This window comes from Evansella vedderi (assembly GCF_030813435.1).
Lineage (GTDB): Bacteria > Bacillota > Bacilli > Bacillales > Salisediminibacteriaceae > Evansella > Evansella vedderi.
Genome location: NZ_JAUSUG010000016.1, coordinates 1 through 115,343 on the forward strand (window position 1 = coordinate 1; position 115,343 = coordinate 115,343).

Annotated in this window: 112 protein-coding genes, 5 pseudogenes and 7 riboswitches (1 of these 124 running past the window's edge); of the genes and pseudogenes, 96 read left to right on the forward strand and 21 right to left on the reverse strand. The window is 37.0% G+C overall.

Translation table 11 applies throughout. The annotated features are described in order from the left end of the window. Positions 1-657 precede the first annotated feature (657 nt). A complete protein-coding gene (locus tag J2S74_RS18090; RefSeq protein WP_307328207.1) occupies positions 658-2,013 on the reverse strand; it encodes a hypothetical protein in 1,356 nt (451 codons plus the stop codon). A gap of 214 nt (positions 2,014-2,227) precedes the next feature. Here J2S74_RS18090 and J2S74_RS18095 point away from each other — a divergent pair, with 214 nt between their 5' ends. Genes J2S74_RS18095 through J2S74_RS18130 form a run of 8 tightly spaced genes read left to right on the forward strand, consistent with a single transcriptional unit; the run spans position 2,228 to position 9,803 of the window. Continuing rightward, a complete protein-coding gene (locus J2S74_RS18095) occupies positions 2,228-2,839 on the forward strand; it encodes an isochorismatase family protein (RefSeq protein WP_307328209.1) in 612 nt (203 codons plus the stop codon). Positions 2,840-2,843: 4 nt separating this feature from the next. After that, positions 2,844-3,263, forward strand: a complete 420-nt coding sequence (locus tag J2S74_RS18100; RefSeq protein ID WP_307328212.1) for a VOC family protein — start codon at positions 2,844-2,846, stop codon at positions 3,261-3,263. Next, positions 3,260-4,285, forward strand: coding sequence for a TAXI family TRAP transporter solute-binding subunit (locus J2S74_RS18105; protein WP_307328215.1), 1,026 nt, complete (start codon positions 3,260-3,262; stop codon positions 4,283-4,285). The genes J2S74_RS18100 and J2S74_RS18105 overlap by 4 nt, the downstream gene beginning before the upstream one ends. Before the next feature lie 58 nt (positions 4,286-4,343). Then, entirely contained in the window at positions 4,344-6,230 is a 1,887-nt protein-coding gene (locus tag J2S74_RS18110; RefSeq protein ID WP_307328218.1) for a TRAP transporter permease, read from the forward strand. Positions 6,231-6,263: 33 nt separating this feature from the next. Beyond that, complete coding sequence (locus J2S74_RS18115) at positions 6,264-7,451, forward strand: FAD-dependent oxidoreductase (protein WP_307328220.1); 1,188 nt, start codon at positions 6,264-6,266, stop codon at positions 7,449-7,451. Positions 7,452-7,465: 14 nt separating this feature from the next. Next, positions 7,466-8,209: a maleate cis-trans isomerase family protein gene (locus tag J2S74_RS18120; RefSeq protein WP_307328222.1), complete on the forward strand. Its 744-nt coding sequence runs from the start codon at positions 7,466-7,468 to the stop codon at positions 8,207-8,209. Between the two features lie 27 nt (positions 8,210-8,236). Then, entirely contained in the window at positions 8,237-9,031 is a 795-nt protein-coding gene (locus tag J2S74_RS18125) for an alpha/beta fold hydrolase (protein ID WP_307328225.1), read from the forward strand. Further along, entirely contained in the window at positions 9,024-9,803 is a 780-nt protein-coding gene (locus J2S74_RS18130) for an enoyl-CoA hydratase/isomerase family protein (protein ID WP_307328229.1), read from the forward strand. The genes J2S74_RS18125 and J2S74_RS18130 overlap by 8 nt, the downstream gene beginning before the upstream one ends. Positions 9,804-9,939: 136 nt before the next feature. Here J2S74_RS18130 and leuD read toward each other — a convergent pair whose 3' ends face one another. The 3 genes and pseudogenes from leuD to J2S74_RS18145 form a co-directional block, all read right to left on the reverse strand. Beyond that, the gene (gene leuD / locus J2S74_RS18135) at positions 9,940-10,566 is read right to left on the reverse strand and encodes a 3-isopropylmalate dehydratase small subunit (protein WP_307328232.1); all 627 of its coding nucleotides are present in this window, start codon (positions 10,564-10,566) and stop codon (positions 9,940-9,942) included. 16 nt (positions 10,567-10,582) lie between these two features. Beyond that, positions 10,583-11,988, reverse strand: a pseudogene (gene leuC / locus J2S74_RS18140) (3-isopropylmalate dehydratase large subunit). A gap of 22 nt (positions 11,989-12,010) precedes the next feature. Further along, positions 12,011-13,213 carry a CaiB/BaiF CoA transferase family protein gene (locus tag J2S74_RS18145; RefSeq protein ID WP_307328235.1) on the reverse strand — a complete coding sequence of 401 codons (1,203 nt, stop codon included), beginning with the start codon at positions 13,211-13,213 and terminating at the stop codon, positions 12,011-12,013. 324 nt (positions 13,214-13,537) lie between these two features. On the opposite strand from J2S74_RS18145, the gene J2S74_RS18150 reads away from it, so the two are divergent. From J2S74_RS18150 to J2S74_RS18190, 9 genes are all read left to right on the forward strand, one after another. Further along, on the forward strand, positions 13,538-14,200 hold the full coding sequence (locus J2S74_RS18150; RefSeq protein WP_307328238.1) for a GntR family transcriptional regulator: 663 nt from the start codon (positions 13,538-13,540) through the stop codon (positions 14,198-14,200). Then, a complete protein-coding gene (locus J2S74_RS18155) occupies positions 14,197-15,072 on the forward strand; it encodes a hydroxymethylglutaryl-CoA lyase (protein ID WP_307328241.1) in 876 nt (291 codons plus the stop codon). Before J2S74_RS18150 ends, J2S74_RS18155 begins: the two co-directional genes overlap by 4 nt. A gap of 291 nt (positions 15,073-15,363) precedes the next feature. Then, on the forward strand, positions 15,364-16,620 hold the full coding sequence (locus J2S74_RS18160) for a glycoside hydrolase domain-containing protein (RefSeq protein ID WP_307328243.1): 1,257 nt from the start codon (positions 15,364-15,366) through the stop codon (positions 16,618-16,620). A gap of 484 nt (positions 16,621-17,104) precedes the next feature. Beyond that, positions 17,105-18,016, forward strand: coding sequence for a glycine betaine ABC transporter substrate-binding protein (locus J2S74_RS18165; RefSeq protein ID WP_307328245.1), 912 nt, complete (start codon positions 17,105-17,107; stop codon positions 18,014-18,016). A gap of 505 nt (positions 18,017-18,521) precedes the next feature. Then, positions 18,522-19,943 (forward strand): MDR family MFS transporter, encoded by a 1,422-nt coding sequence (locus tag J2S74_RS18170; protein WP_307328248.1) that lies wholly within the window; start codon positions 18,522-18,524, stop codon positions 19,941-19,943. A 19-nt stretch (positions 19,944-19,962) separates the two neighbouring features. Continuing rightward, a complete protein-coding gene (locus J2S74_RS18175) occupies positions 19,963-20,517 on the forward strand; it encodes a GNAT family N-acetyltransferase (RefSeq protein WP_307328251.1) in 555 nt (184 codons plus the stop codon). Between the two features lie 197 nt (positions 20,518-20,714). Further along, positions 20,715-21,107, forward strand: a complete 393-nt coding sequence (locus J2S74_RS18180) for a hypothetical protein (protein WP_307328253.1) — start codon at positions 20,715-20,717, stop codon at positions 21,105-21,107. A 108-nt stretch (positions 21,108-21,215) separates the two neighbouring features. Beyond that, positions 21,216-21,599, forward strand: coding sequence for a hypothetical protein (locus tag J2S74_RS18185; protein WP_307328256.1), 384 nt, complete (start codon positions 21,216-21,218; stop codon positions 21,597-21,599). 412 nt (positions 21,600-22,011) lie between these two features. Then, complete coding sequence (locus J2S74_RS18190; RefSeq protein ID WP_307328259.1) at positions 22,012-22,524, forward strand: DUF3189 family protein; 513 nt, start codon at positions 22,012-22,014, stop codon at positions 22,522-22,524. A 58-nt stretch (positions 22,525-22,582) separates the two neighbouring features. Here J2S74_RS18190 and J2S74_RS18195 read toward each other — a convergent pair whose 3' ends face one another. The 3 genes from J2S74_RS18195 to J2S74_RS18205 form a co-directional block, all read right to left on the reverse strand. Next, positions 22,583-22,876 (reverse strand): hypothetical protein, encoded by a 294-nt coding sequence (locus J2S74_RS18195; protein ID WP_307328262.1) that lies wholly within the window; start codon positions 22,874-22,876, stop codon positions 22,583-22,585. A gap of 97 nt (positions 22,877-22,973) precedes the next feature. Beyond that, positions 22,974-23,711, reverse strand: coding sequence for an endonuclease/exonuclease/phosphatase family protein (locus J2S74_RS18200; protein WP_307328265.1), 738 nt, complete (start codon positions 23,709-23,711; stop codon positions 22,974-22,976). 181 nt (positions 23,712-23,892) lie between these two features. Then, entirely contained in the window at positions 23,893-24,210 is a 318-nt protein-coding gene (locus J2S74_RS18205) for a cupin domain-containing protein (protein WP_307328268.1), read from the reverse strand. A gap of 732 nt (positions 24,211-24,942) precedes the next feature. Here J2S74_RS18205 and J2S74_RS18210 point away from each other — a divergent pair. The 3 genes from J2S74_RS18210 to J2S74_RS18220 are packed head-to-tail and all read left to right on the forward strand — an operon-like array spanning position 24,943 to position 26,868. Then, on the forward strand, positions 24,943-26,181 hold the full coding sequence (locus J2S74_RS18210) for an MFS transporter (RefSeq protein ID WP_307328270.1): 1,239 nt from the start codon (positions 24,943-24,945) through the stop codon (positions 26,179-26,181). 57 nt (positions 26,182-26,238) lie between these two features. Then, positions 26,239-26,403, forward strand: a complete 165-nt coding sequence (locus tag J2S74_RS18215; RefSeq protein WP_307328272.1) for a hypothetical protein — start codon at positions 26,239-26,241, stop codon at positions 26,401-26,403. A gap of 30 nt (positions 26,404-26,433) precedes the next feature. Further along, complete coding sequence (locus J2S74_RS18220) at positions 26,434-26,868, forward strand: SRPBCC domain-containing protein (RefSeq protein WP_307328273.1); 435 nt, start codon at positions 26,434-26,436, stop codon at positions 26,866-26,868. Here the strand turns inward: J2S74_RS18220 and brfA are convergent. Further along, positions 26,860-27,117 carry a ribosome rescue factor BrfA gene (brfA, locus tag J2S74_RS18225; protein ID WP_307328274.1) on the reverse strand — a complete coding sequence of 86 codons (258 nt, stop codon included), beginning with the start codon at positions 27,115-27,117 and terminating at the stop codon, positions 26,860-26,862. The two genes, J2S74_RS18220 and brfA, sit on opposite strands and share 9 nt — an antisense overlap. A gap of 200 nt (positions 27,118-27,317) precedes the next feature. Between brfA and J2S74_RS18230 the strand changes: the two genes are divergently transcribed. Beyond that, positions 27,318-28,100, forward strand: coding sequence for a class I SAM-dependent methyltransferase (locus tag J2S74_RS18230; protein ID WP_307328277.1), 783 nt, complete (start codon positions 27,318-27,320; stop codon positions 28,098-28,100). 57 nt (positions 28,101-28,157) lie between these two features. Here the strand turns inward: J2S74_RS18230 and J2S74_RS18235 are convergent, their stop codons facing one another. Next, positions 28,158-29,933, reverse strand: a complete 1,776-nt coding sequence (locus tag J2S74_RS18235) for an ABC transporter substrate-binding protein (RefSeq protein ID WP_307328279.1) — start codon at positions 29,931-29,933, stop codon at positions 28,158-28,160. 150 nt (positions 29,934-30,083) lie between these two features. On the opposite strand from J2S74_RS18235, the gene J2S74_RS18240 reads away from it, so the two are divergent. Both J2S74_RS18240 and J2S74_RS18245 read left to right on the forward strand, forming a co-directional pair. Then, complete coding sequence (locus J2S74_RS18240; protein ID WP_307328282.1) at positions 30,084-31,313, forward strand: MFS transporter; 1,230 nt, start codon at positions 30,084-30,086, stop codon at positions 31,311-31,313. Between the two features lie 87 nt (positions 31,314-31,400). After that, a complete protein-coding gene (locus tag J2S74_RS18245; protein WP_307328549.1) occupies positions 31,401-32,039 on the forward strand; it encodes a gamma-glutamyl-gamma-aminobutyrate hydrolase family protein in 639 nt (212 codons plus the stop codon). 66 nt (positions 32,040-32,105) lie between these two features. On the opposite strand, the gene thiO is transcribed toward J2S74_RS18245, so the two are convergent. Both thiO and J2S74_RS18255 read right to left on the reverse strand, forming a co-directional pair. Next, positions 32,106-33,218: a glycine oxidase ThiO gene (gene thiO, locus J2S74_RS18250; RefSeq protein WP_307328286.1), complete on the reverse strand. Its 1,113-nt coding sequence runs from the start codon at positions 33,216-33,218 to the stop codon at positions 32,106-32,108. A 395-nt stretch (positions 33,219-33,613) separates the two neighbouring features. After that, the gene (locus tag J2S74_RS18255; RefSeq protein ID WP_307328288.1) at positions 33,614-34,396 is read right to left on the reverse strand and encodes a thiazole synthase; all 783 of its coding nucleotides are present in this window, start codon (positions 34,394-34,396) and stop codon (positions 33,614-33,616) included. Between the two features lie 316 nt (positions 34,397-34,712). Here J2S74_RS18255 and J2S74_RS18260 point away from each other — a divergent pair, with 316 nt between their 5' ends. The 3 genes and pseudogenes from J2S74_RS18260 to J2S74_RS18270 all read left to right on the forward strand — a co-directional run bounded on the left by J2S74_RS18260 (position 34,713) and on the right by J2S74_RS18270 (position 37,193). Continuing rightward, positions 34,713-36,086 carry a hypothetical protein gene (locus tag J2S74_RS18260; protein ID WP_307328291.1) on the forward strand — a complete coding sequence of 458 codons (1,374 nt, stop codon included), beginning with the start codon at positions 34,713-34,715 and terminating at the stop codon, positions 36,084-36,086. A 75-nt stretch (positions 36,087-36,161) separates the two neighbouring features. Then, positions 36,162-36,620, forward strand: a pseudogene (locus J2S74_RS18265) (class I SAM-dependent methyltransferase). Between the two features lie 105 nt (positions 36,621-36,725). Next, positions 36,726-37,193: a hypothetical protein gene (locus J2S74_RS18270; protein ID WP_307328295.1), complete on the forward strand. Its 468-nt coding sequence runs from the start codon at positions 36,726-36,728 to the stop codon at positions 37,191-37,193. 282 nt (positions 37,194-37,475) lie between these two features. Here J2S74_RS18270 and J2S74_RS18275 read toward each other — a convergent pair whose 3' ends face one another. After that, positions 37,476-37,610, reverse strand: a complete 135-nt coding sequence (locus tag J2S74_RS18275; RefSeq protein ID WP_307328297.1) for a hypothetical protein — start codon at positions 37,608-37,610, stop codon at positions 37,476-37,478. A 153-nt stretch (positions 37,611-37,763) separates the two neighbouring features. On the opposite strand from J2S74_RS18275, the gene J2S74_RS18280 reads away from it, so the two are divergent. The 3 genes from J2S74_RS18280 (at position 37,764) to J2S74_RS18290 (ending at position 40,283) form a co-directional block, all read left to right on the forward strand. After that, entirely contained in the window at positions 37,764-38,540 is a 777-nt protein-coding gene (locus J2S74_RS18280) for a TatD family hydrolase (RefSeq protein WP_307328299.1), read from the forward strand. Between the two features lie 109 nt (positions 38,541-38,649). Then, a complete protein-coding gene (locus J2S74_RS18285; protein WP_307328302.1) occupies positions 38,650-39,765 on the forward strand; it encodes a mandelate racemase/muconate lactonizing enzyme family protein in 1,116 nt (371 codons plus the stop codon). A gap of 20 nt (positions 39,766-39,785) precedes the next feature. Further along, entirely contained in the window at positions 39,786-40,283 is a 498-nt protein-coding gene (locus J2S74_RS18290; RefSeq protein ID WP_307328304.1) for a hypothetical protein, read from the forward strand. A 47-nt stretch (positions 40,284-40,330) separates the two neighbouring features. On the opposite strand, the gene J2S74_RS18295 is transcribed toward J2S74_RS18290, so the two are convergent. The 3 genes from J2S74_RS18295 to rpsN all read right to left on the reverse strand — a co-directional run bounded on the left by J2S74_RS18295 (position 40,331) and on the right by rpsN (position 42,703). After that, complete coding sequence (locus J2S74_RS18295) at positions 40,331-40,645, reverse strand: hypothetical protein (RefSeq protein WP_307328306.1); 315 nt, start codon at positions 40,643-40,645, stop codon at positions 40,331-40,333. 536 nt (positions 40,646-41,181) lie between these two features. Then, positions 41,182-42,234: a GTP-binding protein gene (locus tag J2S74_RS18300; RefSeq protein WP_307328309.1), complete on the reverse strand. Its 1,053-nt coding sequence runs from the start codon at positions 42,232-42,234 to the stop codon at positions 41,182-41,184. A gap of 199 nt (positions 42,235-42,433) precedes the next feature. Beyond that, a complete protein-coding gene (gene rpsN, locus J2S74_RS18305; RefSeq protein ID WP_307328311.1) occupies positions 42,434-42,703 on the reverse strand; it encodes a 30S ribosomal protein S14 in 270 nt (89 codons plus the stop codon). Between the two features lie 202 nt (positions 42,704-42,905). Here rpsN and J2S74_RS18310 point away from each other — a divergent pair, with 202 nt between their 5' ends. The 37 genes and pseudogenes from J2S74_RS18310 (at position 42,906) to J2S74_RS18490 (ending at position 76,257) form a co-directional block, all read left to right on the forward strand. Further along, the gene (locus tag J2S74_RS18310; protein ID WP_307328314.1) at positions 42,906-44,105 is read left to right on the forward strand and encodes a GTP-binding protein; all 1,200 of its coding nucleotides are present in this window, start codon (positions 42,906-42,908) and stop codon (positions 44,103-44,105) included. A 20-nt stretch (positions 44,106-44,125) separates the two neighbouring features. Next, entirely contained in the window at positions 44,126-44,665 is a 540-nt protein-coding gene (gene dcd / locus J2S74_RS18315) for a dCTP deaminase (RefSeq protein ID WP_307328551.1), read from the forward strand. Between the two features lie 129 nt (positions 44,666-44,794). Next, complete coding sequence (locus J2S74_RS18320; protein WP_307328316.1) at positions 44,795-45,808, forward strand: CobW family GTP-binding protein; 1,014 nt, start codon at positions 44,795-44,797, stop codon at positions 45,806-45,808. Positions 45,809-45,940: 132 nt separating this feature from the next. Continuing rightward, complete coding sequence (locus J2S74_RS18325; RefSeq protein ID WP_307328318.1) at positions 45,941-46,942, forward strand: permease; 1,002 nt, start codon at positions 45,941-45,943, stop codon at positions 46,940-46,942. 12 nt (positions 46,943-46,954) lie between these two features. Then, positions 46,955-47,755 (forward strand): TIGR03943 family putative permease subunit, encoded by an 801-nt coding sequence (locus J2S74_RS18330; protein ID WP_307328321.1) that lies wholly within the window; start codon positions 46,955-46,957, stop codon positions 47,753-47,755. A 136-nt stretch (positions 47,756-47,891) separates the two neighbouring features. Continuing rightward, positions 47,892-48,482, forward strand: coding sequence for a GrpB family protein (locus J2S74_RS18335; RefSeq protein ID WP_307328323.1), 591 nt, complete (start codon positions 47,892-47,894; stop codon positions 48,480-48,482). A gap of 135 nt (positions 48,483-48,617) precedes the next feature. Continuing rightward, positions 48,618-49,438: pseudogene (locus J2S74_RS18340) on the forward strand (YwqG family protein). A gap of 256 nt (positions 49,439-49,694) precedes the next feature. Further along, positions 49,695-50,234, forward strand: coding sequence for a GNAT family N-acetyltransferase (locus J2S74_RS18345; protein WP_307328326.1), 540 nt, complete (start codon positions 49,695-49,697; stop codon positions 50,232-50,234). A 787-nt stretch (positions 50,235-51,021) separates the two neighbouring features. Further along, positions 51,022-51,203, forward strand: a riboswitch (cobalamin riboswitch). Between the two features lie 174 nt (positions 51,204-51,377). Continuing rightward, positions 51,378-51,923, forward strand: a complete 546-nt coding sequence (locus tag J2S74_RS18350; RefSeq protein ID WP_307328329.1) for a cob(I)yrinic acid a,c-diamide adenosyltransferase — start codon at positions 51,378-51,380, stop codon at positions 51,921-51,923. A 24-nt stretch (positions 51,924-51,947) separates the two neighbouring features. Beyond that, positions 51,948-53,327: a cobyrinic acid a,c-diamide synthase CobB gene (locus J2S74_RS18355; RefSeq protein WP_307328331.1), complete on the forward strand. Its 1,380-nt coding sequence runs from the start codon at positions 51,948-51,950 to the stop codon at positions 53,325-53,327. Next, entirely contained in the window at positions 53,320-54,828 is a 1,509-nt protein-coding gene (locus tag J2S74_RS18360) for a cobyric acid synthase (RefSeq protein WP_307328333.1), read from the forward strand. The genes J2S74_RS18355 and J2S74_RS18360 overlap by 8 nt, the downstream gene beginning before the upstream one ends. Before the next feature lie 18 nt (positions 54,829-54,846). Beyond that, on the forward strand, positions 54,847-55,893 hold the full coding sequence (cobT, locus tag J2S74_RS18365) for a nicotinate-nucleotide--dimethylbenzimidazole phosphoribosyltransferase (protein WP_307328335.1): 1,047 nt from the start codon (positions 54,847-54,849) through the stop codon (positions 55,891-55,893). 57 nt (positions 55,894-55,950) lie between these two features. Beyond that, positions 55,951-56,148, forward strand: a riboswitch (cobalamin riboswitch). Between the two features lie 176 nt (positions 56,149-56,324). Continuing rightward, on the forward strand, positions 56,325-57,332 hold the full coding sequence (locus J2S74_RS18370; protein ID WP_307328338.1) for an ABC transporter substrate-binding protein: 1,008 nt from the start codon (positions 56,325-56,327) through the stop codon (positions 57,330-57,332). Next, the gene (locus J2S74_RS18375; protein WP_307328341.1) at positions 57,298-58,365 is read left to right on the forward strand and encodes a FecCD family ABC transporter permease; all 1,068 of its coding nucleotides are present in this window, start codon (positions 57,298-57,300) and stop codon (positions 58,363-58,365) included. The genes J2S74_RS18370 and J2S74_RS18375 overlap by 35 nt, the downstream gene beginning before the upstream one ends. A 3-nt stretch (positions 58,366-58,368) precedes the next feature. Continuing rightward, a complete protein-coding gene (locus J2S74_RS18380) occupies positions 58,369-59,850 on the forward strand; it encodes an adenosylcobinamide amidohydrolase (RefSeq protein ID WP_307328344.1) in 1,482 nt (493 codons plus the stop codon). Further along, entirely contained in the window at positions 59,837-60,829 is a 993-nt protein-coding gene (cbiB, locus tag J2S74_RS18385) for an adenosylcobinamide-phosphate synthase CbiB (protein ID WP_307328346.1), read from the forward strand. Before J2S74_RS18380 ends, cbiB begins: the two co-directional genes overlap by 14 nt. Positions 60,830-60,846: 17 nt before the next feature. Further along, positions 60,847-61,932 carry a threonine-phosphate decarboxylase CobD gene (cobD, locus tag J2S74_RS18390; protein WP_307328349.1) on the forward strand — a complete coding sequence of 362 codons (1,086 nt, stop codon included), beginning with the start codon at positions 60,847-60,849 and terminating at the stop codon, positions 61,930-61,932. Continuing rightward, complete coding sequence (locus J2S74_RS18395; RefSeq protein ID WP_307328351.1) at positions 61,929-62,480, forward strand: bifunctional adenosylcobinamide kinase/adenosylcobinamide-phosphate guanylyltransferase; 552 nt, start codon at positions 61,929-61,931, stop codon at positions 62,478-62,480. The genes cobD and J2S74_RS18395 overlap by 4 nt, the downstream gene beginning before the upstream one ends. After that, positions 62,477-63,238, forward strand: coding sequence for an adenosylcobinamide-GDP ribazoletransferase (gene cobS / locus J2S74_RS18400; RefSeq protein WP_307328353.1), 762 nt, complete (start codon positions 62,477-62,479; stop codon positions 63,236-63,238). The genes J2S74_RS18395 and cobS overlap by 4 nt, the downstream gene beginning before the upstream one ends. Beyond that, a complete protein-coding gene (locus tag J2S74_RS18405) occupies positions 63,190-63,825 on the forward strand; it encodes a histidine phosphatase family protein (RefSeq protein ID WP_307328356.1) in 636 nt (211 codons plus the stop codon). The genes cobS and J2S74_RS18405 overlap by 49 nt, the downstream gene beginning before the upstream one ends. Further along, the gene (locus J2S74_RS18410) at positions 63,780-64,208 is read left to right on the forward strand and encodes a bifunctional adenosylcobinamide kinase/adenosylcobinamide-phosphate guanylyltransferase (protein ID WP_307328359.1); all 429 of its coding nucleotides are present in this window, start codon (positions 63,780-63,782) and stop codon (positions 64,206-64,208) included. The genes J2S74_RS18405 and J2S74_RS18410 overlap by 46 nt, the downstream gene beginning before the upstream one ends. 181 nt (positions 64,209-64,389) lie before the next feature. Continuing rightward, complete coding sequence (locus J2S74_RS18415; RefSeq protein WP_307328362.1) at positions 64,390-64,845, forward strand: hypothetical protein; 456 nt, start codon at positions 64,390-64,392, stop codon at positions 64,843-64,845. Positions 64,846-65,110: 265 nt separating this feature from the next. After that, positions 65,111-65,338 carry a hypothetical protein gene (locus J2S74_RS18420; RefSeq protein ID WP_307328365.1) on the forward strand — a complete coding sequence of 76 codons (228 nt, stop codon included), beginning with the start codon at positions 65,111-65,113 and terminating at the stop codon, positions 65,336-65,338. A gap of 220 nt (positions 65,339-65,558) precedes the next feature. Beyond that, positions 65,559-65,710: pseudogene (locus J2S74_RS18425) on the forward strand (hypothetical protein); the annotation flags it as partial. Positions 65,711-65,740: 30 nt separating this feature from the next. Then, positions 65,741-66,343, forward strand: coding sequence for a DUF1405 domain-containing protein (locus tag J2S74_RS18430; protein ID WP_307328368.1), 603 nt, complete (start codon positions 65,741-65,743; stop codon positions 66,341-66,343). Positions 66,344-66,393: 50 nt separating this feature from the next. Further along, a complete protein-coding gene (locus J2S74_RS18435) occupies positions 66,394-66,561 on the forward strand; it encodes a hypothetical protein (RefSeq protein WP_307328371.1) in 168 nt (55 codons plus the stop codon). Positions 66,562-66,659: 98 nt separating this feature from the next. Continuing rightward, positions 66,660-68,285, forward strand: a complete 1,626-nt coding sequence (locus J2S74_RS18440) for a multicopper oxidase family protein (RefSeq protein WP_307328373.1) — start codon at positions 66,660-66,662, stop codon at positions 68,283-68,285. A gap of 225 nt (positions 68,286-68,510) precedes the next feature. Beyond that, positions 68,511-69,155 (forward strand): TVP38/TMEM64 family protein, encoded by a 645-nt coding sequence (locus J2S74_RS18445; RefSeq protein WP_307328376.1) that lies wholly within the window; start codon positions 68,511-68,513, stop codon positions 69,153-69,155. 221 nt (positions 69,156-69,376) lie between these two features. Further along, a complete protein-coding gene (locus J2S74_RS18450) occupies positions 69,377-69,733 on the forward strand; it encodes an AbrB/MazE/SpoVT family DNA-binding domain-containing protein (RefSeq protein WP_370876033.1) in 357 nt (118 codons plus the stop codon). Between the two features lie 31 nt (positions 69,734-69,764). Then, entirely contained in the window at positions 69,765-70,289 is a 525-nt protein-coding gene (gene resA, locus J2S74_RS18455) for a thiol-disulfide oxidoreductase ResA (RefSeq protein WP_307328382.1), read from the forward strand. Positions 70,290-70,320: 31 nt separating this feature from the next. Then, the gene (locus tag J2S74_RS18460) at positions 70,321-71,031 is read left to right on the forward strand and encodes a cytochrome c biogenesis CcdA family protein (RefSeq protein WP_307328385.1); all 711 of its coding nucleotides are present in this window, start codon (positions 70,321-70,323) and stop codon (positions 71,029-71,031) included. A gap of 39 nt (positions 71,032-71,070) precedes the next feature. Beyond that, positions 71,071-71,982 (forward strand): F510_1955 family glycosylhydrolase, encoded by a 912-nt coding sequence (locus J2S74_RS18465; RefSeq protein WP_307328388.1) that lies wholly within the window; start codon positions 71,071-71,073, stop codon positions 71,980-71,982. An 80-nt stretch (positions 71,983-72,062) separates the two neighbouring features. Continuing rightward, positions 72,063-72,323: a hypothetical protein gene (locus tag J2S74_RS18470; protein ID WP_307328391.1), complete on the forward strand. Its 261-nt coding sequence runs from the start codon at positions 72,063-72,065 to the stop codon at positions 72,321-72,323. Next, positions 72,323-72,847: a DUF2269 domain-containing protein gene (locus J2S74_RS18475; protein WP_307328394.1), complete on the forward strand. Its 525-nt coding sequence runs from the start codon at positions 72,323-72,325 to the stop codon at positions 72,845-72,847. Before J2S74_RS18470 ends, J2S74_RS18475 begins: the two co-directional genes overlap by 1 nt. 50 nt (positions 72,848-72,897) lie before the next feature. Further along, the gene (locus J2S74_RS18480) at positions 72,898-73,590 is read left to right on the forward strand and encodes a response regulator transcription factor (protein WP_307328397.1); all 693 of its coding nucleotides are present in this window, start codon (positions 72,898-72,900) and stop codon (positions 73,588-73,590) included. 60 nt (positions 73,591-73,650) lie between these two features. After that, positions 73,651-75,039: a sensor histidine kinase gene (locus tag J2S74_RS18485; protein ID WP_307328400.1), complete on the forward strand. Its 1,389-nt coding sequence runs from the start codon at positions 73,651-73,653 to the stop codon at positions 75,037-75,039. Between the two features lie 297 nt (positions 75,040-75,336). Further along, positions 75,337-76,257: a cytochrome b family protein gene (locus J2S74_RS18490; RefSeq protein ID WP_307328403.1), complete on the forward strand. Its 921-nt coding sequence runs from the start codon at positions 75,337-75,339 to the stop codon at positions 76,255-76,257. A gap of 133 nt (positions 76,258-76,390) precedes the next feature. On the opposite strand, the gene J2S74_RS18495 is transcribed toward J2S74_RS18490, so the two are convergent. Together J2S74_RS18495 and J2S74_RS18500 are read right to left on the reverse strand one after the other, a co-directional pair. Then, on the reverse strand, positions 76,391-78,637 hold the full coding sequence (locus J2S74_RS18495; protein WP_307328406.1) for a heavy metal translocating P-type ATPase: 2,247 nt from the start codon (positions 78,635-78,637) through the stop codon (positions 76,391-76,393). 142 nt (positions 78,638-78,779) lie between these two features. Beyond that, positions 78,780-79,229: a CopY/TcrY family copper transport repressor gene (locus J2S74_RS18500; RefSeq protein WP_370876034.1), complete on the reverse strand. Its 450-nt coding sequence runs from the start codon at positions 79,227-79,229 to the stop codon at positions 78,780-78,782. Positions 79,230-79,599: 370 nt separating this feature from the next. Beyond that, a riboswitch (cyclic di-GMP riboswitch) is annotated at positions 79,600-79,684 on the forward strand. 164 nt (positions 79,685-79,848) lie between these two features. Between J2S74_RS18500 and J2S74_RS18505 the strand changes: the two genes are divergently transcribed. The 8 genes from J2S74_RS18505 (at position 79,849) to J2S74_RS18540 (ending at position 84,992) form a co-directional block, all read left to right on the forward strand. Continuing rightward, a complete protein-coding gene (locus tag J2S74_RS18505) occupies positions 79,849-80,406 on the forward strand; it encodes a WxL domain-containing protein (RefSeq protein WP_307328409.1) in 558 nt (185 codons plus the stop codon). 108 nt (positions 80,407-80,514) lie between these two features. Beyond that, positions 80,515-81,558 carry a DUF916 domain-containing protein gene (locus J2S74_RS18510; RefSeq protein ID WP_307328412.1) on the forward strand — a complete coding sequence of 348 codons (1,044 nt, stop codon included), beginning with the start codon at positions 80,515-80,517 and terminating at the stop codon, positions 81,556-81,558. Between the two features lie 92 nt (positions 81,559-81,650). Beyond that, a complete protein-coding gene (locus tag J2S74_RS18515) occupies positions 81,651-82,244 on the forward strand; it encodes a WxL domain-containing protein (RefSeq protein ID WP_307328414.1) in 594 nt (197 codons plus the stop codon). Positions 82,245-82,348: 104 nt separating this feature from the next. Next, positions 82,349-82,657 carry a hypothetical protein gene (locus tag J2S74_RS18520; protein ID WP_307328416.1) on the forward strand — a complete coding sequence of 103 codons (309 nt, stop codon included), beginning with the start codon at positions 82,349-82,351 and terminating at the stop codon, positions 82,655-82,657. Then, positions 82,657-82,905: a hypothetical protein gene (locus J2S74_RS18525; RefSeq protein ID WP_307328418.1), complete on the forward strand. Its 249-nt coding sequence runs from the start codon at positions 82,657-82,659 to the stop codon at positions 82,903-82,905. The genes J2S74_RS18520 and J2S74_RS18525 overlap by 1 nt, the downstream gene beginning before the upstream one ends. A 216-nt stretch (positions 82,906-83,121) precedes the next feature. Further along, complete coding sequence (locus J2S74_RS18530; protein WP_370876035.1) at positions 83,122-83,913, forward strand: HAD family hydrolase; 792 nt, start codon at positions 83,122-83,124, stop codon at positions 83,911-83,913. A 232-nt stretch (positions 83,914-84,145) separates the two neighbouring features. Further along, positions 84,146-84,859, forward strand: a complete 714-nt coding sequence (locus tag J2S74_RS18535; protein ID WP_307328422.1) for a response regulator transcription factor — start codon at positions 84,146-84,148, stop codon at positions 84,857-84,859. A 7-nt stretch (positions 84,860-84,866) separates the two neighbouring features. Then, the gene (locus tag J2S74_RS18540) at positions 84,867-84,992 is read left to right on the forward strand and encodes a hypothetical protein (RefSeq protein WP_307328425.1); all 126 of its coding nucleotides are present in this window, start codon (positions 84,867-84,869) and stop codon (positions 84,990-84,992) included. 314 nt (positions 84,993-85,306) lie between these two features. On the opposite strand, the gene J2S74_RS18545 is transcribed toward J2S74_RS18540, so the two are convergent. After that, a complete protein-coding gene (locus J2S74_RS18545) occupies positions 85,307-85,927 on the reverse strand; it encodes a magnesium transporter (protein ID WP_307328428.1) in 621 nt (206 codons plus the stop codon). Positions 85,928-86,150: 223 nt separating this feature from the next. Then, a riboswitch (M-box (ykoK) riboswitch) is annotated at positions 86,151-86,318 on the reverse strand. Between the two features lie 87 nt (positions 86,319-86,405). Here J2S74_RS18545 and J2S74_RS18550 point away from each other — a divergent pair. The 4 genes and pseudogenes from J2S74_RS18550 to mgtE (J2S74_RS18565) all read left to right on the forward strand — a co-directional run. Further along, positions 86,406-87,314: pseudogene (locus J2S74_RS18550) on the forward strand (cation diffusion facilitator family transporter); the annotation flags it as partial. A 163-nt stretch (positions 87,315-87,477) separates the two neighbouring features. Next, a riboswitch (M-box (ykoK) riboswitch) is annotated at positions 87,478-87,645 on the forward strand. A gap of 299 nt (positions 87,646-87,944) precedes the next feature. Beyond that, positions 87,945-89,315 carry a magnesium transporter gene (gene mgtE, locus J2S74_RS18555; RefSeq protein WP_307328431.1) on the forward strand — a complete coding sequence of 457 codons (1,371 nt, stop codon included), beginning with the start codon at positions 87,945-87,947 and terminating at the stop codon, positions 89,313-89,315. A 2-nt stretch (positions 89,316-89,317) separates the two neighbouring features. Further along, positions 89,318-89,480, forward strand: a riboswitch (M-box (ykoK) riboswitch). Between the two features lie 113 nt (positions 89,481-89,593). Then, complete coding sequence (locus J2S74_RS18560) at positions 89,594-90,307, forward strand: MgtC/SapB family protein (protein ID WP_307328435.1); 714 nt, start codon at positions 89,594-89,596, stop codon at positions 90,305-90,307. A gap of 18 nt (positions 90,308-90,325) precedes the next feature. Beyond that, complete coding sequence (mgtE, locus tag J2S74_RS18565; protein WP_307328437.1) at positions 90,326-91,693, forward strand: magnesium transporter; 1,368 nt, start codon at positions 90,326-90,328, stop codon at positions 91,691-91,693. A gap of 151 nt (positions 91,694-91,844) precedes the next feature. Here the strand turns inward: mgtE (J2S74_RS18565) and J2S74_RS18570 are convergent, their stop codons facing one another. Further along, positions 91,845-92,693 (reverse strand): MurR/RpiR family transcriptional regulator, encoded by an 849-nt coding sequence (locus tag J2S74_RS18570; protein WP_307328439.1) that lies wholly within the window; start codon positions 92,691-92,693, stop codon positions 91,845-91,847. A gap of 275 nt (positions 92,694-92,968) precedes the next feature. Here J2S74_RS18570 and J2S74_RS18575 point away from each other — a divergent pair, with 275 nt between their 5' ends. The 3 genes from J2S74_RS18575 (at position 92,969) to J2S74_RS18585 (ending at position 97,371) form a co-directional block, all read left to right on the forward strand. Next, positions 92,969-94,270: a hypothetical protein gene (locus J2S74_RS18575; protein ID WP_307328442.1), complete on the forward strand. Its 1,302-nt coding sequence runs from the start codon at positions 92,969-92,971 to the stop codon at positions 94,268-94,270. Between the two features lie 366 nt (positions 94,271-94,636). Next, a complete protein-coding gene (locus tag J2S74_RS18580; RefSeq protein ID WP_307328557.1) occupies positions 94,637-95,812 on the forward strand; it encodes an amidohydrolase in 1,176 nt (391 codons plus the stop codon). Between the two features lie 32 nt (positions 95,813-95,844). Then, the gene (locus J2S74_RS18585; protein ID WP_307328444.1) at positions 95,845-97,371 is read left to right on the forward strand and encodes an AbgT family transporter; all 1,527 of its coding nucleotides are present in this window, start codon (positions 95,845-95,847) and stop codon (positions 97,369-97,371) included. A 231-nt stretch (positions 97,372-97,602) separates the two neighbouring features. On the opposite strand, the gene J2S74_RS18590 is transcribed toward J2S74_RS18585, so the two are convergent. Next, complete coding sequence (locus J2S74_RS18590) at positions 97,603-98,520, reverse strand: SDR family oxidoreductase (RefSeq protein ID WP_307328448.1); 918 nt, start codon at positions 98,518-98,520, stop codon at positions 97,603-97,605. A 138-nt stretch (positions 98,521-98,658) separates the two neighbouring features. Between J2S74_RS18590 and J2S74_RS18595 the strand changes: the two genes are divergently transcribed. After that, positions 98,659-98,985 carry a winged helix-turn-helix transcriptional regulator gene (locus J2S74_RS18595; protein WP_307328450.1) on the forward strand — a complete coding sequence of 109 codons (327 nt, stop codon included), beginning with the start codon at positions 98,659-98,661 and terminating at the stop codon, positions 98,983-98,985. 179 nt (positions 98,986-99,164) lie between these two features. On the opposite strand, the gene J2S74_RS18600 is transcribed toward J2S74_RS18595, so the two are convergent. Further along, positions 99,165-101,270, reverse strand: a complete 2,106-nt coding sequence (locus J2S74_RS18600; protein ID WP_307328452.1) for a helix-turn-helix domain-containing protein — start codon at positions 101,268-101,270, stop codon at positions 99,165-99,167. A 305-nt stretch (positions 101,271-101,575) separates the two neighbouring features. Between J2S74_RS18600 and J2S74_RS18605 the strand changes: the two genes are divergently transcribed. The 14 genes from J2S74_RS18605 to J2S74_RS18670 all read left to right on the forward strand — a co-directional run. Then, entirely contained in the window at positions 101,576-102,286 is a 711-nt protein-coding gene (locus tag J2S74_RS18605; protein WP_307328454.1) for a DUF5058 family protein, read from the forward strand. A 19-nt stretch (positions 102,287-102,305) separates the two neighbouring features. Continuing rightward, the gene (locus tag J2S74_RS18610) at positions 102,306-103,013 is read left to right on the forward strand and encodes a small-conductance mechanosensitive channel (RefSeq protein ID WP_307328455.1); all 708 of its coding nucleotides are present in this window, start codon (positions 102,306-102,308) and stop codon (positions 103,011-103,013) included. Between the two features lie 24 nt (positions 103,014-103,037). Then, a complete protein-coding gene (locus J2S74_RS18615) occupies positions 103,038-104,258 on the forward strand; it encodes a M20 family metallopeptidase (RefSeq protein ID WP_307328457.1) in 1,221 nt (406 codons plus the stop codon). 201 nt (positions 104,259-104,459) lie between these two features. Further along, a riboswitch (glycine riboswitch) is annotated at positions 104,460-104,559 on the forward strand. A 159-nt stretch (positions 104,560-104,718) separates the two neighbouring features. Then, a complete protein-coding gene (gene glyA / locus J2S74_RS18620) occupies positions 104,719-105,969 on the forward strand; it encodes a serine hydroxymethyltransferase (protein WP_307328459.1) in 1,251 nt (416 codons plus the stop codon). A gap of 17 nt (positions 105,970-105,986) precedes the next feature. Continuing rightward, a complete protein-coding gene (locus J2S74_RS18625) occupies positions 105,987-106,508 on the forward strand; it encodes a serine dehydratase beta chain (RefSeq protein ID WP_307328461.1) in 522 nt (173 codons plus the stop codon). After that, on the forward strand, positions 106,508-107,389 hold the full coding sequence (gene sdaAA / locus J2S74_RS18630) for an L-serine ammonia-lyase, iron-sulfur-dependent, subunit alpha (protein WP_307328464.1): 882 nt from the start codon (positions 106,508-106,510) through the stop codon (positions 107,387-107,389). Before J2S74_RS18625 ends, sdaAA begins: the two co-directional genes overlap by 1 nt. 22 nt (positions 107,390-107,411) lie before the next feature. Further along, the gene (gcvT, locus tag J2S74_RS18635; protein ID WP_307328561.1) at positions 107,412-108,518 is read left to right on the forward strand and encodes a glycine cleavage system aminomethyltransferase GcvT; all 1,107 of its coding nucleotides are present in this window, start codon (positions 107,412-107,414) and stop codon (positions 108,516-108,518) included. Between the two features lie 133 nt (positions 108,519-108,651). Then, on the forward strand, positions 108,652-109,047 hold the full coding sequence (gcvH, locus tag J2S74_RS18640; RefSeq protein WP_307328467.1) for a glycine cleavage system protein GcvH: 396 nt from the start codon (positions 108,652-108,654) through the stop codon (positions 109,045-109,047). 1 nt (position 109,048) lies between these two features. Beyond that, positions 109,049-110,407, forward strand: coding sequence for an aminomethyl-transferring glycine dehydrogenase subunit GcvPA (gene gcvPA, locus J2S74_RS18645; RefSeq protein WP_307328470.1), 1,359 nt, complete (start codon positions 109,049-109,051; stop codon positions 110,405-110,407). Further along, positions 110,394-111,878, forward strand: coding sequence for an aminomethyl-transferring glycine dehydrogenase subunit GcvPB (gene gcvPB / locus J2S74_RS18650; protein WP_307328473.1), 1,485 nt, complete (start codon positions 110,394-110,396; stop codon positions 111,876-111,878). The genes gcvPA and gcvPB overlap by 14 nt, the downstream gene beginning before the upstream one ends. Before the next feature lie 136 nt (positions 111,879-112,014). Next, on the forward strand, positions 112,015-112,893 hold the full coding sequence (lipA, locus tag J2S74_RS18655) for a lipoyl synthase (RefSeq protein ID WP_307328474.1): 879 nt from the start codon (positions 112,015-112,017) through the stop codon (positions 112,891-112,893). 41 nt (positions 112,894-112,934) lie between these two features. Beyond that, positions 112,935-113,240 (forward strand): iron-sulfur cluster biosynthesis family protein, encoded by a 306-nt coding sequence (locus J2S74_RS18660; RefSeq protein ID WP_307328477.1) that lies wholly within the window; start codon positions 112,935-112,937, stop codon positions 113,238-113,240. A gap of 81 nt (positions 113,241-113,321) precedes the next feature. Then, the gene (gene lpdA, locus J2S74_RS18665) at positions 113,322-114,719 is read left to right on the forward strand and encodes a dihydrolipoyl dehydrogenase (RefSeq protein ID WP_307328480.1); all 1,398 of its coding nucleotides are present in this window, start codon (positions 113,322-113,324) and stop codon (positions 114,717-114,719) included. A gap of 381 nt (positions 114,720-115,100) precedes the next feature. Further along, positions 115,101-115,343 carry the 5' portion of a hypothetical protein gene (locus tag J2S74_RS18670; protein ID WP_307328482.1) on the forward strand. Its footprint extends 42 nt past the window's final position, so 243 of the gene's 285 nt are visible here — the first part of the coding sequence; its start codon is at positions 115,101-115,103; its stop codon lies off the right edge, out of view.

The window sequence follows — 115,343 nt, forward strand, 5'->3', positions numbered from 1 at the left end:
TTGATTGTGTTCCATAACTAATTCAGAAAGTTTTTCAATATTTAATGGTGAAACCCATTTACCAAATGAAGAAAATAGTGTATTCTTGTCCATAGCTGATATCCTTTACTTTTGGATTTGGACAGGACCCCTGTACATCCATTGTAAAGGATTTTTTTGTTGTATAACCATTAAAAAATTGAAGATTTTAAGTATTATGAATCATCTGATTTAATTAATGCAATGCTAGTGATACTATATGTTGTTTTAATAGGATGGAGCCAAAGTGATGTTAAACAGAATAGCTAGATTCTTAAAAACGGGGTCTGGGAGGAGCTAAAAACAATAAAGAAGACTTTGGCACACCTCAAGGAGGTGTTGCTTCCCCGATTCTTGCAAATGTGTATGATCGTTATGTTCTGGACCTATGGTTTGAAAAGAATGTAAGAAAAGAATGTAAGGGACTTGCTTATATTGTTAGGTTTTCCTCTCCCAAGGCCACGAGTGAAAGTAAATATATACGAACTTCGAGAGAAGATTAGCTATATTGTGAAGGTTGATAGGAAAGAGTGTGTGCGGGAAAAATGCACGTACGGTTCTAAGAGGGGGGAGCACAATCAATATAGTTAGAGAGGCTCCCTCCTACTCGAATCCACTGCGGTAAGAATTGAGTAACTATTACAATACATAATATAATGCCAGAATTATCATATAACCGGAAAGCCAAAACAGAAGTGAAAATTTTAAATTATATTGAATCCCTATTTTGAAAGGGCTTATTTTTGTTAAAGAAGATAATATAAGATTTACCCCTGAGAACGGAGACGAAACCACGGTGATAGACCATATAAGTAAAATGCCTAAAGCTAATATAAGATGATCGTTAATAAATAGTGGAGAAGAAGTGAGAGCAATCGATACAACTGTAATTGGAACTATAGATAATACACCAATATAGGAGAAAAATAATATAACGATAGATACAATTGGAATAACAATTAAAACGTGATTAATACCAACAACATAAAAAAAGTTTGTGATCAGGTGGTCTGCTTCTACTATTAATATTGCATGTCCAATCACTCCTGCTGCAATAAATAACGATAGTTCATTGCCCATTGATGGAATGCGTTCTTGAGTAAATGTAAATAAACTTTTAAAATAACTTTTGCTAGATTGATAAAATAAAGACCAAACAAGGGACATGACAATGGCTATTATCGAAATAATGTTAAGCATGGTTAGCTCAACTTGTGTATCGATGATGATAGAGATGGTTGTCATAAAAATAATAATACATGCTAACTCAATTAACTTTATTTTAGCTTTTCGATTGATTGTTGTTTTATCTAAGTTAGAGTTCAATTCCTCCAAATATTTCCCCTTTATAATTAAAACTCCTAATAAAGATCCGATTAATGTTAGTAACAATCCAAAAGGTACAATATCTGTCCAGGAGACATGGAAGTAAGAAATAATAAATGCGATGGATATATAGTATGGAGACCATAAAAATGAGAGGGAAAACCCCCTGGCGATTGCAGTTACTTGGTATAACTGATATGGTTCGACTAATTTAGTATTTGTCAAATGATATATGAGAGGGACAGTTCCCATCCCCATAATAGACCCTACACCTAAAACGGACGCTTTAATTAACGTGTAAAGAAGAGATGTTGTTTTCATATAACTGCTTAGAATTTGGTCAATATAGGTAAGGTAATTTCCAGCTTTAATCGGGATGGATAGTAAAGGAACAAAAATAAAGATCATAAGGATGGATGCATTCATGTTAAACCCCATAAAGGCTTGATATAAACTTCCGTTAAGTGTGTAAAGAATAATGGAAACTCCAAGGAGTGATATTATCAAGGTTTTAGGGATCGGTGTTAAGTAAGGAAGAAATGAGAGAATCACAATAAGAGCCAAAAAGCTAATAATCCACTCCATAAAACTAAAGTCAGTGATTTCATAAAAAAGAGTTGAAAACCCTAGTAATAATACAGAGGCTGGTCTAAATAATTTAATTGACATAAAAAGTCCCCCTAATATATAAAATTGAGGTTATTGTATACAAAGTAAAAAAATCACAATAAATTATATGTATTTGAATTTTATCTTACCACAAAAAACCTTGTTATTACGGCAATTAATTAGATTTTTCGAAATTTTTAAAAAAATACTTTGATTTATTGCATACAATCGTGTTAATATCTTTTTAAAGGAATTCTAATATGGGGGTGGATTTGTGAGTGGTTATTTTGATGGCTTTGGTCACCAGATAGGAATTGGAACGAATCCGGCAATTATTGTTGTGGATTATATTAAAGGATTCACTGACCCTGATAGTCCGCTAGGTTCAGAATATTCTTCTGAGTTATTAGCTACCAAGAAACTATTACGTGAAGCGAGGAGTAATAGAATTCCAGTACTATTTACTACTGTTTCTTACGACGCCCCTGAACTAGATGGTGGTTATTTTGTAAAAAAGGTTCCAGCACTAGAGGTGCTGAGAAGTACTTCCTCTTATACAGAAGTTGATAGTAGGTTGGAATGGGATGAACGTAAGGAGGTTCTGGTCGTTAAAAAGTTTGCTAGTGCATTTTTTGGGACTAATCTTCATTCTTTGTTAACAAGTATGAAGATTGATACATTGATCGTAGTTGGATGCACAACTTCAGGTTGTGTACGTGCGACAGTTGTTGATGGTCTTCAGTATGGTTATCGTGTGACAGTGCCTATGGAATGCGTTGGCGATCGATCTTCAAAGGCACATGAAGCAAATCTATATGATATGAATCAAAAATATGCAGATGTTCGCTCACTAGATACAGTTTTAAGTGAGCTTAATAGAATGTAGGATCATGATTAATAGAGTTCACCATATTGCGTTTGTAGTTCGTGATTTAGAGCGTGCGATCCATCTATATCAAGATGTATTTAAGCTAAACTGTTTTAAGCGATTTTACTTTGAAGAAAGGGGGGCTGAAATCGCGTTGTTCCAGATTGAGGGGTTAATCTTGGAACTGATTTGTCCTCAGGAGAAAGGACATAAACCATATGAACATTTAGAAAAATACGGTGAAGGGTTCTTTCATATCGCTTATGAAGTGGATGATTTAGAGTTAGGTAGAAAAACTCTAGAAATGTATGGGATGGATGTAAAAGGTTTAAACCCAAGTACGGGTGTAGATTGGCAGTTGCTTTGGCTTAATTCGAATCAAACGATGGGAACAAAGATTCAAATTGTAGAAGAAAAACTAAAGGAAGAGGGGAAAAAATGAAAAAGATCATATTAATGGTGATAAGTATGATGGTAATGTTTTTAATTGCATGCAGTGATTCTAGTAACAGTGATGCCAGTGAAAGCGGAAGATACGATATATCTGCAGCAACTAATCAACAACAAACGTCAGCTTATATTTATACTGCGGCATTGGCTGAAATTTTAAGTAATGATAACTCTGTTTTTGAGATAAACTTAGAAGTTTTACCATATTCCGGTGGGATTGGAAATGCAGAATTAGTTTCAAAAGGAGAAGCTGACATTGGGATAATGTTTAATATGTCCAGTAATTGGGCGTATAACGGAATTGTTGCTTATGAAGAAGAGTTTTCGAATATCAGAGGTTTAGTTGGTGGTATGAATGAATATTTTATAGGTGTAATTGCTAGAACAGACTTCTTGGAGAGTAATAACATCGAATCTTTAAAAGATATAAAAGATCAGCAAATTCCTGTAAATCTTTATGTAAATGAACGGGGGACTTTAGCTGAATATAACACAAGATTGACACTAGAAGCTTATGGAATGGATTATGATGCAATAGAGGGTTTTGGAGGAAATGTTGAATTTACGTCAAATGATGTAATCCAAACGGCATTTCAAGACAATAGAGCTGACTTACACATTATGGCACTAGGACGTGGACACCAAGTTGTCGCAGAAATTGCCACAATGACAGATATCACGCTTATGAGTATCGAGGATGAATATCATGAATTCTTTACTAATATCGGCTACGATAGCGGACCTGTTTTTCCAGCAGGAGAGTTTAGGAATCAGGATTATGAAGTATTCGTACCTAGTTTTTATGTAACTTACATTGTAAATGAAAATATGGATGATGAACTTGCTTATCACTTAGCAAAAGCTGTTTATGAAAATAAAGATGCAATGGTACGTTCGCATGCTGCAATGGGTGATTTTATTCCAGAACAGGCTGGGTATGCATCTCGGAATGGATATATCCCATTGCATGATGGAGCAAAAAAATTCTATGAAGAAGTCGGTGCGATCGATTAATCCGTTATTGGGGGCTTAAAGTGCCCCCGCTTTATATACGAATGAATTGGGTGATTAAATGAAGAAATATCTAGGGATCGTCTCTATAATAGGTATTCTATGGGCTTTGTTTCAAATTTATATTGCCTCGTACGGAACACTTAATTCACAATTGCAAAGGACAATTCATTTAGCTTTTGCATTAGGGTTAGTTTTTGCTCTATTTAGAAGAGGGGAAGATTCCAAGAATATTTTTGCTAAATATAGTGATTACGGACTAGTTTTTTTATCTCTAGCTTCTGGTGCATATATATTTATAGAATTTGAACGATTAATTTCCCGAACCCGTTTCGTTTCAGACCTTCAACCATTTGATTATTTTTTTAGTATTATAGTAACCATTTTGGTTTTGGAAGCTTCTAGACGAACGGTAGGGAAAGCGATGACTATTTTAGCGGTTGTATTTATTGCTTATGGCTTCGTTGGCCCGTATATTCCTGGGCTGCTGAATCATAGCGGACTCCCGCTTAAACGGTTTGTAGAGATTATGTTTTTTTCTGGTGACGGTATTGTTGGAATCCCGGTTGGTGTAGTTGTAAATTATGTTTTCTACTTCGTTCTGTTTGCAGCTTTTCTTGAAATTTCGGGTGGAGGGAAACTGATTATTGATATTGCATTTAAGTTAACAGGGAAAGCGAAAGGTGGACCTGCTAAAGCGGCTGTTTTTGCTAGTAGTGGGATGGGGACGATCAATGGCAGTAGTGTAGCTAATGTTGCCAGTACCGGAATATTTACTATTCCTCTCATGAAGAAAGCGGGGTATTCTCCGAAGTTTGCTGCAGCAATTGAAGCTTTGTCATCAAACGGTGGACAAATAATGCCCCCTATTATGGGAGCGGTTGCATTTTTAATGGCTACAACACTCGGCGTACCGTATACGGATGTTGTTTTTGCAGCTTTAATTCCGGCCTTGCTCTATTATGTTGCGTTATTTATTATGGTCCATATCCAAGCAGATAAAATAAAAGAAAAAAATAAAAAAACTTCAGATATTGACGTGGAGTTAAGTACTGATACGAGAGAAATTCTCAAAAGATTTCACTTGTTAATTCCACTGTTATTGCTTATCTACTTGATTTTCTCTGGTAGTTCTTTACAAGTTTCAGCCTTCTATTCTATTGTTCTTCTAGTTATAATTAGTAATCTTTTCCCATCAACAAGAACTGGTATTACAGGAACATTGGATGCTTTTGTCAATGGTGCAAAGTCTGCAGTCAAAGTAACAATTCCATGTGCGGTAGCAGGGATAATCGTAGGTGTTGTCTTGCATACTGGATTAGGACTTAAGTTTTCATCACTTATTATCGACTGGTCCTTTGGTATTACTACATTGTCAATTATCCTTATTGCAATAGGCTGTATCATTTTTGGGATGGGAATGCCTACTACATCAGCTTATATAATGGCCTCTATATTACTTGCCCCAGCCCTGCAAGATTTAGGGTTTGAGCCGATGGCTGCTCACCTATTTATTTTATATCTGGCAGTTATGTCAATGATTACACCGCCAGTAGCCTTAGCAGCATACACAGCATCTGGTATAGCTGGTAGTGACAGTCATGAAACAGGCGTTTATGCTTTTTACTTAGGGATTCCTGGGATGATTATTGCATTTTCGTTTTTATTGAATCCTTCATTATTAATGATGGGTAGCGTTAACGAAATCGTATGGAGTTCTTTGACAACTCTCCTTGGTATATTTACTTTAACTATAAGTATATTAGGATATATCAAAGGTAGTGTTGCTCCTGTTTACCGTATCCTCTTCTTAGTAACATCCATTATGTTAATCATTCAAGATGGAATTACTGATACATTAGGCGTAATAAGTCTTATTTGTGTCTTTTATCTCCATATTAGAAGTGTGAGAAAGAGAATGGAATATCGTGGTGAACAGATTGCGTAGGTAAGATCGATTTATAAAAGGGGAGGGAATAAAGTGGAACGAATTCTAATTGTTGGGGCAGGTCCTGTTGGTTTGTCTGCGGCTCTATCTCTTGCGAAGAAAAATATTTCAGTGACTATAGTAGAATCAGAGTCTGCGCTTACGACTGTTCCGAAAGCTTCAACTCTACATCCACCAACTCTTGAAATTTTCGAAGAGTTAGGGATATTAGAGGGTGTAAAGAATAGGAGTTTAATTGTTGATAATTTTCAATATTGGGATCGTAGAAACTATGAACTCGTTGCAGATTTAAAACTTAATGTGTTAAAGGACGAAACAAAATTTCCCTACCGTTTTCAATGTGAACAACACCATTTAACAGAAATAATCCAAAAAGAATTAAAAGAGAGCTATAACATTGATATTATTTTTGATTCGACCTTAATTGACATAGAGCAAGATCCTGAAAAAGTGAAAGCAACTTTTAATAGAGAAGGAAAAGTAGTTGAGGAAGAATTTGATTTTGTTATTGGGGCAGATGGAGCATCTAGTATTGTTCGGAAGTCATTAGGAATTCCTTTTGTTGGATTAACGTACCCTCAACACCATTTATTAATCTGTGTTAAAGGGCATGATTTCACAGAAGAATACCCTGAACTTGCACCAGTCAGCTATTTTTCCCATCCAAAGGAATGGATCGCAATTATCCAAAACTTGAGCATGTGGAAATTTCTTTTTCCTTTGGATCCTGCCAAAAGAGAAGAAGATATAGATGAGACTTATATTCAGGAGCGAATCCAGAACTTTTCCAGGCGAGATAAGAAGTTTGATATTTTTCATTGGGTAATTTACAAAGCTCATCAAAGAGTTGCGAAAAAGTTTTTAGTTGGGAGAATTGCGATAATTGGGGATGCTGCCCATGTAAACAATCCTCTTGGGGGAATGGGGATGAACAGTGGTATTCACGATGCCTATGTTCTTGCGAATTACCTAGAGAAAGTTTGGAGGGGTAATGAAGAAATAGATTTTTTACAAAGGTTTGAAGTACAACGTCAGCATGCTGCTAAAGAAGAAGTTCAAAAGCACACAATAAAGAATGAAGCAGCGGCAAGTAGTGAAGAAGAATTTGAAAAACGGAAGAGAATGATGGAAGCGATGATGGATGATAGGGAGAAAATGAAGGATTATTTAATGGAAACTTCTATGATTAAGGGGTTTAAAAACTGTGAACGTATAATCTAGAAGGGGGAATCTTTATGACAGATGCTTTAGGTTTTCGATTGAAAGCAGCGGTGTTGGCACCTTCGACGAACACGATTGTGGAACCAGATTACTATTTTATGGCACCAAGAGGTGTTACATTTCATATGGGGAGAATTTACATTGAGAATCCTGTTATTGATGATGATTCAGGCTTTGAAAATCTTCTTGAACAAGTACGGGCTTCTATGGAGAGGGCAATTAAAGATGTAATGACTTGTGAACCTGATGCGATCATTATGGGAATGTCGGCGGAAACATTCTGGGGTGGAAAGGAGGGAAATAAAAAGTTTGAGGAAAATATAGAAAAGTTAACTGGACTTAAGGTATATTCTGGAGCTGCTGCATGTCATAATGCGCTTCAACTTCACAGTGCAAAAAAAATTGGCGTGGTTACACCGTACCAAAGAGTTGGTGATGAACAGGTAGTAAACTTTTTCAATGATTGGGGTTACGAAGTTGTAAATATTAAAGGATTAAAATGCCCGACAGCTGTATCAATTGCACATGTAACAGAGGATGAACTTCGGGAGGCAATTTATGAAGTAAATGAAGAAGATGTGGATGCTATCGTCCAAGTTGGAACAAACCTTTCCATGGTGAAACTTGCTGATGAAGCAGAAAGATGGTTGAATAAGCCAGTTATACCAATTAATGCAGCTACATTGTGGCATGCCTTAAGAAAAGAGGGGATTAAAGACCAGTTTGACGGTTTTACATCGCTGTTCAATAAATTCTAAATTAAGAAGGAAGGTATTGTCATTTAGATGGTGAAGCGTCATTTTTTTCAATATGGTAATGGAAATATCCATTATCACCATACAGGGGATGGTAAAGTCATATTATTACTTCATGAAATGCCTTTATCGTCAGAAGTTTTTTTACCAATGTTTCCTTTTCTCAAAGATGATTTTTGCATTATTGCACCTGATTATCCGGGGTTTGGAGAGTCTTCGCAACCGGAAAATCCATTAACATTTAAAGAAGTAGCATCGTTGTTTTTTGACATGTTAGATAATTTTGGTGTTGATTCTTTCGTTATATATGGAGTACATGGAGGGGCGAGCTTAGGGATAGAAATGGCAGTACAGCAACCCGATAGAGTGGAGTCCCTTATATTAAGTGGAGTGCCCCTATTTACTGAAGAAGAACGAAAGCTTTTTCACCAAAAATTACCTAAATTCTTAATAAAAGAAGATGGAAGTCATCTTCAAGAGTGGTGGAAATACTTTGAAGAGAAATTTAAACCAGCTATATCCAAAGAAATGATACACAAAGGAGTTCAACAAATAATAAAAGCTGGTAAAAATTATGAATGGGGTTATCGGGAAGCGTTTAACTATGATCCTGGTAATGGGCTTTCTATCATTCAACTGCCAATTTTGTTGCTAACTGCAAACGGAGATGTCTTGGTAGACAAAAATAAAGACGTTTTAAAGCTTACGAATCAAGTTGTACATGAGTGGATAGTGGATGTTCCAGGCCAACTTTCACAGCGTATACCTGAAAAAACATCCGCACTTATTAAGAAATTTCTAAATGGGGTTGAGGTTGATGGATAAAAAAGTTGAATTAATTATAGAAGATAAGGTTGGAACGATTATTTTAAGCAATCCTGAGAAAGGCAATGCATTTGACTTAGAGGCGGCAAAGCAATTATTTGAAACAGCATTAAAAGTCTCTCAACTAACAAATTTGAAAGTTATCGTTTTAAAAGGGGCAGGTAAGAATTTTTCGTTTGGTGGAGATTTAGTCAGTTTTCAATCTCAAGGAGAGAATGTTTCTGCTTATTTAAAAGAGGTAACGCTTTATCTCCATCAAGCTATTTGTCTCCTTATTAAAATGGAGAAGCCTGTAGTAGGAGTGATACGTGGAGTCGCTGCGGGAGCGGGGCTAAGTCTTGCGAGTATTTGTGACATTGTAGTAGCTGCAAAAACGGCAAAATTTACAGCGTCTTATACGAAAGTAGGGTTAACCCCTGATGGATCATGCACATATTTATTACCCCGGCTTATTGGTCTTCGACAAACTCAAAAATTGTTACTCCTCAATCCTGTAATTGGTGCAACAGAAGCTGTAAATTTAGGATTAATTACAGAGGCAGTGAATGATGAAACGCTAGAAGATGAGAGTCGAAAAATAATTGATAGCTTAGTAAAAAATTCTGTAACGGCTCTAGGAAGGACGAAGCAGCTATTAAATGAAAGCTTCTTAGAAAATTTAGAAAGCCATTTAACGCTAGAATCTAATACAATTTCAAAACAAGTTGGGGAACCAGACGGAAAAGAAGGGGTAGCAGCCTTTATCGAAAAGAGAACTCCCGTATATAATTAATGTAGAAAACGTGTTTACCGATCTTACTGATATTGGTAAACACGCTTTTTGTGGTCGAGATGTTCTTATAAGGATACCCCGATGATAATACAACTACGGTATTACCATCGGGGTATTGACTCGTAACCGACCGATATTAATAAATAGAATAATAAATTTTATGTCGTTCTTCAAACGCCTTTAATTTTTCTTCGTGCTTAAGTGTTAACGCAATTTCATCTAACCCGTTCAAAAGCATATAGCGTGAGTAATTGTCAATTTCAAATGAGATAGTATGGTAGCTTCCATACTCTATTGTTTTCGTCTCCAATTTCACTATCATTTTTAAAGGTTGGTCTTTTGTTAATTCGAATAGTTGATTAATTGTATGTTCATCTAATCGAATAGGAAGGATCCCATTTTTGATGCAGTTGTTGTAAAAGATGTCTGCAAACGAAGAAGCGATTATGACTCGGATTCCAAAGTCGTGTAGAGACCAAGGGGCATGTTCTCTAGATGAACCTGAACCAAAGTTCTTTCTTGATAAGAGAATTTTAGATTCACGATAAGGGTGTTTATTTAAAATAAAGTTTGGATTCTCCATATCATTATTTAAATACCGCCAATCGTAAAAAAGGAAGTTTCCGTAGCCTGACTTTTCTACTCTTTTTAGGAATTGTTTAGGAAGGATAACGTCAGTATCGATATTGGATTGATCTAAGGGTACAACAATACTATGGACTTCTCTAAACGATCGTTTATCGGTAGTTTGATTTGATATCATATTTTATAACCCCCTTTTAAGATATGAAATCCCATTTTCTTACATCAACAAAATGTCCCGCGATAGCTGCGGCAGCTGCCATTTCTGGACTTACTAAATGTGTTCTAGCCCCTTTACCTTGACGTCCTTCGAAGTTACGGTTGGAAGTGGAAGCAACTCGGTCACCAGGTTTTGCGACATCTGGGTTCATTCCTAAACACATACTGCAACCCGCTTCTCGCCATTCAAATCCAGCATCCGTAAATATTTTGTCCAAACCTTCCGATTCTGCTTGTGACTTTACGTGTTGAGACCCAGGTACAGCTAGTGCCCTAACACCTTCATTTACTCTATAACCTTTGACAACCTTTGCTGCATTTCTAAGGTCTTCGATTCTACTATTTGTACAAGATCCAATGAAGACTGTGTTTACCGTAATAGTTTCGATTGGTGTGCCTGGTTTCAAATCCATATATTCTAATGCTTTTCTTGCCATACTTTCTCTTTCTTTAGATAATGAACTTGGTTCAGGAATAACCTCTTTGATGGGAACAACCAAACTAGGATTACTTCCCCAAGTTACTTGCGGTAAGACATTGTTGATATTAAAACTTAAAACAGTATGGAAATGTGCATCTTCATCACTGTATAACATTCTCCAATATTCCATTGCATCGGAAAGTTTGTCACCTTTAGGAGCGTAAGGTCTACCATCTAAGTATTGAAATGTGACATCATCTGGTGCCATCATTCCTGCGCGTGCTCCCATTTCGATTGCCATGTTACAGATTGTCATCCTTTCCTCCATAGAAAGGTTTTTAATAATTTCTCCTTGAAATTCGATCACGTGACCTGTTGCAAAGTCGTGTCCATATTCACCAATGATTGCGAGGGTTATGTCTTTGGCGGTAGTACCTAATGGAAGCTTTCCTTCTAACTTTAATAGCAAGTTTTTAGATTTATATTGTCTTAATGTTTGTGTTGCAAGAACATGTTCAACTTCACTAGTGCCTATACCAAAAGCAAGTGCTCCAAAGGCTCCGTGTGTGGGGGTGTGACTATCCCCACACACTATTGTTTGGCCAGGTAAAGTTAATCCTAATTCAGGAGCGATAACATGGACGATTCCCTGGTGGGATTAAACATATTAAACAGTTTTATTCCGGATAATTTGCAGTTTTCTTCGATTATATCGACTTGCTTTTTAGCAATGGGGTCTTCAAAGGGTAATGAGCGATCGGTTGTTGGGATCGCATGGTCAACCGTTGCCAACGTTAGTTTAGGACACCTGACTTTCCTACTTTCCGCTTTTAATCCATCGAATGCTTACGGCGAAGTAACCTCATGTATTAGGTGTAAATCAATATACAGAATTGCTGGTTGGTCTTCTTCTTCGTGTACCACATGTCTTTCCCAAATCTTTTCATATAATGTTTTACCCATGATACACCCATCCTTTACATAATCAAATAATTTGTGATTCTTTAAGTCTATTCATCTCGTTTTCACTTATTTTTAAGATTTGTTTGTACACGTATTCATTATGTTTGCCGATACTTTCAGGACCAACGTGCCTTACTTTGCCTGGAGTGCGGCTTAATTTTGGCACAATACCTGGCATGGGAAAATCTCCAAGATGTTCGTGTTGAGTAGTAATAATCATGTCACGCGACTTATATTGTGGATCTTCAAGTATTTCTTTTGCAGAATATATCAGTCCAGATGGAACCCCATGTTCTTCGAGTAGTTTTAAACTAGTTTCCGCTGAAAGAGTCCTGGTCCAGTCCTCGATTAATAGATCTAATTCTTTCATATTTTCACTTCGAGCATGATGAGTAGCGTATTTGGGATGGTCGCTTAGTTCTGGTCTTCCCATTGCTTGGCAAAGTCGCTTGAAAACACCATCCGCATTCGCGCCGATAACGATATAGGTGTCATCCTTTGTTAAGTAAATATTAGAAGGTGCGACTCCTGGAAGGATATTTCCCATCCTTTCTCTTATATAGCCAGTTAGTAAATAATCAGGAATAATACTTTCCATTACGGAGAATACAGCTTCATAGATGGCGGTATCCACTACTTGCCCTTTTCCTGATTCTTTTTTTTCATAAAGTGCAGTTAAACACCCGATCGTGGCAAATAGGGCGGCGAGTGTGTCTCCGATTGATATGCCGATTCTAGATGGTGGTCGGTCTGGAAAGCCTGTCACATATCTTAACCCTCCCATCGCTTCACCCACACTTCCGAATCCAGCGCGATCTTTATATGGACCTGTTTGACCAAAACCAGAAGTTCTAACCATTACAATACCGGGGTTAATTTCTTTTAATATCTCATAAGAAAGACCCCATTTTTCCAGTGTTCCAGGTCTGAAGTTTTCTATAATAGCGTCCGCTTCTCTGACAAGTTGTTTAAATAACTCTTGGCCTTCTTTAACTCTGAGATTAAGGGTAATGGATTTCTTATTTCTAGATTGAATCGGCCACCAAAGTCCGTGACCATCCTTTTGTTTTCCCCAATCTCTCATTGGGTCTTTTTTATCAGGTGCCTCAATTTTTATAATTTCTGCACCAAAGTCACCTAATAATCTTCCAGTAAAAGGTCCAGCTAGCAAAGAACCCATTTCAATTATTCTTACACCTTCTAGAGGTAGCTTTTCATTGTCCATTACAATTCCTCCTTTTGGTTCAGTTGATAAATTAAGTGAAAAGATACTTATCAACTTGACGTGCAAATCCCTAATTTAAATAATTAGAAAAAAATAAATTTAGTGGATGTGTATGGAAGTTTTCACAGGTTGAGGGGTAAGAACCTGGTGGAAACTTATTATAATGATAACACGATTGTATACAAAGAGTAAATAAGTTTTTTGAATATTAAAAAAACAGATAAGCTATTCGTTGATTTTAAAGAGAATTATTTAGGTTTTTTTAATTGTTAATTGATTTGTTTGTTTTTATTGTATACAATAAAGGTAGTGAGGTGGGGAGATATGGATCCATATGAGTTTATTAAAAATGCTATTATCACAGGTAAATACAAACCAGGGTTACGATTAACGGAGGAGTTTTTGGCAAAAGAAATTGCAGTCAGCAGAACGCCTGTAAGGGAAGCTTTAAAACGTTTAAAATTTGATGGGCTAGTAACTTCACTGAATAGAGGCTTAATGGTTAGAGAATTTACTAAAAATGATGTGAAGCAAATCTATGACTTGCGTGCGTTGCTTGAAAGCTTCGCAGCGAAGGAAGCTGCGTTGAGTCGTGATGAAGAGGATCTATTGGAAATGGAACGTTTGATAAATGAATTTGAATCTTTACTCGAATGTGACTTAGGTAATGAAGAAATTACTAGGAAAATTATGGATAATAATAGCCGGTTTCATGATACTGTTATTCGAGCATCCAAAAATGAACATTTACACTTTCATATTTCAAAGGTAGTCGTATTACCATTAGTGTTCGTTTCTTTTTATTGGTTTAACCGAAAGGATATTCAGAGATCATATGAGGCACATGCCAAGTTGTTTGATGCAATTAGAAATCGTGATTTCGAAAAAGCAATGGTCGTTATGCAAGATCACATATTTACAGGTAGAGATTTTGTACTAACTAGTGAGGAAACTTTAAAATATTTTCATAAGGAGGTAGTTAAGTGATAAAAATTTGTGAAGTAGGTCCAAGGGATGGTTTGCAAACATTAAAGGAGCAACTCTCAACGGAAAAGAAAGTAGAGCTCATTACACGCTTAATTGATTCTGGCGTAAAATTAATTGAAGCAGTGTCTTTTGTCAACCCTAAAGTTATTCCACAAATGGCAGATGCAGTTGAAGTAATGAAAAGAATCCCAAGGAATGATGATGTCCAATTCGGAGGTTTGGTACTAAGTAAATCTGGACTTGAGAGAGCTATCGAGTCTAATATAGATATTTTGCATGTAGTTGTTGCTGCGAGTGATACTTTTAACCAAAAAAATGTCAGGAGAAATGTAGATGATTCATTAGCTGAATTGATTCCAGTAGTAAAAGAAGGTGTTCAAGCTAATAGAAAAGTAAATGCTGTTTTAGGAACTGCATTTGGTTGCCCTTATGAAGGAACTGTTTCAGAGAAGAAGATTGTTAGTATAGCTGAGAAATTTATTAATGCGGGAGCAAGCGAAATTACATTAGCAGATACAACAGGACTTGCTAATCCTGCACAAGTAAAGAGTTTAATAGAATTATTATATAAAGAGCTCGGTGAAGAAGTAGAATTTGGGCTTCATTTTCATAATACACGTGGACTTGGAATTGTAAATGCATATGCCGGTTATCAGGCTGGTGTAAGACGATTTGATTCATCGATTGGAGGGTTAGGTGGATGTCCTTTTGCTCCTAAGGCTGCAGGAAATGTATGTACAGAAGATCTCATAAATATGTTTGAGCAAATGGGAGAAGAGACTGGTATTTCAAATAACAAATTGATTGAAACGTCACGTTGGTTAGAAAAATCTGTGGGTCTTCATTTAGAAGGAATGTTAATCAGGACTTAATATTAAAAAGTATAATAATACTTGATAATTATTGTCTAGCAACAAATGAAAATGTTGCTAGACATTTTCTGTTTTTTATTAAAAGACACATAGGCACTGTTAATAAAAACGGAAACAATGGAATACCTTGAAGCAAAGATATATCCCTTAATATGTGGTTTTAGATTTCTAATAATCTACTAAACAAACACCCAAAAACTCGTGTATCCCTCACGAAGCCAGCTCGTTTAACGTACTATGTCACCGTAAGTTAAAGGAGGGGTTTAGAGAGTGATATATGAAAATAAAATGATGTCATATATAGTTTCCTTTGTCTTAATTGTATTCACTGCGTTCACCTTCTATATGTATGGCAGTATGGATCGGTCCAATCCAGTAACTGCTTCCAAAGATACAGAAATAGGGGTGGAAGAATCAAGCGGTGGAGACAGTGATATCAGCAATACAATAAATAATGAGATTAATGCAGATGGAGGAAATATTGATAACTCCATCGTAAACGAAATTAATGGGAACAATGGAGAAATCGATAATAACATTGAGAATACAATAAACGGTGGGAATGGGGATATAGATAATCATATTGAAAATTACATTAACGGAGACAATGCGACAATTGATAACCAAATAGAAAATAATATAACAAATAGTTCCAATAACACGATTGATAATAGTGTCACGAACAACATTGAAGTGAATATTGATGTCAATGTAACCAATAACGTTATCAATAATATTGAAGGTAATGGAAACGGGGAAGAAGAAAACGGTACCGGTGAAAGTGGCAATGGTACCGAGGATGAAACAGGCAATGGCGAAGATAATGGTAACGGGGATGAAGCAGATAATGGTGAAGAAAATGGTAACGGAAATGGAGAAGCTAATGGAGAAACACCTGATACCGTGTGGGGAGTTGATTCTGCAAGCTTGACAACAGAAGATATGCTTATGTGTGTCCGTGAAAACTTTGGTGATCCACAAGTTTGGGCAAGATACTTGGGAGATAAAGAAGGCGTTTCCTATGGTCTGACTCAAGAAGAAGTGGAACTTCTCCACTCCAATGACATTGATATTATGGTAATTTGGAATCACTTCACCGATGCTACTGGTTATGAAAAAGGGCAAAGTGAAGCGACAGCTGCTATTGAAATGGCTAGGGACTTCGGAATCCCTGAAGGAGTAGCCATTTTTGCCAATGTGGAACCCATCTATCCGATAGATGCTGACTTCCTTCTTGGCTGGTATGATGCCTTAGAAGAGTCAGAATATGAATCTGGCGTTTATGGAATTTTTCATCCTGACCGGGAACTGTATACTGCCTATGAAATAGCGGCAGAGGAAAATCCTAGTTTACTAGAAAATAATTACGTGTGGACGTCATCTCCAGAACATGGCATTACGACAGAAGAAAATGCACCAGAATATGATCCTCTAGCACCTGAAGGGGCTTTAATCGCCGGATGGCAATACGGTATTGATGCAGAAACATGTAACATTGATACAAACCACTTTGACAGCAATGTCTTTGACGCATTATGGTCAAGTTAACCAAGGAGAATAGCATTGGATGAACAATTTGGAAAGCATTGAAATAATCGTAGTCCTTAAGAAGAACATGGAACAATAATATAAAAGGATTTTAGAGTATGCAAAAGAAACACCTAAGATTATAATGTTATAATAAGGAAAATTTACAAATTGAGAGGATATCTCGTCCCCGAGACTAATAAATAGTCTTGGAGACGGGATTTTTTATTTTTTTAGCATTGTTGATTGAAGCGACCTGACCTCCGGTGTAGTCAAGCGTTAACGCATTGGGGACAGGTCCTTTTTTTAGTTTATATTTAAAGTGATTGGGAATATGGAGGATTATTTCTATGAATTATTTAGGCTCAGTGCTCCAACTATTTCTCATTATCTTAAATCCTAAAATATGAAGTCTTATCAAAATTTACTACGTACAGAATATATTGTATGATTCATACGTACTTTTCAAAAAGTTGTTATTACATAGAAGGGAGAAGGAATTTTGATGAAATTAAAATTAATAGGTACTACGCTAGCCTTATCTTTTTCTTTACTGTTAACTGGCTGTGGTGAGGAAGAAACGGCACAGAATAATGGTAATGAAGGAGAGGAGATTGTTAGCCTAGGTGAAGCGTTAGATTATACAATTACAGGTATTGAGCCTGGAGCAGGAATAATGGAACGTTCATTTAGCACTCTAGAGGAATATGAAAACTTAGAGGGATGGGAAATTCTAGAATCATCAACTGCAGGTATGTTAACGGAGCTAGATCAGGCAATTCAAAATGAACGACCAATTATTGTAACGGGCTGGACTCCACACTACAAGTTTGCTTCTTTTGACTTAAAATTCTTAGAGGATCCAAAAGGGGTATTTGGTGGACTTGAGGACATAAATACAATAGTAAGAAAAGGTTTGGAAGAGGATATGCCAAATGCGTATCAAGTTCTTGATCGTTTCTACTGGGAACCGGAAGATATGGAAGCAGTAATGCTTGCTGCACAAGAAAAGCCATTTGAAGAAGTAGCAAAAAATTGGGTAGAAGAGAATCAGGAGAAAGTAAATGAATGGACAGAAGGCGTAGAGATGGTAGATGGCAAAGCAATCGAATTAGTATTAACTCCGTGGGATACAGAACGTGCCTCTGCCCATGTAATGGAGGTTGTATTAGAACAACTTGGGTATAATGTAACATTAACACCTGTCGACCCTGCTATTATGTTTCAGGCTATAGCTAATGGTGAAGGTGATGCATCCCTTGCTCCATGGTTACCTTTAACACACGGTTCTTTCTATGAACAATATCAAGATGACATTGTTGACTTAGGACCGAACTTAACAGGTACAAGAATTGGTTATGTTGTTCCGGCATATATGGACATTGATTCCATTGAGGACTTACCTCCAATAGAATAGAAATAGGTAATGGTCAGATTTACTTCTTTAAAAAGTAATCTGGCCATTTTCTTTATGGGAAATTTATGATTTTCTAGGTTTAAATGATATAATAGTAGGGTAATAATTTAGAACTCATAGAGGCTTGGCTTCATCTCCAATAAAAGGAGGTGATGCCTGTAGTTATTACTGACCGTTAGTGTTACCAACACCAAAATGTGAACGAGCTTTAGTGAACACTTGCTTTTGTTACGGCGCAGGTGTTTCTTTATTACGTGGACAAAAAAAGCGTCTGAGATGAGATGTATTACTTTTGACGTGGAACGTGTCCATAGGGTAAAGTGTTAACTTACGAAGGAAATCCATTAACAATATTATTAAAAGTTATTTCGTATTACGAAATATTAGTATTTAGATATACTTAATGAAGGACAGAAAGAAATTAGACTCAGTTTTAAAGTTATAGATTTAGCTAGTAAATATTTTTTTTATTAGTTTAAAAGATTATTAATTAGGAGTTTTTGTAATGGAACAGAATGAAAATTATAGTAAGGTACTGATTGCGGGACTTCTGCTTACAGGGGCTTTTATTGCTGTTTTGAATCAAACATTAATGATTACAGCCATTCCGCCTCTCATGATTGAAATGAATATAACAGCAAATACGGGACAGTGGTTAACGACTGTGTTTATGCTGGTTATGGGTATTATGGTTCCCATTTCTGCTTTTTTAATTGAAAAATACACGACGCGACAGCTGTTCATGACGGCCATGGGGATCTTTACCCTTGGAACTGTGGTTGCTGCAATAGGGACAAATTTTCCTATCTTACTTACTGGTAGGATCATTCAGTCCATTGCAGCAGGGATCATGCTTCCCTTAATGCAGACGGTGTTTCTGCTGATTTTCCCAGTAGAACGGAGGGGAGCGGCCATGGGGTATATTGGTCTTGTTATCTCCTTTGCACCAGCAATTGGGCCGACCCTGTCTGGTTGGGTGACAACGAATTACGATTGGCGCTACATGTTCTGGGGAATTATTCCATTAGCCCTGATCATGTTGATTGTAGCGTATTTTAGTATGAGGAATGTGACAGAGCTAAAGAATCCGAAAGTCGATCCCCTATCGATTATGTTGTCTACCTTTGGTTTCGGGGGACTTCTTTTCGGTTTCACCAGTGCGGGGAATAATGGCTGGGGGAGCCCTCTGACAATAATCTTCTTGATTCTGGGGTCTTTAACGATTTTCCTTTTCATTAAGCGTCAGCTTGGGATAAGTCATCCTATGCTGGAATTCCGTGTCTTCAAAGCACGTATTTTTACTCTATCCACGATCATTTGCAGTATTGGATTTTTGGGACTTATTGGACTGGAGACACTCATTCCATTGTATATGCACAATATGCGCGGGTTTACAGCGATGGAGGCAGGAATTGTTTTGCTCCCAGGGGCACTGATCGCAGGTTTCATGGCTCCTATTACGGGACGAATTTTTGATAGATTCGGTGCACGGGTCTTAGCCATTCCTGGTCTAATCATTATGACTATTTCTACATTTGCTTTTCTGTTCATTGATACAACGACTTCTATTATGTATTTGAGCGTCATGTATGCTATCCGGATGTTTGGCTTCTCCATGGTGATGATGCCAGTGAACACGGCAGGGTTGAATCAAATACCGAGAAAACTGATACCACACGGGGCGGCGGTGACGAATACGATACGTCAGATGTCGGCATCTATCGGAACCGGGTTGTTAGTAACAACCATGACAACGGGGGAAAGGGTGGGCGCTAACATCCCTCAAATAGCGAATCCTGATATATTCGGAGCAATCATCGCATTTGGAATGATTGGTGTGTTGACATTTGTATCGTTGATTCTTTCCTTTAAAGTGAAACGAACCTACCCGCCGACGGACGAAGAATGGGAAGCCAGTGCAGGTTAAAGAAACGGGTGAATTTTCAATGATAGAATTAAGATTTTTTCAAACTTCGGATTTTCAACAGCTCATTCATTGGATAGACTCTCCTGAGTTCTTAATGCAATGGAGTGGACCTCATTTTCAGTATCCTTTAAATGAGGAGCAATTAGAGAATTATCTTAAAGACGCGAATAAGGAAAATGCTCATGAGTTGGTTTATAGTGTTGTTTATAAGGAAACGGGGAATGTCATTGGCCATATTTCCTTAGGAAAGATTGATAGGGAAAATAAATCAGCTAGAATTGGAAAAGTATTAGTTGGTGATGAAAAGGTACGGGGGAAAGGTGTTGGCCAACACATGATCACCGAGATGCTTAAACTTGCATTTGATGAGCTTAAATTACACAGAGTGAGCCTAGGAGTCTTTGATTTTAATACTTCGGCAATTGCTTGTTATGAAAAAGCAGGATTTGTTAAGGAAGGCCTCCTAAGGGAGTCAAGAAAAATGGGGGACCACTACTGGAGTTTGTGGGAAATGAGCATTTTGGAAAATGAATGGCTGGAAAAAATAAAGGAGCTTGAGCAACGTGATAATTAACCCTTTCATATAATTGAAAATAAGGATTTTGAATGGCAAAGAATAGACGAAAGGAAAGCTTTACTTCAAGAAAGGAGTAAAGCTTTTCTATTTTAATATTATTTTTAATTATTTACTTTGGTTGGTTAGGGTTTGACAAAATAAGTGAGAAGGTCCGAAATAAATAAACTAAAAATAACAATTAAAGGGAGAATTTAATGGTTGTTTCACTGTTTATCATTATTTTTACGTTTTTCCTTTTCCTTGGAAAAATCTCGTTAATAGTGTTTCTTGCAAGTAAAGCCTTTCCATTACATTTTTACTATGAATCTATTTCGTCTTTGTTTTTGTATAGTTTTCTTATGGTTCTATTCCCATTGTTTTTAATCATCATTGGTTATATTTTTGAATTATTTCTTGCTTTTTTCCAAAAAAATATAAATTCGGATGTTTTAGCTAAAGTGATAACGATTTCATTATTTGCTGTTTATTTGTTTATTATGGAACATCTTGTTAAAGGTGTTTCTATGTCGCCCTTTGCTATTGCGATTATTGGATTAACATGTATCCTATTATTTATTCGTGTTGAAATGATAAGTAAGAGGATCTGAGCTTACAATAAACATATTTATTATGCGTTCTTGTTCCAGTATTAGAGGGAATTCACCAATACTTAGGGAACTATATACATAGCTATGTTGTAGGAAAAGGGGTTAGTTATGGAAAATATGGAGGAACAGGGAAAAGCACTACTTTCAAATATCATCACCATGTTGATTATTCACGGAGTTTTATCGATCTTTGTAGAAGCACTTATTTACAAAGATACTTTTGAAACAGCAGTAATCAATGCATTTTCCTTATCCGTTTATATCATTTTATTGTTATTAATGAACAAAGGCTACATTTGGGTGAAAGTGATTAATATACTCATATTGTTTGTAAATGTTAGTTGGAGTATTATTTTTATTTTCAGAAATGCAGTGTCCACCTTTGAATCGGTATGGATAGTCATTTCCATAATCGTTTATACCATCGCCCTCGTTTATTTATTATTTTCAAAGAGAATTTCTTGGTACATGCACTTTAAAAGAGATTATTAATTGATAGAATAGAACAAATGGTAGGAGTTTCTGTTTATGCTATGAAAAAACCTGTCCCCTCGTACCTTTACTAAGGAGGACAGGTTTGACTTTGTTGAAAAAGTATCCAAACAGTTAACAAGCTACTGGCCTTGCTCTTTCTTTTCCTTTTGTGTTTCTCTTCTGAACTTGTATTCGTCATCCATACCGTCAACGACAACAATCAATTCTTCTCCAAAGTAGCCGTATATCTCCTGAACATTTTCTTCTGTGAATGGGTTTTGCTGACTTCTATTGTATTTTTTCTTCTATCTCTAGAAATATTATTGTGTTGAGTTAATTATATTACGATTGGATAAAGTCAATATTAATATGGGAATGGAAACTGGAATAATGGAGCATAATAGCATAAAAATGTTATAGGGATGATGTTATGATATACATATATAATGATTATGGTGGAACACATACTACAGCTTTGGCTGCTGCATATCATTTAAACCAATTACCTCAATCAGAAAGAAAACTTACGAAGGAAGAAATTTTAGATGTAGAATATTTTAATAAATTAACGAATAAAGACTTCGGAAAGCTCATTTTTCATGGTACGGATGAAGATGGCCATTCCGTTTACTCCATTGGTCGGAAAAGGAACAAACTTGTTGTACCCGCATTAAAAGAGTTGGCTTTACTATTAGATGATAAATTTCATTTTAATGAAAAAATAATATTATCCAATACATCACCAACGGTACCTATTGCCATGTCTATTGGAGGTTTTTTCTCAAGGGGATTAAAAATAGACTCCATAGGTGTGCCATTATTAGTAAAAGGTGCCCAACAATGCTGTGATAATATTTACCGATTAGTTCAAAATACGAAAAAAATAGGACGAGGAGAAAATGGGGAAAAAGTAACTGTCTTAGAAAATAAAAACTACAAATAATAGTTGTTGCTGCGAATAAATTAAGGCACCTGTTGGTAATCCCAACGGTGCCTTGTTTTTACTGCTGCTGATTTTGTTGTTGTTGTAATTGCTGTAGCTGCTGTGTTGCTTGCTGTAATTCCTGTTGTACCTGTTGAAATTGTTGTTGCTGTGCTGGTTGAGCAGCACTTTGAGCTTGCATTAATTGCTGTGTCGCTTGTTGTAGTTGCTGCTGTGCTTGTTGAATAGCTTGTGGACTAACTTGCTGTGCTGCTTGTTGAACTGCTTGTTGAGCTTGTTGGATTGCTTGTTGAGCCTGTTGAGTAGCTTGCTGTTGTTGTTGCTGTTGTTGTTGGTTCTGGTTCTGTTGCATCATCATACCTCCATATGTAGTGAAATAAATTACTTCTATATAGTCCCTTTTTGAAGTTTTAATTATACAATTTATTAATTTCTTTTTATTTTTTATTTTATTTGTCATTGCATAAATTTATTTTTAAAGTTGCCAAGAAAGGTAAATGATCGGAAGCTTGTAAATCATAAGCGTAAGAACCTGCATTCAATACTTCAACCTGGGGATTAACAAATATATAGTCTAACTTCATGGTGGGGCGTCTAGATGGGAACGTAAAGTTACTCTTATGATCAGTGTTAGTATCTTTTAATTGGCTAGTGATTAGTCGCCAACTTTTCGAAAACGGCTTCATATTCCAATCTCCCATCATAATGGGAACATAATTACATGCTGCCACTGTTTCCAATATAAATTGCGTTTGTTTTTGGTGTAGAAACGGTGCCAAACTTAAATGTGTGACGAAAATGGTGAGAATTCTATTGTTCACTTTAATGTCCACTTCTAATAATGCTCTATCTTCGACTACTCGTGGTAAAAAATCAAAAGGGTGGTTTTTACTTTTAATAATTGGAAATTGGGTGAGTAGTGCATTACCGTATTGACGAATACTTGACTGCCCTTTACCCCGAAGTGTAATAGCTGGACCAAATACATATTCCATATTAAGGTCCTTTGCTAACCATTGCGCTTGATCTTCATAGTCACTTCTCTTAGAAAAGTGTTTATCCACCTCATTTAAGCCGATGATATTCGCTTTAGATGATTTAATAACGTTACTAATTCTTCTTAAATTGACCATTTTATCAAGACCTTTTCCGTGGTGAATATTAAAGGTTAAGACTTTTATTTGCAAATGATCACCTTCTTTTTATCAACCTTTTCCTAAAGCTATAATACCCGATATTGATGGAAAAGATTTTCTTGATCTTAAGGCCGTCTACATAATCACTTTTGGTTAACTCCTATCATCGCTCATATGGTTTAATTTTTAAAAAGAAGCGTAAAGATGATGTCATCACACTTCTTTTTCTTGGTTATAGGTTGATAGGGGTTTTAGGAGACATGACTAATATAGTGCATCCTGTTGGACTGATAGGTGCGTGATCACTGTTTGGCGGATAATACAAGTAGGACCCAGGACCATATTCTTTTCCATTATCTTCGTATATTCCATCTATAACGAATACTTCTTCACCTTCCGGATGGCGGTGACGAGGATACCCTTTTCCTGGAGCAAAACGTAAAATAGCGCGAACTTCTCCAGGGTCGAATCGTAAAACAGCCATATCAACACCATCATTTACTGTTTTCCATTTAACTGAGTTTGTATCAATACTGTTCATCTTGCTCATTACAATCCCTCCTAATTGGGTTTATTACTAGGTACTATTACTAGGTTATAAACATATTCGGTATGGGGAGTTAAATTCCTGCTAAAAATTGGGTAGTTAGATTATTAAAAGGGGATATTGGAGTGCGAAGGAAGAGGAATAGACGGAATTTTCGTTTCAAAAGTGCAGATGAACCGTGAAAGAATGCTTTCGGGATTCATCAGAAGCCGGAAGTAAGATCAAGAATCGATGGAAAAGAAAAATCTTGCCCTCAGAAGCTGGAAGTGAGGACAAGAACTGATGGAAACAGAAAATCTTGTCCTCAGAATATAAATGCTATTATCATAATGAAGAGTAATTTTGTACATTCTTAAACAATCAAAAATGTCCGTAGTTAGCTTGACATTTACAACATGCTGCAACGCGAAGGAAGAGCAACGGCCGGACTTGGCGTTACAAAAGGAGAAGTTGAAACGCGAAAGAAGAGTAACGGGCAGAACTCGCGTAACAAAAGGAGAAGTTGAAGCGCGAAAAAAGAGCAACGGGAAGAACTCGCGTTACAAAAGGGGAAGTTGAAACGTAAAAGAGGAGGAACAGCCGGAACTCGTGTTTCAACCGGTGATGATGATAAGCGAAGGTAGAATCTCCAAAGGATTTCGTGTTTCATATGGATATATTCTTATAAAAAACTGGTTCCTACCGTTAACTAAAAACCATACATATAGAGTAAAAAGCCTAACAGGGGTAGGTATCATGGACAAACAAAATAGCCGGTTTAGGTGGGTTGTATTTGCTTCTGTATTGTTTACTTATTTATTCATGTCGAGCCAACGAACCGCTCCAGGGTTGATCACGGACCAAATCATGTTGGACTTTAAAGTAACAGCAATAACCATTGGGCTACTGGCTAGTATTCAATTTTTTGTATATACGGCTTTGCAAATTCCCATGGGTTTTTTGGCTGATCGTTATGGCCCCAATTTTTTTCTCATCGTTGGTGCCATCCTTACTGGTTTAGGAACCATCCTTTATAGTCTTGGTACCCATGAATTTGTCTTATTTTTTGCTAGAATTTTAACTGGCATAGGGGATGCTACTATCTGGGTCAATATGGTGTTAATACTGAGCCAGTGGTTTAAAGCAAAGGAATTTACACGGTTAATTGGTGTGACAGCCATGACAGGAAGTCTTGGCTTCCTTTTGGCAACAGTCCCTTTCGCCTTATGGATTGATTTCCTTGGTTGGAGGCCGGCTTTTTTCTCGGCAGGACTGCTCCTATGTTTATGTGGTATTCTCCTTTATTTTGTCCTCATAAAAATACCTAAACAATCCGTATTTATAAAAAATGAAAAACAACGGGAAAAAACATGGAAGTTACTAAAAAGAATTTTTTCCAATCGACAAGCATGGGCTTTATTCCTTTGTCACTTTGGGATTGTGGGTACGTATGTAGGATTTATCAGCTCTTGGGGAGTGCCTTATGGAATGACGTTGTATGGAATGACACGTACAGAAGCAAGTCAGCTGATCATGCTTGGACTGATCGGGGCACTTATTGGTGCTCCTCTAGCTAGTTCGATTGCTAGTCGATTAGAAACAATTAAACGCCCGTATATTGTGGTTCACATTATTCTATTATTGAGTTGGTCCGTCTTTCTTTTCTTTCATGGGAATCCTCCATTCTTCATGCTAATAATGCTTTTCTTTATTATTGGCCTTTCGTATGGGGCGAATGCCTTAACCTTTGCTGCCGTTCGTCAATCTTTTCCTATAAAAGATTCAGGCATTGTCTCTGGGTTTGCGAATACGGGTGGATTTCTAAGTGCCGTGTTGCTGCCAAGTATTTTTGGAAAAGTATTGGACCATTTTCAAGCTGTTTCAGGTAGTATAAGTGCTGGATATTACTATGGTTTCATTACCCCAGTTGTCTTTTCTATAATTGGTTTGGTTGGAGTGATCTTATATAAGGAAAAACGTCACTTACAAAGATAAAACCAAATAGCCACATTTGATGAATATATATTTGTAAAAGGGTAGGGGGTTAGTTGGATGCGGGAAGAAGTAGGTCAATGTAAAATGTGTGGAACGAAAATTTTATGTCTTGATGGCTTTTTTAATGGGATTATCGATTCAGATGGTCTACTTACCTGTTTTTTATGTGATTCAGTTAGTAAGGGAGAGGAAATGGAAGGATGTCAAGGGAATAATGTTTAAAAAATAATAGGGGATGAGGGGAAAATTATGGTGTCTAAATCTTACATTTATGAAGTGTTTATCAAAACTTCACCTGTGCAACTATGGGAAGTTCTAACGAATGGTGATTTCACGAAACAGTGTGTCGGTGCTAGAGAGTTTCGTTCGGAATGGAAAGTAGGAGCGAAAATAGAGGCATGGTTGAGTGATGGCAAACTAGACGGAAAAGGGAAGGTATTAGCAGTGAGGCCCTACAAATTACTCATTTATAACTGGAACGATGCTGGTGATGATTTAAAACCTTCCATTATTACGTATAGATTAGAAGAATTGGAGAACGAGAACGTTGTGAAGTTCACATTAATTCATGAAAATCTATTAGGTAGAGGGACCAGTTATTGGCCTGTTGTCATCTCTGATATTAAGACATTACTTGAAACGGGAAGTTCCATGTTTAAGGAAGTGGATCGAGTGACTTTAAACTAGTTTCGGAGAAATGGAATATAGTAAAGTATTAAAATTTAATGAAATTAAAAAAGCGTTGCCTTCATTTTGATAACCTTGAAGGTAACGCTTATGGTGTTTTGTTTCCTGGTTTCTTAGCTTTTCTTTCTTTGTTTTCGTTTTTCTTACGTGTGTACTGAAGGCTGCTTGATGTCCTCGTGAGTTTGTAACATCCCGTTTGGTTGTTCGCAAAACAAAATCCCTTTTCTTTTTAGCATTTGATTTCGCCATTTCATTTTCACTCCCTTAAGGTTTATATTATAACTAAAATATGGAAAAAGGGGAAGGGATTCATATTAAAATAGTAGTACTCTTTTTCCCCATGATCGAGAAAAATAGTGTTAATATTGGAATTGAAATGAAGAAACAGCCTTTTCAAAGGTAGATTGAACACGTCTTATAATAGAATAATATAGTTAAAGGAGAGCCAAATGAACAAATTTGAAAACCTAGAAGAATACGATGATCCAATTTTATATGATAAAGAAAATGATGCCTACAGAGAAGATGTAACAATTTTATTAAAATGGGCAGCTAAAGCAGCAGCTGGTGTAATTATTGATTTGGCCTGTGGTACTGGACGAGCAACCATTCCTTTAGCTTTAGAAGGTTTTCATCTGATAGGGGTAGACGTACATAACGGAATGTTAATGGAAGCAAAAAAGAAGGCATTAAATCTTCATTTAAATATAAAGTGGGTTAAACAGGATTGTACTAATTTGGATTTAGGTATAAAGAGCAAATTTATATATTCAGTTGGAAATTCATTTCAGCATTTCCTAACAAACGATGCTCAAGATGGTTTTCTAATATCTGTAAACAGGCACTTAGAAAGGGAGGGTATCTTTATTTTTGGAACTAGGTTTCCTAGTGAAGAAGAATTACTGCAACAAAATGAAGAAGAGTACTGGAGGTCTTATATTGATAAGGAAACGAATAATAAGGTTGATGTTTATACTGTCAGCAGTTACGACCCTTTAAATCAAGTACAGCACAATATGACCATAAGGAAGTATATAGATTCAACTGGAGAAATTGTAGATGAAGTAAGGACGAATATAGGTTTACGTTATGTGTACCCAAAAGAAATGGAAAGAATACTGATGATAAATGGATTTGAGATAACTCAAATTTACAAAGACTGGAATGAAAGTCCTTTAACAGAAGATAGTCATCAAATGATTTATGTTTGTAAAAAGACCAGAGAGTTATAGAAACTATCAAGTTAAAAAATGGCTTGGGATGGATCCCAAGCCATTTTTTAAGATGTCCTACTTATACCAAAGCTTGTGGTAATTTAAACGATTATAGCGGTTTATTTCAATACCTTGGAGCCTTTCGTCTGCCTCTACATTAATGTGAATTTTCCGTTGATATAAGAAAATAACATAATAATTATCTAATAAAAAATTTTCAATGTTTCTTAAATTTTCATAGGCGGTTTGTGTGTCAGGACTTTGTCTGACGGTAGTAATTAAGGAGTCTAGATGAACCTTTGCTTCTGGTGGCATGGTGTTGCAAATATAGCTAGTTTCAGATGTAATAGCATTTAACATGGAAACTAATGGGTTTTCACCTAAACCGACACCTGCAATAATGATATCTGTTTTTTCCATATGTTCTTTTTTGTGCAGTTCGTTAATATCTACGTAATTCGTTTCCAACGTGATACCCATTTCCTTAAATACTTCCTTGAATACCCCTAATTCAAAACCGAAATAAGCATTATGCTCAAGGCATGTAGAAGTTAGTGTTAAGGTTTTTCCTTTAAGGCCATTGGCATGAAACCAAGCTTTCGCCTCCTGTACATTAGCGTGCTGCCTCAGAATTCCTGCATTTTCATCAATGAAACTATCTGGGAACCAAACGGCATGGTACGGATGGTTCTGAAATAATTTTGAGCGATCAATAGCATGGGAGAGCATTTTTCGAAAATCAGGATGTTTGTGTAGACCTTCCTTTTGATGGTTAACCACAAGGTATACACCCCCAAGTCGTGGGGGAAACCAATCATAATGCTTAATGTCTGTGGTATGTTTTCCAACAATTCGATAATGAACCTGTCGCCTTGGTGGTAATGGTGAATTAGGTATACTGTAAAGCTCTACTTTATCTAATAGTGGACGATATCCGAAATAGTGGGTAAAAGCCTTTAATACCATATGGCCATTCCGGTGCCTCGTGATCTCATAAGGACCAGTTCCAATAGGGTGTTTTCGAAATCTCTCTTTATCTTTTTCATAGAGATGGACTGGAATCATCATTGCTTTATGATCTGTGAATAAATGTAAAAGCATTTGGTTGGGTGAATTTAAATGAATCTCGATAATCGTGGTAGAGACAATATTGATTTTCTTAATGTCATTTAAAATATCTAACTTCCAGCCATCCCGTTGATGATCCTTCCAAAAAAGAATATTTTCTTTTACTGTTTTTGACGTTAACGGGCTCCCATCATGAAACAAAACTCCTTTTCTTATGTAAAAACGCCAGATCCTCCCATTGTCCTCTGAGTCCCAATGGTGGGCGATTTCGGGGTGAAAGGTTTTATCGTAATGGGAATAAGTAATTAGACGATTATAAACATGCTCCACTAGATGTCCTTCATGCCTTGTTGAAATATAACAAGGGACAAGGGTGTGAATAGGTTGGTAGTATGGATAGCTTAGGGTGTCTAAACCATCTTCTTGTTGGTGAGAAGGTGTCCAATTAAATTGGCCTTCTAGCCATTCCACGAAAGAGGCCCCCAACTCCTTTTGACTTTCCATCCATTTAAGTGCTTGTGGGATATCTCCGTTATGTATCCAAGTTTGAACTTGCTGTTCTTCAATTTCGTTCGGCTTCAATAGGAAGGTTAAGCTTGTGGCTTTCCCTCTCCCTGGATTTGGTATCCATTCTATCCAATTCTTTTCTTTCATTTGTTTCACAATAGATTTGGCATGGCGGTCAGAGCACTTCAGCTTTTGCGCAACCTCAGAAATAAATACTTTTTTACTCCCTGGCCCCCAAGATTGATAAAGGGTGAAGTAATGTTCTTCTAATTTCATCCTGTTTTGTTCCCCTTTCTCTAAAAGGTGAAGTGTTTCTTTAATTCATTTAGGGTCTTTTTCTTCCTGTTTTATCTTTGTACCATAGAAATTGGAAATAATCTATAAATTCTATGAAATTGATAATTTTACATTAGGGGGTTAGGTAAGATGGAAGCAACAAAAAAGATAAAGACAAAGCTTAAAACTACATCTCTTTGTAAAAATAAAAATTTCCTTTTCTTATGGGGAGGAAGTGCTATCTCTTTATTTGGCTTGCAAATCTATATGATTGTGATGCCCTTATTAATCTATGATCTCTCCCAAAGTGCTCTGGCAATGAGTGGGATAAGGGTAATGGAGATATTGCCGAATGTACTTTTAGGAATGGTTGCTGGGGTTATTGTGGACAGGGTCCATCGAAAGAAGATCATGACCATTACGGTTCTCGTTCAATGGTTGGCTATTGGAGGAATTTTGTTACTACTCCTTTCCCAAGGAATTCAGCTTTGGTCCTTATTTTTATTAGGATTCCTATTTTCCGGCTCAGGCTACTTTTTTGGTAATGCTTATCATTCTTCCCTTCCACAAATAATTGCCAAAGAACAATTAACGGAAGCTAATGCGAAGCTTAGTTTTATGGATACAATGATTCGTATGGTTGGTCCTGGAATAACGGGATTTATTCTTGCTGCCACCACCTTTGAAGGGACACTGTTCATACAATTTATTTGTATTTCCATACTATTGATTTTTTTAACAAAAATAAGAATACCTCCAGTGGAACGTCAAAATACAAGGAATAGCTTTTGGATGGATTTAAAAGAGGGGATTAAGGAACTATTCGGTAATAAATTGTTGTTAACACCAACCATTGCCATTCTGTTTGTGAATCTTGCGTCTAGTATGGTTATTGGTGTGCTTCTATTTTTTGCTGTAGATATCATAGGTGCTACGGAATCTCAAATTGGATTAATGTTAAGCTTCGGTGCATTAGGTGGTTTGTTAGGGGCCTTAGCGGTTAAAAAAATATTAAATTATATTCCAAGGGGAAAGCTATTTACTTACTCCTTAGTCATTGAAATCATTGGGTTCACCATTCTAATTTTTGCTAATACATGGTGGGTGATTGGTATTTCCCTCGCTATTCGTACCTTTGCTGTTTCTATCGTTAACATCATTTATTTAGCAGCTCGACAGGAGTTTACTCCGAATCATTTGTTAGGGAGAGTATCTGGAACCTCCTCCATGTTAATGAAACTTGCCATGCCGGTGGGGTTGCTTTTTGCAGGAATATGGGCAGAAATACTTCCAATTCGACCACTATTTCTTATAACCGTTGTCATCGTATCGATCATCTTCATGGGCTTATTGAGAACACGTTTTTATCAGGTTACATAAAAAAGGCAGTGAAGTAAGTTCTAGATACAATATTCGTGGCTGTTAAGAAACCGAACTTTTTGAACAGCCTCTGTTAATAAATATTCCATTTATAAGCAATTGGGAGATGCTGGTGGAATCCCGATAATGTTACCGTTGATCACAGATAAAGATATGATCCTAAGATTAGCCAAAACTTTTGATGGCTTTCTATTTACAGGCGGTCACGATATAAATCCAGAGTTGTATGGTGAAGAAATAGAGGATTTTAGTGGGGAATTGTGCAATGAACGAGACATTATGGAGGCGATTCTTTTTAGTAAAGTAGTAGAATTGGATAAACCAGCATTAGGGATTTGTCGTGGTCTGCAATTATTTAATGTCTTGCTAGGCGGAACACTATATCAGGACATTCCAACCCAACTGAGTGTGAGTCATATTCAACATAAGCAAAAGCCACCATACACGAAACCTGTTCACAATGTTTACATAGCAAAAGATACCTTGCTTTATCATCTTCTTCAAACAGATTCTTTAAAAGTAAATAGTTATCATCATCAGGGAATTAAGAATTTATCGGAACAGCTAATGTCTGCCGCCAATGCTGAAGATGGGTTGATAGAAGCAGTTGTCATGCCAAATAAAAAATTTATTTTAGCTGTTCAATGGCACCCTGAGTTTAACTACAAGTTGGACGATTATAACTTTAAACTGTTTTTAGAATTTGTAAGAGCATGTAAATGCTAAGTAAGTATGACGGAGCCCTAGTGCATTAAATTTATAATGCACTAGGGCTTCGCTTATTTTTCAGATTTAAGAAAACCTTTCTGGATTAAAAGCTGTTTGTGTAGATGGGTCTAATGGTTTTCCAGAAATTATGTCCGCAACCGCTTCTCCAGTACGTGCGCTCAATAAAATACCATTGCGGTAATGCCCAGTAGCGAAAATGATATGAGGAGCGTCCTCCAGAGGTCCCAGTAGTGGAAAGCCATCCTGGGTTGCTGGTCGAAGTCCTGCCCATGTGTGAAAAGGAGTCTTTGCCTCTAAAAATGGAAGGATTCGTTTGTTCCAATTAACAAGTCGGGAAATACCTTTTTCTGTGACATCTGTGGAAAAACCAGCAATATCTTCTGAGGCACCATTTACTAACGTACCATTTGCTTTTGGAACTAGGTATCCTTGACTACTCGTTATAATATGATTTACTTTTTCTGGCTCAAGTTTGTATGCGCAAATTTGCCCGCGGATTGGGAATACAGGGATTCGAATCTGAAAGGTTTCTTCTAATTCTTGAGCCCAAGCCCCAGAGCAAATAACGAGGCGGTCCCCGGTATATTGATTACCATCCTCCGTTTTAAGAATAGGGGTAGATTTCCATTCTTCTACTGTAACGGTTCCCGTTTGTTCGATAATAGTCACACCGTTGTTCTGACAGGCAATTTTTAATGCTCTGACATATTCAGGAGCAAATACGTGACTTTCTTCCTTAGAATAAATCCCAGCAATCACAGCATCTGATAGATTTGGTTCCAGTGATTTCAACTGTTCCTTATCTACGATTTCAGCATCAGACCCAAACTCTTTTTGCCAAGCAATTCTAGTCTCTAGGGGAAGAATGTCCGATTCATGGTAGACGACATGAATACTTCCGCTCTCTGTATATTCAAAGTCGATTTCCGAAGCATCTTTCACATCCTGCTGCCACTCCTTGAACATTCGTAAACTGTTTAAGCAAAACTTGAAAAAAGGATCAGGATCTTCCCCAATTTCCGTGTATGGTGCGAGCATCCCAGCAGCCGCACCAGATGCCTGCCCTCCACATGTTGTTTTTTCGAGTATTGTAACCTCATGTCCGCGGCGACTTAAAGAAAAAGCCGTAGCTAATCCAATCACACCTCCGCCTAGAACGATTATGTGTTCTTTCATATGTGGCCCTCCGTTATATTATAATTCATGGTAATGGATTCACTGACGTTTACCTAACTTGCAACAGGGGGAGGTTTTTCACTGCCCCAAATGCAAGAGTTTACTGGATTTCATGCACAGCAACTCCTGTCCAGTACATGAAATTGGGTCCAGTTGCTATTTTAGTGCACCAAACGTGCCCTCTACTGCACGAAGTTATTGTTTTAAATGAATTTGGTGTACTACAGTCTCCGTCTAGTTTGCGAAATTGAATCCGGTTGCCGTTTTAGTACACTCAACGAGCCTTCCACTGCACGAATTTTTTGTTTCCACTGAATTTTATGCACAGCAGCCCCCACCCAGTGCACGAAAAAGATTCAAGTTAAAATTTTCGTGCACTCACTCATCTCAACTGTTTAGTTAGAAATAAAGTCTTGCAAGCCACTAGAAGCGGTAGCGTATTTTTTCTTTGGAATTCTTCCAGCTTCATAGGACAATCGGCCGGCATCAATGGCATACTTCATGGCAAGTGCCATCTTTACTGGATCTTTTGCTTTCGCCACAGGTGTGTTCATTAGAACACCATCAGCACCCAATTCCATCACCTGAGCCACATCCATGGCAGAACCTAAGCCGGCATCAACGATAATTGGTACATTCGCTTCCTCGATAATTAAGGACAAATTATAAGGGTTTAATACGCCGAGACCCGTACCAATTGGAGCTGCTCCTGGCATAACCGCTGCTGCACCTGCTTCTTCCAGGCGTTTACATAAAATGGGATCATCGGATGTATAAGGAAGTACGGTGAACCCTTCTTCAACAAGAATTTCCGTTGCCTTTAATGTTTCGATTGGATCTGGTAACAACGTTTTTTCATTGGCACTAATTTCTACCTTAATCCAATCACTTAAACCAGATGCTCTTGCTAAACGGGCAATTCGGACTGCCTCTTGAGCAGTCTTTGCACCGGATGTATTTGGGAGATAGGTGAAAGAATGATCCTCTTCTAAATGCTGAAGAATGGCATCTTCGTCTGGATTTTCTAGATTCGCTCGGCGTATGGCAAATGTAAGCACGCTCGCACCAGATGCTCTTATTACTTCATTTTGTACATAGGGATTCGGATAACGTCCCGTTCCTAGGAAAAAACGAGAGGAAAGTTCTACCCCTCCAATTATCAATTTCTTAGATTTCATTTGGTGATCCTCCTAAAAATAAATATATAAATTCATAGTTGTTCTCTTGATTGGATTCAGGGGAAAGAAGGATACCATCCTTTTCCCCATATTATTAAAAATATATACTTAAACATTCCATTATATTAGATTAATACAATCTACTAATATTGTAAAAGGTATTTGTGAAAATAGAAAGGAGAAAGGGTTTTTCATACTAAAGTGAAAGCAATCATTAAGGAAGAATATTGGATATATATGTTAAAATGATAATAAGAATTGAAAGAGGTTGTGACTTTGATTACTTGATAATATTGATTAAGGGATGTGCATTTAGATGAAAGGACCAACAAAGCAATGCGAGTCTTTGAAACGGAAACTAAAAGTGTGGAAAATTGCATGCTTTCTAATAGGATTTTTATTTATCCTTTACGTTTATCAGGCATATATCGATGACCGTAGATCACTTTACTTTAATCTTACCGATATCAGAAACGCAACGATTGGTATAAATAATCAACTCATGGGAATTCAACACGATACAAACAATAGTAGGAGTTCCGAATACAATAGTGACCTCCTAAGGAATCATATCCAATCGTTTAACAGAGAGCATAATCGTTTAACTAACTATTTCAACCCCTTTGAATCGAACTGGTACGAAAATAATCGAAGGACATACTCGTTTTCAATTCAACAAGGCTTTATAAACGTAGTAGATTTATTAAAGCTGAAAAATACAACGGGACACTGGTCAACTACAGAAGCAGATTTATTAGATATGATGAACTCAACATTTATTGACTATTCGAGACTACTTGATAAGGAACAACAAAATTTAAACGGTATCTTCGAACGATTTCCTTTAGTTACTGAAACAGGATCAGTTACTCATTCTATTGATGTTGAACAAATAGTCAAAATACAGAATGAGATTAATAACTTAAGCTATTTTTATTTGTTATATCAACGTCTCCCTGAGGAAATGAACAGATTATCTGAGGATGAAATAGTAGAGAGGCTTATTTATGTTTTAGATATGGATGAAAAAGAAATTAATGAGATTTTAATTGAAGAGGATCAGACCCTTAGGAAATATAATTTCACCATTTATAGAGATAGATCGAATGTTCGTGGACAGCTAAACGGTTATGGATTTATAAATGAAGTATATTTTGGCACGCCACCTGATGAAGGGGATTTAGTAGACAGGGAACTGGTGGCTGAGAACTTAAACTCTTTATTAAAGCGAGAGTATGGGGAAATAGATTATGTGATCTATGATAGGGGGATAAATTATCAGCTTGAAGATTTGGATCCTGATAAAACACAACTTTATAGCTATGAAGTGAACCTCACTGTGGATGGCTATCGTACAGAGAAATCACTGATGGTCTATTATAATGCAAGGAATGGTAATCTGGTTCATTTCAAGAATTGGTATGAAAATAGTGGCGGTTTGTTATTTGATCCATCATTTTATGAGCTAGATGCAGAAGGAATTCTTAAACCGAATGATGCACTTACTCAATATAAAAATTCCAAGGATACAAGCTTGGAGGAGGAATATATTGAGACGGTCATCGTTTGGTCCAGTTTAAGTGGGAAGTTCGAATTGGTACATATATATACTTCTGGGCTTTATCTTAATGCCCATACGGGGAAAGAAGAAAAGGTTTCCAGCAGGGGGATCCTTCGAACATTTTTTTAAACTAACGTAGTAGTTAATAGAAAAACTGATGCAGCTAAAAGAAATCAAAGTAACTTATTCAATAAGGGGGAGACAGTGGATATATCAAAACACAATAGTATTGCTTGGGATAAGAAAGTGGAAGAGGGAACTAGTAGCAAAACGATAGAAAGAAATAAAGCAGGTGAATGGGAAATTACTGTAACTACTGAAAAGCCAGTCCCTAGAAATTTGTTTCGGAATCCTTGGAAGGGTTAAAAATACTTTGTTTACCCTCTGGCGGAGGGCAACAAGGACCCATTTTAGCTGCTGCCGGGGCAGATGTAACAGTTATTGATATATCTAAGAAGCAATTGGAACAAGACGGAAAGGTAGCGAAACGTGATGGACTAACTTTAAAACGGTACTAGGGGAATACGTACATACTTTGGAAGACCAAATCCAAGGACAAATTGATGCTGGGTTTGTTATTGCAGGTTTTTATGAAGAGACTTTGGCGGAACAAGGATTTTAGACAAGTATATTAAAACTTTTATTGCTACAAGATATCAATAAAGATGAATGGTGACCAATCGTAATTATTTAATTTGAAATTTAAGGAATAATAAATCGAATAAAAACAAAACCTATTCTAAATAGAACTTAGGGAGTTATGTTTTTATGGTAAATAATTTATTCGTTAATATTGCAATGGTAATTATTTCTTGGCTAACTTTACCTTTTTTAGGTAGGCGTAATATAAAAAGATTTTTACCAGCGGCTATTCTTGTTGGCCTTTTGGAAGCATGGAATGTTCAAATTGGAAAAAAACGAAAATGGTGGGTTTTCTATAATAATAGAAATTCTTATATAGCCAATGAGTTTCCTTTTAATATTGGTCCCTTTTTCATTGGTACGATGTGGATTTTAAAGTGGACTTACGGAGATTTTAAAAAATTTATAACTCTTAATGCTATAGTAGACGGTTTCTTTGCTTTTATTAACAGCTGGATTATGGAAAAATTAAAAGTAGCTCAACTCGTTCGAATGAACCGTTTTCAATTCTTTCTGTATTTGTTCTACAAGGCTTTTATCTTATATGGATTCCAATACTTTTTTGAAAAAACAAAACTTGTTAAGAGATATTAAATGCATGTAAGTAGGAATAATAATCACAAAAAGCAATCTCACAAGGGATTGCTTTTTTAAGTAAAATAGCATATTTATGTAAAGATTTAGTTTGGAGGGAAAGTGAGTAACCCAACCTATACAGCTCATATTCCGCCAGATGAACATATAATATCCAAAAAGGATATGAAGATACATAAAAGAGATGAGAAGGCAATGTTCAAGGAATATTAATATCATCCGCTGCTCTCACATTGTTAATTACAATCATTTTAACAGTTAAACCGAAGAATTTTTTTAAAATTATTTATTTTTTGTATTAAACGTAGTATCTCCATTTAATTTTGGAGATTTTTTTATAGTTCTAAGCTGACGTTCATCCGTTCGTGTTTCCCATATACTATATTTAATTCTTTTTTCTTTATCTTCTTTTGACAACGTACTCACCTCCGTTTTTAATATACTTTCATATTAGAAATAAAACTATACTGGAAGTAACTTAATTGGTTTCTGGAATTTTTACGGAAACAAATAATGTTTTAAATAGGATAATGACTCGGGCGATACAAAGGACGAAAGGAAGGTAATAAAATGGACAACCTTATTATTGATGCACATATCCATTTCGATCTATATAAGGATAGAGAACGGGAAACAATTTTACATGATAGGAAAAAATATCATATAGAACAGCTTATTTCCGTATCTAACAACTTGGCTTCTGCAAAGGACAATTTATTTTTTTCCAGGAAACATAACGGAGTGCATGCCGCCTTCGGTTATCATCCCGAGCAGCCTCTCCCTTCCGAACAGGAGCTAGAGCGTCTTCACTCCTTCATGGATAAACACCAACACGAGATGATAGGGGTTGGAGAGGTGGGACTCCCCTATTATTTGAGGAGAAACAATCCTGGACTTCCCCAGGAAAATTATGTGGAACTATTGGAAAGCTTTATTATCAAAGCAAAGAAATTTAATAAGCCGATAGTTCTTCATGCTGTCTATGGGGATGCCCCCATAGTTTGCGGTTTGCTGGAAAAGTATACGGTGGAGAAAGCTCATTTTCATTGGTTTAAAGGGGATGCCAAAACAACGGAACAGATGATTCAAAACGGATATTATATTTCCATTACACCGGACGTTATCTATAAGGAGAAGATTCAGCAGCTTGTAGAAATGTACCCATTATCCAACATGATGGTAGAAACTGATGGACCATGGCCTTTTGAAGGACCCTTTAAAAACACGATGACACATCCAAAAATGATTCACCAATCCATTGCCCAAATAGCCAAACTAAAAAAAGTAAACATAAAAGATGTTTATAAACAAGTCTACAAGAACACAAAGAGCTTTTATACTATCTGAATATATGATAAGACCATGTTTTAGATATGGATAAATACAATTAGATAGCGCAAGATAAAACAATCGTAGCATACATGCCCATATTAATTCTCGTAAGGTGGATAAAACGATGAAAATTGAAAGGGTAGAGACTTTTCCTTTGCTTCATAAAATTTCTAACCCCTATGGTGATGCCAATGGTTATAAGCAATACAGGTCCTGCTACCTCATACGTATTATGACATCTTCTGGTATAGATGGCTGGGGGGAGTGTGTGGATTGGCTTCCAACATTACATCTAGGATTTAATCAACGAATTATACCTTACCTAATAGGAAAATCTGCGTTAGATCGATTGAATTTAGTAACAACAATCAAAAAATGGCATCAACGTTCTGCTGCTGCTATAAGTATGGCCTTAACGGAAATTGCAGCTAAATATGCGAATCTTTCCGTATCGGATTTATGGGGAGGGAGATGGAGAGACCGTATTCCTGTTTACGCCTCCTTTCAATCCTATACGGATAGGGACGATTGGATCCATTATTCTCTTCCGTTGGTGGAAAAAACAACGGTAAGGGGATTTACCAAAATAAAGGTGAAGGTTGGGGGAAAGGCATTCAAAGAGGACTTGGCTCATATTACATTATTGCAAAATAGGCTCGAGGAAAAAGTACAGGTTATCCTTGATGCGAACCAAAGTTATGATATGGCAACAGCTAGAAAGTGGGAAAGGTATTTCTCAAGCTGCTCCAATCTCTTATGGTTCGAGGAACCAATGCCCATAGAAAATCTTTCTGCATACACGTTGTTACGAAAGACCCTTTCCGTACCTCTTGCAGGAGGAGAAAATATAAAAGGAGCTGCAAAGTTTGTACCGCTCCTTCGCAATAATACCTTCGATATTATCCAACCAGATGTCTTGCATGGAGATGGAATAGAAGATTTCAGGGATACACTAAAGCTTGCTCGCCATTTTAATATTAGGGTGTCACCCCATAGTTACGATGGAGCACTTTCAAGGTTGTACGCCTTATTTGCACAAGCAAGCTTATCACCTTGGAGTAAAATGGATGACGAAAACATTGAACCAATGGAATGGGATGTAATGGAAAATCCGTTTACGGAGCTTTTACCAATTAAAGCTACTAATGGTTATGTAGATCTTCCTAATGGAATTGGGATCGGGGTAGAAGTAAATAAAGATCTATTAAAGAAATACCTGTGGGATGGAAGCTCTTACTGAGAACGCTTGGGGGATCAAATATGAAAAAATTATTTATTACCTTCATGATATTTTTCCTCTTAACAACAGTTGTTGCTTGTGGTGACGCGGTTAAAGAAGGAATAGATGAATTTAAAAACGTTTTTGACGTAAAAAGTGATGTTAATAACTATTTGCCCCAACGAGAAATTCTAATTAAAAAAGACATCATTCTAATGGAAACATTTTATATCGAGTTCATGGAAGAAGAGGACTGGGATCAGGCTTATAATGGTCTAGTAAGTCTCATTAATGAATATAGTGGATTTTTAAAAGAAGTTAAGTCTGTCGAGGTGGCGACGGATGAAGTGAAAGAAGTTCATGATGAGTACATTAATGCAACATCATTAACTTTGGATTCTTTTACCGTTTATGAAAAATACATGGTGGAGGAAAGGGAGGCGTTATGGGTAGAAGCGGAAAATTTAATGAACGAGGCAATATATGCAACGGAACGTCATGATGAAATGCTCCTGGAAGTAGCAGATGAGTACTTATAATAGAAGAAAAAGCCGCAATCATTCAGCGGCTCTAATCGTTATCTTTATTATTGACATGTTCCTGGTACAGGTTCTCCGTCAGCATTTACACAGACCTGAATAGCTCTTTTACCTACACTTGGTCCAGTGTGTAATTTTTCATGGATTGGATGTAAGATGAGCTCCCCAGTGGCACGGTCAACAGATAGGTTAGGGTTCTTTCCATTCGTTGGATCAGTACCATGAAACGGTTCTTCTTTTATAATTACTTGATTTCCTCCAGGTGTCTTAAGTATATGTTCATGGGCACTTACTCCACTTACAGTACCTAAAACAAATCCCACAGCTAACAATGCAATAATACCTCTTTTTAACTTTTTCAATATAAACATCTCCTTTATAATGTTATTATTGTTCTTTATAAAGGGTACAATATTCGTTATAAAGTTTCAATGGTTTATTTTTTTTTCATAACGAAAAAGATGCCCCTTATTGACGTCTATAATCGGTTCCAAAATTCATGGTACATGCAAAGGGAACGAACGGGCACCCCTTTATCAGTAGTTTTGTTATAATTTACAATTTATTAAACATTATGAGGAGGAGATGGGGAATTATATAACAGTTCTCATACCCTTATAAAGATTGAATTTGTGAAAGAAATAAAAGGAAAGGAGGCTGGGACATAACTAAAATGTTCAACTGAAAATACGAACAGTGCATTACTATAGCGAAGTATTTTTCCGAAGCGATTTATATGCACCAACTTTGATTATTTCTATTTCGTTCGGATTTCTCATTGATAAAAACACTTTTGTCCCAACCTCATCTTTTTCATTATAAAACAACACGAAGGTGAAAATAGTTTATCTACATCTTCTATTGTATTTTACTATTTTGCGAGAGAATACGGAACTTGTTAGGAAAGGCTTCTTTTATTTAATAATTCCTTTGCTGGAGGACTTTCATCTATCAATAAACATTTATCCAATCTTTTTTTTATAGTAGGTGGCTCTAAACCATTACCAATAAATAGAAATTCCGATAAGAATTTATTTGTCGGTTGTTTAAAATAAGTTTGTTCTTCTGTTAATACTTCGATAGAGGGCCCAATTTGCGAAATATAATGGATTTTATTCTCTAAAGGATGGTAACATATAGCTTTTGTACGTAATATACCCTCAGGAAGTTTTGTAAAAAATGTTTCAAGGCGTTCCAGGGAAATAGGGATATGACTTTGATAAATATACGTATCGATACCATATTCTCCAACGAGTGTTAAGGGTCTTTGTTGCTCAAATTGTTGTAATTGGTAGGTATAAAGCTCCTCTAAAGTATGTTGTTTTATGTTATCTGTCATTTTAAAAAGAGAACCAGCACCTTTGAAATCATTCATTGTAAAAATTTCAGCAAGTGGGTTAAGTTTATTTATAAACCACTTTAACTCAGCCAAACGTCCATGGTTTATTTTACCAACGTTACCTAAGAGAATAACGTTAGCCATTTCTAACGGAGATATTAGAAGCTCCCCTAACGAAGATTCAACTGTCCCCTCACTGTTAAAGGATTGTGTCTCAATATAATCATTAGAAGAGTATAGGAACCAAAAATGAGCGGCATCTACTATATGAATATGTTTTTGGATAGGGAGATCATCTTCGTCCATAATTAAATGGATATTTGAAAACTTCTCTATATCAATAATCCATTGATCGATCTCTTTATTATTTTGTTCATTTATTATAGAAAGGAGGTTGTTTTTAGTAGGTGCCTCTATATCATGAACTACTTCAGTTAATCTATTTTCTTGAATAAACCACTCCTCCGCAATATCTCTATAGGATACAGATGTATCCCGATACAGAATAACTTTAGATTTATTTTGTGATTTTACATCCTTTATTACGGCTGATTTTAGTCGATCAGATAACCCTGTAACTAAAGTTATGGGAATTTGTTTTTCCTTCGTCATAGTTACCTCCCCTTTCGGTAACTTAAATAATGATTAATTGTAAAAGTTCTGTTAAACTTTGATGTTGATTTTCGCTTCAGGACGCTCGCTTCAATCAACCCTGTTCAAAAATCAACACTTACCTTTAACAGAGCCATTGTAAAAAGGAGAAGCCCGAAGAGTTGGGCTTCTGTCTTCAAGGGCGCATTCCTTTTTTTGACTACCAGCTGGATTTTTTTACTCCAGGAATTTGTCCTTTATGGGCTAACTCTCTAAATGCAATTCTAGAAAGCTTAAACTTGCGCAGTACTCCCCTTGGTCTACCTGTCATTTCGCACCTTCTAGTAAGTCTTGCAGGATTTGAGTCCCGTGGAAGCTTTCGTAACGCTTCATAATCTCCCTTAGCCTTTAATTCTTTTCTTAACTCAGCATATTGAGCAACCAATGCTTGACGTTTTCTTTCCTTTGATACCATTGATTTTTTTGCCATTAGATCGTCATTCTCCTTCCGTTAAATAAATCGTAATGATTACGTTTTGCGTTGTGATATTATCATAACCAAAAATCTAAAGTAAGTAAACAAAGTTAGCTGAGATAATTTCATTTTTTTTGACAGGTAAAAAATATGAAGGTAATATAAGTCTTAAATCGTAATTATTACGATTTGTAAAAGTGGAAGTGAGGAGATATATATGGAAAATAAAATTCCAGTTACAGTTTTAAGTGGTTACTTAGGAGCAGGTAAAACAACCATCTTAAATCATATTTTAAAAAATCGGGATGGACTTAAAGTAGCAGTCATTGTTAATGACATGAGTGAAATTAACATTGATGCTGAGTTAGTTAAACAAGGGGGAGAACTGTCAAGGACAGAAGAAAAGCTTGTGGAAATGTCCAATGGCTGTATTTGTTGTACGTTAAGGGAAGATTTATTAATGGAAGTGGAGAAGTTGGCGAAGTCAGGAAATATTGATTATATCGTTATTGAATCCACGGGTATAAGTGAACCAACTCCAGTGGCCCAAACCTTTTCCTACATTGACGAAGAGCTTGGAATCGACTTAACGAAGTTTTGCAAATTAGATACGATGGTAACAGTGGTAGATGCAAATCGGTTTTGGAAGGACTTTAGATCAGGTGAGAGTTTGCTAGATCGAAAAGAAGCTCTTGGAGAAGAGGATACAAGGGAAATTTCCGATTTACTTATTGATCAAATTGAGTTTTGTGACGTTCTTCTATTAAATAAATGTGATCTCGTATCAGAAGGAGAGTTGTATAAGCTGGAAAAGGTCCTCAGAACCCTACAACCGAAGGCAAAAATTATTCGTACTATGAACGGAGATATTTCTCCAAAAGAGGTGTTACATACGAATTTATTTAATTTTGAGGAGGCTAGTTCTTCCGCAGGTTGGATTCGTGAACTTTCCCAAGGACATCAGCAGCATACTCCTGAAACAGAGGAGTATGGAATCTCCTCTTTTGTGTACCAGCGACGGGTGCCGTTTCATTCAGAGCGTTTTAATAATTGGATCCATTCTATGCCAGAAGAAGTGGTGAGAGCAAAGGGGATTGTTTGGTGTGCCACAAGAAATAATGTTGCTCTATTACTATCACAAGCTGGACCATCTGTTGCCATCGAACCGATTACTTATTGGGTAGCGTCCCTACCAAAGCTGGAGCAGGAACAAATTATTAACCAAACTCCTCATTTACTTGACGACTGGGATGTGGAATTTGGAGATCGACATACAAAGCTTGTATTTATTGGAGTTGATTTAGACCCCGGTGAAATTACAAGAGAGTTGGATAAATGTTTATTAACCCCATCAGAGTATGATACAGATTGGGCAATGTTACCTGATCCATTTAGTTGGAACTTGCAAAAAGCATAGGGAGAAAGAGGGGAATGCAGTTGGTGTTATCTGGCAAAACCATATTATCTAAAATATACAGTAAAGAAATCATGGTTGAACCCTTTACCGTGAAGCAAATTCAACCAGCCTCCATTGATTTACGTTTAGGTAAACATTTTCTAACTATTGACGAACATAAAAATGCAGTTGTCTCTTTGGAGAGTTCTGCGAAATATAGGGAGATTAAGGAAGAAGCGAAAATAATCCTTCCACCCCATTCTTTTTTGTTAGCAACTACAATGGAAACGCTAGAACTGCCTAACAACTTAACTGCGTTTGTGGAGGGAAGAAGTTCTATCGGACGCTTAGGGTTATTTATTCAAAATGCAGGCTGGGTAGACCCAGGTTTTAAAGGACAGATTACCTTAGAATTATTTAATGCAAATAGTCTTCCTATCGAATTAACAGTGGGGAGAAGGATTTGTCAGTTAGTGTTTGCAGAAGTAAACGAAGAGGCAGAACCCTATAAAGGAAAGTATCTTTATCAGTATGGGGCTACAAACAGCAGGATATTTCAGGACGTGGAAGTGAGTAAATAGTTTGTGCTTTATGGGTTACAAAATTTTATTTTTATAAATAATTAAAATGTTAAATAGTAATAATTGCGATTTATCTCGATATATAATAAGGCAGGATAAAAAAGCTATCTTTTATGGGGAGGGGAAAGGATGGAGAAAATCCCGGTATTTGTTTTAAGTGGTTTTTTAGGGAGCGGCAAAACAACACTTCTAAAGCGATTACTCCAAACATGTGAGGAGAAAGGAGTTACTCCTGCTGTCTTAATGAATGAGATAGGGAAGACAGATATGGATGGAGAGATTATTCTCGAAAAGAATAAACAACAAATCATGGAAAAGTTATTAGATGGTTGTATTTGCTGCAGTAAAAAAAGTGAAGTTGCCGATTCAATCACAAAGCTCCTGCAAAATCAGCCGGATGTTATTTTTATTGAATTGACTGGAGTGGCTAATCCGGAAGAAGTAGTAGATTCTTTGACTGAACCTGAACTGATAGATTATCTTTATTTAGAAAAAGTGATAACGGTCCTCGATGGAGAGAATGTACTTGAGTATAACAGTATTTTTGAGTCCGTTCGAGAATTGGTTCGAACAACAAGAAGGCAAATAGAAGTTGCTGATCTATTGATAGTGAATAAAGTAGATTTAATTTCAGAGTCTCATAGGGAAAAAGTAAAGAAAGTAATTAAAAAACAAAATACAGTATCACCTGTTTATTTTACTTCCTATAGTGAAGTGGATTCGGATCTTTTGTTAGGAGATGTAAAGGTAATAAAGAATAAATTATCATTACACGAAAAAAAGCATGCACACGCTCATCATGAACATAAGCATCATCATAACCATAACCATGAACATAAGCATGATCACAACCACGAACATAAAGATAACCGATCTTATTCACGAATAAATACGATTACATTGGATTTTAGTCAACAAATGAAACCTACTAAAGTCGATAAATTTTTGAAAAAGTGGCGACCAAATTTATTAAGGGCAAAAGGGTACATCCCTTTAAAGGATGGGTGTTACTTACTTCAACACGTAATGAAAAGAACGTATTTGGAACCGTCAGAACATATGGGAAGACATTACTTAGTTATGATAGGTATAGACTTAAATACAGATGAAGTGGAAAGGGAATGGGCGAAACTGAATGTATAACGAAGAAAGACAACAAAGGAATTTTTCTTTTGTTGTTTTTTTCTGTTATAAATCATAATAATTTCGATTTAATGTCATGATCCCCCCTTGTCCGCATATATTTTCAATAAATAAAAATGGTTGGAGGATCCAATGATACGGCGTATTGAACAAAATTTAGCGGAAATAACAGGTTTCATTATTTTAGCTTCCGTATTTTATCTTGTGGTTGTCAATGAACGATGGACTGTGAAAACAATAGTATTACCTGAATCCCTTTTAGCCTTTAACACGATTTTTCTTAGTATTTTAATTGAGGCAGTCCCCTTTGTTTTAATTGGAGTTTTTATAGCGGGCCTTATACAAGTTTTTGTTACAGAAGAGCATATAAAAAAACTGATCCCTAAAAATAGAATCATGGCTGTAGGAATGAGTTGTATGTTAGGGGCTTTATTTCCAGCATGTGAATGTGGGATCGTCCCAATTGTAAGAAAACTAGTATATAAGGGAGTCCCCATCTTTGCAGGGGTAGGTTTTCTTTTGACCGGCCCTCTCATTAATCCCATCGTTATTGCTTCCACCTATATGGCTTTTGGACAGGATATAAGAATAGCATTGTTGAGAATGGGTTTGGGGCTATTAATTGCCATCGTTATTGCTGCAATTATTAGTTTGCTGTTTAAAGGAAATCAATTAAAAAAATCCGCCAGTCTGCTTGAGTTGGATCAGTCTACCTACCGTTTCCCCCTCTTATTGCGAATAAGAGCCATGTTTATCCATTCTGTGGATGAGTTTTTTGATGTGGCTAAGTATTTAATTATTGGGGCCATGTTGGCTGCTTTTGTACAAACCTATGTATCTACAAATACCTTAATAGGAATGGGGGAAGGGATAATCTATTCTACAGCCATAATGATGGGACTTGCTTACCTTTTATCCCTTTGTTCGGAAGCGGATGCCTTCATTGGTGCCTCCTTTCGCCACGTGTTTCCTGAAACTTCTTTATTAGGGTTTCTTATTTATGGGCCTATGCTTGATTTAAAAAATACGATTATGATGCTGGCTGTATTTAAGCTTCGTTTTGTAGTGTTTTTAATGATCATTATCACATTAAGTGTCTTTGGTGTACTGATGTTTGTTCATCCTTGGATATAATGAGGTAGTACGTTGTATTTTCATACTCAAGAAGCAATAAAAGCAATCATTTTATTACTGTTTTCCGGATTTATTTTTATGCTCCATCATACAGGAGAGATTATTAAATTCATTAATCCTCAATATACAGCATTTAGCCAGATAGCTTCGGTTATCTTTTTATTTCTATTTTTTATTCAAGTCCCTAGAATATTTATATCGAAAGAACAGGCGGAAGATCATGATTACTGTACCATTTTAGGGTGTAATCATGAAGTGGGTAGTGCAAGAAAGGTTCCTTTAAAGAGTGTATTAATATACTCCATTGTACTATTTCCCTTAGTTACAGGTTTTCTCCTTCCGTATAAAGATCTAGGGGCGGCAGAGGCTGTTAAAAGGGGAATTTGTTATACGCCAAACGAGCAGCATTTACATCATTCGGAGGAATTAGTTACGTCTAATAAAGTTTTTCACGAAATGATGGAAAGTCCTGTCCTAATTCTAAATAATTTAAATTTCTCGGTGTATGTAAACAATATTCTAACGTACCCAGAGTTTTTTGATGGGAAACCTCTTGTATTAGAAGGCTTTATTTTAGTGGGTGATGACCATCCATTTTTAGCAAGGTTTTTAGTTACACACTGTGTTGCTGATGCCCATGTTACAGGATTGCTGTTATCTAGCGATGATAATAATCTGCGAAATGCTAATGATTGGGTTAAGGTTTATGGGCTAGTTGATACTATAGAAAATAATGGTCAAGTACTACCAATTATTCAAGTAAAAGAATGGAAACAAATTGATCAGCCAAAAATACCATATGTCTATCCTTGATATAAAATTAGTTTTAAAGATCTAATTTAGTCTTGCGGTAATTCTGCAATAAGCAAAGAGTATATTGGAATACTGTATAATCATTGTAAGTAGCCAGAATTTAGTTGAGAAAGTTTTATTTATGGGTGGGGATAATATGACGAAACCAATTGTTCAACTTTGTAATTACAACCCAAATTGGGAAAATCAATTTGAAAATGAGAAAAAAAGCATTCTAGATGTATTACGAAATAAAGTTGTTGGAATTGAACATATTGGAAGTACTTCTATCGATGGATTAGAAGCAAAGCCAATCATTGATATTATCTTAGGTGTGGATGATTTAAACGAAGTATCTCATTTTATAGTTCCATTGAGTGAAATTGATTATGAATATGTTCCTAAACCTGAGTTTAAAGATAGAAGGTTTTTTAGGAAGGGATTATTCGGAAAAGGGACTTGTCATCTACATATCTGTGAGTTTAATAGCAAAGAGTGGGTTGAAAAATTATTGTTTCGTGATTATCTTAGGTTACATCCAAAAGCAGCAGAAGAGTATGTCTCATTAAAAAAAGAACTTGCTTCAAAATATAAGTTCGATAGACCAACTTATACAAAGGAAAAAGCACCATTTATCAAGGCTATTATCGAAAAAGCTAAGAAGGAAAAAATGATGTTAAAGGTAAGATGGAGAGATTTTAACAATCTAGGACAAGCGAGAGCTAAAAGAATAGAAGTAAAGAAGTAATAACATAACAGCGCGAAAATTTGCAGGAAGAACATCTTACTTAACTACACATTAGTCAAAAAAATGATTTTTCGGGAAGGGCAAAGAATTTATTTATAAAAAATATTAATTTTTCCAACAAAGGAGAAACGCCTAATGTCGAGCCGAATTCCGAAATTAAACTTACCGACTGAACTGGAAATTTACCGTAAGCAAATTGAAAGGACAGTAAAACCCTTTATAAAAATATCTACATCTAAAGGCCAAACAAAAATTTTTCAAAGTAAGCTTGGGGGCCTCCATATCTACCTAAAACTATGGAACATCCAAAAGATGCTAATAATAAACCAATGAAATTATTAGCTCAGTTGAATTTTGAGGAAATTCCAACACTAGATGACATGCCAAAACAAGGGGTATTACAGTTCTTCATCTCAGCGGAAGACGACGTTATGGGTATTAATTTTGATAATATGACAACTCAACAAAACCTTAAAATTATATTCCACCCCAATGTCGAAAAAGACGAGACACTATTAGTCAGTGATTTTTCCTACATGAACAAACTCGAAACAGAATACTTTCCAATTCAACATGAATTAGCATTGTCTTTCCGTTTAGATTACGAACCAGTATCTATAGAGGATTATAGAAACAATGAATTACTTGGTGACACGGTTGATCTTTCTGTTTTTGTAAAGGTTGAAGGGGACGAAAAAGAACTATGGGAAGTTTACTGCGATACATTCCTAGGAGAAGGCCACAAAATTGGCGGATACCCTTATTTTACACAAAGCGACCCTAGGGAATATGAGGAAAGGTTTGTGGACCACAACATTCTATTACTTCAAATTGATAGCGAATTTGATAAAGATATAATGTGGGGGGATGCCGGTGTGGCAAACTTTTTTATAAAAAGAAAAGACCTGCTAAACTTAAACTTTTCGAATGTCATCTATAATTGGGACTGTCATTAATCATTTTTACCTATAATAATGAACTTTAATTTTAATGAAAGTGTTTAAAAGGCTTTATAAAGCGTTTTATTTATAATTTAGCCTTTAGTTGTTTTGGGGTGGGTTTTGATCATGATTCGGTCTCCATGGAGCTTTTATAGTGACCTTTTGCTTAGTGTTATCAGTTTAAGGAGATTATGATCTATCACAAACTCTATTAGCATGTATGTACGCTTACAATATAAGCACAGAAATAATAAAAGAGGAGAGCTATAAAATGTTTCCAGTATTAGAGACAGAAAGACTTACGCTAAGAAAAATTACAGATGGCGATGTGGACGGTATTTTTGCTTGCTTTTCTAATGAAAAAGTAACACGTTATTATGGGCAGGAAACCTTGTCTAATATTGAACAGGCAAAGCAAATTGTGCATTTCTTTTCAAAAAACTACAATGAAAAAAAAGGCATACGTTGGGGAATGGAAAGAAAAGGGGAAAAAGGACTAATTGGCACGATTGGCTTTAATGCTTGGATACCTAAATATAAACGAGCAGAAATAGGTTATGAAATCCATCCAGACCATTGGAGAAGAGGTTATACTTCAGAGGCAATATCTAAGGTGCTGTCTTACGGATTTGAAGTTATGGGTTTAACTAGAATAGGTGCAGTTGTATTTCTTGAAAATGCGGCATCTAATCAACTACTAACTAAGAAAGGATTTCAAAAAGAGGGGGTATTAAGGGACTACATTTACCAAAATGGCAAACCCTATGATACCTATGTATACTCGTTATTAAAAAATAAAAAGGAATTATAATAAAATATAATTTCTAGTCAAATGAAACAATTTCATAATTCAGTTTCATATAATCAGAACAAATTTAGAATAATATTTTTATCTTTTTAAAAATTAATTAAATTTACCCGTTTCATAATGCTTTATGAGACAGGTAAGTGGCGTTTTCATTACGTTACACGTTTCATGAACGCTTTATGAGACAGGTAAGTGGCGTTTTCATTACGTTACGCGTTTCATGAACGCTTTATGAGACAGGTAAGTAACGTTTCCATTCCGTTACGGGTTTCATGAATGCTTTTATGAGACAGGTAAGTGGCGTTTCCATTCGTTACGGGTTTCATGAATACTTTATGAGACAGGTAAGTCACACTTCCGTTTCGTTACGGGTTTCATGAATACTTTATGAGACAGTTAAGTCACGCTTCCATTCCGTTACGCGTTTCATGAACGCTTTATGAGACAGGTAAGTCACATTTCCGTTTCGTTACACGTTTCATGAATGCTTTAAGAAACAGGTAACTAATGCTTCTGGTACGATACATATTCCATGAATTTGTTTATGAGACAAGTAACTTCTAACTATCTTCCATTTTCTTTTCAAAATAGAAAAAGAGTAAATTAGACATTTGGGGAGGTACTCTTTTTTCATGCTCAAAAAGCGAGGTATAAAGGGCATAAATTTATGAAATTCATTCAAATAGAGTGGTATGAATTAATGAGGTTTATACCAAATAGGGAAGAAAATACTTTCTATCATTAAAGTTTCAAGTTACAATGGAAATGCTAGACTTTTATTATACTTAATAGTTTAAAAAGACAAGTAGGTGCCTTTATTAAAGTAAAGGTTAAAAGGGAAGTCGGTGTAAGTCCGACACGGTCCCGCCACTGTAATCGTTAATTAAAGCTACGAAAAACCACTGTGCTTATCGTATGGGAAGGTGTAGCAGAGACGTAAGTCAGGAGACCTGCCTATTTGTAACTTTCGTATTCTTCGAGGAAAAGGATGCTTAAGGGGAAAAGTGATCAAGCTTTTTAAATAGAGGTTCTTACTCGGGGATATCCTGGTGTTTCGTAATCTCATTAACCTTTAACGTCTTTCCAAGAAGAAAGGCGTTTTTTATTTTTGGAAAAAATAGGATAAATTTACTGGAGGTATGGAAAATGAGTAAAGAAAAGCAGAGGGGATTAACGCTTGTTTATACAGGAAATGGTAAGGGGAAAACAACGTCTGCATTAGGACTAGCCTTACGTGCCATTGGTAGAGGTTTTAACGTGAAAATTTATCAATTCATTAAATCACCTGAAAGAACGTACGGGGAAAAAATTGCAATGGAAAAGCTAGGGGTTGATATGGAACAGCTTGGAATTGGCTTTACATGGACAAAAACGCCTGAAGAGCATAGGGATGCTTTAAGAAAAGGGTGGCCTATCGCACGGGAAGCAGTAATGAGTGGGGAGTATGATTTAGTCATTTTAGATGAATTAAACAATGCCCTTGCTATTGACCAATTTCCAATTGAAGATGTTTTGCCACTGCAAGAGGTAGTCGACTTAATTAAAAACAAACCTTCCCATGTTCATCTCGTTATTACGGGAAGAGATGCGAATGAGAAAATAAAAGAAATAGCAGATCTTGTATCGGTTGTTGAAGCGGAAAAGCATTATTATGACGAAGGAATTCCTGCTGTGAAGGGAATAGAATTTTAATCATATAAATGGAGGTTTCCAAAAATGTCTCATCGACGATTAGTAATAGCAGGGACAGGCAGTAGTGTTGGAAAGACGACAGTAACCATTGGAATAATGTCTGCCTTTCAACAAATGGGGTACATCGTTCAAGGCTATAAGTGTGGCCCTGATTATATTGATCCATCGTATCATACGGCAGTAACCGGTCGGCGTTCCCGGAATTTAGATAGTTGGATGCTGTCTCCTTCCGTTCTAAAAGAGGTTTTACACCGAGGCAATGAAGGAGCAGATATATGTATTATTGAGGGTGTCATGGGGTTTTACGACGGAAAGGACCCAACGAAAAATGAAGGAAGTACAGCAGAAATAAGTATGCTTACAGATAGTCCTGTCGTATTGGTAGTTGACTGCTCCGGGATGGCACGGAGCGCTGCTGCCATTGTCCGAGGATTTCAGGCATTATCCAATGATGTCAATATTGTAGGGGTCATTGCAAATAAAGTTGGTGGGGAAGGTCATTTTCAGTTAATAAAAAAGGCCGTTGAACAAGAGTGTAACATTCCTGTTGTAGGTTATTTGAACAAGGAAATGAATCTTGAAATGCCGGAACGCCACCTAGGGCTTATACCGTCTATTGAACGGGGAGAATTAGATTCATTCCTTTCGAAGCTAGGGGAATTAGTGATAGACTCTGTTGATATGACTAAACTCTATGAATTAGGGGAAACAACCCCCTTAAAATTAGAAGAGTCAAGCTTATTTAAGGAGGAAGAACCAGCCCGGGTTAGGATTGCTGTTGCCCGTGATAAAGTATTTAATTTTTATTATGAGGAAAATCTAGAGCTGTTAAAGGCATATGGAGCAGAGCTAATTTATTTTTCTCCTTTAAATGGTGAGTTACTTCCGGCGAATGTGGATGGACTTTATATCGGGGGAGGCTTTCCGGAGGAATATGCAGCTGAATTATCTGAGCAAACAGAAGTTCATCTTTCCATTAAAAGGGCCATTCAAAAGGGGTTGCCAACATTTGCTGAATGCGGTGGATTTATGTATTTATGTGAAGCCCTCTCCACGTTGGACCAAAAAACTCACCCAATGGTTGGTGTTATTCCAGGAGTTGTAAAAATGGAAACGAGATTAGCTGCCATTGGGTATCGAGAAATTACTGGAGAAAAAGGGAATTTCCTTTTAAAAGAAGGGGAAGCAGCGAAAGGTCATGAGTTTCATTATTCTACTTTTCATCCAAAACTAACGATGGAAATGAACTATGCTTATGAAACAAAAGGGATGCGAGGGACTCAAAAGGAAGGTTACCTTCATGAGAATGTTGTTGCTGGATATACACATATTCATTTTGCATCCTGCACGGCAATAGTAGAGAATTGGATAACAAAATGTTTGGAGTGGAAATCCCATGTCTAAAGCGATCCCTATTATGATTCAAGGTACACATTCCGATGCAGGGAAAAGTGCTATCGTTACAGCATTATGCCGAATATTTGCACAGGATGGTTATTTGACAGCACCCTATAAATCACAAAATATGGCTTTGAATTCCTATATTACTATCGATGGGAAGGAAATTGGACGTGCCCAAGGTGTGCAAGCAGAAGCAGCAGGGGTCGTTGCAACCACGGATATGAATCCCATTTTAATTAAACCAACTGGAAACTATGAGTCTCAAATTGTTGTACATGGAAAAGTCTATAAAAACATGAAAGCTGGAGAATACAGGAAAAGCTTTTATGATCAAGGCATTAAGCTGATCGAAGAATCTTTTAAAAGACTTGGAGATAAATTTGAACGGATCGTCATTGAGGGGGCAGGTAGCCCTGCAGAAATTAATTTGAATGATCGTGAACTAGTGAATATGCGGGTAGCCCGACTTACGAATTCCCCTGTTATCTTAGTGGGGGATATAGAAAAAGGGGGAGTATTTGCTAGTTTAGTCGGTACGTTACAGCTTTTGGAAAAAGAGGATCGTCATAGAGTTATCGGTGTAATTATTAATAAATTCAGGGGAGATGTATCCTTACTACAACCAGGTTTATCTTGGTTTGAGGAATATACTGGTGTTCCTATACTTGGCGTTGTACCCTATATCGATAATCTGATGATTGAAGCAGAAGACTCTGTTGTATTAAGTCAATATACATCGAAGGAGGACACATCAAAGGAAATAGATATTGCCGTTATTAGGTATCCTTTCATCTCCAACTTTACTGATATCGATCCCTTTTTTGAAGAACCGGATTGTCATCTTCGCTTTGTGAGAAGTGTGGAAGAACTAGGAAATCCAGATATTCTTATTCTACCTGGAAGTAAAAATACGATAGAAGATATGATTTTTTTACATAACAGCGGTTTAGGAAATCGTATTTTAGAGCTATCTCAAGAAGGACGATTCCTTTTTGGGATCTGTGGGGGATATCAAATGCTGGGAAATCATATCGAGGATAAGATGGGCATGGAATCTTCCATGCAAAGGACAGATGGATTAGGGCTGATCCCGATGAAAACATCCATGAAAGCAAAAAAAACAACAACATTGTCTGAAGGAGTTGTTACCTATAAGGACAAAGAAATTCCTGTTACAGGTTATGAAATTCATATGGGAGAATCTCGTTATGAAAGGGCTTGTGACTCCTTCATTCGAATGAAAGAAAATAAGGATGGATTCATGAGTAAGGATAGTAATATAATCGGAACGTATTTTCATGGAATTTTTCACAATGACCTATTTAGGGAAGTATTCCTTAATGATGTAAGGGCAAGTAAAGGGTTAGATCCGATTGTAGAGAGGGCATCTTTTTCCAAAAAGAGAGAGGAAGCTTTTGATCGTTTAGCAGAAGTAGTGAGAGAAAATATTCAACTGGACGAAATTTATAGAAAAATGGATGAGTTTCACAAGGTAAAGGGTTAAAAGGAGAGGGAGTTGTAAATGAAGAAGACAATAGAGGCAATCGCACCGGTAGATAAAGGGATAGGAAATGATGTTCAGGCCTATTTAAATACATTAACAAAGCCAAAAGGAAGTTTAGGAAGGTTAGAATCATTAGCTGTTCAACTGGGTGAAATCACTTCCCATCACTTCCCTGTTGTCTCTCCTCCAGGAATTATTGTGTTTGCTGCCGACCATGGTATAGCAGATGAGGGGGTATCGGCCTATCCCAAAGAAGTAACCTCGCAGATGGTACATAACTTCCTGCAAGGTGGGGCCGCAATAAACGTTCTTGCAGAACAAATTGGGGCAATGCTTCAAATTGTAGATGTTGGTGTATGTAGCCCTATTGATAATGGGAATCTTATTACGAAAAAAATTCGTTACGGAACCGCTAATTTTTTATATGAAGATGCCATGAGCAAAAAGGAAGCTGTTGTTGCGATAGAGGTCGGAATAGAGGTGGCAACCAAACTGATCCAGGATGGAGCGAAATGTATCCTTCCAGGTGAAATGGGAATTGGGAATACGACTAGCAGCAGTGCTATCCTAGCCGTTCTTTCGCAAGAGGATATAAGCACGATTGTAGGGTCGGGTACAGGAATATCAGAAGAACAAAGAAAGCATAAAGTAGAGATTATCCAAAGAGCAATAAAAACCCGAAATCCAGATCAAGAGGATGTACTTGATATTCTAGCAAAAGTAGGAGGTTTAGAGATTGCTGGAATGACCGGAGCTATTTTAGGGGCTGCTAGTAAAAAAACACCGATTATAATCGATGGTTTTATCAGTACGATTGCAGCTCTAGTGGCGGTGAAGCTATGCAAGGATGTAAAAGATTATTTGATTATTGGTCATCAGTCAGAGGAAAGGGGACATCAAATCGCTGTAAAGATGTTAGAGTGTAAACCAGTACTTGATTTACAGTTAAGACTTGGCGAAGGGACAGGTGCAGCCCTTGCCTTTCCTCTTCTTGATGCCTCCGTAAAAATCTTACAAAACATGGCTACCTTCTCATCGGCAGGAGTGACAGAAAAGGAAAAATAAAATTAATATATTTACAAAAGAATAGCTCTACTTTATACTTATCTTCAGAACAAAAAAACGAATATGGAACAGCTTGGTTTCTTACATCCGAACAATGTAAGATGAAAAGGGAAGTTGGTGAAAGTCCAACACGGTCCCGCCACTGTAAACGTTGAGGAATGCTAACACATCTCCACTGTGTATAGAAATGCATGGGAAGGAGTAGCTAACCGGTGAAGCGTAAGTCAGGAGACCTGCCAAGATTGTTTATTAAGCGCCTTCGAGGAAAAGGATGTTTAACGTGCATGGTAGTTTATGAATAATAGATTACTAGTCTGTCGTGCTGTCTAACCATAGATAGTCGATGTATACATAATGTGCATTTATACATTCAGCGCTTTTCCTTAGGGATTAGCGTTTTTTTGTTGGGAAAAATGAGGAGGAGAAGAAAAATGACGAAAAAGATCTTAAAAAATTGGGGACTTGCAAGTATTATTCTACTTTTGATGGTAGTATTTTTAACAGCTTGTGGTACACCTAACGAGGAAGAACAAGCCAATGCGCAGGAAAATGAAAGTGAATCTGTAGAGGAAGAACAAACGGAGGAAACAGATGATCAGTCAGAAGGGCAGTTTCCAGTAACGTTTGTTGATGATGCAGGAAAGGAAATTACCATTGAAGAAGAGCCGGAGAGAATTGTTTCCATTCAAGCAAGTATTACTGAAATTTCTTTTGCCCTTGGTTTAGGGGATAAAATGGTAGGGGTATCTGATTTTTGTAATTTTCCTGAGGAAGCATTATCCGTTGAAAATGTTGGTGGACAAGATATGAATGTGGAGCTTATTTTAAGCCTTCTTCCGGATATTGTCTTTGTTACAGATTATCATCATAATAATCATGGGGAAATTTTATCTGAATTTGAAGAGGTTGGGATGAAGGTAGTTGTCATTGGAAGTAAATCCAACTTCGAGGAAGTATATGACTCTATTGCATTAATAGGGACAGCAACAGGGGCTTCTAGTGAAGCAGAAGAAATTATTTCTGACATGAAGGAACGCCATGAAATCGTGAAGGAAAAGGCAGAAGCAGTTACGGATAAAAAGAGTGTATGGGTAGAAGTTTCTCCAGCACCAGATATTTTTACAACTGGACAAGGGACATTTATGCACGAAATGCTAGAATCTATCCAAGCAGTTAATGCGGCAGAAGATCATGAAGGATGGGTAATGCTGACAGAAGAAGAAATTGTTCAACTGCAACCGGATGTCATTATCACCACTTACCATTCCGAAGATCTTCAAGGAGAAGTTTCCTCCCGCGATGGGTGGACAGAAGTACCAGCTGTAATAAATGAACAAATTTTTGATGTAGAAAGTGATACAGTGGTTCGACCTGGTCCACGTTTAATTGAAGGAGTGGAAACTCTTGCAAAACTCATCTACCCGGAAATTTTCCAGTAAAAAGTTTGTTTGGCTTTATGTATTGTGTGGAGGGTTTGTACTAGGTACAGCCCTCCTCGGTTTATTAGTAAGTAGTGTGAGTGTTCCTATTCCTACTATTTTTCATATTATCTTTGAAAATACTATTAATATGGGCTGGCTTGAAGATATTCCTCCCAATGTAGAGTCGATTATTTGGAACATTCGCATCCCAAGAGTATTACTTGCTTTTTTTGTTGGGGCTTCCTTAGCATTAGCAGGTGCCGCCTTCCAAGGTTTATTACGCAATCCCCTTGCAGATCCATATACAATAGGGGTTTCCTCTGGTGCTGCATTAGGAGCGGTTATCGTTTTATTTTTTCAAATAAATATTGCAGTATTAGGGGGTTATACCCTTCCTATCATTGCCATTATCGGTGGTTTTGTGGCCTTACTCGTTGTGTTTGGACTTGTAAGATTAAGCAGTAGAAGTTTAGCAATTGAAACGATCATCTTAGCAGGTATCATTGTCAGTGCATTTATAGGTTCCATTATCTCCTTGATCATTGCATTAGGTGATCGAGATTCCATGGTACAAATTATTTATTGGCTTTATGGTAGTGTTCGCATGAGAGGTTGGAGCCATGTTCAATTAATTATTCCCTTTATGGTAACAGGGACATTTATTCTTTTGATGCATTTTCGTGAACTAAATGCCCTTGCATTAGGGGAAGAGGCAGCGGAACATATTGGTGTCAACGTGAATCGTGGAAAAGTATGGATCCTAATAGGAGCATCATTATTAACAGGTTCTGCCGTTGCTGTTTCAGGGTCGATCGGTTTTGTAGGGCTCGTTATTCCCCACCTTGTCCGTCTTGTTACAGGTCCTAATCATCGACATGTTCTTCCTTTGTCTATGTTAACAGGTGGAGCTTTTCTTATTCTAGCTGATTTAGTGGCAAGAACGATTATTGCTCCAAAAGAATTACCAATCGGTGTCATTACAGCATTAATCGGTGCGCCAGTGTTTGCCATTCTCTTAATTAGAGAGCGAATTGGAAAGGGGGCGAAATAAACGATGCTTTCTTTAAAAAATGTGGTAGGTGGATATTCAAATACGCCTATCATTAAAGGGATTGATTTAGCCATTGAAAAAGGGGAATTCTTTGCTTTGTTAGGTCCAAATGGAAGTGGGAAAACGACTCTCTTTAAATTAATCACTGGACAACTTCCTTTACAAAAGGGAGAGGTTAGTCTTTCGGGACAATCACTACCTTCTTTTACAAAGCTAGAAAAAGCAAAGAAGATTGCGGTCCTTTCTCAGGAAGCACATGTGTCTTTTGATTATACAGTGGAAGAAATTATTAGCCTCGGTCGTTACCCACATCAAAAGGGTTTTTTAAAAAAGCTTTCGAAAGAAGATTGGAACGTTATTGAAAATGTGATGGAGATAACAAAAACAAAACAATTTCAAAAAACACAATTTCGGATGATAAGCGGGGGAGAAAAGCAGCGTGTTTTATTAGCGAAAGCACTTGCGCAAGAACCTGAGATGCTGCTCTTAGATGAGCCAACGAATCATTTAGATATAAAACATACTTTCCAAATGATCGATTTATTAAAAAAGTGGCAGCAAACAAAAGGCTTAACGATTTTTGCAATTTTACATGATTTAAATGTAGCATCCCTATATGCAGACCGGGTTGGACTCTTGCATCATGGAAAATTTCTAGAGGTAGGGGATATAAATACCCTAAGAAAAGAAGATCAATTGGAGAAGGTGTATGAAGTACAAGTAAAAACGCAATCACATCCAACGATCCCTAAGCCACAACTATTAATGACACCCAATTATGTACAGACAAATGAGTGGAGAAATTTTTCCGAATCTTTTTCAATAGAACAAAACGAAAAGTACATTCATCTGCAATTCAATCAACCGTTACGTACCATTTCCAATGGGGTTATTGGGGAAGGGATACAATGGATCCAACACTTCTGTAATTTTCATGTGGAAAAGCATTACCATTGTTCTGAACCGGATAAAGACATTCGAAATTGGATGGAAGAGTATAACATCCCCCATCATCAAGCCGTTGGGATGATGACGGCCGTCAAGTTAGAAGATATGGTTGTTTGTACGAAACGAATGGAGGATATTTCTATTATGGCAGTTGTTACAGCCGGTATAGGAAATGCCGTAGATATATCTTCTAAGGAAGAGGCAAGGCAAGATGTGAAGATAGGAACAATTAATACAATGGTGTTTATCGATGCTCATTTTAGTGACGGTGCACTTGTAAATGGAATAATGTCAGCAACAGAAGGGAAAGTAAAGGCCCTTCAAGACCTTCAAATAAAAGATCCCCTTTCCAACACGTTAGCTTCTGGGACATCCACGGACAGTTTGCTCCTTGCAGTTACACAGCAAGGGGAAAGTACACCCTATGCAGGCTCAGGAACGCTAGTTGGTAAAGGGATTGGAGAAGTTGTTTATGAAGCAACGGCAAAAGCTGTAAAAAAATATTGGAAAAGAGTAAAAGTAAATGATATTTCATAAGCTGTTCTTGTTTAGTGAATTAAGTCTATTAGGCTTCCTTATTATCGTTATTATTGCTGCTGTTGTAATAGATCTCATTATTGGTGACCCCCGTTGGTTTCCCCATCCAGTCATTCAGATAGGAAAACTAATCTCTGTCTTAGAAAAGAGATGGAACCAAGGTGAAGGGCGTAAAATAAAAGGATTTTTCCTTACGTGTACGGTCCTTAGCCTCGTTTTTTGCATTACTTTAGCTGTAATTTATCTCGCCTATGACATTCACCTTATCCTTGGAATAGTTATAGAAATATATATCATTTCTACGACTATTGCCATAAAAGGATTACGCTCTGCTGCGATGGATGTATGGCTGCCCTTAACGCAAGGAAATTTGGAGGAGGCAAGGGAGAGATTAAGTAGGATTGTTGGACGGGATACAGAACATTTACAAGAAAGCGAGATTGTGAGAGGTACCGTAGAAACAGTGGCTGAAAATACTGTAGATGGAATTACTGCACCCCTATTTTGGGCAGTTATTGGTGGTGCTCCTCTGGCAATGGTTTACCGAGCTATCAATACCCTGGATTCCATGGTAGGTTATAAAAATGAAAAATTTGAAAAGTTTGGCTATGCGTCTGCCAAGCTAGATGACATCGTCAACTGGTTACCAGCACGGTTAACAGCATGGACGATGCTCTTCACCTCTATTTTTATAAAAGGGTCTAATAGAAAGGATGCCATACATATAACATGGAGAGACGCAAAGAAGCACCCGAGTCCAAATAGCGGCTGGCCAGAAGCGATGGTTGCTGGATTGATGGCTATTCAGCTAGGTGGTGTCAATTATTACAATGGCCAAAAGTCTGAACGGGCAACAATGGGGGAACCGATGAAAGTCCGGACGGTTTCCCATATTAAACAAGCAATCCTGTATATGCATGGAGGCTGGATTGGCTTTATTTTACTACTAATTATTACTGTCTTTTTCATTGGTAAATAGTAATGGAGGTGTAAGGAATGCAGTGGCCGATTCATGGTGGACAACCAGAAACAATGAAGCAATTATTTCATATGGAAAGGGAGAAAGAAATCCTGGATTTTAGTGCCAACTTAAATCCATTGGGTCCTCCTCCTTGGTTAAAGGATGAAATTTACCAATCATTTGATCATATTACCAAGTATCCTGATCCAAACTATCCTAACTCCCACGGAGCATTAGCCGCATATGAAAGGCTCACAACGGATGAGGTGCTCCTTACGAATGGGGGCGCCGAAGCCATTTTTTTAGTTGCTAAATTATTTGAAGGTGGCAAAGCGTTTATCGTACAGCCTACATTTGTGGAATATGAACGAGCTTGCGAGCATTATCATATTCATACGGAAGACGTGTTTTTAGAGAAAAGCAATGAATTCCAGTTACCCCTAGAGCTTATTTTAGATAACATGAGTGGGGTTGACGTCATTTTTCTTTGTCGACCCAATAATCCCACTGGTACCGTTGTTGACGAAAAAAGTTTACATAGAATACTAGAAAAAGGACTCGAAACGAATACCCATCTTGTTGTGGATGAAGCCTTTGTAGATTTTCTTCCTTCCCCTACATTTTCTTTGTCTCGATGGCTTTCATCCTATCCTAATTTAATTTTATTACGTTCGTTAACGAAAATGTTTACCATCCCAGGCCTAAGAATCGGTTACGTTTTGGCGAAGGATTCTATCATTGGAAAAATGAAGGCATGGCAACTTCCATGGAGTATTAATGCATTTGCTGATAAGGTAGTTCCTAAGTTACTGGAGGATCATTCGTTTGTGAAAAGAACACATGAATGGTTAGAAGTGGAATCGGCTTACCTTCTAAAAAAACTTACGGATTTAGATTATTATGTGTCCAATTCCAAGGTGAACTTTTATCTCCTCCAAGATCGTAAAAGACCTGAAGATACAAAGGAGTTGTTTCCATACTTATTTAAGGGTGGGATTTTAACGCGGCATACACATAATTTTAAGGGCCTAAACGGTAATTATTTACGTATTGCCATTCGTTCCACATATGAAAATAAACAATTAATAGACAAACTTCAAGAATGGAGAAATAGACGATGATTGTCTTTGTTTCAGGTGGGGCCCGTTCAGGAAAAAGTAGCTTTGCGGAAAAGCTGGCAATAGAATCGTATCGTAATATAAAGGAAAAGTCAGTGGAAAGGAGTTTATACTACGTTGCCACTGCGAATCGCCTTGACCAAGAAATGGAAAAACGGATTAATCTTCACCAGGAACGTAGAAGAGGGGATTGGATAACGGTAGAAGAGCCGTATGACATTTTATCTTTTTTATTGGAGACTAAAAAAGGAGATGTCGTTTTATTTGATTGTTTAACGATATGGTTGAGCAATAGAATGTTTGATTTCAATCATGATGTTGACCAATTAATCGTAACGATTCAAACTTGGCTCAAGGTAGCCGTGGAAAAAGAGATTGTTTTTATTATCGTATCCAATGATCTAAATGAAGGGATTCCCCTTCCTTTTCAAACTGTCCATAACTATATTTATAATCTAGAGAAATTACACCGAGAGATCATCCCTTATTCAGATCAAGTGATACAAATGATTGCTGGTCTTCCCACGTATTGGAAGGGGGAAGGAAAATGAAAAACTGCATGTATGGTTTTTTATTGGCAGTGCAATTTTTGACAAGAATACCAATTCCCCTTTCTTGTCCTTGGAATAAGAAAACAAGTAAGTGGGCTCTTCGCAGCTACCCTGTTGTTGGTCTGCTTTTAGGCACAATCATAACGGTTATAGCTCTGTTCCTTCACCCATATTTGCCAGAGGTCATGCTTGTCTTATTCATAATGACATTGTGGGTATGGCTGACAGGTGGGTTACACTTAGATGGGTGGATGGATGTTGCCGATGCTGTTGGCTCCAATGCCTCAGTAGAAAAAAAGTGGCAGATTATGAAAGATCCACACGTAGGGAGCTTTGGCATTCTTGCTCTCGTATTTTTACTTTCCTGGAAAGGGATGTTTATTTATTCAATATTGGATATTTCCATTGAGCTTATCTATGTATTTTTAGTTATTTTGTCTTTATCTAGGCTAAGTGCAGTAATCTTATTATTTATTATGCCGGCAGCCAAACAAGAAGGGTTAGCTTATGAATGGAAGAAGCATTTACATAGCCTAGATATTTTTATAGCTGTTTTACCTGTTTTCGTGCTATTTCTTTTCTTTCCAAGTTATTTATTTTTAATTCCTGCTTATTTACTATTTATTGTTTTGTTTGGACTATGGGTGAAACATACTTTTAAAGGAATTAATGGAGATTTACTTGGAACCGTCATGGAAGGAGGGGAGTTATGGGGACTTGCAATGGTATGGATCTTCTTCTCATTCGTCATGGGATAACGGAGTGGAACTTACAAAAACGTTATTTAGGCCATACAGACATAGGGTTGGCAGAGGGTGAATTATCAAAGCTTGACCCATTAAAACTAGCATTACGAAACCAATCCTATCATGCGGTATTTACAAGTGATTTGAAGCGGTGCAAGGAAACCGCTCATTATCTAGGCATAGGAACTCATTTAAAGGAAGATGCTAGATTACGAGAGATGAATTTTGGGGAATGGGAAGGGAAAACCTATGGGGAATTAAAAAGTAAACCTGAATATCAAAGATGGCTACGTGATTGGGAGCAACATGCAACGCCCAATGGGGAATCGTGGTCTGAATTCACCTCGAGACTGGATTCTTTTTTAGAAGATTTAATCCAATGTGGGGAAATAGCAAAAATAAATACGAATCAACCCATTGTCGTAATAACTCACGGTGGGGTTGTTCGTTATTTTTTATGGAAGTTTAAAGCAGTCCATTCATTTTGGGACCTGCCGATAAAACCTGGGCAAGCATTTCGATTATCCGTAAGCAGGGAAGGAGAAGGTTGGTTATGCAACTCATTGTTGGCGGTGCCTATGCAGGAAAAAGAAAAATAGTGAAATCCAATTATAAGAAGTGTAGTTGGTTATCAGCATACAAAGGACATTCATTAAAGGACTGGAAATCCCAATGGGAAGTAAATACAACGTTAGTTTTGGAAGGTTGGGAGAAATGGATTGAAGAGGAGTTAAAGGAAGAAACGGACGATTTGGTGATTCGTAATAGACTTCAAAAGATGGTACACCAATTAAAAGAAGAAGAACAAAAAAGAAACGAAACGATTGTCCTTATCATGCTTGAGCTTGGAAGGGGAATCGTACCATTGAAACAAAAGGAAAGAAACATGAGAGATTTAGCTGGATGGCTATTACAAGATGCAGTTCAAGTATCAAACGATGTTCAATATGTGTGGCATGGTATGTCGAGAAAAATAAAATAAAAAACTAACTAAGATGAACGACCACCTTCAAGGAGCTAGTGCTTAGAGGTGGTCATTTATTTTATATTGGAAAAAAATAATATCTAAAAAAATTTTGAATATTATGGTGTAGACGGACCTAGAGCTATGTCTTAAAGCTTATTGTGGGAACGTTCCGGTTGAATGAAGAGGGGGAATAAATTTGGTTAGTTTTTTAACGAAGATGAAGGATAAGGTCTCGAGCCTATCAAAAAAAGGTTTGGCCATCTCTATTACAGAAGAGATGCTGCTATACGGCATTCAGGAATACATGAAAGATAAAGATATCACGATATACAATATAAATGTAGAAGACAATGCTATAAATATATACGGATCTATAAAAAAAATTGGATTACCTATTAAATTTTCTTTAACTTTAGCTCAAGAAGATTTTAATGAAAAGGAAATTTTTCTAAGAGTAACAACGATGAAACCACTAAATAATAAATGGCTAAACAATATGGTATTTAATAATCGATCACAATATTTGTCTTATAGTGACAATATTATTCAACTAGATATAAACGTACTGGAAAAAATGAAGAAGATACGCCTAGGTAGAATTACCAACTTCAAGATCTTACAAGGGAAGGTTGTTGTTAACTTAAGCAATTAAGGCTTATTAAACAGGTATTCTTAAGAATCAGCCATAAATGGCTCCACAGGCAGGACTCGCTAATTCTCCATCGTTTTTTTAAAACTCCTAAATAAGGTTGTATTATATCCAGCACGATCTAGATTTTAAAATTTTTGGAGTTATTCACAGAATGGTCAATAATATTATAACAGCTTTCTACTTTCTATTTGTAACTTGGTTGCAATAGAAATACTCCGTCCAATGAAAGTGGGTGCCGCTACGGAAAATGGTTAGGGGTGAGGTTTTGGATAACTATTTGTTGTTAGCCATAATTGCTTTAAAAGGGATATGTTTATTTTTTTGCTGGAAAGCTATATCAGTATCTAAGAAAAATAAACAAGGCTCCCATAAGAATAATAGCTTATCAGAGGAGGAAGTTGAGATAATAAATGAAAGAATGAATAAAGCAATCGAACAAAATCAACTGCTTCAAAGAGAGTTACAAGCTTTGAAAAAATATAGTGATAAATAATTTTCTATTCAATGGAAAGCTTAGGTGCCTGAACGGAATCAGGCATCTTTTTTTATTTTAGCTATTATAACGGCCATAGTTAAAGCTGTATCTTCCTTAAAATAAAGATTTACAACTTCACAAAATCTACAATAATCTAAATTATAATAAAAACACTGTGAAAAGGTTATTAAATATTAGTGATCAATGGAGGTAAAAAATGTGTGGCTTTATTGGGGAGATAAGCAATATAAGTGAAGAAGGTGGTCATCAACCATTCATCTATGAAAATGAAAGGTTTTTAACGGGAAAATTTATAATTTTGTCGAATTACGTGAAGAGCTAGTGAGAGCTGGTTATAAATTTGTAACCTCTTCTGATACAGAAGTTATTAGCTTATAGTTTAAATCTGAGGTGAATTGTTTGTTTTATTGGGTATGGTTTAGAGATTTGCTTGAGAGAAAAAGTACAATTTGGCTTTTATTTTTTATTAATTTGTTTGGAACCATTTATGGATTTATATGGTATTGGCCTCAATTAATACAAACACCATGGGGATTATGGATATTCGTTCCAGATAGCCCTACGGCAAGCCTTTTTTTCACCATTGTTCTATTTGGTTACTTACTAGGTAAGCGCTGGAAGTTAATTGAAGCTTTATCTGCTATTACTTTATTTAAATATGGGATTTGGGCTGTTGTAATGATCTTTTTAACAGGATTGTCAGGTGGGTCTATAAATTGGACAAGTTATATGTTAGTCCTATCCCACCTAGGTATGGCAGCCCAGGCGTTACTGTTTTCCAAATACTTTACATTTGGTTGGAAGCATCTAATGATTGTGGCCATATGGACAATAACAAATGACATTATGGATTATTCATTAGGTATTTTTCCAATGCTATATTCGGGGTTACACCCCTATTTAGGCTATATTTATGGATTTACAGTAAGTTTAAGTTTCATTAGTTTATTGCTTTTTTATAGGTTAGTAGTAAAAAGAGCGAAATTTTCAAGTGTAGCTTAAATTCTTAATAGAAAGTAAAGTGTCAAGTAAGTTAATAAGAGGTGTTTAGGATGAGTGTGACGGAATCAATTGTTCACCTTCCCAGTTGGTCGGAAGGGAGTTATTTATATACCTTTACAATCATGGTAGTGATCATTATTGCAGCAAGGGTAATTGTCGAGTTATTAAAAAAAGAAAATAAAAAGCTGGAAGAAGAAGAGAAGAAAATTGATAAATAATAGGATGTCATCCTTTTATACTAGTTCTCTTTTAAATGACTATCAATGAAAATCGAAATTATTTTACAGGAAAGTGAGAGATAAAATAAATGTATTCCATGATTAAATCTACAGTATTTTTGACAGTCTTCATTTTTATTATGTCTGCTTGTAGTTTACCGACAATGGATCACTCCAATCATAATAATCAAGAAGTGGACCAACAGGTTGCGAGTGAACAAGTTGAAAGGTCAGATGGAAGTATCATTATCCAATTAGAGGCGAAGGAAACCCATTGGATGTTTAATGATGAAATGATGGAGGATATTTGGACCTATAATTCTAGTTTACCTGGACAAGAGATCCGTATTCAAGAAGGTGACCATGTTACCATTCATTTAACGAATTCTTTAGATGTTCCAACAGCATTACACCTTCACGGGGTTCCTCTCACGAACGATATGGATGGGGTACCTGGAGTGACACAAAATGTAATCCTTCCCGGTGAAACTTTTACCTATGAGTTTAAGGCAGATACTCCGGGTACTTATTGGTACCATTCACATCAAGATGGGTCAAATCAGGTGGGAATGGGCTTGTATGGTGCACTTATTGTTGAACCTAAAGACGAGAAAGAATATGATTTAGACAAAGTAATTATGATAGACGAATGGGCTTCCATGGGAATGAACCACGGAGACCACGGAGATCATGGAGACCATGGAGATCATGGAGATCATGGAGACCGCGGAGATCATGGAGATCATGGAGACCACGGAGATCATGGAGATCATGGAGACCATGGAGACCATGAAGTTCACGGTGAACATAGTACAAACAGTGGTACGTCTGAGCTTACTCATGCTGAAATGATGAATATGATGTATGATACATTACTCATTAATGGCAAAGCTGCACCAGCTATTGATCAAATACAAGTTTCTGAAGGGGATATCGTAAGACTTCGGTTTGTTAATACAGGATTGTTTACACAAGTCATTCATATCCCGGGACATAAATTTAAAGTTACACATTACGATGGTCAACCAGTTAATGAACCTGAACTCATTTCTAATACAGCGATTCGTATTGCTCCTGCTGAACGTTATGATGTAGAAATTCAAATGAATCAACCTGGAGCTTGGGGATTTGAGATTTTTTCAGAAGAAAACTCCAATTTACATGGATTTATTCCTCTAATCTATAATGGGTTTGAAGATATGGAGTTACAAACGGTAAATTCTAGTCTTAATTTTTTAGATATCACTCAATACGGAACCCCTAAGGATTTAAATCTTGAAGAGATTGATAAAAAGTTTGATATGATTCTTGATTCCTATGATGGTGGAGAAACATTTACTATTAATAATAAGAAAATGACAACGAAAGATTTTCATGGGCATGAAGATCACGAAATTTTCGAAGTGGACGAAGGGGACGTGGTAAAAGTTTCCATTGTTAACAATACTGATGTAGATCACCCAATGCATCTTCACGGACATTTCTTTTATGTTGTAGCACGAAACGGAGAAGCTGTATCTGGGTCTCCAATAAAAAAAGAAACATTAAATGTAAGACCAGAAGAATCCTATGAGATTGTATTTGTTGCTGACAATCCGGGAAATTGGATGTTCCACTGTCATGAATTACATCATGCATCCAGTGGAATGGTCGCAGCCGTTCATTATTTTGACTTTGAAGCTGCTTTTACCCCTGATTTGACTATTCCTAACAAACCTGAATAACCATAGAACTGCTCCCCTATTATGTTAGGGGGGCAGTTATGGTAATTTATAAAGGCTCTTTTCGTAAACTTTTGTTGCTTTTTGAGATAAGCTTGGAGGTCCGCCTGTACCGTATCCAAGCTAAAAAGTAATGGCGAAAAACAACAATCTTTTAGAAAAGAGCCTTTATAAAAAAACGTAGGTTATACCTAAATATCTTTTAACCAACTATGCTGGAGGAAAAAATTGAAATACTTTATTTTACTTCTATTATTTTTACTCATTGGTTTTGGATTATATAATCAACAAGATTGGCTTATTTATTTTAAGTCCGGTGATTGGGCTACACTTCATGAAATGATGGGGCAAGAATTGTACTTAATTCTAGTCATTACATTTACCTTTATGATAATGCAAAATGTATTTTCCCTTATCCCCTTTCTGTTTTTAACCATGTTTAATATTTGGTTATTCGGGTTTCTAAATGGGTACTTGTGGAGTTTAATGGGGAACTTTTTAGGGTCTGTTTTAGTATTTTATTTAGCGAGATACGGTTTTCAGGAATGGGGACATAAATACAATCACCTAAAAATTAAACAACAAATAGAACAGAATGGATTTAAGGTAGTACTATTTATGCGGCTATTTCCGTTTATGCCTGCAAGTATTGTTAATATAGGTAGTGGCTTGAGTAAAATAAAAGCAAAGGATTACGTATTGGCGACCTTTATTGGCAATACCGTATTCGTTTTTTTGCTTTCGTTATTTTCGGCTGGGGTTATAGCCCTTGAATATCAAAATACGTTATATGTACTCTTAACAATTAGTTTGTTGTTGTTTGCTTTCATAAAACTAAGGAAAATGAGACTCAAGGATCGAATGAAAGTTTAAATATGAAAAAAATTCAGCCATGGTACCGCATTCGTAAGGTAATTACTATGGCTGAATTTTTTTGATTAACAAAATATATTTTAAGAAAGAATCTTCACAAAAACTTCAACAATTCTAGTTAATATATAAATACTGTGTTTATATTAGATACTCTAAGTTTAGTAGTAACACATTTGAATTTGTACAAAAAACAACATTAAGTCTCGGAGGTAAGTTTATATATGTATACACAAAGTTATAGCAAATCTGTCGAACTTAATGATGCTACAGATAGGTCGATAGAATGTGCTGTTTCAACGTCTTATACAATAACAATTCCAAAGATCATTAGGAACGTAATGGGGATCAATCCTGGAGAGCAGGTTAATGTTGGCTTATCTATTGAACAACAGGCATTGCTAATTAGTAAAGCAATCCGAGATACAACAGACAACAAAATGATAGTAAGAGAAAACAATAAAATAACAATTCCTACAGAGTTACGGAGAAGTTTAAACCTAAATAAAGGGGATAAGTTTCAAGTGCTTACCTTAAAAGATAGAATGGTGATATTTAGAAAGAAGACTGGGAATTTGTGAAAAGGAATAACTAATGGACTGAGGTGAGAAAGTGAAAAAAACATTTATAATGAGATTAACCATTCTTTTGGTAATCGCCCTAGCAATAGGATATACCCTCTTTACGAGTTTTTCTGAGGAGAGGGGACTAGTCGATGCAGGTGATGTTGCACCGGATTTCAAGCTGTATGATATGGAAGGGAATACTGTTCATTTAAAGGAAATGAGAGGACAGGGTGTATACATAACCTTTTGGGCGACCTATTGTATGTTTTGCCGTGATAAAATGATGTATTTAAAACAATATTACGAGGAATATAAAGAAAAAGGTGTTCAAGTACTAGCAGTGAATTTAGACGAATCGGAAGACCAAATCCTACGGTTTATTGATAGATTTAACGTGCCATATCCCATTGTTGTTGATAAAGGGGTAATCGTTGGAAATGCTTATGGGGTAACGGCCGTACCTTACACGCTATTAATAGATAAAGAAGGGACGGTTCTAGAGAGAAGTTTAGGGCCGAAAACAGAAAAGCAAGTGTTGGATTCATTAGAAAAGTTAGTACCAGATCTATAGAGAGAGATTAATTTTTTAAAGGAGATTATAAATGAACGACGTAACCATTTTCTTTGCCTTTGCTGCTGGTGTATTATCCTTTATCTCCCCATGTAACCTTCCACTTTATCCCGCTTTTTTATCGTATATTACAGGGGTATCGCAGGAGGATTTAAAACGTAAGGGAAATAAAGTAACACCCAAAGTAATGTTGCATACTTTCGTTTTTATTTTAGGCTTTTCAACTATATTTATTGCTCTTGGTATGTCTACATCCATTGTAGGGAGATTTTTTATTCAATATAGTGATTTAATTAGACAAATAGGAGCCATTTTTATAGTTTTGTTCGGTTTATTTGTTGCTGGTATTGTAAAGCCATCTGTTTTAATGAAAAATTACCAGATTCGTTTTTCAAAAAGACCAAGTGGTTTTCTTGGCACGTATGCAATAGGCTTAGCATTCGCTGCAGGTTGGACGCCTTGTATAGGACCAATATTGGCTTCGATAATATCACTCAGTTTAAGTAATCCAGGTTCAGGGTTGTTATACATGGGGGTTTATAGTATCGGTTTTTCTATTCCGTTCTTTGTTATGGCATTTTTCATTGGAAAAATGAATTGGATAAAAAAATATATGAATCTCGTAATGAAAATAGGTGGATTATTAATGATAATCTTTGGAATAATGTTGTATTTTGATTTAATAGTTCTTCTAACAGCTTTTTTAGTTAATAACTTTTTTGATGGTTTTATGGGGTTTTAAAGAAAATCTAAATGAATAATTATTTAGGATGGTGAAAGTGTGAAATATAAAAATTCAACTCTAATTATCATAGTTAGTTTACTCTTAGTGGCTGCAATAATAATAGTTGCACAAAATGTCATAAGTACTAGTAATAATGTCACTTTCCAACACATACATGGATTAGATTATTCAGGTGATGGTCAAACAATATATGTACCAGCTCATGATGGGTTAAAGTTTTATAAAAATGGTACATGGTATGATCAGACAGAAGGAGAGCTTCATGATTATATGGGTTTTTCCATGTTTGAAGGTGGATTTTACAGTAGTGGTCACCCAGCGCCACGATCTCAGATGGGTGATCCCTTTGGAATTGTAAAAAGTACGGACAGTGGTAAAACTTTAGAAATCCTTGACCTATACGAAGAAGTGGATTTTCACGGAATGGCAGTTGGCTACAGGACGCGAGAAATATATGTTTTTAACCCACATCCTAATTCACGAATGACAGAACCAGGGTTTTACTATACTACAGATGAAACAGAGACATGGAATCAAAGTGAGTTAAAGGGTCTAATTGGACAACCCTCTTCCTTGGCTGCACATCCTACAAACGAAGGAGTGGTAGCAATTGGAACAAACACTGGTCTGTATCTTTCACAGGATTACGGAAACTCATTTATATCTTTGCTTGAAAATATGAATGTTACAGCTGTTTCATTTGATCATGGGGATTCTTTATTAGTAGGACTACCGCAAGGGTTAATATCTATAAAAATGGATGGATCGGATCAAATTGATTTTACAATTCCCTCGTTAGATAGTGGGGATGTAATAACTTTCGTAAAACAAAACCCAGAAAATGAAAATGAATATGTATATTCCACCCGAAATAAAGATATATTCTTGTCAAAAGACGGGGGGGCTACTTGGGAAATGATCGTAAATCAAGGTGTTGCTGAACAGTAGCATAATCTCCTTAAAATTCCAGGTAACATTTGAAGAGAGCCATTACACTTATAAAAACAGTTAGGAGGAACAATTCCATAATGACTAAAAAACCAAATTCCAATAGCCAAAACGAAATCGTTAATAAAGAAAGAAAAATAGAGGAGCAACCACCAGGTATTCCTAGTTGGGTAAAAGTATCTGCATTTATAGCAGTTATTGTCGTACTACTAATAGTAATGATTATGTTAATTACCGGTGGTGAACACGGTCCTGGACGTCATTTACCTGGTGGAAATTCCAATGTTCAGATTGAACAACATGAAATGGGAATTCATCCCAATGATAGGATTTGGTACTGATGAAGATGTCAACGGGTCTTCGTAAATTCGCACTCATTGCACATATAACTATATCGGTAGGTTGGATAGGCGCAGTTATTGCCTTTATTGCTTTAGATGTTGCTGTAATAACTAGTAATGATTCTCAGTTATTACGGTCCTCTTATCTAGAAATGGGGTTAATCTACTGGTGGGTTTTAGTACCATTGGCAATAGGGGCGTTAGTGACTGGTTTTGCCATGTCACTGGGAACCAAGTGGGGTTTGTTCCATCACTATTGGGTAATTTTTAAACTTGTATTAACTTCTCTTGCTACAGTTGTATTACTTAGCTATTCTCAAACAATCAACTATATGGTTAAGGTAGCTAGAGATCCTGTAACCTCCTTTGATGACATAAGTGCACTTGGTGGATCATTGGTCCATTCCGTTGGTGGTCTTGCTGTATTACTTATGATTATGATCTTGTCTGTTTATAAACCAAGGGGTATGACGCGGTACGGATGGAACAAGCAACAGGAATTGCGTCAATTATCGAAGGAATAAGTGAAGTAAATTTATGATTTTAAGTAATGAGAAGAGATGGAGGATTTAGTATGGGTGATCGTATATTACTTGTGGATGATGAACAGGAAATGAGGAAGTTACTTCGAGTTTGCCTTACTCCCTATTCTTATCTACTAGATGAAGCCTCAAATGGTGAGGAAGCCATAGATAAAATAATTGCCGATTCCTACGACCTAATTCTTTTAGATATTATGATGCCTGAAATTGATGGTTTCGAGCTGTTAAAAACCTTAAGGGAACATCTTGATAATAAAACTCCTGTAATCTTATTGACAGCATTAGGTGATACGGAGCGAATTGTTGAAGGATTAAAGCTAGGTGCAGATGATTATATAGTAAAACCATTTGAGCCTAAAGAACTTGCTGCACGTGTTGAGTCTGTTCTAAGGAGGACAAAAAACTATAAATCAAAGGTGGACTCATTTATTGTTAATGATCTAGTATTTCAGCCTAGCAGTTATAAAGTTTCTTATAATAATAAGATTCTCCCTCTGACTAAGAAGGAGTTTCAAATCTTTTACCGTCTAGCAAGTAACCGAGGGAAAGTATATAGTCGTGATCATTTATTGGAATTAGAATGGGGAATGGAATACGAAGGAGATAATCGAACAGTAGATACACATGTGAAGAATATACGTGAAAAGTTGAAGACTGTAGGTTACGAAAATGCCATTATTGAAACGGTTTGGGGAATTGGATATAAAGTTCCCGACGAGTCATAAGGAAAGAAAGGATCCAGTATGTTGCCAAAAAATCTCTCTTCTAGAATAACTGCATGGGTAATGTTAATTTTACTAATATCGGTAATAGTCCTTATTGGTGGAGCAAATTGGATTACAAAAAACTTTTATCAAGAGCATTTAACAAAGGAGGTTACTGGAAGAATAATTTCTCACGCCCAGTTACTAGAAAAAGATGTAGGTGAATTGGTAATCGAGTATATTGAACAAATAGAAACGGATAAAAAAAGCTCCTTCTTGATTTTAGATAAAGATTTAAACATTACTTATATATCAGATAAAGTTACAGATGCCAAATTACATCATTTTTTAAGCTGGATAAATGAAAATATTGGATTAGTTACTGCTGATGAACCCTTAGTGGATCGTGTGGATACATCAATAAGGTTTCATATTCCCCATGTTTGGGCACTCATGCCAATTGTAGCGAGTGGAGAAGAAGAGATTATCGGATATGTATTTTTGGACCAGGATACTGGGGACTTAAATCAAGCACAGCTAAAGCTTCTCTATTTATTAGCTATTATGGGTGTTATAACATTTGTAGTAGGTTTTATATTCACCAAATATTTAACGAAAAGAATTTCCAAACCGCTTAATCAAATTAGCGAAACAACAAAAAAGATTGCCGAAGGGAATTTCGATATTGAATTAGTTATTTCTGGTGAAGATGAAGTGAGTCGCCTAGCAAATAGTATTCAGTCCATGACGAAGCAGTTAAAACAATACCGTGACTCTAGAAGACATTTTATTTCGCACATTTCCCATGATCTCAGAACACCTATAACTTATATAAAGGGGTATTCTGCAGTAATGAAGGAGACTGTAAAAGATGATAAGGATGAATGGAAGCAAAACTTAAACGTTATTTATAAAGAAGCAACGAGAATGGAGAATTTAGTTAGTGATTTATTTTTGTTAACCAAGCTGGAAGAGGGGAAAATCAAGCTGGAAAAGGAAAAGATTCCGATTGCAACCTGGATAAAAAGCATTTATGACAGCAGGGCTCTAATGTTTAATCAAAAAAAAATCAAGCATCACCTTATCATCCAGGATGCATGTAAGGATCTATTAGTACTAATGGATGCTTATCGCCTAGAACAAGCGATCATTAATATAGTGGAAAACGCCATTAGGCATACGCCAAAAGAGGGAGTGATTGAAATATCTCTCCATAATAAGTCAGAACAGATTATTATTTCTGTAAGGGACACGGGTAGTGGTATCAATCAAAAGGATCTTCCACATATTTTGGAAAGATTTTATAAGGCAGACACATCGAGAAATCGGAACAACAACGGAGGAACTGGGTTAGGTTTGGCAATAGTAAAAGAGATTGTAGAGGCACATGGTGGGAAGGTTACAGTAACAAGTAAAGTTGGAGAAGGGACTACCTTTTCCATATATCTACCACTAATAGTAGCTGAATAATAAAGTTTCTTTTCGTATAGATTCCTCCTGCGCCACTTCGATTGCTCGTCGCACAAGACCAAGTTGTTTTTAAGCATATAGTTTTGCTTGGGATACGCTACAGGCGGAACAATTACGCCTAAAGGCAGCCCACGTCTTGTGGGTAACGGCGTAATGTCACCGTCCTAGTTCCGCGGGCAACGATGGAGTCGCCGCCTTTCGCTTCTCCAAGCTTTTTAAAAAGCAACAAAGTTTGCGAAAACAGGCAAAATAAAAAACTACAAATCGTACTAGATTTATAGTAAAGGGAGGAAGTTTATGTTACAGGGAATTAAAAGTGAAAAGGTAATATTATTACGTCATCTGAGTGTAGCTGCATTTTCTTTTTTTCTTGTTTATTTATTTTATCAGTCTTATTACACATGGGGGGTTATTCCTTCTTTGTGGCCTGATTGGGGAATGGACCATCCATTCTGGCGAGCGTGGGCACATGCTGCGTTTGTACTCTTATTTCTAACCCTCATTCTATCACCCGCTGCAAAGCTTTGGCATCCCATAAAGAAGTTTATCACATGGAGACGGGAATTTGGAATCTGGTTTGCCATACTTTCCTTCGTACATGGTTATGCTATTTGGGATCGTTGGGCCCGTTGGGACGTAGCAAGACTATTTGGTTTTGAATATATCGAAGATGTTGGCGGTTATATTTTGTTTAGACCGGAAGTTGGAATCATGAACATGATGGGCCTTGTAATGGCTCCGATGATCGTTTTATTAGCCGTTACTTCCTTTGATAAAGCAGTGAAACTTCTTGGCGTTTCTTCTTGGAAGTGGTTGCACACCTCCTTAATTAATGTCATTTTCTATATTGCGATGCTTCGTGGCGTTCTTTATTTGTTTTATTTCTTTCAATTTTCACCACCGAACTGGAGAGAGTATCCGTCCATTTGGTTTTTATATGTTTTTCTTGGTATGGCCGTTATCGTTGTCTTACTTCAGGCTGCTGCTTTTATAAAGACGGTACTTCAAAAGAGAAATGGCCAAGAAAAGAAAAGTATCCTTCAGGTGGCTTTTATAATTAGTGTAGCAACAATGTTTATTATGCCAATAGTGCTTCTTCTCGGTATAGTAGCGTATTTTGACAGTCGTTCAATTAAAGAAGCTCCTATGTCTATTGGACAAGCATCTCCACAGTATTATGTATTAAACCATGAAGAAAATTATAATATCAACATCTAAGGAAACTTCGAGGTTGTCTCGAAAAGGGGAAAAGCCCCCTTTGGAGACAACCTCGATTTGTGTTATTAATCATCAAAGTGTCGTCATTTCACTATCACTATCACCTACTTCTTCAATGGCTTACTTGTTGAGGCTAAGCAGAAACAGATTTAAACTTTTTTAATCGTAATGTGTTTAACACAACGGATACAGAACTAAATGCCATTGCTGCTCCAGCTAATGCAGGATTTAAGAAAATACCAATGAACGGGTAAAGGATACCTGCTGCAACTGGAATCAATACGACGTTATAGCCAAATGCCCAACCTAAGTTTTGCCAAATCATATGCATCGTTGTCTTTGCTAACTTTAAAGAAGTAACAACACTCATGATATTACCTCGCATTAAGGTAATACTTGCTGTTTCCATCGCTACATCGGTGCCAGTTCCAATGGCAATACCCACATCGGCTTGGGCAAGGGCAGGGGCATCGTTAATCCCATCACCAACCATGGCAACGATTTCACCATCAGCTTGTAATTTTTTGATTTCTGCTGCTTTGTGCTCTGGAAGAACTTCCGCGATAAATTCATCGATACCAGCTTCTTTCGCAATTGCTTTTGCTGTTCGGTAGTGGTCCCCAGTGAGCATGATGACTTTTATATTCATTTCTTTTAGTGCCTTTATGGCAGCTACAGTATCTTTCTTTAGCGTATCTGCAACCGCAATAATACCGGCATACTCACTATTAATTGCTACATACATTGGTGTTTTTCCTTGATCAGCAAGGTTTTCAGCAGTTTTTACCATTTCTGGATTGGAAATGTTGTGTTCTTTCATCAATTTGAGATTACCAACTAATATTTCTTGATGATTGAGTGTCCCTATTAAACCATGACCTGTTATAGACTCAAAGGTATCTGGCTCCTGAAGCTCAAGATTTTTCGAAATGGCTTCCTGAACAATTGCCTCCCCTAATGGATGCTCGGATACTCGTTCCACAGAAGCTACTAGAGTTAGTAATTCCAGTTCGGAAAAAGAATCACTAGGTACAATATCCGTTACTTTCGGTTTTCCTTCTGTAATTGTACCTGTTTTGTCTAATACGACTGTTTTTACTTTGTTAGCTCTTTCAATACTAGCGGCATCTTTAATTAAAATCCCATTTTCTGCACCTTTTTCCGTACCGACCATGATTGCTGTAGGAGTAGCTAACCCTAGTGCACATGGGCAAGCGATGATTAATACAGCAATAAACGATGTGAGACCGACAATAAAGGCTGGTTCTGGTCCGATAGCCCACCAAACAAAGAAACTAGTAAAAGCAAGTACAACAACTGCGGGTACAAAGTAGGCAGATATTTTGTCTACGACTCGTTGAATAGGCGCTTTTGACCCTTGTGCTTCATTAACCATACGAATAATCTGAGAAAGTGCGGTATCTTTCCCTATTTTCGTTGCACGTAATGTAAAGCTTCCTGTTTTGTTGATCGTAGCTCCAATTACTTCATCGCCGATTTGTTTTTCAACGGGAATGGATTCTCCAGTAAGCATGGATTCATCTACAGATGATTTCCCTTTGATTACTTCCCCATCGACAGGGACCCTTTCCCCAGGACGAACAACAATGACATCATCAATCACAACGTCTTCGACTGGAATCTCTAACTCTTCACCATTGCGTATTACTCTTGCCGTTTTCGCTTGCAGATTCATCAATTTCTTAATAGCAGAAGAGGTTTCTCCTTTTGCCTTAGCTTCAAGGTAACGTCCAAGAATAATTAATGTTGTAATAACGGTTGTTACATCGTAGTACAACTGATGTGGAAATCCCATATTAACTAAAGGAGTAGGGAAGAGTGTCATAGCACCGCTATAAGCCCACGCCGCGGTTGTTCCCATTGCAACGAGTACATTCATATCAGCAGACTTATTTTTAAGGACTTTGTAGCTGTTAGTATAAAAACGCATCCCTGGACCTAACTGTACAATACTAGTTAATAAAAGTAACCAATATGCGTTACCTGCAAGATCCATTAATAGCCAATTCTCTCCCCATCCTCCCACCATGTGGGGGATACTACCGTATAAAACGATGGAAGTGAGGATAGCCCCAATGATAAAATCTTTTTTAAGCTTTTTCGTTTCTTTTTGCTGTTCTTGGCTAGCATCAACCTCTTTGTTTTCATCGATAACATTTCCACTATAACCAATGTCCTCAATGGCCTTGATAATTTTTTCTGTACTTGCTACGGAAGTATCGTAAGAGACTTGTGCTTGATTAGCCGCTAAGTTTACACTTACCTTTTCAACTCCAGGAACCTTAGCTATCTTTTTTTCCACTCGGTTAACACAAGAAGAGCATGTCATTCCTCTAACGGAAACTAAGGTTTTTTCCATTTTTATTCACTCCAATCATTATTTTAAATAATATACTATACCGCGGTAGGGTATATTATTTGGATAAAAGTACACTTGAGTAAAATTTCAAGTGTATTTTTGCTTATTTACTTACTAACATTACGAAAAAAAGGATTATAATTTAATGATTAGACTGATTTTTACATTGGCATTGTCCTTTTAAACAATTACATTTTACTTCTTTAACAGCCGTTTCCTTCTTCTTTTCTAATACTTTTTCTAATAAGGCGATATCGTCAAAGCTCAAGGTGGAGGTAGAAATCATCTCTGCAATAGTTTTTCCTACATCCTTACTACAAATATTATCAAAAAATCCATTAGTAACATTTTTCACTGTTTCATCTTCACTTACAGCTGCAGAATATAAATAGCGTTTTCCATCTTTTTCTGTATGCAACATCCCCTTTTTTACTAAGCGACCGATAAATGTTTTTGTTGTTGCAGGTTTCCAATCTTTTTTTTCTTGCAAAACATGAATTATTTCCTTGCTTGTCACTTTGTTTAAGGTCCAAACAACACGCATAATTTCCCATTCCGATTCCGTAATTTTAGTGTTTACTTCTGCTATCACAAAGATCACCACCAATGTTTACAAGTGTAATCGATTTATAATTAAAGTTTACATATGTAATCGATTATTGTCAATCTTTTTATACAAACTTTTTGTCATAATCAACTTTAGAAAGAAATACATGAGCTAGATGATAGAGGTAAGGTTGGACAATGAAATATAGAAAAAACGATCAAAATAAGATTGAAAAATTAAAAATCTACAGTAATATAGTATGACCTCCTTTTATAATTATTTTATCATTTCCATATTTTCCTTTGGTAACAATGGAAACATTTGATGCTAGATTAAATTTGTATTTCACTATAATATAATCCATGTAAGATATATCACACACCATCTGAAACGAACAATTTCATAGAGTTCATTCCTTTATAAAAGGCAAAATCGTTGAAAGGCGATGACGCAAAGCCATGTACCTAAGGTAAGATTACTAAGGTTGACAGGTTGCTAAAGAATGAAAAGAAGTAGTTACTTTTACTTCCTTTCCATTCTTACCATTTGATAGACTTAAAGTTTTATGGATATGGTAGGAATTTTTTTATGCCTTAAAAAGGATAAAGGTGAGTGGGGTATAGATTATCTCAAAAAAAATTACCTTTCGGGAGGAATAATATACATGAAAAAATTAGTAACTGCTTTATCCATATTCGCATTATCTTTTGGTGTTTTCGCAAATGCTTCATTTGCTAATGATACAACTGGGACTGCTGAAGTTACAGGAGGAACATTAAACTTAGAGGTGCCTGCATCCGTAACTTTTGCAGGATTAACATTAGATGGTACAATTCAATCAACTACAGCCTATTTAGGTAACCTTAAAGTGGTTGATCCAACTGGTACTGGAAATGGATGGAATATAAATGCTATTGCATCACCACTAACAAGAACAACTGATGATCATTCGTTACCAAGTAACTCTCTTGCTATTGTTGCACCTTCTGTACAAGCAGAAGCAGGATCTTCAGATGCTACTGTTCTAACACCAGGTAGTGGTAACCTTGACAGTGCATTCGGAGTAACTGTTTTGGATGCGGAAGTAGGTCAAGGTCTTGGTACTTTTAACACAATCTTTGGTGAAAATGCTTTAACATTAACTTTAAGACCTGATACTGCATTAGCAGGTCAATACAGCACAACCATTACATGGAACCTAACTCAAGGTCCTAAACAATAATAGAGGATTCATAGGAACAACCATGTTAATAGCATGGTTGTTTTTTTACGTAAATAAAATGAACTTCATTTGGGATAGACTAACAGGTGGAAGGAGTGATTATTAATAATGCTTCATCGCTTTTTGATCTTTTTCTCATGTTTTCTTACCGTTTTTATGTTTATAAATAGTTCATTTTTAGTGAAAACCAGCGCACAAGAAATGGATGCCCCTTTTTCTGTTGAAGCCATCTTACCTGATATGCAAATGGAAGGTGTAAGCGGCTACTATCATTTACAAGTGAACCCTGGAGATGATCAAACGGTATTTGCTCGTATTCAGAACAAAAGGAATCATGATATTACTGTTCATGTACTTCCCTTAAACTCTTATACGGCTCCTACTGGAGGAATTTTGTATGAAGAGAGTACAGAATCGGAAAATACCAAACTCCTAGAGAACGCTACGCTTATGTCGGAATTACTGGTTGTAGAGCCCTTTATTGAACTGAGTGGAAATGAAACGGTTGAGGTTCCAATACATATTTCTGTTCCTGATACGGATGAAGGAACATTCTTAGGCGGTCTTCTATTTGCTGCTGTTGGAGAAGATACATTGGAAGAGATGGAGGATCAGGGCGAAGAAGAGGGAGATATCGGTTTCATTATCAGAAATGAAATCACCTTTACTCTTGCTGTACAACTTGATTTGCCAAATACCCCAACACAAAATTTTGCAATGGGCGATGTAGGAATGAACATTCACCCATCGGGACCTGAAATGTACATGGAGTTTATTAACGGTGCTCAAATGATTTTACGGGGTACACACGGTTACTACAGAGTTGAAAATGAAAGTGGAGAAGAACTATTTGCAGGCGACTTTGAAGCCTTTACGATGGTGCCTTATTCAGAGATTCGATTTCCTGTTCCTTGGGAGCATGATGCATTAGAGCCTGGTCAGTATCATGTATTTATATCAGCGAATGTTCTGAATGAGGAGGTAACAGCAGAACGGACTTTGGAAATAGAAGGGGAACAAGTAAGAGAATATGAAGAAATAAGAAAAGATGCTACTGAACAGACTCCTACAGGGATTCCCGTGTGGGTATGGGTCATAGGTGGAGTAGTAGTAGCTGTTTTCTTTTACTGGTTAGGTGCAAGACGAAAGTGAGTTACCCAGATTACCTTATATTACCTATAAAAAATGCTTATTTTGGTAACTTATTTCCTTTATAATGGTAGCATTGAGGGGAGGTGTTACCAATGTTTGCATTATATAGAAAATCAACCAGAAAATACTTTGTTCTATTATTAGGAATCCTATTCACCATTATTTTTATAAATATGTCATCTGTTAAATCGTCAGAGACATCCATCCATTTTTCTGTGTCAAGTGGTACTTTGCATGTTCAGGCGTCAAAGGAAAATGTATCGTTGAAAATAAATGAGGAAGGGGATGTAGCCTATGGGGATGTTGGCAAATTAACAATTGTTGATGCTACAGGCTCAGGGGAAGGTTGGAAATTAACCCTTAAGTCGACTCCGATAAAAAAATTAGAGAAAAACAATAGAAACAAAGACGATGGTATTAAGGGTACTTTATTTTTACTGGCTCAAAAAGCGAATATCCAAGAGGGAGAAGGATCATCAAGCCCTCCGAAATGGGTTGGTAATCAAACCTATCCAATTAATGGAAATTTTCCAGTTAAAGTTCTATCTGCTAATCAAGGAGAGGGAATGGGTACATATTATATTGATTTTGGAATCGATTCATTAAAGTTTCAACTCCCGGAAAATATTAACACTAATACATATTATGAAACTACTTTGATCTGGAATGTTGTAAGTGGACCATAACATATTTGAACTCCCCTTTATGTATGAAGGGGAGTTTTTCATGATAAAAAGGAACGCCTGCGCACGCGGAATCAAATGAAGAGGAAGAATTGCCACCTGGACTTATGGAGGAAAGAGATAATCCAGAACACGCAGATGAAACAGGTACTCCTGACCATGCTCAAGGAGAAAATAATCCGCCTGGGCAAGAGGAGGTAATAGAAGATCCAGTTGAAGATCAACATCCATATTTTTTTATGGGGCCACTTGTTATTGGAAAATTTAATGCTATTGTTCTTAGTGGTGAAGTGCAGAAAACCCATGCCCAAATTGATACCTTTCCCATACAAAATGACCACATAAAAGATGGATGGCATATCACAATCAAAGCAGCACCAATGAAAATGGACACACTCTTCCACAAGGTTCGTTAATGATTAGTAAGCCAAGCCTAATTATGCAAAGTGTTGACTCCTCTCCTATTAGTGAAATAACCATTCGAGGAGGAGCCATTGACACTGATCAAGGTATCAAAATAATAAGTAGCCCTAGAGGTGGAGGAATGGGATCTTACCTTGTCCACTTTAGTTCTAATGCATTATCGTTAACTTTAGAACCACAATCAGAACTAAAGGGTACATATGTTACTACTATTGAAGTCAATCTCTCCATTGGTCCTTAATAGGTACTATATAGTGCCTCACAATGCTTTAAAATTAATAAATCTATTGAAATCTTTACAATAGAGTTGTAGCATACTTTCCAATGTAATTTAAATAATTCTATGCTTCATGAAAATCATACACCGTCTTTAAATTTACTTAACATCCAAATGATACGATATCCTTAACAAAATTTGGAGGGGGGGGAGTAGCGTGGTGGGTGTTGGGCAGTTTTTATTGATATGGATGGTACATTACTTACGAATACGAATGAGATTTCGCAAAGGAATAAGGAAGCAATTCATATGATAATTAATCAAGGGGTAAAAGTTTTTCTTGCAACTGGTAGGCAATACGATATAACGGTTCCGTACTACGAACAATTAAAGCTGAAGACACCAATGATTTGTTTAAATGGTGCAGCCTTATATGACGGATATACTGGGAAATTAATTCAAAAAAAACCGGTAAAGATCAATCACGATCTGTTTCATCGTAAAACTGCTGAAGAGGCATGTAACGTCATTATTCATACAGAGGCAGGTATGTATTGTAAAGAAAGATCAGAGGAGGTAATCCAATGGACTCTAGAAGGTCGAGTGCCTCCTCAATATATAGGCGACTTACGACAGGCTAGCTATGGGGATGTATTAAAGTATAGTGTCAATACTGGAAAAGTTAGCCTCTCCTTGGCGATGCCATTTACAAAAGATGCAGATGTTATCCACTGGGACAACGGATTTGAACTAATTGCTCGTGGTGTATCTAAATGGTCAGCGATACATACTTTAATATGTGCATATGGAATCAGAAGGGAAGAGGTTGTTACAATAGGTGACGGTCCCAATGATATTTCGATGCTTCGTCATGCTGGTTTGGGTGTTGCCATGGGGAATGCAACTAAAAATGTTAAAGCTAATGCAGATATGATCATTGGTCACCATGATGAAGACTCACTTGCTGTTTTCATTGAAGATTACCTCATCAATTCGTATTCAATGAATTTAGGAAAAACAGATATGAGATAGCATTTCTTAAAAACTACTAACTTCGAAGATAAACAGGGGAAAGTCCAATGAGCCTTTTGATAGATGAATAGCTTATCATATAAAATGCGGTCATTCTTCATCAAATGATTAGTAATTTACATAATATTTACAAAACGTTAACAGAAAGTATGTATACATGGAATGCCTACTTTTCATATGATTAATTTAAATGTTCACTGTAGATTTTTTGGTTTTGGGGGAGGGATATAAATTGTCACAACAAATTCTTATAGTAGATGATGAATCGTCTATTGTTACTTTACTTCAGTATAATCTTGAAAAGAGTGGATTTCAGGTAACGACTGCCATGGACGGGAAAACAGCCTTTGAAAAAGCAATAAATGGGGATTTTGATTTAATTGTACTGGATATTATGTTGCCAGAAATGGATGGATTAGAGGTTTGTAAACAACTAAGGCAGAACAAAATATTGACTCCGATTCTAATGCTGACAGCAAAAGAAGAGGAGTTTGATAAAATAATAGGGTTAGAGTTAGGGGCAGATGATTATTTAACCAAACCGTTTAGTCCAAGAGAGGTTATTGCAAGAATTAGGGCCATTTTAAGAAGAACACATGACCAAAAGGAAACAGTAGAAAATATAAATAAAAACCAAATTACCATTGGTGACTTAGTAATCTATCCAGAAAATCATGAAATATATCTAAAAGGAAAAACTATCGAACTAACACAGAAAGAATATGAACTATTATTATATTTAGGGAAACATCAAGAAAAAGTTCTAACAAGAGACCAGTTGTTAAATGCTATCTGGAATTTTGATTTTGTTGGAGATACTAGAATTGTAGATGTCCATATAAGTCATTTACGGGAAAAAATCGAAGCCAATACGAAGAAACCAGAGTACATAAAAACGATACGTGGGTTTGGATATAAGCTAGGAGCACCAGTTACACATGAGTAGCTATCGAATGAAATTAATCATTTCATTAGCACTCATCGTTTTCTTTGTTCTTACTAGTTTAGGAGTTATTTTAGGTCCTTATTCAAGTAAAGAACATTACCGAACCAAAGCCGATTCTTGGAGTAGAAGGTAGGATTATTTTGTTAATGAAAAAAAGTAGAGAAGGAAAAAAGATAATTCTTCGCTACTGTTTAGGTTGAGAATTTTCATACAGTAGTTATAACAAACGAAGTTTATTTTACTATTTGCTGCTTTTTGATTAGTCTGTGAACTCAAATCAAAAAGTCTCTGCTTTAGAAAAATTAATTAAGTAATAGATTCGCTCGTCGCTCGCCTGATAGGAGAAACCCGCTCCTATCAGGCTTCTAAAAGAATGCGACGGCTTTGCTCATTGCTTCGATTCTTTTCAAAAAGCTCATAATCAACCTTTTTGAAAAGAATTTTTAATTACATCATGTGTGCTAATAATACAGAAGCTAATCCGAAATAGATGAATAGACCAGTTACATCTTTGATCGTAGTAATGAATGGGTCTGATCCAGCTGCTTGGTCAAAACCTAGTTTTACAAGAATGTAAGGGATTAAGAATCCTAAAGTTGTTGCGATTGTAACAGTAAAGAAAAGAGAAAGACCAACAACTAGCCCTAATGCAAATATCCCTTGCCATAGGTAAGCAATAATACACGCAGCAGTTCCTAGGGCAGCACCCATAGTTAAACCAACTAATACTTCTTTTCCTAAGTGTTTTTTCCATTTATCAAATGTGATTTGACCTAATACGTAAGCTCTTGTAAAGATGGAAGAAGATTGTGTTCCTGCGTTTCCACCCATGTCCATAATTACTGGAATAAAAATAGCTAAAATAACAATTGCTTCTAATGCTTCTTCAAAAGCTCCTACGACGGCACCTGCAAGCATACCACCGATGAGAGTAATAATTAGGAATGGTAAACGAACTTTCCAAATTTGTAAAACAGTACCGTTTACTAGTACATCACTTTTTTGCGCTTCTTTATCTTTGTACTCCGTTAATTCTTTTACATTTAAATCTTTTTCTAATCTTGCCATAATGATATCCTCCTCTGCGACATGAAATGGAAGTTATGTCACTTTTGTTTTTGATTTGTCTAAAATAATAATTTAATACGAATGATTCGGGTTCAGGACTACTATCCAAGTCATACCACCTCCTAGAAATCAATTTTTGTTATTAAAAAAACACCTTCACGAATGAAGGTGTTTGTGCGCAGCAAAACAAAGTATGTATGTACACAATTGTACAATACACAACTATTTCCTCCATTCGTAGAGCTTTAGCACTGTATGGCATAGGACTCATTTGTCCAGCTACATTAAGAATCACCTTAATTCGATAATTCCTGTTGACCCATTGGCGTCTTTGGACATTTTTGGGCAGCAGCATATCTCCATACAGGAGCCTCACCTAACGAGGTATTCATTTTTTTTCACAAGTTCGATACTAAAGCAAAGAAAAAAATGTGTCAACAATAATTTTTAAAAAAGTTAAAAGCTTTTTGGTCGAAATCGCTTTCAACAAGCAGAGTTTGCTACATGGGTCGGGATCATCGTTAACGGAGTTTTAGCAATAATGAAAGGAATAATTGGATGGATAGCTGGAAGTAGAGCGTTGATCGCTGATGCAGCCCATTCCGCTTCTGATGTGCCAGGATCAATTGCCGTTTTAGCAGGATTACGAACAGCACAAAAGCCTCCAGATAAAGAACATCCCTATGGTCACGGGAAAGCGGAAAATATTGCAACGATTGTGGTAGCGATTTTACTCATTGGCGTAGGTGTAGAAATTGCATTTTCATCTTTCAAGATTCTTTTTGGTGAAATCCCAATGGCTCCCAAAGGGGTAGCTTTAGTGGCTATCGTGATTTCTATTTTGGGAAAAGAACTGTTATTTCAATATAAAAATAGACTAGCGAAAAAAATCAATAGTTCGGCTTTGCAAGCGGAGGCTTGGCATCATCGTTCAGATGCACTATCATCTTTCGCTGCTTTGATTGGTGTACTTGGTGCCATTTTAGGTCAACACCTAAATTACCCCATATTACTTTATTTTGATCCATTAGCAGGGGTGGTAGTTTCGTTAGTAGTTATTAAAATAGGCTTTTCCCTTGGCAAGGAAGCTAGTTTAATCATGTTGGAACAAGTTCTTGATGCTGAAAAGACGAAACTATTTATTAGGACGGTTACAACGATTGATTCAGTAAAAAGAGTTGACGAGTTGTTAGCTAGGACACACGGTCATTATATCGTCGTTGATATAAAAGTAAGTGTTGATCCCACCATTAGTGTGGAGGAAGGTCATCTGATTGCAAAAGAAGTAAAAAGGTCATTACTTACAAATCATTCGGATATTAAACGAGTGTTCGTCTATATTAACCCGTATCGTATAGAGGAAGATAGGAGTAATGTTATTGATTGATTGTTTTTTATGTTGGAAGTTATAACTTCAATTAATTTAGATAAATGAACTATTTTCACTAATTTTGTAACCTTTTTTTCAAAAAACAATATATTGTAATTGAAAAAGTTGTTGACATACAAATTTTATTGATGTTAAAGTAGGCATTGTGAAATTAATTAAATAGTAACCTCGTTAGGTGAGGCTCCTGTGCTGGAGATACGCTGCTGCCCAAAAATGTCCAAAGACGCCAATGGGTCAACAGAAACCATCGACATAAGGTGGTTTTTAACGTAGCTGGAATTTTATCCTATGCCACACAGTGCTAAAGCTCTACGAATGGAGGATCAAGTTAAATTGTATCTGTATGCCTAATTTGGTGTATTTGAGATGCAGTAAAAAATTTGTATGGTAACCCATCTTCATTCGTATGAAGGTGGGTTTTTATGTTTGATATTTGGAGGGGGTAATGTAATGGATAGTGATTCATATTTTCGAAGTATTAATTTCATAACTAAAGTGTTTTTCGTGAAAAAAATAAAATATTTACTATTAGCCGAGTCCATTACTACCTTCAAGTGTAGGGTTCAGTGGGGTGGGACTCCATAAGTAGGTATTCACCATGTTAACAAGTCAAAGGAGGCAATTTGGATGAACAGATTAAATGAAGAGGCGCGTGAAAAGTACTTCGAAACGATCTTCAAGTCACTGAAAAATCAAGATAAAAACACGTTTCTTGAGTATTTTTTAGAGCTCCACCCGACGGATCAGGTGGAACTATTCCAAGATCTATACAAAGACAAAAGACCGATGTTTTATGAATATTTATCTGCAGAGCAATTTGCTGAGATATTCCAAGGGTTAGAGGTAGAGGAACAAAAAGAAGTTGTAAAAGAGTTAGATAAATCCTATGCGGCTAGTATGTTTAATTATATGCAGGCGGATGACATTGCCGATTTCTTAGTGGAGATTAATGAACCACATGCAAAAGATATCTTAAATGCCATGGATAAAGAAGAAGCAGATGAAGTAATTGAACTGATGTCTTACCCGGAAGAGTCCGCTGGGGCATTAATGACAAAAGAATTCATTTCCATAAAAGCGACTGACACTGCTTCGGAAGTAATGGACCAACTAAGAAAAGAAGGACCTGAAGCAGAAACGGTATATTATCTATATGTTGTTGATGCAAAAGATAAGTTAGTCGGTGTTGTTTCTTTACGCGATTTAATTGTAGCCCCATTATCAGAAACAGTGGAAAATTTAATGAGTACACAAGTAGTTTCTGTTGAAGCCCATACAGACCAAGAAGAGGTTGCCCAGTTAATAAAAGATTATGATCTATTAGCAGCACCGGTCGTAACAACTACAAATGAACTTATTGGTATTGTAACAGTTGATGACGTGATGGATGTATTAGAAGAAGAAGCGACAGAGGACTTCGATGATTTTACAGCAGCCAAAGGGGCAACGGATGTTAATATTACAGCCTTTTCTGCAGCAAAAAAGCGGTCTCCATGGATTATTATGTTGATGTTCTTTGGTTTAATTACAGCGGGTGTGATCGGTCAATTTGAAGAAACACTTGAAGAGATAGTAATATTAGCTGTGTTTATTCCACTGATTATGGACTCAGCTGGTAACACGGGTACACAGTCCCTTGCAGTAATGGTACGTTCACTTGCAACTGGTTCTTTTGAGAGAAAAGGTTTACTCCATACGATTAAAAGGGAATTTGGCACTGGTCTTATGCTTGGATTAATTTGTGCGGTTGTTTTAATGATTGTTATTCCTTTCTTATATGAAGGAGGAATGGTATTAGCAGCTATTGTTGGGGTTTCCTTATTTTTAACCCTTAGCATTGCAACCATTATTGGTGCAGTTGTACCAGTAATCATTGATAAATTAAAACTAGACCCAGCAATCGCATCAGGACCATTTATTACAACGGTGAATGATATTTTAGGGTTATTGATTTACTTCTCTATCGCTACTGCATTATTAGATTATTTACCAAGATAAACTAGGATCTTCGTTAGGTGAGGCTCCTGTGTGAAGATATGCTGCTGCCCAGAAATGTGGAGACACGCCAATGGGTCAACAATAACTATCGATGAAGGTAGTTTTTAATGTAGCTGGGGTAGCCCTATGTCACACAGTGCTAAAGCTCAACGATGGAAGATGTTTATAACAGTTTAGACACCTTCTCTTCGTTGAAGGTGTCTTTTTTTGAGAAATTAACTTTACTTTCTAATCTTTAGGGAAACTTAAATATAACGGTCTTGAAAGGAGGGTTTACGATGGTATTTGATTTAGAAATTATTATTAAATTATCGATAGCATTATTCTTTGGTATGTTAATTGGTATCGACCGGCAATTAAAGCATAAACCTTTAGGGCTAAAGACTAGTATGGTTATTTGTGTCGCAAGCTGCTTAGTTACGATCGTTTCCATTCAATCGTTTCACCAATTTGCATCACCCACTTACAATGCCATTGATCCCATGCGTTTAGCAGCACAAATAGTCAGTGGTGTCGGCTTTCTTGGTGCCGGTGTCATCCTTCGTAGAAACAATGATGTCATATCTGGTTTAACGAGTGCTGCGATGATATGGGCTGCATCGGGATTAGGAATTGCCGTTGGTGCCGGATTTTATTTTGAATCGACCATTGCCGTTATTTTACTTATTATCGCGGTAAACTTTTTACCAATGATTATTAAATCCGTAGGGCCAGCAACGTTAAGGGAAAGAGAAGTTTCTGTAAAAATTGTCATGGAGCCAAATTATAAGATGACGGAACTTATTAAAACCATTGAGAAAAAAGGGCAAGGCTTAAATGAAAATGAAAAAAGTGACATAACGATTCGTGATATTAAATTAAAAGATTTAGAGAACGGAAATCAACAAATTGATCTAAGACTCTCAGCACCGGAAAAACAGTACACCACCGAAATTTATTATTTAATTAAGAAAATTGATTACGTTTTAACGGTGGATGTGGAACACTTATAAAGGGAAGGAGGAAACAGAATGAAAAAAACATTAAATATTAAAAACAGGGAAGAATTTACTTACTACCTCTTTTTATATTTGAAAAAAAACGAGAAAGAAAACTTTCGGACGGAGTTCATGGAGCTTCATCCTACCGATCAAATTGATATTTTTAAACAAATGAGTAAGGAAAAAAGAAAGCGTGTGTATGACTATTTAGAGCCCATTGAATTTGCAGAAATTTTCCAAGGTCTATCATTAACAGAGCAAAAAACAGTGTTTGCTGAGCTAGAAGATGAGTTTGCGTTAAATATGTTAAACGAGCTTGCAGCCGATGATATTACGGACTTTTTTGGACAAATTCCAGACAGTGTTGCTTCTTATCTATTAAGTAGAATGGATAAAAAGGAAGCAAACAACATTAAATTATTATTGTCTTATAAAGAAGATACAGCAGGATCTATTATGACCACAGAGTTTATTACGTTGTCTGCAAAAGATAATGTTACCGCCGTCATGGAGAAATTACGGGAAGAAGGAATGGACGCGGAAACGATTTATTATTTATATGTTACCAATGAAGAAGATAAACTCATTGGGATCGTATCCCTTCGTGAATTGATCATTTCACCAAGTGATGAATTGGTGGAAAATATCATGAAGGAGCAGGTTATCTCTGTTTCTGCCTTTGCCGATCAAGAGGAAGTATCCACCATTATTAAAGACTATGATTTATTAGCTGTTCCAGTAGTAACCAGTGAGGAAAAAATCATTGGGATTGTAACGGTTGATGACATTATCGATGTTATGGAAGAAGAAACAACAGAAGAAATTGGCCAATTTGCAGCCGTAAAAGGTGCCCTAGACCTTAATGTGAATGCATTTACTGCCACAAAAAAACGGTTGCCATGGTTGATTCTATTATTATTTATTGGAATGTTAACAGCGGGATTAATTGGAGGCTTTGAAGGAACGTTAGCAGAAGTAGCTATTTTAGCGATTTTTATCCCATTAATTGCCGATATGGCAGGGAATACAGGGACACAATCCTTAGCGATCGTTGTTCGGGGCTTAGCATTGGAGAAGTTGGATCGAAAAAGCATTATTAAATTGTTGAAACGGGAAACCTTAACGGGCTTCATGATGGGGATCGTATGCGGAATCATTGTTACATTCATAACGCTCATTCTCCCAAATACAAGTTTGACCCTAGGGTTTATCGTTGGCATTTCCTTATTTATAACCATACTTGTTTCCACTTTAACAGGGACTGTCATTCCGTTAATCATTGATAGGTTTAAAATTGACCCAGCAGTAGCATCGGGTCCGTTCATAACAACGATAAACGATATTGTAGGATTATTTGTATATTTCTCCATCGCCACTTCGTTAATAAATTATTTATAAGTAGGACAGAAGGGACATTATTCTAAAGGGTGTTTTATAACTTAATTGTTTATGAAACATCCTTTTTTTCACTAAGTGATTAGTTTCCACTGAGATCTAAGAATGAAAAGACAATTCAACCCAGCATCAAAGCGAGATTGAATCGTCTTTTTTAATATAATTTCCTAGAAATCTCTTCTGCAACTCTTTCTTTGTTTTTCTTCGCTTGGTCGTAAATTTTGATGGAAATGCCTGTACAAATAAGATCGATGACGAACAATTGAGAGACCTTCGAGATGAGAGAGCCGCTATCTAACGGGTTTTCCTTGGCTGATGTTAATAGTAAATGGTCCGAGAATTTCGTTAACGGTGACTTGACGTAGTTTGTAATGGCTACGACTTTGGCGTTATTTTTTTTGGCTACTGATACGGCGTCGACAATATCCTTCGTTGATCCAGTTAAACTTATGGCAATGATTAACGTATTGCTAGATACGGAACAGGAGCGTGTGACCTGCATATGGGAGTCTGTTATCACTTCAATATGCTTTCCAATCCGCATTAAGCGATTTTGCATATCCAATCCAGCAATACCAGAGGAAGAAATGGCGTAGACGATAACATTATCCGTCTCAATAATGAGATCGATCACTTTTTGCAACTCCTCATGATCCACAATTTCATACGTATTATGTATCGTTTCAACCATACTATTTTTTACCCGGTCAACAAAGGTTTCATCACTTTCAGAATTGTTAAAAGAGGCTAGCTCTTGAGCGAGAGCAAATTTAAAGTCCTGATAGCCTTTAAAGCCTAATTTCCTGCAAAATCTCAAAACAGTTGATTCACCAATATCACAGGCTAAAGAGATTTCTGTTAAGGACTGATAAATCACTTCTTTAAAATTTTTCAGTACGTATTCATAGACCTTAAGTTCTGATTTCGTAAAACCTGTTTTATTTTGTTCCATTAATAAAGTCAGTTTCGGTAAGCTTCCTCCAGGGGATTCTTCGTACTTCATGCCTTTCACCTCCCTAATGTTTTTATAACGTTAATAATATGTTACAGCAACTTCTTCTGTTTATGAAGTAACAAACTACTTTATTTTGAAATTATAAATTTTTTTGGAGTGGAACTTCAAAATTAAAATTAATATTGATAGCTGTCGTTCTGTTTTGTTACAATATAGTTGTTTAAAAAGCACACATTAGTGATTACAATTAAAGTAATCACTAATGTGTGTTTTATTTTGATTAGATAAATAAAGTAGAAATAGATGAGAAAGTAGGAATTGAAGTGTATAAAATCGGAGTGGTTGGTCCTCGTTTGTCAGTAAAGCGAATTTTGGAAGTAGCTTATGAGATTGATCAAGAAATGGAATTAATACCTTACTCTTATACAGAAGTAAAAGAGGTAGAGAACATTATAAGAGAACATGAAAACCACGTTGACTTTTGGCTATTTTCAGGTTACATCCCGTATATGGCCGCTTCAAAAACGTTATCTTTTGTTGAAAATTCGGTTTATATATTCTCCACAGAATCCAGTATTTATAAAAGTTTCATGGAACTGGTTTACTCTAAAGGGGCATTACTAAACCGATTAAGCATTGACATGATCCCTGCTACAAATGTAACCGAGGGAGAAAGCTTAGAACAGTTAAACAAAATAGTGAAAGATTTATACGTAAAAACCCTCGATGCAGACACTGACACAAGAGAATTGTTTAACTTCCACTATGATTTATGGAAGCAACATAAGACGGATGGTGCTTTGACATGTTACCCAACCGTCAATGAAGCATTAAATAAAGCTGGTGTCCCAGCATATTCCATGTCACCTACACGTATTGAAATTTTTCAAACGATAAAGATATTCTTTGAGAAGATAAAGACTTCCTACTATAAAGATACGCAGATTGGTGTCGAAAAAATCGAGGTGAAAGATTTTGACTCGATTAAAGAGAAAATGGAGAAAACATATCAAGTTCAGTATTTAGAGCTTAGGATGAAGGAAGCACTTATCCAGCTTTGTGAAAAATTAGATGGCTCTCTCTTCGAGGAAGGAAATGGACGATATACAATTTTTAGCTCTCGAGGAGCAATTGAAAGAGAGATACAGACATTAAAGGAAACAGCCTATTCCTTGTCACTTGAAGCAAATACTACTGTTTCCGTAGGAATTGGTTTCGGAATAACTGTATTATCAGCTGAAATAAACGCTCATCGTGCTCTTCAACAGTCGAAGAAAAAAGCAGAACAAGGGATGGTTATTGTTCAGGATGATGGCACGATGATTGAGTCAGTAAGACAAGCGGAAGAACTAAAGTATGCCTATCGTACAAATGATATAGATTTTTTGGAGAAATTAAAAAGAGGAAGAATCCCTGTAAAAACATTTAAAAAAATAGAAGCCTTAATCCAAAAAATGGGGTGGAGTAATTTTACGACAAAGGATTTAACGGCACATCTGCAAATGGGTGAACGAAACGCTCAGCGGATAGTCGCTGCATTGTGCGAAGTTGGTATTGCAGAGTGTATTGGCGAAGAGTCCCACCACTACCGAGGAAGGCCAATTAAAATTTATCGTCTAAAATAAGCATTCCAATTAAGAGTGCTTATTTTAGTTTTTACAAAAAAAATGTTGAAGGGTGAAGAAATATAGCGTAAAATGTCCATAAGTATATAACGAAATTTTCGTAATATATTCGCTAATTAGAATTTTTCCCTATTTATACCAACTATAAGAGGATTATGGTAATAGCGTAGCACGAAGTATGTTATTAAAAAATAGTAAGAGAATAGGATTTAAGTATTTTCTGGTGAAATAATTGTTTTTTAATTCTTTATTGTTGTGTTTTTTCGAAAAATAAAAAAGAAGACAGCAATAGTTTATCAACTTAAAGATAGTATTTAACGAAAATTTCGTTAAGTGTTCTTTAAATTAGGAGGTATTACTTTGGAAATGGAATTAATTTTACAACAAATTGACGAGGTTTATGAAAATGTTTTGGAATGGCGCCGTTATTTGCATCAGCATCCTGAGTTATCTTTTCAAGAGTACGAAACGTCTCAATATGTATATGATGTACTTAAAGAGTTGGGAGGATTTGAACTAAATCGGCCGACCAAAACAAGTGTTGTCGCCTGCCTAAAAGGAAAAAAATCGGGTAAAGTGATTGCATTACGTGCAGATATGGACGCCCTGCCGGTCCAAGAGAAGACGGAACTTCCGTTTTCTTCAACAAATGAAGGAATCATGCATGCCTGTGCACATGATGGCCATACCGCCATGCTCCTTGGGGCAGCAAAAGTGTTGAAAAACAATCAACATTTATTACATGGAGAAATTGTTTTTATTTTTCAACATGCAGAGGAATTACCACCTGGAGGTGCACAAGAAATGGTTGCGGCAGGTGTACTTGACGGAGTTGATCAAGTTGTAGGGATTCATTTAATGTCAACGATACCTTATGGAACCATAGGTATTCGTCAAGGGGCGATTACCTCTGCTAGCGATATTTTTGAAATTAAGATTCAAGGTAAAGGTGGACATGCTTCTACTCCTGAACTAACGGTTGACCCTGTAGCAATCGGGGCACAAATGGTTACAGCATTAAATCATATTGTTTCACGAACGGTTGCCCCGTTGAATTCTGCGGTTGTTTCTGTAACGAAGTTCCAAGGTGGCGGTCCGGCTCTCAACGTTATTCCAGATTCTGTTTCCATTGGCGGCTCTGTAAGAGTGATTAATGGAGAAACAAGGGCGTTAATAAAACAACGAATCAGTGAAATAGCAGACGGCTATGCTAAGGCAAATGGAGCAGAGGCAAAAGTCGAATATACGTATGGCTATAATCCTGTTCAAAATGACCCGAAAATGACTGAATGTTTAAGTGCAATGATCCGAGAACATTTCCAAGATAAAACACTAGAGATAATTGATCCGATGCTAGGTGGTGAGGATTTCTCAGCTTTCAGTGATGAGAGGCCAGGTTGTTATGTAATGATCGGAGCAGGTAATGAACAGAAAGGTATTGTTTATCCCCATCACCATCCTAAGTTTGATATCGATGAAGATGCTCTAAAAGAAGGGCTGAAGTTTCATGTTTTAACAGCTTTAACACTCACTACGAGGTAAATATTCGATAATTTGATGAGGAGGGGGTTCCATTGCCCAGAAATAAAAAACATGAGAAAAGGACTTTTTTTGATCGATTGTTAGATTCCATCGAATATGGTGGAAATAAATTACCTGATCCAATTGTATTATTTTTCATTCTTTGTGGACTGACTTTAGTTGCATCGTTTGTTACGAGTTTATTCCATGTATCTGCGACCCATCCAGTCACTGGCGAAACAGTTGTGGCTAATAATTTACTTAATGGGGAAGGGTTAATTGATATTTTAACAAACATGGTTACTAATTTCAGTACATTCCCAGCGCTTGGACTTGTTCTTATCGTCATGATTGGTGTCGGACTTGCGGAACAAAGTGGATTTTTTAATGCGATTATGAAGCGTGCTGTCATTTCCACTCCTAAAAGGTTACTTATTCCATCCATTATTTTAATTGCAATTATAGGAAATGTAGCTGGAGATGCTGGACCAGTTGTCCTACCGCCTCTTGCTGCCACGATTCTTATGGCGTTTGGCTATCATCCGTTAGTCGGATTAGTAGCTGCCTATGCTTCTACATTAGGAGCTTTTGCTGCTAACTTCTTTCTTGGAATGTCAGATACATTAGTTGCAGGATTTACAGGACCAGCTGGACAAACAGTTGACCCTAGTTATGTGGCAAATCCTGCGATGAACTATTACTTTATTGCAGTTTCAGCCATTATTCTATTATTTGTAGCTGTTTGGGTCACTCATAAGTTTACGATTCCACGTTTTGGTACCTATACAGGAGAAATTCATGAAATGGAAAAGGTTACTCAAGAAGAAAAACGGGGACTAAGATGGGCAGGAATTTCTACGGCAATTTTTGTTATTGCAATCCTTTGTTTAATTCTTCCTGAAAACGGGATTTTGCGAAATCCTGAGACAGGATCGATCATCGAGAACTCTCCATTTATAAGTGGGATCGTCCCATTACTGACAATCTTTTTCTTCATCCCTGGTCTTTTTTATGGAATTGGTGCAAAATCCATTAAAAATTCACGAGATTTTGGAGAAATGCTTGGAAAGTCAATGGCAACGATGGGGCCATATATCGTGTTAGTGTTCGCCGCTTCACAGTTACTCGCTTTCTTTGCTTCTAGTAATTTAGGTCCGATTATTGCAATTAAAGGGGCAGACTTCTTAAATAGTACTGGATTGACGGGTGTTCCTTTAATAGTAATGTTTATTATTTTTGTAGCATTTATTAATTTAATCATTGGTAGTGCTTCAGCAAAATGGGCTATTCTTGCACCCATTTTCGTTCCTATGTTTATGTTTTTAGATTATCATCCTGCATTTACACAAGCAATGTATCGAGTAGGAGATGCGATTACAAATCCCATTACACCAATGGTACCTTATCTCGTATTACTATTGTCATTTGCTAGGAGATTTGATAAAAACATTGGCTTGGGTACATTAATTGCTGCGTTATTCCCGTATACACTATTTTTCGGGTTATTTTGGATCATTATAGTTGTCATTTGGTACTTGCTTGGTATTCCAGTAGGTCCAGAGGGTCCAGTACATTTATAAGGTTTTATAGTGGGGAAGGTAAAAAACTAGACAAATCTTTAAAGGAACATAAACTTGTTAAAGCACTCATATAACATGAAACATTATTCGGGGGCTTTTTCGGAGGTAGTGCATGTAGTTTGTCACTTTACTTGGAGCCTTTGCGGGCATGACTCTCTTGGCAGGAAGTGGCAAACTAATAAGCACCGTAGACCGGACTATGTCGAGGTTTACGGTGCTTTTAGTTATGGATCAGCTATTTCCGTCCTCCTCAGCGACGGGGGCGAAAAATCCTTGCTGCACACCTTGTTTTATCCACTCTACTAGCGGAGTGCCAGGTGCAGCAGTGCGCAACTCGTCAATGACTTGGTTTGGCTTAGGCAGTAAATTAGTATTTAATCCAATCCATTTGTACATTTCGGCCAAGCCTTCTGCCGTTTCCTTGCCCATTACTGGAGCTAACGCTTCTTCAAACGCTTCTACTGGGAGAGAGTAAAACTGTATCTCTCGATTCAATACAGCACTGAATTGCTCAGCCAGTTGATTTCCTGTTAGGGCCTCAGATCCTACGATAGGTAATGTCTGCCCTGCCAGCTCTGGATGGTTAAGGGCATATACTGCATAAGCAGCCGCATCTTCTATGCTGATCCAGGCGATTGCATGATTGGCTGGAACAGGATAAGCCAGTGTTTCGTTGCCAACAACACCAGGAATAAGGAAATTCTCCATATAAAGTGTAGGTTTAAGGATGATAGACGGAATGCCGCTTTCCTTAACATAGAAAATCAATTCTCTCGCACTCTCTAAGGCAGCGACATCTGTAACATCATCGGGATAAAAAATGTTGGTAGTAATAACTAGAAGTTTAACATTTGCTTTTTGGGCGACATCGACGGTATTGCGGATTTGTTGACGAATGCGCTCCACATTATAATCCACTGGCAATTGCAGGAACACTTTGCTGACTCCCTCATGAGCTGAAGTTAGACTGTCTACATTTGACAGATCGCCAACAAAGGCATTAATGCCTTGCTCTTGAAGCTGAGAAACTTTGTCAGAACTTCGTACAATCGTATGAACGGTATATCCTTCTTTCAGAAGTTTTCGGGCGACTGCACCTCCTCGCACGCCACCAGCTCCATAAACCAATACTTTATCCTTAATTTCCATTGTTCTTCATCCTTTCGTTTACTAATAGTAATTTTACTATTTTAGCTATATAATAAACGCATAAATTCAAATATGTAAGTACGCACATTAGAGATATATACTATCCTTTAGGATACCTTAAAGAAGGAGGGAAACAGAGTGGATAAACAACACTCACAATGTCCGGTTGAATTTACGGTCAATATGGTTGGAGGTAAGTATAAGCTGGTCATTTTGTATCAGCTTGCGATTCATGGGGTTAGGCGGTTCAATGAATTAAGAAGGGAATTATCCAATATTACGCCGCGTACACTCACTCGCCAGTTACGTGAGCTCGAAAGCGATGGGCTGATTAATCGGCAAGTGTATTCTGAAATTCCACCCAAGGTTGAGTATTCACTATCAGAGACCGGGAAGAGTCTTTATTCTTTACTTCTCCAATTTGAGAAGTGGGGTTTGAACTATATGGCAAATAACCCAAAATAATGATGGGGGGTAATAAGTACCAGTAGGCGTCCTGAAGGCTAATGGGATAATTTCGTTTATTACGTAAGGGTTGAAATCTCAACAAACTTTGAGTTGCGTTAAAAAAGGATAGGTAAAGCAGTTGTGATTACTGCTATACTATCCTTCCTCTCCTGTGATCCGAACACGTTGCCTCTACATTATGATTGGTTATAAGTTGCTTCTAAGTGACACGCTAGTTGTATTTTTAATACATCCTCATTATTTTGAAAGTCAATTTGAAGCAAATCTTCCATTTTTTTTAGTCGTTGGTAAAGCGTATTAATGTGAATATGCAGGTCTTTCGCTGTTTTCGTAGCAGATCGATTGTATTCGATGTAAGTAAGAAGCGTTTTTTCTAAATCTTTGTTTCTATCGTTATCAGACCTTAAAGGAGATAAGACATCATGTACAAATTGTTCTATTTCTTGTGAGGATTGATTTAAAAATAAACGATTTAAACCAATATCTTCGTAACAAATAATATCATTTCTATTGCGATCAGCTAAATAAGAAAGAGTCTTATTTGCTTCCTCGTAACATTTCTTGACATTATATAGTCCCTTATAAGTACTACTGATCCCACCGCGGAAGAGAGTGTTATTATTCTTTTTATACTCCTTTCTAATGGAATGAATTTTAGTTTGGATTTGATTGAGGTCATCAAGTTCTATACTTGATAAAAGTAATATGACTTTATTATGGAATCCATAAATTAACTTGTCTGAAATCATTAGTTCACTTTTTATTTTGGAAACTAGTTGATGTATTTCTACCTCAAGTAGTTGTAAGTCAGAGTATACCGGTATCTCTAAAATAGCGATAAAACAATAGGATGAAATAGTTATCCCAATTTCATTTGCTTGTTGGATTAAATGTTCTTCATCTTTATAGTTTAGTAAACTTTGAAATTGTTCGTGACTTTTTTTATAAAAGATTTCAGCAATTGTTTGTTTTTTGACTAATTCTAGAGCTAAAACAGAACTACCTTGCTCCAGGGTCATTTGGTCGGACATAGATAGTGGCTCTGATAAATTAACAATGAAGCAACCTAGAAAAGCGATACCGTTATATATTGGATAAAGTAAATAACGATTGCTATCACAGTTACTCACCGTAACATGTAAGGAATTACGTTTTTCCATAAAAATTATATTTATTTCAAAAATACTGAAGGGGGAGTGAGTTTTTTTATTAGAATAGAATTTATTTTCTAGTGCATTAAAAAAAGATAGTGACGGTTTAATCATATGATTTAATTCGTAAATAATTTTTTCAACTCCTTGATTTTGCAAGGATATATTCATTAATGCTTGGTGTACCTCGTACCTTTTTTGAAGTTGTATATTTTTTTCTTGAAGTTCTTTACTTAACTCTGTAACTTCTACTAATCTTTTATTAGCTTCTGTATAATATTTTGCATTTTGAATAGCAATGGCAGTTTGTTCAGCAAACCCTTGCAACAATTGTAAGTCATGATCCACGAATATTTTCTTTTGGTTCCATTGATGAATAAGCATGACACCAATTCTTTTGTCTGCGATTGAGACTGGGACACACATTGCAGCTTCAGGAGATTTCCCGGCAGTAATATAGTCAAAGTTTTCAGTGGAGATATTGTTTTTGGCCATTTCCTCATAAACTTCTTTTTGTGAATTGAATATTCTACCTTCCCCGTCCTCGAATACTTTACCAGTAATGGATTCCCCAACTTTAAATTTCACGTTATAGATGGTGTTATTGAATCCAATAGGCGCTTTAGGTGTTAATCGTTTACTTACTTCATCATAAAGAAATAATAAACCTGCATCAGCTGCGGGAAATACTTTAAGAGCATTAATTATTATCTTTTCCAATACTTCATCAAGGTCAAGACTGGATGTTATGGAGTGAATACTATTGATGAGATTATATAGTTGATTATCTTTCCTATCGATAGTTTTGTTTGAGAGAAAAAGGTAAAAAAAGTAATATAAATGCTGTCTCTCTTCTTCAGATAAAGGTATTGATTGTAAATAAACACACACACTTACTTGATTTCCCTCAGGATAAAAATAATATAGAATCACTCTGTTCCTTTCTTTTACTATCTTTAATGAGTTTTCTTCCTTATTTGAGTAGAGAATGGAAGGGGGCAGGGGCAGGTTTTTCCCGTTATTATAAATTAAGTACTGATAATTATTGATATCATTATATCCCCACACTTGAAATGGACTATCCTTCAATTTTTCTTTTAAAAATAAAATACTGTACTCCATTTCATTCATTTATAATCCTCCTTCTTCTGTTGTGTAATAACATACATTGAAATGTGTATTATTGTGTATGTTATTACATTGTAATAGTGTCACCTCAAGTGTATAGTAAAAAGTGTAGAAAATAAAGTCAGAATATTAAGATTTGGTATAGAAAGAAAGACGAATGACTACTCTATCTCAAACGCTAACCACTATTACTAGATTAAAATAGAAAGTTCCTACTTTTTAATCTATTTATAGCAGTTCAATATCCAAGTTACTATGATTCTGCGAATTTTGAAAACGTTATCAAATCAAAAAAGGTGGTGCTAATGATGGAAGAGGCAATGAGGCTGGCTAGTGGTATTTTAGTCTGGATGATTGCATTAATGGTCTTGGCAGTGGTCATTTTTCAGGCGATTAAGTTCATTTTGTTAGCAAAGGATGCAGGCAAGGAAATTGGCATGGCAAAACATGAGATAAACAGCGCATTAAAAACGGGAGCTATTACAGCAATCGGTCCTTCATTTGCGATTATTATTGTGGCCTTATCTTTGATCCCTTTCCTCGGGGAGGCTCTGACGCTAATGCGTATTGGTATTATTGGGTCGGCTCCAATTGAATCAGTAGGTGCTAGTCTGGGGGCGAACGCTTATGGCACTGAATTAGGCAGCGCGGGATTTAACACTCAAGCATTTACGGCGGTTGTCTGGACGCTATGTTTAGGAGGGGCAGGCTGGTTACTGTTTGTGGCGCTGGCTACGAAGTCAATGAACAAGCTGGAAAAGAAAGTGATCAATAAAAATGAGAAAAACAAAAAGATTATGATGGTTGTGGCAACGGCTGCAATGGTTGCTGCTTTCGGGAACTTAGCAAGTGCTGAAATGGTTAAAGGAATGGAATACATCGTTGCTGTTCTCGTAGCTAGCGTTAGTATGTTCATTTTAACAGCATTAGCAGACAAGCTGCAGAGGAATTGGATACGGGAATGGTCACTAGGGCTTTCGATTCTTGTCAGTTTAGTTGTAGGTTACTTTATTATCTGACGATAAGGGGGTATAGATTATGGCTATGAGAGAAGAAGAAGTTGGAAGAGCTGTCAGCAGTACGAGTAATTCCGGAATGGAACAATTTCATGCAAGAGCTCATTACTGGGGGCGGTTGACAGTTTGGGCTGCGCTTATCTTAACATTGTCATTACCAATCGTTCTTTCATTTTTTCTCGGACATCATCCTGGCTGGAATGTGATTTTGAGCGCATTTCTCGCCTATGCAGGAATTGTTGCTGTTGTCTGGGTGCTTGAGCCCCTCATGTATTACACCATTTTAGGTGTTTCAGGAACTTATATTGGTTTTTTGACAGGCAATGTAGGGAATATGTGCTTGCCAGCTGCAGCGTCTGCCCAAAATGCGATTGGCGTAGAACCAGGAACGAAAAAAGGAGAAATAACAGCGACACTTGCAATAGGTGCAGCATCATTAGTAAACAAAGTATTTCTTATTCCAATGATTCTTGTAGGAGCCTTACTAGTTTCAAGAATACCAGAGCATATCCAACAAGTGTTTCCATTTATTTTACCAGCCATTTTTGGTGGGGTATTGGCTCAGTTTGCAATGAAAAAACCAATTTATGGTGTTATTGGGCTTGTGATTGGATTTGTAATTAATTTAACAGCACTAGTTGTTTATATGAAAATGTTACTATGCATTATTTTAACCATCACTATTTGCCTCTTTTTAGAAAAGATAAATGAAGCAAAAGCTTCTGTATAATAATCAAGGGTGGGGACTTTTTCTATGAGAGAACAATTAATGACAATGTTGGAAGAACGAAAAGAAGAAATGATTGAGATTAGACGTTATTTACATCAATACCCGGAACTCTCGTTTAAAGAGACAAACACCGCTAAATTTATTGCTGCATTTTATGAAGGAAAAGGTGTAGAAATAGAACGTAATGTTGGGAACGGTTATGGCATTGTTGTCACAATCAAAGGTGAGAAACCGGGTAAAACGATTGCCTTAAGAGCAGACTTCGATGCTTTGGCGATTAAAGAAGAGACAGATGTACCGTTTAAATCGAAAAATGAAGGTGTCATGCATGCATGTGGGCATGATGGTCATACAGCTTACTTGATGGTACTTGCCGACTGTCTCATACAATTGAAATCATCATTACCAGGAACAATTAAAATTATTCATCAGCATGCGGAAGAAATTTCCCCAGGTGGTGCAAAAAGTATTTTGGATTCAGGTATCCTTGATGATGTAGATCATATCTTTGGTGCTCATTTAATGCCAAATGAACCTGCTGGAACCATTGGATGCAACAGTGGTTATACGATGGCAGGAAGGAGTAGTTTTAAACTAGGTATTCAAGGAGCTGGTGGACACGGTTCCTCTCCACATTTGGCAAATGACCCGATTGTTGCTGGTGCACATTTTATAACAGCTATCCAGACGATTATAAGTCGCAGGTTAAATCCATTTGATACTGGTGTGATTACGGTGGGATCTTTTGACGGAAAAGGTGCCAGAAATGTCATTAAAGACCGGGTTGAACTTGAGGGAGACGCCCGTTATATGTCCGATGAAACAAGGGAAACCATTGAATCAGAAATGCATCGAATTGTAAAAGGAGTTGAAGCAGAATTTGGGGTGGAGTGCGATTTTTTATACGAAAGTGATTACCCACCATTATATAATCACCCGGAGATTACTGAGTTTGTAAAAACAAGTCTTGAAAAGACGGATGATCCAGATATCAAACAAGTGATTGAGTTCCCTAAGTTTTCAGGATCAGAGGATTTTGCTTACTACCTAGAAAAAATTCCTGGAACATTCTTTTTCATTGGTTGTAAACCAAGTGGAGTGGAAAAAGTCTACTTTAATCACCATCCGAAGTTTGACATGGATGAAGAGTCCCTTTTAGTTGCAGCGAAGTCAGTTGGAGAAGTTGTTTGTTGTTATTTTGAGCAGAATTGTTCTCAAATAGGAGAAACAGTGGAGATGTCATAGTTGTAGTTTAGTGGTTTTTGGTATCTATATTTTTTTAAAAAAATAATTGACAAACGGAAAAATAGACACTATTCTGAAAATATGGAAAATTAAATATGGAGCGGATGATTGTTATAGGAGAGTGTAATCGTTTGTACCACCGAAGGAGCAAGTTCCAAAAAGACCCTTGGAGCAAATCTCTCAGGTAGAGGAACTATAGCAGGACGCATCTCTGGAGAGCGCGTTAACAACAACGCCACCAAAGGGGTAGGCTTCGGTATAATGAAGTTAAACTCTCAGGTAAAAGGACAGAGAAGGGTAGAAAATTTACTATCTTTTTCTGTCCTTATTTGTTTGCAAAAAAGGACAAGAGAAAGGTAGAGAAAGGAGCTACCTTTTCCTGTCCTTTTTTTCGTGGCTAAAAAGGATAGGGGAGAAGCTGCTTGGTCAAAAACATTTTTTCAAACCAGGAGGGGTATTTATGAGAATCAGAGAGATGGATGAAGTCATTTTTGAAGCGATTGAAAACGAAAAGAAGCGACAACTTAACACATTAGAGTTAATCGCATCAGAGAACTTTGTTAGCCCAGAGGTATTAGAAGTAATGGGGAATGTCATGACAAATAAATATGCGGAAGGCTATCCTGGAAAGCGGTATTATGGGGGATGTGAATTCGTAGATGTAGCGGAACAGGCAGCCATTGATCGTTTAACTAGTCTATATAATGCCAAATACGCAAACGTACAGCCGCACTCAGGTGCACAAGCAAATACAGCTGTATATTTTGCTCTACTGCAACCAGGCGATAAAGTGATGGGAATGAATTTATCACACGGAGGACATCTAACACACGGGAGTCCTGTGAGCATGTCGGGAAAATGGTTTGATGTTGTATCTTATGGGGTGAGAGAGGATACCCATTTAATTGACTATGATGAGCTTGAAGCACTAGCAAAAAAAGAAAAGCCTAAATTAATTATCGCAGGTACTAGTGCATACCCAAGAACGATTGATTTTGCAAGGTTTAGACAAATTGCTGATCAAGTCGGTGCAAAGCTAATGGTGGATATGGCACATATTGCTGGGCTTGTTGCAGCAGGATTACATCCATCACCAGTACCTCACGCAGATGTAGTTACAAGTACTACGCATAAAACATTACGGGGGCCTCGTGGCGGTATTATCTTAACGAATGACGAAGAGATTTTTAAGAAAATGAATAAAGCTGTCTTTCCGGGCATTCAAGGGGGACCACTGATGCATATTATTGCCGCTAAAGCTGTTGCCTTCAAAGAAGCGTTACAGCCAAGCTTTAAAGAATATGCGAAACAAGTCATTGAAAATGCCAGTTCGCTTAGTGAAGCTCTAAAGAAAGAAGGAGCAGCCCTTGTTTCTGGGGGCACAGATAATCATATTGTACTACTTGATGTGCGCCCATGGGACTTAACAGGAAAAGAAGCGGAGAAATTGCTTGAAGAGGCTGGTATTACAGTTAATAAAAATACGATTCCTTTTGACCCTCAAAGCCCATTTGTTACAAGTGGGATCCGTATGGGAACTGCTGCGTTAACCACACGTGGAATGAAAAAGGAGGAAATGGAGCAAATCGCAAAGGTAATTGGGGATGTACTAAAGAGTAAAGGCGATTCCATAGTTTTAACAAAAGCAAAGGAAACAACAAAATCCATTTGTGGTGCTTATCCGTTATTTCAAAAGCCAATTCATGTGTAAGAAAGGAGTAATCTCTCATGGAATTTGAAAGTTGCTTTGACATTATTGGTCCAATTATGGTTGGTCCTTCAAGTTCTCATACAGCAGGTGTCGTATCAATCGGTAAGTTTGTTCACGAGCTTTTGGATGGATGTCCTGAAGAAGCAGATATTATTTTCTATGATTCCTTTGCAGAAACCTATCAAGGTCATGGAACAGATAAAGCCCTTCTAGGTGGATTGCTTGGAATGAATACGGATGATTCTCGGATTAAACATGCAATTGAAATGACCCATCATTATGGATTGACATATGGAATTCAGCTTGAAGGCAGTTGTCCCTATTATGATCATCCGAATACAACGTTCATCACTGCAAGGAGTAAGGATAGTATAGTAAAAGTTGGCGGCGTATCGTTAGGCGGTGGATTATCAAAAATCTTTATGATAAATGGTGAGTTGGTTGATATTCGATTGAGCACTAATGATGATATTTCCACACTTGCAACACACTTCAGTGAATGCGTGAAGAAGGATACCGTTTTAAAGGGTGTTGTATGATGGAAATCCGGTCCATGCGCGAACTAATTGAAATTACTAAACTTGAAAAGAAATCGATTGGTCAAATCATGCTGATGAAGGAAGAGAAAAAGTCCGGAAAAGATCAAGAAACGATTATCAGAATGATGGAAGAACGGTTAATCAAAATGAAAGAAGCTATTGATAGTGGAAAGAATGATCCCTCCCCTGCACCGAGTGGAATTTCGGGGGGAGATGCAGTGAAAATGAGTCAATATGTCAGACGGGGTAAATCACTATCCGGCACTTATATTAGTGATGCGATGACCTTCTCACTTGCAACATCTGAAAGCAATGCACGGATGGGGGTGATCGTGGCAACCCCAACTGCTGGAGCAGCTGGTATTTTACCAGGAGTGTTGTTTTCTCTTCACGAAAATGATGGCACCCCCTATGAGGAGTTAGTTATGGGGTTGTTTACGGCAAGTGCACTAGGTTATGTCATTGCCAATCGCTCCTTTATTTCGGGTGCTGCCGGCGGCTGTCAAGCAGAAGTCGGTTCTGCAACGGCGATGGCTGCTGGAACGATCGTTGAATTGAAAGGCGGTACTCCAGAACAAGCGGTAAATGCCACTGCCATTGCTATGAAATCGCTTCTTGGTTTAGTTTGTGATCCAGTTGCGGGACTTGTTGAAGTACCTTGCATTAAGCGGAATGTCATTGGAACTTCCATTGCATTTTCAGCAGCGGACTTAGCACTAGCTGGTATTGAAAGCCGCATTCCCTGTGATGAAGTGATTAATGCAATGTATGAGGTAGGAAAAGATATGCCTCGGGTCCTCAAGGAAACTTCGCTGGGAGGCTTAGCAATGACAGAAACAGGTAAAAAGGTGAAAGAACGTCTCTTTAGTAAGAAATCTTAATCCAGGGGGGATTATATTGAGTATAAAAACAACGTTACAACGAACACCCCTTTTTGCTACCTATGAAAAATATGGTGCAAAAGTGATAGATTTTGGAGGCTGGGAGCTTCCTGTACAGTTTTCAAGTATTTTAGAAGAACACGAGGCTGTTCGAAAGGAAGCGGGTCTTTTTGACGTCTCTCATATGGGGGAAGTACTCGTTGAAGGAAAAGATGCAGAAAGATATCTTAACTACCTTTTAACAAATGATGTAACTAAGCTTAAGGTCAATCAAGCGCAGTACACGGTAATGTGTTATCCAGACGGTGGTACAGTCGATGACTTAATAGTTTACAAGTTAGAGAATGAAAAATTTTTACTTGTGATTAATGCCTCGAATATTGTTAAAGATTACGATTGGATGACCCAGCATGTACGAGGCGAGGTGAAGCTTCAGAATATATCAAAAGACGTTGCGCAAATTGCTATTCAGGGCCCTAAGGCAGAGGCCATTTTACAAAAGGTAGCCGATACAGATCTAGAAGACATTGGCTTTTTTCACTTTGCTCCAAATGTCAATGTTGATGGCATTACAGAAATTCTCGTCTCCCGAACAGGTTATACAGGAGAGGATGGCTTTGAACTTTATTTGGCAGCGGACAAAGGAGAAGCCCTTTGGAATAAGCTATTAGATGCTGGAAAGGTAGATGGCTTAAGACCGTGTGGACTTGGGGCACGTGATACCCTTCGTTTCGAAGCACGTCTTGCACTATATGGTCAAGAGCTCACAAGCAATATTAGTCCCCTTGAAGCAGGAATCGGCTTTGTGGTGAAAACGAATAAAGAAAGGGACTTTATTGGGAAAGAAGCTCTAACAAAACAAAAAGAAGAAGGATTAAAAAGGAAGTTAGTTGGTATTGAAGTGACTGGCAGAGGCATTCCCCGCCACGGATATAAAGTGCTTTCTCCTAGTGGAGAAGAAGTTGGCTATATAACTTCCGGAACACAGTCACCTTCTTTAAAGAAAAGCTTAGGGCTTGCTTTACTATCAGTAGAATATGCGGAAGTGGGAACGGAGCTTAAGGTTGAGGTTCGTAAGAAAAAGGTTGATGCAGTTGTTATAAAAACACCATTTTATAAAAGAGGTTAAAGGTCATAAAAAATTACTATTGTTGCTTTCTGGTGAAGTTTTAACCTTTAACCAAGTTTTCATATGTGTTTAGTTATTTTTTATGAAACTAATAAAATAGTAAAAAAGAATAGATTTGAAAGGAAGAAAAAAGATGACAGCGACAACAGCAAACTTACGATATAGCAAGGAACATGAGTGGGTATTACAGCTAGAAGGGAATCGCGTACGAATTGGTATTACTGACTATGCACAAAAGTCGTTAGGGGATATCGTCTTTGTTGAAAATCCAGAAGTTGGTGATGAAGTAACAGCAAATGAATCGATGGGAACCATCGAGTCAGTAAAAGCCGTATCTGAGCTCTTTTCTCCTGTGTCAGGTGCAGTTATTAGTATTAATGAAGAGTTAGAAGATGCTCCTGAGACAATTAACGAACAACCATATGATAAAGGATGGTTAGTAGAAGTTGAATTATCAAATCCAGAAGAGTTAGAAGGGCTATTAAATGAAGAAGAGTATGAAGCATTTATAAATGAGGGAGAGGAATAAAATGACGGCCACTTTTAGGTACCTTCCTGACACGGAAAAAGATCAAAAGGAAATGCTCTCTTTATTAAACGTTCATTCTATCGATGATTTATTTGAAGACATTCCCGTTGATATTCGTTTAGAAGGGGAGTTAAACATCCCTAAGGCTGATCCTGAACCGATTCTTCTGAAAAAAATGTCTCAGCTTGCGGGGAAAAATAAACATGCAAACCATTACCCGATCTTTCTTGGTGCTGGTACGTATGACCACTACATTCCTAGTGTAGTCAATCATATGATTTCACGTTCTGAATTTTACACAGCTTACACACCATATCAACCGGAGATAAGCCAAGGTGAGTTACAAGCAATCTTTGAATTTCAAACGATGGTTTGTGAACTAACAGGAATGGATGTTGCCAATTCTTCCATGTATGACGGATTTACATCCCTTGCGGAGGCAGCATCACTTGCCGTTGCATCAACGAGACGTTCAAAAGTATTAGTATCGAAAGGGGTTCATCCTGAATCACGCTCCATATTAAATACAGTTGCACGTGGACAAGGTTATTCCGTTGAAGAAGTAAATCTTGCTGCCGAAACGACTGACTTAGAAAGACTCCAAGAACAAATGGAAAAGGATACGGCGGCGGTTATTGTTCAATACCCCAACTTCTTTGGTTCCATTGAAGACATAAAAGAAATTAAAAAAATTGCTGCTGAAAAAGGTGCGCTTTTAGTCGTTAGTGCGAATCCACTGGCATTAGCGCTCCTGCAAGCACCTGGTAAGCTAGGAGCGGATATCGTCATTGGTGATATGCAGCCACTGGGAATACCAATGGCATTTGGTGGTCCCCATTGCGGTTATTTTGCCGTTAACAAAAAATTTATGCGCAAAGTGCCGGGCCGTATTGTAGGGCAGACTTCAGATGAGCAAGGGAAACGTGGGTTTGTGTTAACACTGCAAGCCCGCGAGCAGCATATTCGGCGGGACAAAGCATCATCAAATATTTGTTCCAATCAGGCATTAAATGCCCTTGCTTCTGCGGTATGTATGTCAGCACTCGGTAAGCAAGGAATTCGTCATATGGCACAGTTGAATTTAGAAAAAGCGAATTACATGGCTAAACTTCTAGAAGAGAAAGGATTTTCCGTTGTAAATAAATCAGCCTTCTTTAATGAGTTCATTGTTGAACTTCCGATTTCTGTTAAGGAAGCAAATGCTGCTCTTTTTGATGCAGGGATTATAGGCGGCTATGATTTAGGCACGGATTACGGTTCTTACAATCACATGCTCGTTGCTGTGACAGATCAAAGAACGAAAGAAGAAATTGATCAATTTGCAGAAGTACTGGAGGCGGTTGTTAATGGTAGAGTCTAATGAGCTAATCTTTGAAGTCAGTCAACCAGGCCGCGTCGGTTCAAGCCTGCCAGTAAGTGATGTTGACAAAGTCGATATACATGAGAAATTTCCTGAACATTTAATTCGTGATACACCAGCGGAGCTTCCGGAAGTATCAGAGCTTCAGCTAGTGCGCCATTATACAGCGTTGTCGAATAAAAACCATGGTATTGATAACGGTTTCTATCCCCTTGGTTCTTGTACAATGAAATACAATCCGAAGATCAACGAAGATGTGGCACGCTTTGAGGGGTTTAGCCGCATTCACCCATATCAGCCAGGTGAGACTGTACAGGGAGCACTGCAGCTTTTATACGAATTGCAGGAAGAGCTAGCTGAAATCACAGGCATGGATGCTGTAACATTACAGCCATCCGCGGGAGCTCAAGGAGAATGGACCGGTCTGATGATGGTAAGAGCTTATCATGAGCAAAAAGGAGAGACAAGAACAAAAGTCCTTGTTCCAGATTCAGCTCATGGGACAAATCCTGCTACTGCAACGGTTGCAGGTTATAAAGCAGTAACCATTCCGTCGAATAAGGATGGCTTGGTTGACTTGGAAGAGCTAAAGAAACATGTTGATAGTGATACGGCAGCCTTGATGCTGACAAACCCTAATACACTTGGATTATTTGAAAAAGAAATCGTTGAAATTGCTAACGTTGTTCATGAAGCCGGCGGTTTACTTTACTATGACGGCGCCAATGCAAATGCCATTTTAGGTAAAACCACACCAGGGAAAATGGGATTTGACATCGTCCACTTAAACCTGCACAAAACATTTACAACGCCTCATGGCGGCGGTGGTCCTGGAGCAGGTCCAGTAGGGGTAAAAGAGAAGCTGATTCCGTATTTACCAATTCCGCGCATTGAGAAAGCTAACGGCACATACGTATTGAACTCGAACTATCCACTTTCCATTGGCCGAGTCAAAGGGTATTACGGAAACTTTGGTATTCTTGTTCGTGCCTATACGTATATTCGTACGATGGGTCCTGATGGATTACGTCAAGTATCTGAAAGTGCGGTACTGCATGCGAATTACCTTCGTAAAAAACTGGAGCCGTATTTCGAAGCACCGTATTCGCAAATTTGTAAACATGAATTTGTTTTATCCGGTTCAAGACAGAAGAAGTTAGGTGTCAGAACACTTGATATGGCAAAACGTCTTCTGGATTTCGGCTATCATCCACCGACCATCTATTTCCCTCTAAATGTAGAGGAATGTATGATGATTGAACCAACAGAAACAGAGTCAAAAGAAACGATGGACGCATTTGCGGATGTGATGGCTCAAATTTCTAAAGAGGTGGAAGAAAATCCAGATATGGTTTTAAGTGCACCACACACAACGGTAATTGGTCGTCTGGATGAAGTGCAAGCAGCACGACAACCAGTATTACGCTATAAAAAAGAAGAATCAGCGGAAAAAGAGCTAGTAAAAGCCTGAACTACTATTTAGGTTGACTAATGAACCACCAGGAATGAAAGAGACGAAACTGGATTTTCCCACTCGCACTCGATCATGCCTGGTGGTTTCCATTCAAAAGGATAATGATTTCAGGCCTATTTATAGGAGGGGTAATATGACCATTGAATATGTCCGTAAGCCAGATTGGTTAAAAATTAAATTAAATACAAATGCGGATTACACTGGATTAAAAAAGATGATGAATGAAAAACGACTGCATACGGTCTGTGAAGAAGCAAAATGCCCGAATATACATGAATGCTGGGCAGAGCGGAAAACGGCAACTTTTATGATACTTGGAAGTATATGTACACGTGCTTGCCGATTCTGTGCTGTTACAACTGGACTTCCCACCGAGCTTGATTTGGAAGAACCTGAACGTATCGCCGAATCGGTGGAGCAAATGGGGTTAAAACATGTCGTGATTACGGCTGTTGCCCGTGATGATCTTAAAGATGGGGGGGCACAAATATTTGCCGATACTATACGGGCAGTGAGGCGTCGTAATCCATTTTGCAGCATTGAAGTTCTTCCATCCGACATGAACGGAAAATATGACAACTTGCAAATGTTAATGGCTGCAAAGCCAAATATTTTAAATCACAACATTGAAACCGTTAAGGGCTTAACTCCCAGAGTCCGTGCCCGTGCCACATATGAGCGCTCCCTTCAATTTTTACAACGAGCCAAAAAAATAAGTCCTGATACCCCAACAAAATCAAGTATTATGATTGGTCTTGGAGAAACGAAAGAAGAAATTATCGAAACAATGGATGATCTCCGTGCTCACGAGGTTGACATTTTGACAATTGGTCAATATCTCCAACCGACGAAAAAACATTTGAAAGTACAAAAATATTGGAGTCCACAAGAGTTTCGTGAATTAAAGGAAATTGCTCTATCGAAAGGGTTTAGCCATTGTGAATCAGGACCCCTTGTTCGTTCTTCTTATCATGCTGATGAACAGGTCCAGGCTGCAGGGGTAAGCGTGTAAGCTTGTAAGGCCGGTATTAGTAAGAAAGGAGAGAGGGTTCGATGGTTGTTACACTAACAGATGCAGCATTAAACAAGTTAAAAGGTATGGATATATTGGAAGAGCGTTCACCTCGGATTGATGCTGATGTAGCTGGAGGATGTGGGGTGTCTATCAGGTTTTTACTCGTTTTTGATGAGCCTCGGCGAAACGATACGGTTATTGAGCATGAAGGAATTCAACTTCGAATCGATCGTTTTACAAAACGTTATTTGGATGAAGAGACACAAATTGATTATACAAATGAACAGGGATTTCTCGTTGGAGAAAGCTTTGAATCAAGCGCATGTGCTATTGAAATAGAATAATAGGAAAAAATAAAATGCAAAATTCAGGAACTTAACGAGTGAAACGTGGAATGGCAGAAATGCAAAAAGGGGGATAATCCATTGGCGAATGAATATGATGTGGTCATTATTGGTGGTGGGACGGGTGGTTATGTTGCTGCCATTCGTGCATCTCAACTAGGCTTAAAAGCTGCAGTTGTTGAAAAAGGAAAAGTTGGTGGAACATGTCTACACGCAGGGTGTATTCCAAGCAAGGCCTTATTAAGAAGTGCAGAAGTATATTCTAATACAAAAAGGGCCGAAGAGTTTGGGGTGATTGCCCCTGAAGTTGGACTCGATTTCTCAAAAGTACAATCCCGAAAAGAGGAAATTACAAATCGTTTGTTTAAAGGGATTCAACATTTATTGAAAAAAGGAAAAATTAATGTATATGAGGGAAAAGGAAGTATTTTAGAATCAAAAAATGTTTTAGTTGAAACGAAGGAAGGAGAACCAATTACCCTCAAATCCCAAAATATTTTAATTGCGACAGGGTCTCGCCCAAGGACACTTCCTGGCTTAGAAGTAGATGAACAATATGTCATGACTTCAGATGGAGCATTACAAATGGAAACTCTACCTAATTCGATTATCATCGTCGGCGGCGGGGTCATAGGTATCGAGTGGGCTTCCATGCTCGTTGATTTTGGAGTAAAAGTTACCGTTATAGAATATGCTGATCGTATCTTACCGACAGAAGATAAAGATGTCTCAAAGGAAGTACAGCGGTTAATGAAGAAAAAAGGCGTGAAAATCGTAACAGGTGCGAAAGTACTTCCTGAAACGTTAAAAAAGGGAGAAGGTATCTCTATTAAAGCTGAACATAAAGGGAAAGTATCAGAGTTTTTGGCAGACAAACTATTAGTATCCGTTGGACGAATACCGAATACAAACGGAATCGGCCTTGAAAATTGTAATATTGCCGTTGAGCAGATGTTTATTAAAACAAATAAAAACTATCAAACAAGTGAGTCTGATATTTATGCCATCGGTGATGTGATTGGAGGATTACAACTTGCTCATGTTGCATCACATGAAGGAATCATCGCGATTGATCATATAGCAGGTAAAGAACCTTCACCACTTGACCCGTTGCTTGTTCCAAAGTGTGTCTATAGCAACCCAGAAGTAGCTAGTATTGGTTTAACAGAAGAAGAGGCAAAAGAAAAAGGGTACCTGGTGAAAACAGGTAAATTCCCATTCCGTGCTATAGGAAAGGCGTTAGTTTATGGTGATACGGATGGTTTCGTTAAACTCGTCGTTGAAGAAACTTCTGATAAGCTATTAGGAGTACATATGGTTGGACCGCATGTAACCGATATGATTACGGAACTAGGTCTTGCTCAAGTATTAAATGCAACATCAATGGATATTGCACATACCATACATCCTCATCCAACATTAGCTGAAGCGATTGGTGAAGCAGCATTGGCTGTAGTCGGTCAGGAGATTCATGCTTAGAAAAGACTATTATGCTTTTTTTACAAAGCAAAAGATATATATACAGTCAGCCAAATTTATTTAGGCTTTGGCTGTTTTTTTCTATAGGAACGTAAATCATAAGGAGAAAAAGACATGGAAGAGTATAAAAAAGTAGTAGAAGGTATTTTATGACCGGCTAACAAATAGTAAAAAGGTTCAAACTATGAAAATATGGATATTATTTTTTCCTTACCGCCATAAAAAGGCGGATGCCCGCTATTTTTTGGCGGTTATTTTATAAAGCACATATAATAAAATTAAAAATAGCAAATGTAAGGGATTGGGTAAAGTGGTAATAATTTATTGTTGTACAAATTAGCTTGATTTAAGTGATTATGAGAATAAAGGGGGGATACTTGCATGCAATTAAGTACAAATAACGTTTTCTTAGTAATGTGGATGAATATATTTCTATTTTCCCAGAAAGTAAAAGAATCTACTAGTGTTAGAGAATTTTTTTCAGTAAAACCACAAACTAGCAATCATGTAGCTGGTCTAGTCATTATCTTCGTAAAACTAGTAGGTGTTGTTTTAATTGCTTGGGCAGTTGGACAAGCAATTTGCTGGGCAACGACTGGATCAAACTTTCAATGGTACAGTAAA

Coding starts and splice junctions, on each gene's coding strand:
- J2S74_RS18090 (WP_307328207.1), bottom strand. CDS start 2,013: ATGTCAATTAAATTATTTAGACCAGCCTCTGTATTATTACTAGGGTTT.
- J2S74_RS18100 (WP_307328212.1), top strand. CDS start 2,844: ATGATTAATAGAGTTCACCATATTGCGTTTGTAGTTCGTGATTTAGAG.
- J2S74_RS18105 (WP_307328215.1), top strand. CDS start 3,260: ATGAAAAAGATCATATTAATGGTGATAAGTATGATGGTAATGTTTTTA.
- J2S74_RS18110 (WP_307328218.1), top strand. CDS start 4,344: ATGAAGAAATATCTAGGGATCGTCTCTATAATAGGTATTCTATGGGCT.
- J2S74_RS18120 (WP_307328222.1), top strand. CDS start 7,466: ATGACAGATGCTTTAGGTTTTCGATTGAAAGCAGCGGTGTTGGCACCT.
- J2S74_RS18125 (WP_307328225.1), top strand. CDS start 8,237: ATGGTGAAGCGTCATTTTTTTCAATATGGTAATGGAAATATCCATTAT.
- J2S74_RS18130 (WP_307328229.1), top strand. CDS start 9,024: ATGGATAAAAAAGTTGAATTAATTATAGAAGATAAGGTTGGAACGATT.
- leuD (WP_307328232.1), bottom strand. CDS start 10,566: ATGATATCAAATCAAACTACCGATAAACGATCGTTTAGAGAAGTCCAT.
- J2S74_RS18145 (WP_307328235.1), bottom strand. CDS start 13,213: ATGGACAATGAAAAGCTACCTCTAGAAGGTGTAAGAATAATTGAAATG.
- J2S74_RS18150 (WP_307328238.1), top strand. CDS start 13,538: ATGGATCCATATGAGTTTATTAAAAATGCTATTATCACAGGTAAATAC.
- J2S74_RS18160 (WP_307328243.1), top strand. CDS start 15,364: ATGTCATATATAGTTTCCTTTGTCTTAATTGTATTCACTGCGTTCACC.
- J2S74_RS18165 (WP_307328245.1), top strand. CDS start 17,105: ATGAAATTAAAATTAATAGGTACTACGCTAGCCTTATCTTTTTCTTTA.
- J2S74_RS18170 (WP_307328248.1), top strand. CDS start 18,522: ATGGAACAGAATGAAAATTATAGTAAGGTACTGATTGCGGGACTTCTG.
- J2S74_RS18175 (WP_307328251.1), top strand. CDS start 19,963: ATGATAGAATTAAGATTTTTTCAAACTTCGGATTTTCAACAGCTCATT.
- J2S74_RS18180 (WP_307328253.1), top strand. CDS start 20,715: ATGGTTGTTTCACTGTTTATCATTATTTTTACGTTTTTCCTTTTCCTT.
- J2S74_RS18185 (WP_307328256.1), top strand. CDS start 21,216: ATGGAAAATATGGAGGAACAGGGAAAAGCACTACTTTCAAATATCATC.
- J2S74_RS18190 (WP_307328259.1), top strand. CDS start 22,012: ATGATATACATATATAATGATTATGGTGGAACACATACTACAGCTTTG.
- J2S74_RS18195 (WP_307328262.1), bottom strand. CDS start 22,876: ATGCAACAGAACCAGAACCAACAACAACAGCAACAACAACAGCAAGCT.
- J2S74_RS18205 (WP_307328268.1), bottom strand. CDS start 24,210: ATGAGCAAGATGAACAGTATTGATACAAACTCAGTTAAATGGAAAACA.
- J2S74_RS18210 (WP_307328270.1), top strand. CDS start 24,943: ATGGACAAACAAAATAGCCGGTTTAGGTGGGTTGTATTTGCTTCTGTA.
- J2S74_RS18215 (WP_307328272.1), top strand. CDS start 26,239: ATGCGGGAAGAAGTAGGTCAATGTAAAATGTGTGGAACGAAAATTTTA.
- brfA (WP_307328274.1), bottom strand. CDS start 27,117: ATGGCGAAATCAAATGCTAAAAAGAAAAGGGATTTTGTTTTGCGAACA.
- J2S74_RS18230 (WP_307328277.1), top strand. CDS start 27,318: ATGAACAAATTTGAAAACCTAGAAGAATACGATGATCCAATTTTATAT.
- J2S74_RS18235 (WP_307328279.1), bottom strand. CDS start 29,933: ATGAAATTAGAAGAACATTACTTCACCCTTTATCAATCTTGGGGGCCA.
- J2S74_RS18240 (WP_307328282.1), top strand. CDS start 30,084: ATGGAAGCAACAAAAAAGATAAAGACAAAGCTTAAAACTACATCTCTT.
- thiO (WP_307328286.1), bottom strand. CDS start 33,218: ATGAAAGAACACATAATCGTTCTAGGCGGAGGTGTGATTGGATTAGCT.
- J2S74_RS18255 (WP_307328288.1), bottom strand. CDS start 34,396: ATGAAATCTAAGAAATTGATAATTGGAGGGGTAGAACTTTCCTCTCGT.
- J2S74_RS18260 (WP_307328291.1), top strand. CDS start 34,713: ATGAAAGGACCAACAAAGCAATGCGAGTCTTTGAAACGGAAACTAAAA.
- J2S74_RS18270 (WP_307328295.1), top strand. CDS start 36,726: ATGGTAAATAATTTATTCGTTAATATTGCAATGGTAATTATTTCTTGG.
- J2S74_RS18280 (WP_307328299.1), top strand. CDS start 37,764: ATGGACAACCTTATTATTGATGCACATATCCATTTCGATCTATATAAG.
- J2S74_RS18285 (WP_307328302.1), top strand. CDS start 38,650: ATGAAAATTGAAAGGGTAGAGACTTTTCCTTTGCTTCATAAAATTTCT.
- J2S74_RS18290 (WP_307328304.1), top strand. CDS start 39,786: ATGAAAAAATTATTTATTACCTTCATGATATTTTTCCTCTTAACAACA.
- J2S74_RS18300 (WP_307328309.1), bottom strand. CDS start 42,234: ATGACGAAGGAAAAACAAATTCCCATAACTTTAGTTACAGGGTTATCT.
- rpsN (WP_307328311.1), bottom strand. CDS start 42,703: ATGGCAAAAAAATCAATGGTATCAAAGGAAAGAAAACGTCAAGCATTG.
- J2S74_RS18310 (WP_307328314.1), top strand. CDS start 42,906: ATGGAAAATAAAATTCCAGTTACAGTTTTAAGTGGTTACTTAGGAGCA.
- J2S74_RS18320 (WP_307328316.1), top strand. CDS start 44,795: ATGGAGAAAATCCCGGTATTTGTTTTAAGTGGTTTTTTAGGGAGCGGC.
- J2S74_RS18325 (WP_307328318.1), top strand. CDS start 45,941: ATGATACGGCGTATTGAACAAAATTTAGCGGAAATAACAGGTTTCATT.
- J2S74_RS18335 (WP_307328323.1), top strand. CDS start 47,892: ATGACGAAACCAATTGTTCAACTTTGTAATTACAACCCAAATTGGGAA.
- J2S74_RS18345 (WP_307328326.1), top strand. CDS start 49,695: ATGTTTCCAGTATTAGAGACAGAAAGACTTACGCTAAGAAAAATTACA.
- J2S74_RS18350 (WP_307328329.1), top strand. CDS start 51,378: ATGAGTAAAGAAAAGCAGAGGGGATTAACGCTTGTTTATACAGGAAAT.
- J2S74_RS18355 (WP_307328331.1), top strand. CDS start 51,948: ATGTCTCATCGACGATTAGTAATAGCAGGGACAGGCAGTAGTGTTGGA.
- J2S74_RS18360 (WP_307328333.1), top strand. CDS start 53,320: ATGTCTAAAGCGATCCCTATTATGATTCAAGGTACACATTCCGATGCA.
- cobT (WP_307328335.1), top strand. CDS start 54,847: ATGAAGAAGACAATAGAGGCAATCGCACCGGTAGATAAAGGGATAGGA.
- J2S74_RS18370 (WP_307328338.1), top strand. CDS start 56,325: ATGACGAAAAAGATCTTAAAAAATTGGGGACTTGCAAGTATTATTCTA.
- J2S74_RS18380 (WP_307328344.1), top strand. CDS start 58,369: ATGCTTTCTTTAAAAAATGTGGTAGGTGGATATTCAAATACGCCTATC.
- cbiB (WP_307328346.1), top strand. CDS start 59,837: ATGATATTTCATAAGCTGTTCTTGTTTAGTGAATTAAGTCTATTAGGC.
- cobD (WP_307328349.1), top strand. CDS start 60,847: ATGCAGTGGCCGATTCATGGTGGACAACCAGAAACAATGAAGCAATTA.
- J2S74_RS18395 (WP_307328351.1), top strand. CDS start 61,929: ATGATTGTCTTTGTTTCAGGTGGGGCCCGTTCAGGAAAAAGTAGCTTT.
- cobS (WP_307328353.1), top strand. CDS start 62,477: ATGAAAAACTGCATGTATGGTTTTTTATTGGCAGTGCAATTTTTGACA.
- J2S74_RS18405 (WP_307328356.1), top strand. CDS start 63,190: ATGGGGACTTGCAATGGTATGGATCTTCTTCTCATTCGTCATGGGATA.
- J2S74_RS18410 (WP_307328359.1), top strand. CDS start 63,780: ATGCAACTCATTGTTGGCGGTGCCTATGCAGGAAAAAGAAAAATAGTG.
- J2S74_RS18435 (WP_307328371.1), top strand. CDS start 66,394: ATGAGTGTGACGGAATCAATTGTTCACCTTCCCAGTTGGTCGGAAGGG.
- J2S74_RS18440 (WP_307328373.1), top strand. CDS start 66,660: ATGATTAAATCTACAGTATTTTTGACAGTCTTCATTTTTATTATGTCT.
- J2S74_RS18450 (WP_370876033.1), top strand. CDS start 69,377: ATGTATACACAAAGTTATAGCAAATCTGTCGAACTTAATGATGCTACA.
- J2S74_RS18460 (WP_307328385.1), top strand. CDS start 70,321: ATGAACGACGTAACCATTTTCTTTGCCTTTGCTGCTGGTGTATTATCC.
- J2S74_RS18470 (WP_307328391.1), top strand. CDS start 72,063: ATGACTAAAAAACCAAATTCCAATAGCCAAAACGAAATCGTTAATAAA.
- J2S74_RS18475 (WP_307328394.1), top strand. CDS start 72,323: ATGAAGATGTCAACGGGTCTTCGTAAATTCGCACTCATTGCACATATA.
- J2S74_RS18480 (WP_307328397.1), top strand. CDS start 72,898: ATGGGTGATCGTATATTACTTGTGGATGATGAACAGGAAATGAGGAAG.
- J2S74_RS18485 (WP_307328400.1), top strand. CDS start 73,651: ATGTTAATTTTACTAATATCGGTAATAGTCCTTATTGGTGGAGCAAAT.
- J2S74_RS18490 (WP_307328403.1), top strand. CDS start 75,337: ATGTTACAGGGAATTAAAAGTGAAAAGGTAATATTATTACGTCATCTG.
- J2S74_RS18495 (WP_307328406.1), bottom strand. CDS start 78,637: ATGGAAAAAACCTTAGTTTCCGTTAGAGGAATGACATGCTCTTCTTGT.
- J2S74_RS18505 (WP_307328409.1), top strand. CDS start 79,849: ATGAAAAAATTAGTAACTGCTTTATCCATATTCGCATTATCTTTTGGT.
- J2S74_RS18510 (WP_307328412.1), top strand. CDS start 80,515: ATGCTTCATCGCTTTTTGATCTTTTTCTCATGTTTTCTTACCGTTTTT.
- J2S74_RS18515 (WP_307328414.1), top strand. CDS start 81,651: ATGTTTGCATTATATAGAAAATCAACCAGAAAATACTTTGTTCTATTA.
- J2S74_RS18520 (WP_307328416.1), top strand. CDS start 82,349: ATGGAGGAAAGAGATAATCCAGAACACGCAGATGAAACAGGTACTCCT.
- J2S74_RS18525 (WP_307328418.1), top strand. CDS start 82,657: ATGATTAGTAAGCCAAGCCTAATTATGCAAAGTGTTGACTCCTCTCCT.
- J2S74_RS18540 (WP_307328425.1), top strand. CDS start 84,867: ATGAAATTAATCATTTCATTAGCACTCATCGTTTTCTTTGTTCTTACT.
- J2S74_RS18545 (WP_307328428.1), bottom strand. CDS start 85,927: ATGGCAAGATTAGAAAAAGATTTAAATGTAAAAGAATTAACGGAGTAC.
- mgtE (WP_307328431.1), top strand. CDS start 87,945: ATGAACAGATTAAATGAAGAGGCGCGTGAAAAGTACTTCGAAACGATC.
- J2S74_RS18560 (WP_307328435.1), top strand. CDS start 89,594: ATGGTATTTGATTTAGAAATTATTATTAAATTATCGATAGCATTATTC.
- mgtE (WP_307328437.1), top strand. CDS start 90,326: ATGAAAAAAACATTAAATATTAAAAACAGGGAAGAATTTACTTACTAC.
- J2S74_RS18570 (WP_307328439.1), bottom strand. CDS start 92,693: ATGAAGTACGAAGAATCCCCTGGAGGAAGCTTACCGAAACTGACTTTA.
- J2S74_RS18580 (WP_307328557.1), top strand. CDS start 94,637: ATGGAATTAATTTTACAACAAATTGACGAGGTTTATGAAAATGTTTTG.
- J2S74_RS18590 (WP_307328448.1), bottom strand. CDS start 98,520: ATGGAAATTAAGGATAAAGTATTGGTTTATGGAGCTGGTGGCGTGCGA.
- J2S74_RS18600 (WP_307328452.1), bottom strand. CDS start 101,270: ATGAATGAAATGGAGTACAGTATTTTATTTTTAAAAGAAAAATTGAAG.
- J2S74_RS18605 (WP_307328454.1), top strand. CDS start 101,576: ATGGAAGAGGCAATGAGGCTGGCTAGTGGTATTTTAGTCTGGATGATT.
- J2S74_RS18610 (WP_307328455.1), top strand. CDS start 102,306: ATGGCTATGAGAGAAGAAGAAGTTGGAAGAGCTGTCAGCAGTACGAGT.
- J2S74_RS18615 (WP_307328457.1), top strand. CDS start 103,038: ATGAGAGAACAATTAATGACAATGTTGGAAGAACGAAAAGAAGAAATG.
- glyA (WP_307328459.1), top strand. CDS start 104,719: ATGAGAATCAGAGAGATGGATGAAGTCATTTTTGAAGCGATTGAAAAC.
- J2S74_RS18625 (WP_307328461.1), top strand. CDS start 105,987: ATGGAATTTGAAAGTTGCTTTGACATTATTGGTCCAATTATGGTTGGT.
- sdaAA (WP_307328464.1), top strand. CDS start 106,508: ATGGAAATCCGGTCCATGCGCGAACTAATTGAAATTACTAAACTTGAA.
- gcvH (WP_307328467.1), top strand. CDS start 108,652: ATGACAGCGACAACAGCAAACTTACGATATAGCAAGGAACATGAGTGG.
- gcvPA (WP_307328470.1), top strand. CDS start 109,049: ATGACGGCCACTTTTAGGTACCTTCCTGACACGGAAAAAGATCAAAAG.
- gcvPB (WP_307328473.1), top strand. CDS start 110,394: ATGGTAGAGTCTAATGAGCTAATCTTTGAAGTCAGTCAACCAGGCCGC.
- lipA (WP_307328474.1), top strand. CDS start 112,015: ATGACCATTGAATATGTCCGTAAGCCAGATTGGTTAAAAATTAAATTA.
- J2S74_RS18660 (WP_307328477.1), top strand. CDS start 112,935: ATGGTTGTTACACTAACAGATGCAGCATTAAACAAGTTAAAAGGTATG.